This window comes from Pantoea sp. C8B4, from assembly GCF_051336905.1.
Classification (GTDB): Bacteria; Pseudomonadota; Gammaproteobacteria; order Enterobacterales; family Enterobacteriaceae; genus Pantoea; species Pantoea rwandensis_B.
In genome coordinates this window covers 1-115,343 of record NZ_JBGMNK010000012.1, presented here as the reverse complement: position 1 = coordinate 115,343, position 115,343 = coordinate 1, and the positions used below count along the sequence as shown (strand labels likewise).

General features: G+C 53.3%; 108 protein-coding genes and 1 riboswitch (1 of these 109 running past the window's edge). Of the genes, 58 read left to right on the top strand and 50 right to left on the bottom strand.

Annotated features, from left to right (window positions below; genetic code table 11):
• Nucleotides 1-876, bottom strand: partial view of a TonB-dependent vitamin B12 receptor BtuB gene (btuB, locus tag ACCW76_RS15710; protein WP_436339097.1) — the 5' portion only. The gene continues 1,002 nt to the left of window position 1, outside the view; 876 of the gene's 1,878 nt are visible here — the first part of the coding sequence; its start codon is at nucleotides 874-876; its stop codon lies beyond the left edge, outside the window.
• Between the two features lie 70 nt (nucleotides 877-946).
• Nucleotides 947-1,127, bottom strand: a riboswitch (cobalamin riboswitch).
• Nucleotides 1,128-1,239: 112 nt separating this feature from the next.
• Between btuB and trmA the strand changes: the two genes are divergently transcribed.
• Nucleotides 1,240-2,343, top strand: a complete 1,104-nt coding sequence (gene trmA / locus ACCW76_RS15705) for a tRNA (uridine(54)-C5)-methyltransferase TrmA (RefSeq protein ID WP_436339096.1) — start codon at nucleotides 1,240-1,242, stop codon at nucleotides 2,341-2,343.
• Between the two features lie 36 nt (nucleotides 2,344-2,379).
• Here the strand turns inward: trmA and ACCW76_RS15700 are convergent, their stop codons facing one another.
• Both ACCW76_RS15700 and fabR read right to left on the bottom strand, forming a co-directional pair.
• Nucleotides 2,380-2,736: a YijD family membrane protein gene (locus ACCW76_RS15700; RefSeq protein WP_034823705.1), complete on the bottom strand. Its 357-nt coding sequence runs from the start codon at nucleotides 2,734-2,736 to the stop codon at nucleotides 2,380-2,382.
• Nucleotides 2,737-2,754: 18 nt separating this feature from the next.
• Nucleotides 2,755-3,399 carry an HTH-type transcriptional repressor FabR gene (gene fabR, locus ACCW76_RS15695; RefSeq protein ID WP_034823706.1) on the bottom strand — a complete coding sequence of 215 codons (645 nt, stop codon included), beginning with the start codon at nucleotides 3,397-3,399 and terminating at the stop codon, nucleotides 2,755-2,757.
• A gap of 194 nt (nucleotides 3,400-3,593) precedes the next feature.
• On the opposite strand from fabR, the gene sthA reads away from it, so the two are divergent.
• Entirely contained in the window at nucleotides 3,594-4,994 is a 1,401-nt protein-coding gene (gene sthA, locus ACCW76_RS15690; protein WP_038644114.1) for a Si-specific NAD(P)(+) transhydrogenase, read from the top strand.
• Here the strand turns inward: sthA and oxyR are convergent.
• The 5 genes from oxyR to argC form a co-directional block, all read right to left on the bottom strand.
• Entirely contained in the window at nucleotides 4,977-5,894 is a 918-nt protein-coding gene (gene oxyR, locus ACCW76_RS15685; RefSeq protein WP_034823715.1) for a DNA-binding transcriptional regulator OxyR, read from the bottom strand. The genes sthA and oxyR overlap by 18 nt on opposite strands.
• Before the next feature lie 264 nt (nucleotides 5,895-6,158).
• The gene (gene argH / locus ACCW76_RS15680) at nucleotides 6,159-7,532 is read right to left on the bottom strand and encodes an argininosuccinate lyase (protein ID WP_436339095.1); all 1,374 of its coding nucleotides are present in this window, start codon (nucleotides 7,530-7,532) and stop codon (nucleotides 6,159-6,161) included.
• 76 nt (nucleotides 7,533-7,608) lie between these two features.
• Nucleotides 7,609-8,826: an argininosuccinate synthase gene (locus ACCW76_RS15675; RefSeq protein ID WP_436339094.1), complete on the bottom strand. Its 1,218-nt coding sequence runs from the start codon at nucleotides 8,824-8,826 to the stop codon at nucleotides 7,609-7,611.
• 15 nt (nucleotides 8,827-8,841) lie between these two features.
• Nucleotides 8,842-9,615, bottom strand: coding sequence for an acetylglutamate kinase (argB, locus tag ACCW76_RS15670; protein ID WP_038644108.1), 774 nt, complete (start codon nucleotides 9,613-9,615; stop codon nucleotides 8,842-8,844).
• 15 nt (nucleotides 9,616-9,630) lie between these two features.
• Nucleotides 9,631-10,635 carry an N-acetyl-gamma-glutamyl-phosphate reductase gene (argC, locus tag ACCW76_RS15665; protein WP_045815742.1) on the bottom strand — a complete coding sequence of 335 codons (1,005 nt, stop codon included), beginning with the start codon at nucleotides 10,633-10,635 and terminating at the stop codon, nucleotides 9,631-9,633.
• A gap of 169 nt (nucleotides 10,636-10,804) precedes the next feature.
• Between argC and argE the strand changes: the two genes are divergently transcribed.
• Both argE and ppc read left to right on the top strand, forming a co-directional pair.
• Nucleotides 10,805-11,953 (top strand): acetylornithine deacetylase, encoded by a 1,149-nt coding sequence (gene argE, locus ACCW76_RS15660; protein ID WP_045815696.1) that lies wholly within the window; start codon nucleotides 10,805-10,807, stop codon nucleotides 11,951-11,953.
• A gap of 246 nt (nucleotides 11,954-12,199) precedes the next feature.
• The gene (gene ppc, locus ACCW76_RS15655; protein ID WP_045833619.1) at nucleotides 12,200-14,851 is read left to right on the top strand and encodes a phosphoenolpyruvate carboxylase; all 2,652 of its coding nucleotides are present in this window, start codon (nucleotides 12,200-12,202) and stop codon (nucleotides 14,849-14,851) included.
• 231 nt (nucleotides 14,852-15,082) lie between these two features.
• Here the strand turns inward: ppc and metF are convergent, their stop codons facing one another.
• The 3 genes from metF to metB all read right to left on the bottom strand — a co-directional run bounded on the left by metF (nucleotide 15,083) and on the right by metB (nucleotide 19,791).
• A complete protein-coding gene (metF, locus tag ACCW76_RS15650; RefSeq protein ID WP_038644102.1) occupies nucleotides 15,083-15,979 on the bottom strand; it encodes a methylenetetrahydrofolate reductase in 897 nt (298 codons plus the stop codon).
• A 216-nt stretch (nucleotides 15,980-16,195) separates the two neighbouring features.
• Complete coding sequence (locus ACCW76_RS15645; RefSeq protein ID WP_436339092.1) at nucleotides 16,196-18,628, bottom strand: bifunctional aspartate kinase/homoserine dehydrogenase II; 2,433 nt, start codon at nucleotides 18,626-18,628, stop codon at nucleotides 16,196-16,198.
• Between the two features lie 2 nt (nucleotides 18,629-18,630).
• Nucleotides 18,631-19,791, bottom strand: a complete 1,161-nt coding sequence (metB, locus tag ACCW76_RS15640) for a cystathionine gamma-synthase (RefSeq protein WP_436339091.1) — start codon at nucleotides 19,789-19,791, stop codon at nucleotides 18,631-18,633.
• 277 nt (nucleotides 19,792-20,068) lie between these two features.
• Between metB and metJ the strand changes: the two genes are divergently transcribed.
• A complete protein-coding gene (gene metJ / locus ACCW76_RS15635; protein ID WP_034823729.1) occupies nucleotides 20,069-20,386 on the top strand; it encodes a met regulon transcriptional regulator MetJ in 318 nt (105 codons plus the stop codon).
• A gap of 76 nt (nucleotides 20,387-20,462) precedes the next feature.
• Here the strand turns inward: metJ and rpmE are convergent, their stop codons facing one another.
• Nucleotides 20,463-20,678: a 50S ribosomal protein L31 gene (rpmE, locus tag ACCW76_RS15630; protein ID WP_021506837.1), complete on the bottom strand. Its 216-nt coding sequence runs from the start codon at nucleotides 20,676-20,678 to the stop codon at nucleotides 20,463-20,465.
• Nucleotides 20,679-21,074: 396 nt separating this feature from the next.
• Between rpmE and priA the strand changes: the two genes are divergently transcribed.
• From priA to rraA, 6 genes are all read left to right on the top strand, one after another.
• Nucleotides 21,075-23,273 carry a primosomal protein N' gene (gene priA / locus ACCW76_RS15625; RefSeq protein ID WP_436339089.1) on the top strand — a complete coding sequence of 733 codons (2,199 nt, stop codon included), beginning with the start codon at nucleotides 21,075-21,077 and terminating at the stop codon, nucleotides 23,271-23,273.
• A gap of 167 nt (nucleotides 23,274-23,440) precedes the next feature.
• Nucleotides 23,441-24,478, top strand: a complete 1,038-nt coding sequence (cytR, locus tag ACCW76_RS15620; RefSeq protein WP_038644093.1) for a DNA-binding transcriptional regulator CytR — start codon at nucleotides 23,441-23,443, stop codon at nucleotides 24,476-24,478.
• Nucleotides 24,479-24,649: 171 nt separating this feature from the next.
• Nucleotides 24,650-25,540, top strand: a complete 891-nt coding sequence (gene ftsN / locus ACCW76_RS15615) for a cell division protein FtsN (RefSeq protein ID WP_038644091.1) — start codon at nucleotides 24,650-24,652, stop codon at nucleotides 25,538-25,540.
• 179 nt (nucleotides 25,541-25,719) lie between these two features.
• A complete protein-coding gene (hslV, locus tag ACCW76_RS15610) occupies nucleotides 25,720-26,256 on the top strand; it encodes an ATP-dependent protease subunit HslV (protein ID WP_071845580.1) in 537 nt (178 codons plus the stop codon).
• A 5-nt stretch (nucleotides 26,257-26,261) separates the two neighbouring features.
• Complete coding sequence (hslU, locus tag ACCW76_RS15605) at nucleotides 26,262-27,599, top strand: HslU--HslV peptidase ATPase subunit (RefSeq protein ID WP_045815700.1); 1,338 nt, start codon at nucleotides 26,262-26,264, stop codon at nucleotides 27,597-27,599.
• A gap of 153 nt (nucleotides 27,600-27,752) precedes the next feature.
• Entirely contained in the window at nucleotides 27,753-28,238 is a 486-nt protein-coding gene (rraA, locus tag ACCW76_RS15600) for a ribonuclease E activity regulator RraA (protein ID WP_034823742.1), read from the top strand.
• 53 nt (nucleotides 28,239-28,291) lie between these two features.
• Here rraA and zapB read toward each other — a convergent pair whose 3' ends face one another.
• On the bottom strand, nucleotides 28,292-28,531 hold the full coding sequence (zapB, locus tag ACCW76_RS15595) for a cell division protein ZapB (RefSeq protein ID WP_034823745.1): 240 nt from the start codon (nucleotides 28,529-28,531) through the stop codon (nucleotides 28,292-28,294).
• Nucleotides 28,532-28,952: 421 nt separating this feature from the next.
• Between zapB and ACCW76_RS15590 the strand changes: the two genes are divergently transcribed.
• The 3 genes from ACCW76_RS15590 (at nucleotide 28,953) to glpX (ending at nucleotide 32,449) form a co-directional block, all read left to right on the top strand.
• Nucleotides 28,953-29,801: an MIP/aquaporin family protein gene (locus ACCW76_RS15590; RefSeq protein WP_436339087.1), complete on the top strand. Its 849-nt coding sequence runs from the start codon at nucleotides 28,953-28,955 to the stop codon at nucleotides 29,799-29,801.
• A gap of 29 nt (nucleotides 29,802-29,830) precedes the next feature.
• Nucleotides 29,831-31,342, top strand: a complete 1,512-nt coding sequence (glpK, locus tag ACCW76_RS15585; protein ID WP_436339085.1) for a glycerol kinase GlpK — start codon at nucleotides 29,831-29,833, stop codon at nucleotides 31,340-31,342.
• Between the two features lie 96 nt (nucleotides 31,343-31,438).
• Nucleotides 31,439-32,449, top strand: coding sequence for a class II fructose-bisphosphatase (gene glpX, locus ACCW76_RS15580; RefSeq protein WP_045833625.1), 1,011 nt, complete (start codon nucleotides 31,439-31,441; stop codon nucleotides 32,447-32,449).
• On the opposite strand, the gene emrD is transcribed toward glpX, so the two are convergent.
• Entirely contained in the window at nucleotides 32,439-33,635 is a 1,197-nt protein-coding gene (gene emrD, locus ACCW76_RS15575; protein WP_436339083.1) for a multidrug efflux MFS transporter EmrD, read from the bottom strand. The genes glpX and emrD overlap by 11 nt on opposite strands.
• A gap of 290 nt (nucleotides 33,636-33,925) precedes the next feature.
• On the opposite strand from emrD, the gene fpr reads away from it, so the two are divergent.
• The 4 genes from fpr to ACCW76_RS15555 all read left to right on the top strand — a co-directional run bounded on the left by fpr (nucleotide 33,926) and on the right by ACCW76_RS15555 (nucleotide 37,372).
• A complete protein-coding gene (gene fpr / locus ACCW76_RS15570; RefSeq protein ID WP_436339082.1) occupies nucleotides 33,926-34,672 on the top strand; it encodes a ferredoxin--NADP(+) reductase in 747 nt (248 codons plus the stop codon).
• 106 nt (nucleotides 34,673-34,778) lie between these two features.
• The gene (locus tag ACCW76_RS15565) at nucleotides 34,779-35,369 is read left to right on the top strand and encodes a YiiQ family protein (RefSeq protein ID WP_038644079.1); all 591 of its coding nucleotides are present in this window, start codon (nucleotides 34,779-34,781) and stop codon (nucleotides 35,367-35,369) included.
• A gap of 120 nt (nucleotides 35,370-35,489) precedes the next feature.
• A complete protein-coding gene (gene tpiA, locus ACCW76_RS15560; protein ID WP_034823759.1) occupies nucleotides 35,490-36,257 on the top strand; it encodes a triose-phosphate isomerase in 768 nt (255 codons plus the stop codon).
• A gap of 110 nt (nucleotides 36,258-36,367) precedes the next feature.
• Nucleotides 36,368-37,372 (top strand): IS110 family transposase, encoded by a 1,005-nt coding sequence (locus ACCW76_RS15555; protein ID WP_436339081.1) that lies wholly within the window; start codon nucleotides 36,368-36,370, stop codon nucleotides 37,370-37,372.
• 377 nt (nucleotides 37,373-37,749) lie between these two features.
• Here the strand turns inward: ACCW76_RS15555 and ACCW76_RS15550 are convergent, their stop codons facing one another.
• The 5 genes from ACCW76_RS15550 to cpxP all read right to left on the bottom strand — a co-directional run bounded on the left by ACCW76_RS15550 (nucleotide 37,750) and on the right by cpxP (nucleotide 42,561).
• Entirely contained in the window at nucleotides 37,750-38,508 is a 759-nt protein-coding gene (locus tag ACCW76_RS15550) for a CDP-diacylglycerol diphosphatase (protein ID WP_436339079.1), read from the bottom strand.
• A gap of 130 nt (nucleotides 38,509-38,638) precedes the next feature.
• Nucleotides 38,639-39,628 carry a sulfate ABC transporter substrate-binding protein gene (locus tag ACCW76_RS15545; RefSeq protein ID WP_034823765.1) on the bottom strand — a complete coding sequence of 330 codons (990 nt, stop codon included), beginning with the start codon at nucleotides 39,626-39,628 and terminating at the stop codon, nucleotides 38,639-38,641.
• Nucleotides 39,629-39,775: 147 nt separating this feature from the next.
• Nucleotides 39,776-40,738, bottom strand: coding sequence for a 6-phosphofructokinase (pfkA, locus tag ACCW76_RS15540; RefSeq protein WP_034823768.1), 963 nt, complete (start codon nucleotides 40,736-40,738; stop codon nucleotides 39,776-39,778).
• Nucleotides 40,739-40,945: 207 nt separating this feature from the next.
• Complete coding sequence (gene fieF / locus ACCW76_RS15535) at nucleotides 40,946-41,848, bottom strand: CDF family cation-efflux transporter FieF (RefSeq protein WP_436339077.1); 903 nt, start codon at nucleotides 41,846-41,848, stop codon at nucleotides 40,946-40,948.
• A 200-nt stretch (nucleotides 41,849-42,048) separates the two neighbouring features.
• Nucleotides 42,049-42,561: a cell-envelope stress modulator CpxP gene (gene cpxP, locus ACCW76_RS15530; RefSeq protein ID WP_038644071.1), complete on the bottom strand. Its 513-nt coding sequence runs from the start codon at nucleotides 42,559-42,561 to the stop codon at nucleotides 42,049-42,051.
• Nucleotides 42,562-42,711: 150 nt separating this feature from the next.
• Here cpxP and cpxR point away from each other — a divergent pair, with 150 nt between their 5' ends.
• Genes cpxR through trmL form a run of 3 tightly spaced genes read left to right on the top strand, consistent with a single transcriptional unit; the run spans nucleotide 42,712 to nucleotide 45,292 of the window.
• Entirely contained in the window at nucleotides 42,712-43,410 is a 699-nt protein-coding gene (gene cpxR / locus ACCW76_RS15525) for an envelope stress response regulator transcription factor CpxR (protein WP_007885339.1), read from the top strand.
• Entirely contained in the window at nucleotides 43,407-44,783 is a 1,377-nt protein-coding gene (gene cpxA, locus ACCW76_RS15520; RefSeq protein ID WP_034823776.1) for an envelope stress sensor histidine kinase CpxA, read from the top strand. The genes cpxR and cpxA overlap by 4 nt, the downstream gene beginning before the upstream one ends.
• Nucleotides 44,784-44,818: 35 nt before the next feature.
• Nucleotides 44,819-45,292 carry a tRNA (uridine(34)/cytosine(34)/5-carboxymethylaminomethyluridine(34)-2'-O)-methyltransferase TrmL gene (gene trmL / locus ACCW76_RS15515; RefSeq protein WP_436339076.1) on the top strand — a complete coding sequence of 158 codons (474 nt, stop codon included), beginning with the start codon at nucleotides 44,819-44,821 and terminating at the stop codon, nucleotides 45,290-45,292.
• Here the strand turns inward: trmL and cysE are convergent.
• From cysE to ACCW76_RS15490, 5 genes are all read right to left on the bottom strand, one after another.
• Complete coding sequence (gene cysE, locus ACCW76_RS15510) at nucleotides 45,289-46,104, bottom strand: serine O-acetyltransferase (RefSeq protein WP_034823780.1); 816 nt, start codon at nucleotides 46,102-46,104, stop codon at nucleotides 45,289-45,291. The two genes, trmL and cysE, sit on opposite strands and share 4 nt — an antisense overlap.
• 67 nt (nucleotides 46,105-46,171) lie before the next feature.
• Complete coding sequence (gene gpsA / locus ACCW76_RS15505) at nucleotides 46,172-47,191, bottom strand: NAD(P)H-dependent glycerol-3-phosphate dehydrogenase (RefSeq protein ID WP_182056728.1); 1,020 nt, start codon at nucleotides 47,189-47,191, stop codon at nucleotides 46,172-46,174.
• Nucleotides 47,191-47,655 carry a protein-export chaperone SecB gene (secB, locus tag ACCW76_RS15500; protein ID WP_436339074.1) on the bottom strand — a complete coding sequence of 155 codons (465 nt, stop codon included), beginning with the start codon at nucleotides 47,653-47,655 and terminating at the stop codon, nucleotides 47,191-47,193. The genes gpsA and secB overlap by 1 nt, the downstream gene beginning before the upstream one ends.
• 39 nt (nucleotides 47,656-47,694) lie before the next feature.
• Nucleotides 47,695-47,949, bottom strand: coding sequence for a glutaredoxin 3 (gene grxC, locus ACCW76_RS15495; protein ID WP_007885328.1), 255 nt, complete (start codon nucleotides 47,947-47,949; stop codon nucleotides 47,695-47,697).
• Between the two features lie 17 nt (nucleotides 47,950-47,966).
• Nucleotides 47,967-48,398, bottom strand: coding sequence for a rhodanese-like domain-containing protein (locus tag ACCW76_RS15490; protein ID WP_034823789.1), 432 nt, complete (start codon nucleotides 48,396-48,398; stop codon nucleotides 47,967-47,969).
• Between the two features lie 249 nt (nucleotides 48,399-48,647).
• On the opposite strand from ACCW76_RS15490, the gene envC reads away from it, so the two are divergent.
• Both envC and ACCW76_RS15480 read left to right on the top strand, forming a co-directional pair.
• On the top strand, nucleotides 48,648-49,949 hold the full coding sequence (gene envC / locus ACCW76_RS15485; protein ID WP_045815707.1) for a murein hydrolase activator EnvC: 1,302 nt from the start codon (nucleotides 48,648-48,650) through the stop codon (nucleotides 49,947-49,949).
• Between the two features lie 3 nt (nucleotides 49,950-49,952).
• The gene (locus ACCW76_RS15480; protein ID WP_436339103.1) at nucleotides 49,953-50,852 is read left to right on the top strand and encodes a divergent polysaccharide deacetylase family protein; all 900 of its coding nucleotides are present in this window, start codon (nucleotides 49,953-49,955) and stop codon (nucleotides 50,850-50,852) included.
• Nucleotides 50,853-50,977: 125 nt separating this feature from the next.
• Here the strand turns inward: ACCW76_RS15480 and ACCW76_RS15475 are convergent, their stop codons facing one another.
• Genes ACCW76_RS15475 through rfaD form a run of 5 tightly spaced genes read right to left on the bottom strand, consistent with a single transcriptional unit; the run spans nucleotide 50,978 to nucleotide 55,980 of the window.
• Nucleotides 50,978-52,135, bottom strand: a complete 1,158-nt coding sequence (locus tag ACCW76_RS15475; protein ID WP_436339071.1) for an O-antigen ligase family protein — start codon at nucleotides 52,133-52,135, stop codon at nucleotides 50,978-50,980.
• Entirely contained in the window at nucleotides 52,113-53,021 is a 909-nt protein-coding gene (locus ACCW76_RS15470; protein WP_436339070.1) for a sugar glycosyltransferase, read from the bottom strand. Before ACCW76_RS15470 ends, ACCW76_RS15475 begins: the two co-directional genes overlap by 23 nt.
• Nucleotides 53,022-53,984 carry a lipopolysaccharide heptosyltransferase RfaC gene (gene rfaC / locus ACCW76_RS15465; RefSeq protein ID WP_200539244.1) on the bottom strand — a complete coding sequence of 321 codons (963 nt, stop codon included), beginning with the start codon at nucleotides 53,982-53,984 and terminating at the stop codon, nucleotides 53,022-53,024.
• 2 nt (nucleotides 53,985-53,986) lie between these two features.
• Complete coding sequence (rfaF, locus tag ACCW76_RS15460; RefSeq protein WP_038644061.1) at nucleotides 53,987-55,030, bottom strand: ADP-heptose--LPS heptosyltransferase RfaF; 1,044 nt, start codon at nucleotides 55,028-55,030, stop codon at nucleotides 53,987-53,989.
• A gap of 17 nt (nucleotides 55,031-55,047) precedes the next feature.
• A complete protein-coding gene (gene rfaD, locus ACCW76_RS15455) occupies nucleotides 55,048-55,980 on the bottom strand; it encodes an ADP-glyceromanno-heptose 6-epimerase (protein ID WP_045815712.1) in 933 nt (310 codons plus the stop codon).
• 231 nt (nucleotides 55,981-56,211) lie between these two features.
• Here rfaD and ACCW76_RS15450 point away from each other — a divergent pair, with 231 nt between their 5' ends.
• Nucleotides 56,212-57,420 carry a glycine C-acetyltransferase gene (locus ACCW76_RS15450; RefSeq protein WP_436339068.1) on the top strand — a complete coding sequence of 403 codons (1,209 nt, stop codon included), beginning with the start codon at nucleotides 56,212-56,214 and terminating at the stop codon, nucleotides 57,418-57,420.
• Complete coding sequence (tdh, locus tag ACCW76_RS15445) at nucleotides 57,417-58,445, top strand: L-threonine 3-dehydrogenase (RefSeq protein ID WP_045833634.1); 1,029 nt, start codon at nucleotides 57,417-57,419, stop codon at nucleotides 58,443-58,445. Before ACCW76_RS15450 ends, tdh begins: the two co-directional genes overlap by 4 nt.
• 35 nt (nucleotides 58,446-58,480) lie before the next feature.
• Here the strand turns inward: tdh and ACCW76_RS15440 are convergent, their stop codons facing one another.
• A complete protein-coding gene (locus ACCW76_RS15440; RefSeq protein ID WP_436339102.1) occupies nucleotides 58,481-59,563 on the bottom strand; it encodes a glycosyltransferase in 1,083 nt (360 codons plus the stop codon).
• 186 nt (nucleotides 59,564-59,749) lie between these two features.
• Here ACCW76_RS15440 and ACCW76_RS15435 point away from each other — a divergent pair, with 186 nt between their 5' ends.
• The 7 genes from ACCW76_RS15435 (at nucleotide 59,750) to coaD (ending at nucleotide 66,707) form a co-directional block, all read left to right on the top strand.
• Nucleotides 59,750-60,709 carry a polysaccharide deacetylase family protein gene (locus ACCW76_RS15435; RefSeq protein ID WP_045815716.1) on the top strand — a complete coding sequence of 320 codons (960 nt, stop codon included), beginning with the start codon at nucleotides 59,750-59,752 and terminating at the stop codon, nucleotides 60,707-60,709.
• Between the two features lie 107 nt (nucleotides 60,710-60,816).
• Complete coding sequence (locus ACCW76_RS15430; RefSeq protein WP_436339066.1) at nucleotides 60,817-61,809, top strand: glycosyltransferase; 993 nt, start codon at nucleotides 60,817-60,819, stop codon at nucleotides 61,807-61,809.
• A gap of 73 nt (nucleotides 61,810-61,882) precedes the next feature.
• Nucleotides 61,883-62,959, top strand: a complete 1,077-nt coding sequence (gene rfaQ, locus ACCW76_RS15425; protein ID WP_436339064.1) for a putative lipopolysaccharide heptosyltransferase III — start codon at nucleotides 61,883-61,885, stop codon at nucleotides 62,957-62,959.
• Entirely contained in the window at nucleotides 62,952-64,085 is a 1,134-nt protein-coding gene (locus ACCW76_RS15420; RefSeq protein WP_436339063.1) for a glycosyltransferase family 4 protein, read from the top strand. The genes rfaQ and ACCW76_RS15420 overlap by 8 nt, the downstream gene beginning before the upstream one ends.
• An 85-nt stretch (nucleotides 64,086-64,170) precedes the next feature.
• Nucleotides 64,171-65,445 (top strand): lipid IV(A) 3-deoxy-D-manno-octulosonic acid transferase, encoded by a 1,275-nt coding sequence (waaA, locus tag ACCW76_RS15415; protein ID WP_436339062.1) that lies wholly within the window; start codon nucleotides 64,171-64,173, stop codon nucleotides 65,443-65,445.
• 3 nt (nucleotides 65,446-65,448) lie between these two features.
• Nucleotides 65,449-66,225 carry a glycosyltransferase family 2 protein gene (locus ACCW76_RS15410; protein ID WP_436339060.1) on the top strand — a complete coding sequence of 259 codons (777 nt, stop codon included), beginning with the start codon at nucleotides 65,449-65,451 and terminating at the stop codon, nucleotides 66,223-66,225.
• Nucleotides 66,222-66,707, top strand: a complete 486-nt coding sequence (coaD, locus tag ACCW76_RS15405; RefSeq protein WP_200681120.1) for a pantetheine-phosphate adenylyltransferase — start codon at nucleotides 66,222-66,224, stop codon at nucleotides 66,705-66,707. Before ACCW76_RS15410 ends, coaD begins: the two co-directional genes overlap by 4 nt.
• Here the strand turns inward: coaD and mutM are convergent, their stop codons facing one another.
• The 4 genes from mutM to radC form a co-directional block, all read right to left on the bottom strand.
• Nucleotides 66,708-67,517, bottom strand: a complete 810-nt coding sequence (gene mutM, locus ACCW76_RS15400) for a bifunctional DNA-formamidopyrimidine glycosylase/DNA-(apurinic or apyrimidinic site) lyase (RefSeq protein ID WP_436339059.1) — start codon at nucleotides 67,515-67,517, stop codon at nucleotides 66,708-66,710. It lies immediately after the preceding gene.
• Nucleotides 67,518-67,587: 70 nt separating this feature from the next.
• The gene (gene rpmG, locus ACCW76_RS15395) at nucleotides 67,588-67,755 is read right to left on the bottom strand and encodes a 50S ribosomal protein L33 (RefSeq protein ID WP_001051798.1); all 168 of its coding nucleotides are present in this window, start codon (nucleotides 67,753-67,755) and stop codon (nucleotides 67,588-67,590) included.
• Between the two features lie 18 nt (nucleotides 67,756-67,773).
• The gene (gene rpmB / locus ACCW76_RS15390) at nucleotides 67,774-68,010 is read right to left on the bottom strand and encodes a 50S ribosomal protein L28 (RefSeq protein WP_007885297.1); all 237 of its coding nucleotides are present in this window, start codon (nucleotides 68,008-68,010) and stop codon (nucleotides 67,774-67,776) included.
• Nucleotides 68,011-68,253: 243 nt separating this feature from the next.
• A complete protein-coding gene (radC, locus tag ACCW76_RS15385) occupies nucleotides 68,254-68,910 on the bottom strand; it encodes a RadC family protein (protein ID WP_436339058.1) in 657 nt (218 codons plus the stop codon).
• Between the two features lie 189 nt (nucleotides 68,911-69,099).
• Between radC and coaBC the strand changes: the two genes are divergently transcribed.
• The 3 genes from coaBC (at nucleotide 69,100) to slmA (ending at nucleotide 71,468) form a co-directional block, all read left to right on the top strand.
• Nucleotides 69,100-70,320 carry a bifunctional phosphopantothenoylcysteine decarboxylase/phosphopantothenate--cysteine ligase CoaBC gene (gene coaBC, locus ACCW76_RS15380; protein ID WP_045833647.1) on the top strand — a complete coding sequence of 407 codons (1,221 nt, stop codon included), beginning with the start codon at nucleotides 69,100-69,102 and terminating at the stop codon, nucleotides 70,318-70,320.
• The gene (dut, locus tag ACCW76_RS15375; protein ID WP_034823835.1) at nucleotides 70,298-70,756 is read left to right on the top strand and encodes a dUTP diphosphatase; all 459 of its coding nucleotides are present in this window, start codon (nucleotides 70,298-70,300) and stop codon (nucleotides 70,754-70,756) included. Before coaBC ends, dut begins: the two co-directional genes overlap by 23 nt.
• 115 nt (nucleotides 70,757-70,871) lie before the next feature.
• The gene (gene slmA, locus ACCW76_RS15370) at nucleotides 70,872-71,468 is read left to right on the top strand and encodes a nucleoid occlusion factor SlmA (RefSeq protein WP_045833648.1); all 597 of its coding nucleotides are present in this window, start codon (nucleotides 70,872-70,874) and stop codon (nucleotides 71,466-71,468) included.
• A gap of 95 nt (nucleotides 71,469-71,563) precedes the next feature.
• Here slmA and pyrE read toward each other — a convergent pair whose 3' ends face one another.
• Together pyrE and rph are read right to left on the bottom strand one after the other, a co-directional pair.
• A complete protein-coding gene (gene pyrE, locus ACCW76_RS15365) occupies nucleotides 71,564-72,205 on the bottom strand; it encodes an orotate phosphoribosyltransferase (protein ID WP_034823839.1) in 642 nt (213 codons plus the stop codon).
• Between the two features lie 49 nt (nucleotides 72,206-72,254).
• Nucleotides 72,255-72,971 (bottom strand): ribonuclease PH, encoded by a 717-nt coding sequence (gene rph / locus ACCW76_RS15360; RefSeq protein ID WP_034823841.1) that lies wholly within the window; start codon nucleotides 72,969-72,971, stop codon nucleotides 72,255-72,257.
• Nucleotides 72,972-73,117: 146 nt separating this feature from the next.
• Here rph and ACCW76_RS15355 point away from each other — a divergent pair, with 146 nt between their 5' ends.
• Nucleotides 73,118-74,302, top strand: coding sequence for a NupC/NupG family nucleoside CNT transporter (locus ACCW76_RS15355; protein ID WP_045833666.1), 1,185 nt, complete (start codon nucleotides 73,118-73,120; stop codon nucleotides 74,300-74,302).
• A gap of 67 nt (nucleotides 74,303-74,369) precedes the next feature.
• Here ACCW76_RS15355 and ACCW76_RS15350 read toward each other — a convergent pair whose 3' ends face one another.
• A complete protein-coding gene (locus ACCW76_RS15350; protein ID WP_038649786.1) occupies nucleotides 74,370-74,813 on the bottom strand; it encodes a DUF3574 domain-containing protein in 444 nt (147 codons plus the stop codon).
• 174 nt (nucleotides 74,814-74,987) lie between these two features.
• Between ACCW76_RS15350 and ACCW76_RS15345 the strand changes: the two genes are divergently transcribed.
• The 8 genes from ACCW76_RS15345 to ACCW76_RS15310 all read left to right on the top strand — a co-directional run bounded on the left by ACCW76_RS15345 (nucleotide 74,988) and on the right by ACCW76_RS15310 (nucleotide 82,984).
• Entirely contained in the window at nucleotides 74,988-75,851 is an 864-nt protein-coding gene (locus tag ACCW76_RS15345) for a YicC/YloC family endoribonuclease (protein WP_045815725.1), read from the top strand.
• 424 nt (nucleotides 75,852-76,275) lie between these two features.
• Nucleotides 76,276-77,199 (top strand): kdo(2)-lipid IV(A) palmitoleoyltransferase, encoded by a 924-nt coding sequence (lpxP, locus tag ACCW76_RS15340; protein ID WP_436339056.1) that lies wholly within the window; start codon nucleotides 76,276-76,278, stop codon nucleotides 77,197-77,199.
• Nucleotides 77,200-77,338: 139 nt separating this feature from the next.
• Nucleotides 77,339-78,793, top strand: a complete 1,455-nt coding sequence (locus tag ACCW76_RS15335) for an efflux transporter outer membrane subunit (protein WP_436339054.1) — start codon at nucleotides 77,339-77,341, stop codon at nucleotides 78,791-78,793.
• A gap of 72 nt (nucleotides 78,794-78,865) precedes the next feature.
• Nucleotides 78,866-80,008 (top strand): alanine racemase, encoded by a 1,143-nt coding sequence (locus ACCW76_RS15330; protein ID WP_436339100.1) that lies wholly within the window; start codon nucleotides 78,866-78,868, stop codon nucleotides 80,006-80,008.
• Between the two features lie 218 nt (nucleotides 80,009-80,226).
• Nucleotides 80,227-80,622 (top strand): hypothetical protein, encoded by a 396-nt coding sequence (locus tag ACCW76_RS15325; protein ID WP_034823851.1) that lies wholly within the window; start codon nucleotides 80,227-80,229, stop codon nucleotides 80,620-80,622.
• Nucleotides 80,623-81,058: 436 nt separating this feature from the next.
• Complete coding sequence (locus tag ACCW76_RS15320; protein ID WP_034823852.1) at nucleotides 81,059-81,325, top strand: hypothetical protein; 267 nt, start codon at nucleotides 81,059-81,061, stop codon at nucleotides 81,323-81,325.
• Between the two features lie 74 nt (nucleotides 81,326-81,399).
• Nucleotides 81,400-82,044, top strand: coding sequence for an oligosaccharide flippase family protein (locus ACCW76_RS15315; protein WP_436339052.1), 645 nt, complete (start codon nucleotides 81,400-81,402; stop codon nucleotides 82,042-82,044).
• A gap of 322 nt (nucleotides 82,045-82,366) precedes the next feature.
• A complete protein-coding gene (locus tag ACCW76_RS15310; protein WP_038644022.1) occupies nucleotides 82,367-82,984 on the top strand; it encodes a trimeric intracellular cation channel family protein in 618 nt (205 codons plus the stop codon).
• On the opposite strand, the gene ligB is transcribed toward ACCW76_RS15310, so the two are convergent.
• Nucleotides 82,925-84,667: an NAD-dependent DNA ligase LigB gene (gene ligB / locus ACCW76_RS15305; RefSeq protein WP_436339051.1), complete on the bottom strand. Its 1,743-nt coding sequence runs from the start codon at nucleotides 84,665-84,667 to the stop codon at nucleotides 82,925-82,927. The genes ACCW76_RS15310 and ligB overlap by 60 nt on opposite strands.
• Before the next feature lie 239 nt (nucleotides 84,668-84,906).
• On the opposite strand from ligB, the gene gmk reads away from it, so the two are divergent.
• The 5 genes from gmk to recG are packed head-to-tail and all read left to right on the top strand — an operon-like array spanning nucleotide 84,907 to nucleotide 90,766.
• Entirely contained in the window at nucleotides 84,907-85,530 is a 624-nt protein-coding gene (gene gmk / locus ACCW76_RS15300) for a guanylate kinase (RefSeq protein WP_034823854.1), read from the top strand.
• 57 nt (nucleotides 85,531-85,587) lie between these two features.
• Entirely contained in the window at nucleotides 85,588-85,863 is a 276-nt protein-coding gene (gene rpoZ, locus ACCW76_RS15295; protein WP_034823855.1) for a DNA-directed RNA polymerase subunit omega, read from the top strand.
• A gap of 20 nt (nucleotides 85,864-85,883) precedes the next feature.
• The gene (gene spoT / locus ACCW76_RS15290) at nucleotides 85,884-87,992 is read left to right on the top strand and encodes a bifunctional GTP diphosphokinase/guanosine-3',5'-bis pyrophosphate 3'-pyrophosphohydrolase (RefSeq protein ID WP_436339050.1); all 2,109 of its coding nucleotides are present in this window, start codon (nucleotides 85,884-85,886) and stop codon (nucleotides 87,990-87,992) included.
• Between the two features lie 3 nt (nucleotides 87,993-87,995).
• Entirely contained in the window at nucleotides 87,996-88,691 is a 696-nt protein-coding gene (gene trmH, locus ACCW76_RS15285; RefSeq protein WP_034823857.1) for a tRNA (guanosine(18)-2'-O)-methyltransferase TrmH, read from the top strand.
• A complete protein-coding gene (gene recG / locus ACCW76_RS15280; RefSeq protein WP_436339049.1) occupies nucleotides 88,688-90,766 on the top strand; it encodes an ATP-dependent DNA helicase RecG in 2,079 nt (692 codons plus the stop codon). Before trmH ends, recG begins: the two co-directional genes overlap by 4 nt.
• A 52-nt stretch (nucleotides 90,767-90,818) precedes the next feature.
• Here the strand turns inward: recG and ACCW76_RS15275 are convergent, their stop codons facing one another.
• A complete protein-coding gene (locus ACCW76_RS15275) occupies nucleotides 90,819-91,295 on the bottom strand; it encodes a MarR family winged helix-turn-helix transcriptional regulator (protein WP_045815732.1) in 477 nt (158 codons plus the stop codon).
• 70 nt (nucleotides 91,296-91,365) lie between these two features.
• On the opposite strand from ACCW76_RS15275, the gene ACCW76_RS15270 reads away from it, so the two are divergent.
• The 3 genes from ACCW76_RS15270 to ACCW76_RS15260 all read left to right on the top strand — a co-directional run bounded on the left by ACCW76_RS15270 (nucleotide 91,366) and on the right by ACCW76_RS15260 (nucleotide 95,572).
• On the top strand, nucleotides 91,366-92,301 hold the full coding sequence (locus ACCW76_RS15270) for a quinone oxidoreductase family protein (protein ID WP_436339047.1): 936 nt from the start codon (nucleotides 91,366-91,368) through the stop codon (nucleotides 92,299-92,301).
• Between the two features lie 92 nt (nucleotides 92,302-92,393).
• The gene (locus ACCW76_RS15265; RefSeq protein ID WP_045815734.1) at nucleotides 92,394-93,770 is read left to right on the top strand and encodes a nucleobase:cation symporter-2 family protein; all 1,377 of its coding nucleotides are present in this window, start codon (nucleotides 92,394-92,396) and stop codon (nucleotides 93,768-93,770) included.
• A gap of 122 nt (nucleotides 93,771-93,892) precedes the next feature.
• Complete coding sequence (locus ACCW76_RS15260) at nucleotides 93,893-95,572, top strand: AsmA family protein (RefSeq protein ID WP_436339046.1); 1,680 nt, start codon at nucleotides 93,893-93,895, stop codon at nucleotides 95,570-95,572.
• Nucleotides 95,573-95,701: 129 nt separating this feature from the next.
• On the opposite strand, the gene fabY is transcribed toward ACCW76_RS15260, so the two are convergent.
• The 5 genes from fabY to typA all read right to left on the bottom strand — a co-directional run bounded on the left by fabY (nucleotide 95,702) and on the right by typA (nucleotide 100,616).
• The gene (gene fabY / locus ACCW76_RS15255; protein ID WP_038644013.1) at nucleotides 95,702-96,649 is read right to left on the bottom strand and encodes a fatty acid biosynthesis protein FabY; all 948 of its coding nucleotides are present in this window, start codon (nucleotides 96,647-96,649) and stop codon (nucleotides 95,702-95,704) included.
• Between the two features lie 59 nt (nucleotides 96,650-96,708).
• Nucleotides 96,709-97,146 carry a D-aminoacyl-tRNA deacylase gene (dtd, locus tag ACCW76_RS15250; protein ID WP_038644012.1) on the bottom strand — a complete coding sequence of 146 codons (438 nt, stop codon included), beginning with the start codon at nucleotides 97,144-97,146 and terminating at the stop codon, nucleotides 96,709-96,711.
• The gene (locus ACCW76_RS15245; RefSeq protein ID WP_045815735.1) at nucleotides 97,143-98,015 is read right to left on the bottom strand and encodes a virulence factor BrkB family protein; all 873 of its coding nucleotides are present in this window, start codon (nucleotides 98,013-98,015) and stop codon (nucleotides 97,143-97,145) included. Before ACCW76_RS15245 ends, dtd begins: the two co-directional genes overlap by 4 nt.
• Complete coding sequence (gene yihX / locus ACCW76_RS15240; protein WP_038644008.1) at nucleotides 98,016-98,612, bottom strand: glucose-1-phosphatase; 597 nt, start codon at nucleotides 98,610-98,612, stop codon at nucleotides 98,016-98,018.
• A gap of 183 nt (nucleotides 98,613-98,795) precedes the next feature.
• A complete protein-coding gene (typA, locus tag ACCW76_RS15235) occupies nucleotides 98,796-100,616 on the bottom strand; it encodes a ribosome-dependent GTPase TypA (protein WP_436339043.1) in 1,821 nt (606 codons plus the stop codon).
• Between the two features lie 440 nt (nucleotides 100,617-101,056).
• On the opposite strand from typA, the gene glnA reads away from it, so the two are divergent.
• From glnA to glnG, 3 genes are all read left to right on the top strand, one after another.
• Nucleotides 101,057-102,466, top strand: coding sequence for a glutamate--ammonia ligase (gene glnA / locus ACCW76_RS15230; protein ID WP_034823901.1), 1,410 nt, complete (start codon nucleotides 101,057-101,059; stop codon nucleotides 102,464-102,466).
• Between the two features lie 186 nt (nucleotides 102,467-102,652).
• The gene (gene glnL / locus ACCW76_RS15225; protein WP_034823903.1) at nucleotides 102,653-103,702 is read left to right on the top strand and encodes a nitrogen regulation protein NR(II); all 1,050 of its coding nucleotides are present in this window, start codon (nucleotides 102,653-102,655) and stop codon (nucleotides 103,700-103,702) included.
• Between the two features lie 7 nt (nucleotides 103,703-103,709).
• On the top strand, nucleotides 103,710-105,119 hold the full coding sequence (gene glnG, locus ACCW76_RS15220) for a nitrogen regulation protein NR(I) (protein WP_034823905.1): 1,410 nt from the start codon (nucleotides 103,710-103,712) through the stop codon (nucleotides 105,117-105,119).
• A 35-nt stretch (nucleotides 105,120-105,154) separates the two neighbouring features.
• Here the strand turns inward: glnG and hemN are convergent, their stop codons facing one another.
• Nucleotides 105,155-106,528, bottom strand: coding sequence for an oxygen-independent coproporphyrinogen III oxidase (gene hemN, locus ACCW76_RS15215; protein ID WP_436339040.1), 1,374 nt, complete (start codon nucleotides 106,526-106,528; stop codon nucleotides 105,155-105,157).
• Between the two features lie 235 nt (nucleotides 106,529-106,763).
• Nucleotides 106,764-107,285 carry a Der GTPase-activating protein YihI gene (yihI, locus tag ACCW76_RS15210; protein WP_045815738.1) on the bottom strand — a complete coding sequence of 174 codons (522 nt, stop codon included), beginning with the start codon at nucleotides 107,283-107,285 and terminating at the stop codon, nucleotides 106,764-106,766.
• 550 nt (nucleotides 107,286-107,835) lie between these two features.
• Between yihI and yihA the strand changes: the two genes are divergently transcribed.
• Complete coding sequence (gene yihA, locus ACCW76_RS15205; RefSeq protein ID WP_045815739.1) at nucleotides 107,836-108,474, top strand: ribosome biogenesis GTP-binding protein YihA/YsxC; 639 nt, start codon at nucleotides 107,836-107,838, stop codon at nucleotides 108,472-108,474.
• 408 nt (nucleotides 108,475-108,882) lie between these two features.
• On the opposite strand, the gene polA is transcribed toward yihA, so the two are convergent.
• The 4 genes from polA to ACCW76_RS15185 form a co-directional block, all read right to left on the bottom strand.
• Nucleotides 108,883-111,672, bottom strand: a complete 2,790-nt coding sequence (gene polA / locus ACCW76_RS15200; protein ID WP_436339038.1) for a DNA polymerase I — start codon at nucleotides 111,670-111,672, stop codon at nucleotides 108,883-108,885.
• A 366-nt stretch (nucleotides 111,673-112,038) separates the two neighbouring features.
• Nucleotides 112,039-112,668: a thiol:disulfide interchange protein DsbA gene (gene dsbA, locus ACCW76_RS15195; RefSeq protein ID WP_038644001.1), complete on the bottom strand. Its 630-nt coding sequence runs from the start codon at nucleotides 112,666-112,668 to the stop codon at nucleotides 112,039-112,041.
• A gap of 26 nt (nucleotides 112,669-112,694) precedes the next feature.
• Nucleotides 112,695-113,681, bottom strand: a complete 987-nt coding sequence (locus ACCW76_RS15190) for a serine/threonine protein kinase (RefSeq protein ID WP_436339098.1) — start codon at nucleotides 113,679-113,681, stop codon at nucleotides 112,695-112,697.
• Between the two features lie 46 nt (nucleotides 113,682-113,727).
• On the bottom strand, nucleotides 113,728-114,003 hold the full coding sequence (locus ACCW76_RS15185) for a YihD family protein (RefSeq protein WP_038643998.1): 276 nt from the start codon (nucleotides 114,001-114,003) through the stop codon (nucleotides 113,728-113,730).
• 70 nt (nucleotides 114,004-114,073) lie between these two features.
• Here ACCW76_RS15185 and mobA point away from each other — a divergent pair, with 70 nt between their 5' ends.
• Nucleotides 114,074-114,646: a molybdenum cofactor guanylyltransferase MobA gene (gene mobA / locus ACCW76_RS15180; RefSeq protein WP_436339036.1), complete on the top strand. Its 573-nt coding sequence runs from the start codon at nucleotides 114,074-114,076 to the stop codon at nucleotides 114,644-114,646.
• Entirely contained in the window at nucleotides 114,646-115,152 is a 507-nt protein-coding gene (mobB, locus tag ACCW76_RS15175) for a molybdopterin-guanine dinucleotide biosynthesis protein MobB (RefSeq protein ID WP_436339034.1), read from the top strand. The genes mobA and mobB overlap by 1 nt, the downstream gene beginning before the upstream one ends.
• Nucleotides 115,153-115,343: the final 191 nt, after the last annotated feature.

Below are 115,343 nucleotides of genomic sequence, written 5' to 3'. Positions count from 1 at the left end.
GATTTTGTACTTCTGGTAACTCGCGATTAGCTGCGATGAATAATCATCTTTGTTGAAGCGGAGGCCTGTATCAAAAGAATGGTTATAAATCTGCTGTTCATCCTGACCGCCAGCATATCCCGCATCATAATCCGAATTAGCGGCATAGCCGTAGCCACGAAAGAAGCCAGAAAACTCTTCATTAAACTGGTGATCGACTCCTGCCCAAAAAGCTTTGTTGCGCCAACCATCGCGATCGCGGTCAACGGGTGAGGTGGAATCCGGCTGAACGTTGTAGCCGTTAGTGGCTTGATATGAACCTGCAATAGTAAGGCGCGTCTGATCGGTAACGTTTTGATTTACGCTACCGCTGTATTCCTGATATCCCTTGGAACCGAAACCTGCGGCAAGCGTGTTCTGATTATTTGGGTTTTGCGTAATAACGTTAACAACACCACCAATGGCATCTGCACCATAAACGGCTGAGCGCGGTCCACGTATGAACTCCACACGCTGAATGATAGAGACTGGGATTTGGTTAAAATCTGCCACCCCCGTGATGCCTGGCTTAGCAAAAGGCACACCATCGACCAAAATCAAGGTATGTCTTGCTTCAGAGCCTCTTACATACATCGATGCGCTCTGGCCAATACCACCATTCTGAGCAATATCTACACCCGGTAAGCGGCGAAGAACTTCAAGCAAGTTCTTCGACTGCCACTGATCTATCTCTTCACGTGTGACCACTGAAGTTGAAGCCAGCACCGATGAAACCGGCTGAGCGAAACGGTTAGCGGTGACGATTTGCGTATCATCATCCTGAGCGTAGCCATACGCAGCCCAGAGTGAAAGCGCCGTTGCACTGAAGGCACACAGCGTAGTTTTGCTTTTATTCATTGTTGTAAGCATCCAAAAGACGAAGCAGGATGCCGCAGGCCTACAACCGATAGCACGCGATGGTTGTAGTGATTGCGACGACACACCGGCAGGTCTTCGGGCTGAGAATCATAAATGGTGAAAAACTTCCCATCCCGCAGGACAGTGTTTGTCGATACCATCACCATGACATTCTTTTACCGCTGCGCGTCAGCTCCAGATTCACACTGGATTCCCTTTTAACTCAAGGAGGCCGGCTGTCGCAGTCTACGGTTAAGCAGGCCGCGAATCCAGACTGCTCGCCATCATCTTTTCACAGAACTGGACATCAGCAGGTGAATGCCTACAATCGCCCGGCAAGCAGGCTTATTACCAGGATGAACGATGACACCCGAACAACTCCCAATTGAACAATACGACGCGCAACTGGCGGAAAAAGTCAGCCGTTTACAGGCGATGATGGTGCCCTTTGCCGCGCCTGACGTGGAGGTGTTCCGCTCACCGGTCAGCCACTATCGTATGCGCGCCGAATTCCGCATCTGGCATGATGGCGACGATCTGTATCACATCATCTTTGATCAAGAGACCAAGCAGCGCATCCGTGTGGATCAATTCCCAGCGGCGAGCGAATTGATCAATCAGTTGATGCCAAAACTGATCGACGCGATCCGTGATAACCCGGCGCTGCGTTTCAAACTGTTCCAGATCGACTACCTGTCGACCATGAGCAATCAGATTGTGATCTCGCTGCTTTACCACCGCAAGCTGGAAGCGGAGTGGACAGAAGCCGCCACGATATTGCGTGATAAGCTGCGTGCCGAAGGTATTGATGTGCAGCTGATTGGTCGTGCGACCAAAACCAAAATCTGCCTCGATCGCGATTACGTCGATGAATGCCTGCCTGTAGCGGGCAAAGAGATGATTTACCGTCAGGTAGAGAACAGCTTCACCCAGCCTAATGCGGCGATGAACATTCAGATGCTGGAATGGGCGCTGGATGTGACCAAAGGTTCACGTGGCGATCTGCTGGAGCTGTACTGCGGCAACGGCAACTTCTCGTTGGCGCTGGCGCGTAACTTCCATCGTGTACTGGCAACCGAGATCGCCAAGCCTTCGGTGGCCTCAGCGCAGTACAACATTGCCGCTAACCATATCGATAATGTGCAGATCATCCGTATGGCCGCAGAAGAGTTTACCCAGGCAATGAATGGCGTACGTAGCTTCAACCGCTTAGAAGGTATCGACCTGAAGAGCTATCAGTGCGAGACCATCTTTGTCGATCCGCCACGCAGTGGATTAGATGAGGAAACGGTGAAGATGGTGCAGGCGTATCCGCGCATTCTTTATATCTCCTGCAATCCACAAACCCTGTGCGATAACCTCGCCACGCTGGGTGAAACGCATGAAGTGTCGCGGCTCGCGCTGTTCGACCAGTTCCCATATACCCATCATATGGAATGCGGTGTCTGGCTCACGCGCAAAGCGTAAAACAAAACGGGAACCCTGCGGTTCCCGTTGTTGTATTTAGCTCTTGTTCCTGGCGCGGCGGAAGCGCGTGGCAATCCAGAACACCAGTGCCACCATCAGGATGGTCGGAATGAAGTTGGAACCGATATCCGGATATTCAGCGCGAACCAGCGCGCTGTACACCAAAATACCCAATAGGAAAAACGCCGCAGCCAGTGAAGGCATGCCATCGGGCATGTTGCGGTTAAGGTAACGCTGATGCAGACACCAGGCCGCGAGGCCAAGGGCGATCAGCGGAAATATCGAAAAAGGCACAAACGTACTGAACAGCACCGAAAAGGAGCCGTTGATCGCTAAACCGGTGATAAAAGCCAGTAACAGGGTTCCTTTATCGCGAGGGTTTTGCTCAATCATTTCATTATCCTTATCACATTACTCTTCGGGTTTTTCCAGGGTAACCGCCAGACGTTCCTGCTCCCGGCGATACCAGTAATAAGCGCCTTTAGCGATCATACGCAATTGCAGCACCAGGCGATCTTCCAGCTTGCGACGCTGTTCGATATCCACATCCAGCGCTTCCGCACCGGCGCTGAACACGATTGTCACCATGGCTTCGGCTTGCGCTTCGGTAAAGCTGCGCGGCATGCGATTTTCCAGCTCAAGGTAATCAGCGAGCTCAGCAATAAAGTGCTGAATTTCTCGCGCAACTGCGGCACGGAACGCGGCCGATGTTCCGGAGCGCTCGCGTAGTAAGAGACGAAAAGCGTTGGGATTGTTCCCGATAAATTCCATAAATGTGGAAACGGAGGTCTTGATGATGCTGCCGCCTTTGGCAATGCGCTGGCGTGCCTGACGCATCAACTGGCGTAACATCAGGCCACTTTCGTCGACCATGGTCAGACCCAGTTCATCCACATCTTTAAAGTGACGATAAAACGAGGTCGGTGCAATCCCGGCTTCACGCGCAACTTCACGCAAACTCAGGCTGGCAAAACTCCTTTCTGCACTTAACTGACTGAAGGCTGCTTCAATCAGCGTACGTCTTGTACGTTCTTTCTGTTGCGCCCTGACGCCCATTTTCCCGGCCTTTTGAGTGATCTGGAAGGCACTATAACAAACTTTTCAGCGTACAGTGGCGCAAAGTTTGTGACCGCCTGTGTACCTCACGCTTTGTCAAAACTGGGGATTTTTCGCTGTTAGAATTCAGATGTGCGCGGTGAGATGTTAGAATCTCGTTGTAAAAATGTGATAGAAAAATAGGACGTACTGGTATGCAAAAGTCTTACGATTACGATGCCATTGTGATTGGCTCAGGTCCAGGCGGCGAAGGTGCGGCAATGGGCCTGGTGAAGCAGGGAGCGCGCATTGCAGTGATCGAACGCTACCATAATATCGGCGGCGGTTGTACTCACTGGGGGACCATCCCCTCCAAAGCTCTACGTCACGCTGTCAGCCGTATTATCGAGTTCAATCAAAACCCTCTTTATAGCGATCACACCCGACTCCTGCGCTCCTCATTTGCTGACATTCTGAATCACACCGAAAACGTTATCAGTCAGCAAACGGCCATGCGGCAGGGATTTTACGAACGCAACCGTTGTGAGATTTATCAGGGCGATGCCCATTTTGTTGATGCCAACACTATCGAAGTTGAACAGCCCGATGGCACCCGCGAACGCCTAACCGCAGAAAAATTCGTGATTGCGTGCGGTTCACGTCCTTATCATCCTGCCGACGTCGACTTTACGCACCCACGCATTTACGACTCCGACTCCATCCTCAACCTGCATCATGAACCTGGCCATGTGATCATTTACGGTGCCGGTGTGATTGGTTGTGAATACGCGTCGATCTTCCGTGGCCTGAACGTCAAAGTTGATTTGATTAACACGCGCGATCGTTTGCTGGCGTTCCTCGATCAGGAAATGTCAGATTCGCTCTCCTACCACTTCTGGAACAGCGGCGTGGTGATTCGTCACAACGAAGAGTTTGAGAAGATTGAAGGTGTGAGTGACGGCGTGATCATGCACCTGAAGTCAGGCAAAAAAGTGAAAGCGGATTGCCTGCTGTACGCTAACGGTCGTACCGGTAACACGGATTCACTGGCGCTGGAAAATGTCGGGTTAGAAGCCGATGGTCGTGGTCTGCTGAAAGTGAATAGCATGTACCAGACTGCGCAACCGCACATCTATGCCGTTGGCGACGTGATTGGTTACCCGAGCCTGGCTTCCGCCGCTTACGATCAGGGCCGTATTGCCGCGCAGGCGATCATTAAAGGCGAAGCCACTGCACATCTGATCGAAGATATTCCCACCGGGATTTATACCATTCCGGAGATCAGCTCAGTGGGTAAAACCGAGCAGCAGTTAACCGCGATGAAAGTGCCTTACGAAGTGGGTCGTGCGCAGTTTAAACATCTGGCTCGTGCTCAGATTGTGGGGATGCACGTGGGCAGCCTGAAGATTCTGTTCCATCGTGAAACCAAAGAGATTTTGGGCATTCACTGCTTTGGCGAGCGCGCGGCAGAAATTATTCACATCGGGCAAGCCATCATGGAGCAGAAGAACGGCGGCAACACGATTGAGTACTTCGTGAATACCACCTTCAACTATCCGACAATGGCCGAGGCCTATCGCGTTGCGGCGCTCAACGGCTTAAACCGCCTGTTTTAACGACGTATCCAGATAACCCTGCATATGGGTTTTGATTGCTTCTGCCAGCTGCTCATAGCGGCTGCGCAGAGGTGATCCTGGACGATATACCAGAGCAATCGTGCGTTGTGGCACCGGCTTGTAGCACGGCAAATAGCACACGCCATCTCGCACACGCTCATTCGGCACCGCCAGCGATGGCAGCAAAGTAATGCCGCTTCCTGCCGCGACCATGTTGCGTAGCGTTTCCAGGCTGGTTGCGCGGAAATGGGTATCTTCATCCGCACCGGCTTCAAAGCAGAAGCCCATGGCTTGATCGCGCAAGCAGTGGCCATCTTCCAGCATCAGCAGCTTTTCACCCGCCAGATCCGACATCGGCACACGATCGCGATCGTGCCATGGATGATCCTTGTATATCGCCAGCTTCATCGGCTCGTCAAACAGCGGCACCTCAATAAAGGCTTCGCTCTCTTTCACCAGCGCCAGAATGGCACAATCCAGTTTGCCGCTATCGAGCTGTGCCAGCAGTTGCTGCGTCTGTGCTTCATGCAGGTACATTTCGAGTTTGGGGAAAGTCTGGTGCAGCATTGGGATGATTTGCGGCAACAAATACGGGCCCGTTGTCGGAATCAGGCCAATATGCAGCGGACCGGACATCGCCTCGCCCTGCTGACTCGCCATCTCCTTCAGCACTTTCACTTCGCGCAGCACGGTTCGCGCCTGATCCACCAGCAACAATCCAGCCTGGGTAAATAACACCTTCCGGCTGGTTCGCTCCAGCAGCATCACACCCAGCTCATCTTCCAGCTTACGAATCTGCCCGCTTAAGGTAGGTTGGCTGACATGACAAGCATCAGCTGCACGCCGGAAATGGCGATGCTCCGCAAGCGAAACCAGATACTCCAGATCACGAATGTTCATTGATTTCCTCCAAACCACGATAGCCCGTGGCGATAGATAGAATAGCAATGAACGATTAGCCCTATCAAGCGATGAACAGGAATAATACCGGCCATAGCAAGCAATGTTGAAAATGAAGTTGAGATGACATCGAGCATCACCTGCGATGAGCTCGAAAAATCATAGTGTTGGCCGGGAGTGCCAGCCCTTGATGATGTGCCTATAACAATATGTATTTCTGAAGCTAGAGGTTGGCGGGCTACCGAAAAGGAGCCCGCTCTTTTTTTATGCCAAACGCTTTTTCGCTTCAGCGATGGCAAATGCAACTTGCTGAGGCGACACACCGCCCTGTGCATTACGCTTGTCGAGGCAGGATTTCAGCGACAGAATCGGGTAGACGTCATCCTCAATCACCGCACTGAACTGCTTCAATTGCGCCAGGCTTAACGCTTCCAGCGCCACGCCCTGCTTGATCGCTTCAACCACGGTTTCACCGACAATGTGGTGCGCTTCACGGAACGGAACGCCTTTGGCCACCAGATAGTCCGCCAGTTCAGTGGAGTTGGCGTAACCCTGTTCCGCCGCTTCCTGACAACGTGGGCGTTTCACCTGAATACCGTCCAGCACCAGTACCGACATGTGCAGACAATCAACCCAGGTATCGAGTGCATCGAACAGGCCTTCTTTGTCTTCCTGCATGTCTTTGTTGTAGGCGAGCGGCAAGCCTTTCAGTGTCATCATCATGCCGGTCAGTGCGCCTTGTACACGGCCACATTTGCCGCGAATCAGTTCCAGTGCATCCGGGTTCTTTTTCTGCGGCATCAGTGATGAGCCTGACGTTACTTTGTCAGACAGCTCAAGGAAGCCCGCTTCGCCAGTGTTGAAGAAAATCAGGTCTTCTGCGAAACGTGAAAGGTGAATCATGCCGATTGAGGCATCCGACAGCAGCTCCAGCACGTGGTCACGATCAGACACGGTATCGAGGCTGTTGCGTGTGGCAGATGCGAAGCCTAACCAACCCGCCAGCTGCTGGCGATCGATTTCATACGCGGTACCGGCCAGTGCGCCACAGCCCAGCGGGCTCACGTCTAAGCGCTTCAGCGTATCCTGCAGACGGCTTTCATCACGCGCCAGCATTTCTACATAGGCGAGGCACCAGTGTGCAAAAGTCACCGGCTGCGCGCGCTGCAGGTGCGTATAGCCTGGCATCACCGCATCCTGATTAGCTTCGGCGGTGGCAACGAGGGCAGATTGTAATTCGCGCGTGGCGTCCAGCAACACCGCGACCTGCTCTTTACACCACAGTTTCAGATCGGTAGCGACCTGGTCGTTACGGCTACGGCCGGTGTGCAGTTTTTTACCCAGTGCACCCACTTTGTCGATCAGCTTGCCCTCGACCCAGCTATGGATATCTTCGGCATCGCTTTGCAGAATCTGTTCTGGATTGGCGCGCACTTCTGCCAGCAGTTCATTCAATGCGACGTCCAGTTGCTGCTGCTCTTCGCTGCTCAGCACATTGACGGTGACCAGCGCCTTAGACCACGCTATCGAACCGGTGATGTCCTGCTCCGCCAGACGATAGTCAAAACGCAGTGAGTCATTAAACTGTTTGAACCGTTGGTCTGCTGCCTGCGAAAAACGTCCGCCCCAAAGTGCCATCTCTCATACTCCTGAATTCTGTTAAAGAAAGGGCGGCCCGAAGCCGCCCTTGCAAAATGTGATATCTGCTGCGGTGTTACTTCTTCTGCTCGTTCAGTGCACGAATGCGTGAAGAGAGAGAGAACAGACGGATGAAGCCGCCCGCGTGGCTGTGATCGTACACTTCGTCTTCGCCGAAGGTGGCGAACTCTTCTGAGTACAGGCTGTTCGCCGAGGTTTTCTGAATCGCAATGGCCTGGCCTTTATACAGCTGCAGCACCACTTCGCCATTCACCTCTTCTGCCAGTGATTCGGCAGCGGCCTGGATAGATTTACGCAGCGGTGCGAACCAGCGACCGTCGTAAACCACGTAAGACATTTCATGGCCCAGCTGCTCACGCCATTTGAAGCTATCACGATCCAGTACCAGCTGCTCAACCGCACGCAGCGCGTTGACCATAATGGTGCCGCCAGGAGTTTCATAGCAGCCGCGAGATTTGATACCGACCAAACGGTTTTCCACGATGTCGATACGACCTACGCCGTGTTTTGCACCCAGCACATTCAGTTTTTCCAGGCACTGGAACGGGCTCAGCTTCTCGCCGTTTACCGCCACCACACGACCTTTCTCAACGGTCACGGTGACGTTCTCTGGCTGATCTGGCGCTTCCAGTGGATCAACGGTCCAGACCCAGCAATCTTTGTTCGGTGCGTTCGCTGGGCTTTCCAGCACGCCACCTTCAGTTGAGATGTGCCACGCGTTCTCATCACGGCTGTAGATTTTTTCCAGTGATGCAGTGGTCGGGATGTTACGCACTTTCAGGTAATCCAGCAGCGCTTCACGTGAACGCAGATCCCACTCACGCCATGGCGCAACCACTTTCAGCTGTGGTGCCAGTGCGGTATAGGTGGTTTCGAAACGCACCTGGTCATTACCTTTACCGGTCGCACCGTGGCAAAGTGCGTCTGCACCCACTTTCAGTGCCAGTTCAACCTGCGCTTTCGCGATGATAGGACGAGCCATTGAGGTGCCCAGCAGGTAAGTGCCTTCGTACAGCGCACCGGTTTGCAGCACGGGATAAACGTATTCGCTGATGAACTCTTCACGCAGGTCAGCAACGTGACACTCAGATGCACCAGACTGCAACGCCTTCTTCTCAACGCCTTCCAGATCGGCTGGGTCCTGGCCAATGTTGGCCACGAATGCCACCACTTCACAACCGCCGTAATTCTCTTTCAGCCATGGAATAATGGCCGAAGTATCCAGACCGCCAGAATAGGCCAGAACGATTTTTTTGATGTTTTGCGTGCTCATGTCTTAAATCCTTGATTATGCGAGAATCCGGGTGCCAATCGACACGCCGTTGAAAAGGGTTGGCAGCTGTTCAGCATGGCGCCAGCTGGCGATATCAACCGGACGACCTAAAGTACGTGCGGCATCGAGTGCCGCGTTCACTTTAACGATCATGCCATCAGTAATAATGCCCTGATCGATCAGCTGCTGTGCTTTCTCGGCCGTCATCTCTTCGATGCGTTGACCTTTGCCATCGAGAATACCGCTGACATCTGAAAGCAGTACTAAATCAGCACCAATGGTCGCAGCCAGCGCGGTCGCCGCCTGGTCAGCGTTGACGTTCATCAAATCGCCGCCGTCAGTAATACCGATGGAGCTGATCACCGGCATATAGCCCGCGCTCAACAAGGTATTTACCAGCGCTGGATTACCTGGCGTCGCGTTGCCCACATGGCCAAGTTCCTCGTCGAACTGCGCCACGTTCACCAGCCCCGCATCACCGAGGCATAAGCCAACGGCACCAATGCCATACTTCTTCGCCCAGGCCAGCAAGGTCTTGTTCGCTGTACCCGCCAGGGCACCAGTAATAATGTCAATCTGATCGGCTGGCGTCACGCGCAAACCGTTCTTCTTTTTCACTGGCAGAGCGAGCTTCTTCATCAGCTCGTCAACCAGGCAGCCGCCGCCGTGCACAATGATCAGCGGACGCTGATGTTCATTGCGGTAGGCCAGCAGCGCATCAAACAAGCGGGCCAGCGCTTCTTCGCTATCCAGCAGCACGCCGCCCAGTTTAATGATTAATGGATTCATGGCAGTTTCCGTCCGTTAAATCAGTGACAGCGTTTCGGGGAAGCCGAAACGAATGTTTAAGCATTGAACCGCCTGCGAAGAGGCGCCTTTCAACAGGTTATCTTCGGCCGCCACCACAATCAGATGTTCACCTTGCATGGCAAAACCGATATCGCAGAACGGTAAACCGACGACTGCTTTCAGCGCCGGCACACCTTTTTCATACACGCGAACCAAGGGTTTGTCGTGATACGCCTTGTGGAAGGCATCCGCCACATCCTGCTGCGTCACGCCTGCTTTCAGGCGGCAGGTGGTGGTCGAAAGAATTCCGCGCGGGAAGCTGCCCAGATGCGGGGTGAAGATCACGGGCGTACCGAGGTGTGCCACGATTTCAGGATGATGACGATGGTTGAACAAGCCATACGGCTGCAGGCTCACTTCGCAGAAGCTGGTGCCGACGTTGGCTTTACGCCCTGCCCCGCTCACACCACTGGTAGCATTGATCACCGGCCATTGTGCATCGTTAAGCAGTCCCGCTTCGACCAGTGGTTTTAACGACAGCTGCGCCGCCGTGGGATAACAACCGGGTACCGCCACCAGCTGCGCATCTTTGATTTTTTCATGCTGCCATTCGGCCAGGCCGTATACGGCTTTATCCAGCCAATCCTGATGCTGATGGCTGAAACCATAATATTGAGTATAGAAAGCATCATCGTTGACACGGAACGCACCGGAAAGGTCGAACACCACACAGCCTGCTTTGAGGAATTCGGGTGCCAGATCGTGGCTGACTTCATGCGCGGTCGCGAGGAATACCACATCGACTTTGTCTGCCCACTCGGAAGCCTCACTCAGCGGCTGCAGCGGCAAATCGACAATGCCTTTCAGCTGCGGATGCAGATCGGAGAGTAATTTTCCGGCGTCCGGGCTTTGCGCTGAAACCGCCAAAGCGGTTATGTTCATATGCGGATGGCGATTCAGGTAAGTGGCAAGCTCTACGCCAGCATAACCACTGGCACCAACGATCAGCGTATTCAACATCAGGCTGTAACCCTTTTTACAGTCACTCATTCCGGGTCGCGGCTTTGCCCCGTTGCCCACGATGCCGTTTGCAGATGATTTTACTCTTCACTTGCAAGCGACGTTATTGTATTTTTATTCACTATTAATGCATGAATATTGATACATCCTAACCCAAGGACCGTCAACAGTGAAGACAAAATTACCACCTTTTATCGAACTCTACCGCCAGCTGATTGCCACACCATCGATCAGCGCCACCGACAGCGCGCTGGATCAGAGCAATGAAACTTTAATCAATTTGCTGGCGGGCTGGTTCCGCGATTTAGGCTTCAGTGTTGAAGTCCAGCCAGTCCCGGGGACGCGTCATAAATTCAACATGCTGGCACGCAGCGGCTTGGGTGCGGGTGGCCTGCTGCTGGCCGGTCATACGGACACCGTTCCGTATGATGATGGCCGCTGGACGCGCGATCCTTTCACCTTAACCGAGCACGACAACAAGCTGTACGGTTTGGGTACCGCAGATATGAAAGGTTTCTTTGCTTTTATTCTGGATGCGCTGCGTGACGTTGACGTGACCAAACTGAGCAAGCCACTGTACATCCTCGCCACCGCCGATGAAGAAACCACCATGGCCGGTGCAAAGTACTTTTCCGAATCCACTCAGCTGCGTCCGGATTGCGCCATCATTGGTGAGCCGACCTCACTGAAGCCCGTGCGTGCGCACAAAGGCCATCTGTCGAACGTGATTCGTATTCAGGGTCAGTCAGGCCACTCCAGCGATCCTTCACGCGGTGTAAACGCCATTGAGCTGATGCATGAATCCATTACCCAGCTGATGCAACTGCGCAATACCCTGAAAAATCGCTATAACCACGATGGATTTGCGATTCCTTATCCGACCATGAACTTTGGTCACATTCACGGTGGCGATGCTGCAAACCGTATCTGCGCCTGCTGCGAATTGCACATGGATATTCGCCCGCTGCCGGGCTTAACTCTGAGCGATTTGGATGGCTTGCTGAATGAAGCATTGGCGCCAGTGAGCGAACGCTGGCCGGGGCGTTTAACGGTAGGTGAACTGCATCCGCCGATTCCTGGCTACGAATGCCCCGCCGATCATGAGCTGGTAAAAGTGGTGGAGAAACTGCTGGGTGTGCCGACTGAAGTGGTGAACTATTGCACCGAAGCGCCATTTATCCAGCAATTGTGTCCAACGCTGGTTTTAGGCCCGGGATCGATCAATCAGGCCCACCAGCCAGATGAATTTATCGATACCGCATTTATTAAGCCAACTCATGCGCTTATCACGCAGGTTGTTCAGCATTTTTGTCACTGATTAACAATAGATGGGGCAATTCACTGTTAAAACAGTAAATTGCCCGGTCATTGTTCGGGATTTGATAATAAGAATAACTTATCTCGCTTCCCCTCAAGTTAATTCTATGAATTTCCGGTAGTTAGCAGCGAATTATCGTCAATTTAAGTCAATTGACGAACAGGAAGAACCGTGGCTAGATAAAAGACGATGTTATGCCCGTTGGGTGTAAGGGTACTTTCAAGACGATAAGGGTGTCAGGGTCAAATGAACGAACAATATTCCGCAATGCGAAGTAATGTCAGTATGCTCGGCAAACTGCTCGGGGATACGATAAAGGATGCACTGGGAGAGAACATCCTCGATAGGGTGGAAACTATCCGCAAACTCTCTAAGTCCTCCCGCGCAGGCAATGACACCGATCGTAAGGAACTGCTGAACACGCTGCAAAATCTCTCTAATGACGAGCTGCTGCCCGTCGCGCGTGCGTTTAGCCAGTTCCTCAACCTGACCAACGTGGCAGAGCAGTATCAGACCATTTCCCGCAGCGGCGATGGTGCGAACAATCCTGAAATCCTGAAGAAGACCTTTGAGCGTCTGAAGCAGCAAAACGACATCAGCGAAAGTTCGATTCGCCAGGCGATTGAAGAACTGTCACTGGAGCTGGTGCTGACCGCTCACCCAACGGAGATCACCCGACGTACGCTGATCCACATGCTGGGCGAAGTGAATAGCTGCCTGCAGCAACTCGACCACAGCGATCTCTCCGATTACGAGCGCACGCAAGTCATGCGTCGCCTGCGTCAATTGGTCGCACAAGCCTGGCATACCGATGAAATCCGTAAGTACCGCCCAACCCCGATTGATGAAGCCAAATGGGGCTTTGCCGTGGTCGAAAATAGCCTGTGGCAAGGCGTACCGGCATTCCTGCGCGAGCTGAACGAGCAAGTTGAAGAGACCTTTGGTATTAAGTTGCCCGTCGATTTCGTGCCGATTAAATTCACCTCGTGGATGGGCGGCGATCGCGACGGTAACCCGAACGTCACCGCGCCAATCACACGCCATGCGATGCAGCTAAGCCGCTGGAAAGCCGCCGATCTGTTCCTGCGCGACGTGGGCGTGCTGATTTCTGAACTGTCGATGTCCGAATGCAGCGATGAAGTGCGTGAGCTGTGCGGCGATCCAGAAGCGCTGGAACCGTACCGCATGATTCTTAAGCGCATCCGTGGCCAGCTGATGACCACGCAAGCTTATTTAGGCCGTCGTTTGAAAGGCGAGCGCCTGCCGCGCCCTGCCGATCTACTGGTATCAAACGATCAACTGTGGCAACCGCTGTTCGCTATCTATCAATCTCTGCAACAGTGCGGCATGGGCATCATTGCGAATGGCCAGTTGCTGGATACGCTGCGTCGCGTGAAGTGCTTTGGCGTGCCGCTGGTGCGTATTGATATCCGTCAGGAGAGCACCCGCCACACCGAAGCGATTGCGGAAGTGACGCGCTATCTGGGGCTGGGTGACTACGAAAGCTGGTCAGAAGCCGACAAGCAGGCGTTCCTGATCCGTGAACTGAACTCCAAACGTCCGCTGCTGCCGCATCAGTGGGAGCCGGGCGACAACACGCGCGAAGTGCTGGATACCTGTAAAGTGGTGGCAGAAGCGCCACAAGGCTCTATCGCCTCTTACGTGATTTCGATGGCGAAAACGCCGTCGGACGTGCTGGCGGTGCATTTGCTGCTGAAAGAAGCCGGCATTCCTTACGCGATGCCAGTAGCGCCACTGTTCGAAACCCTCGACGATTTGAACAACGCCAATGACGTGATGACGCAACTGCTGAATATCGATTGGTATCGTGGCTTCATCAACGGCAAACAGATGGTGATGATTGGTTATTCCGACTCGGCGAAAGATGCCGGCGTGATGGCCGCCAGTTGGGCGCAGTACGAAGCACAGGATGCGCTGATCAAGACCTGTGAGAAAGCTGGCATCACCCTGACGCTGTTCCATGGACGTGGCGGTTCAATCGGTCGTGGCGGCGCACCTGCGCACGCTGCACTGCTGTCGCAACCGCCGGGCAGCCTCAAAGGCGGCCTGCGCGTGACCGAACAGGGCGAGATGATTCGCTTCAAATATGGTTTGCCAGAAGTCACTATCGCTAGCCTGTCGCTGTATACCGGTGCGATTCTGGAAGCCAACCTGATGCCACCGCCAGAACCTAAGCGCGAGTGGAAAGAGATCATGAACGGTTTGTCAGCCCATTCCTGCGCCATGTATCGCGGCTATGTGCGTGAAAACCCGGACTTCGTACCGTACTTCCGCTCGGCCACGCCAGAGCAAGAGCTGGGTAAACTGCCACTCGGTTCACGTCCGGCGAAGCGTCGTCCTACCGGCGGCGTGGAATCACTGCGTGCGATTCCGTGGATCTTCGCCTGGACGCAGAACCGTTTGATGCTGCCAGCCTGGCTAGGTGCTGGTGCGGCGCTGCAAAAGGCGATGGATGAAGGCCATCAGGATCAGCTGGAAGCGATGTGTAGCCAGTGGCCGTTCTTCGCCACCCGTCTTGGCATGCTGGAGATGGTGTTCTCGAAAGCCGATCTGTGGCTGGCGGAATACTACGATCAGCGTCTGGTGGATAAATCACTGTGGCCTCTGGGTCTGCAGTTGCGCGATCAGCTGGCTGCGGATATTAAAGCCGTGCTGACCATCGCCAACGATGCGCACCTGATGGCTGACCAGCCGTGGATCGCCGAATCTATCGCGCTGCGTAACGTTTACACCGATCCGCTCAACGTATTGCAGGCTGAACTGCTGCATCGTGCACGTGCGCAGGAAGAGCGTGGTGATGAGCCAGATGCGCGTGTTGAACAAGCGCTGATGGTGACGATTGCCGGTGTGGCAGCGGGTATGCGTAATACCGGCTAGTTGCGATATGCGCTAATCATGAAGGGGCCAATCTGGCCCTTTTTTTTGGGCGGTGCGCGTCGCGGGAAGAGGCGGCAATTACGTAAAGTCGCTGTCTCGTCCCTGATCGCTCGGCGTGCGCCATCCATGGCGCCCAACGCTTTACTCCATTTGCCGCCTCTTCCCGCTGGGTAACATGGTGCAAATAAAAAAGAGGGCGCATTGGCCCCCTCATAATTCAATTTAAGAAAATCAGGCCGTTAAGGTTGGACGCACACCCAGCGTGTGACAGATGGCGTAACTAAGCTCTGCGCGGTTCAGCGTATAGAAGTGGAAATCCTTCACCCCTTCACGCGACAGAATTTTCACCATGTCCATGGCGATGTTAGCGCCGACCATTTTGCGCGTTTCTGGATCGTCATCCAATCCGGCAAACATCGCGTTCATCCAGCCCGGCACGCGCACGTTGGTCATGGTGGCGAAACGCTGTAACTGCTTAAAGTTCGATACTGGCAAAATGCCCGGCACGATTTCGACATCAATGCCTGCCGCGACACAGCGATCGCGGAAGCGCAGATAGCTTTCGACATCAAAGAAGAACTGCGTAATAGCGCGGTTGGCACCAGCATCAACCTTACGCTTCAGGTTGATCAAATCCGCTTGCGCACTTTTCGCTTCAGGATGCACTTCCGGGTAAGCGGCTACAGAGATATCAAAATCGCCCACTTCTTTAAGCAATTCGACCAAATCAGCGCCGTACATCTCAGGCTTGCCGCCGCCCGGCGGTAAATCACCGCGCAGCGCCACAATGTGACGGATACCGTTGTCCCAGTAATCACGCGCGATGGTGCGCAGCTCATCACGCGTGGCATCGATGCAGGTCAAGTGTGGAGCCGCTTCCAGGCCGGTGCGCTCTTTAATGCCTTTGATGATGCTGTGCGTACGGTCGCGCTCGCCAGAGTTCGCACCGTAAGTTACGGAGAGGAATTTCGGTTTAAGGATGCTCAGTCGATCAATCGAACTCCACAAGGTTTCTTCCATTTCACTGGTACGAGGCGGGAAAAATTCAAAAGAGACGTTAATTTGCCCGTTCAGCTCAGCCAGGCTTTGGTTCAACGCTTCGCGCTGATTGGCGTGAAAGAAACTCATCCAGATTACCTCGTCGTCACATATCGATTAACTTGCGGCCTGCGAACATCCATACGTTTAGACGTCCAGATGCACAAAATGAACCATTAGCGCGTTAGCGTCAACTTAAAATTAATGTACAGGCGTGACAAATATTCAATCAAGTTGAAAGAGTTTCATGTTCGCGGAGAGGGTGAAAAGCGCAGACGGCGGGCACCGTCTGCGTTACAAGGCAGGTTACAGTAGCTGTGCGAGGCGATTGATATCCGATTGTAACGCACCGGCTGTCACATCACGGCCGGCGCCTGGCCCACGGATCACCAGCGGATTGTCACGATACCAGCGGCTTTCGATAGCAAAAACGTTATCGCACGGCAGCAGTGAAGCCAGCGGATGTTCCGGACGCACCGCTTCCACCCCCACACGGGCTTTACCGTTGGCATCGAAACGTGCCACATAGCGCAGCACCAGGCCCATCTCCTGTGCCGCTTCAAAGCGTTGCAGCATTTGGTCATTCAACTCGTCGGCATTCTCGAAGAAGTGGTCAATCGATTCTTCTTCGCAATCCGACGGCACCAGCGATTCAACACGTACCTGATCCGGCTCGATGTCATAACCGGCTTCACGCGCCAGGATTACCAGCTTGCGCATCACATCCTGCCCCGACAAATCCACGCGCGGATCGGGTTCGGTGAGACCTTGCTGCCAGGCCTGATCCACCAGCTCACTGAACGGCACGGTGCCATCAAATTGCAGGAACAGCCAGGACAGCGTGCCGGAGAAAATACCACTGATGGCCAGAATGCTGTCGCCGCTTTCACGCAGATCGCGCACCGTATGGTTCACCGGCAATCCTGCGCCTACCGTGGCGTTATACAGCCAGTGACGACCGGTTTTGGCGAACGCATCACGAATCTGCCGCCAACTCTGGCTGCTGGATGCGCCTGCGACTTTGTTCGCGCTAATGACATGGAAACCGTGGCTGGCAAAATCAAGATACTGCTGTGCCAATGGTGCGCTGGCGGTGACGTCCAGAACCACTAAATCATCGAACGGATGGGCACGCATCCACAGGAACAGCGACTCTTCATCACGTTCTTCGGCTTCGTCATCAAAAAAGGCGAGCGCACGGCTGGCTTCCAGACCTTCGTAGCTCAGCAAACTACGACTGCTATCAGCCACGCCTGCCAGCACATACTCAAAGCCGGTACGCGCCGATAAGCCTTCCTGCTCGCGGGCAAACAACTCCAGCCAGCGTGAGCCGATATTGCCTTTGCCAAACAACATCAGACCGATGCGTTTTTCCGCGCGGAACAATGACTGGTGCAACCCCTGAATCAGGTGCTGTGTCGGTCCCACGCGCAATACGGCGACAATACTGATGTGATCTTCTGACTGCCAGACAAACTCAACCGGCTGGTCTTTGATTTGCTGCCAGAAACGATGGCTGTGCAGCGGGTTACGCGTCACGCCTGCACCGACCAACGCCACCAACGCTAAGCCATCGCGCAGTTGCAGATGACCCGGCAGCACAGCGTCCTGCAATAAATTGAATGCGCTGTTCACCACTTCGGAGGTATAGCAAAGTTGCAGTAGACGGCGGTCAGGATGGACGCCCATTGCTAACGGACGCAGTTGCGCACGCTTCAGCAGCAGATCGATCTCTTTCTGCTGCGTTTTGAAATCGTGGTTTTCCGGGATGTGAATCTCTACCAGGCACACATCGTCGTGGCTGGTGACAATACGCGCGCCGGTACCGGAAGCCAGTACGCGCTCAATGCGCGTTGAGCCCTGCTCAGGTTGATAGCTGCAACGCAACTGCAGATCGATATCGCTATTCGACACGGGCTGCAGCGTACGGGTATGCAATACCGGTGCGGCCAGACGCGCCAGCTCGCTGGCCTCATCCAAACGCAGTAACGGCAGCAAACAGGCGTCGGACACTTTACGCGGATCGGCGCTATACACACCGGCCACATCGCTCCAGATGGTGACCCGGTTTACGCCTGCCAGCGCACCGATCTGGGTGGCTGAGTAGTCCGAACCATTGCGCCCCAGCAACACCGTTTCACCGGCATCGCTACGGCTGATAAAGCCGGTTACCACCAAACGCTTATGAGGATGTTGAGCCAGCAGCGCCTGTAGCAATGGCCAGGACTTACCTTCATCGACCTGTGGCTGCGCAGCACGTTCGGCACGCAGGAAGTCTCGCGCATCCAACCACGCAGACTCAATATCACGCTGGCTCAGCACCGCCGCCATCAGGCGTGCCGACCAGATTTCACCGTGCCCCACCACTTCGGCATACACCGCATCGGTGATAGCGCCGTCAAGCAGGGCCGCCAGACGTTCCAAATCGCGAATAAAGGCAGCGGTCAGCGTTTCAGCAAATTCAGCAGGCAACAGCGCAGCGATCAGTTCGCTGTGAAAACGGCGTAAAGCTTGTTGCACCTGATGGGCAGATAAGCGATCGCTCTGGCTCAGTTTAAGCCAGTTAATCAGCTGGTTGGTGGTGCTGCCTGCGGCAGAGACCACCATTAAATCGCCTGGCTGGCTGTAATCCGCCATGATGCTGGCGACACGCTGATAACAACGTGCATCCGCCAGGCTACTGCCACCAAATTTATGCAACTGCTTGTTCGGCGTTCCCGCGCCTGCTGAACTTGTCATGCTTACTCCTCGGCTGCGATCCGGAATGCATTTTCCAGATCGGCGATTAAATCTTCGTGATCTTCAATTCCGACAGAAATACGCAGCAGCGTTTCTGAAATACCCGCTGCCGCGCGCGCTTCCGCAGACATGCCGGCATGCGTCATGGTCGCGGTGTGCGAAATCAGGCTCTCCACGCCACCCAGCGATTCCGCCAGCGTGAACAACTGCAGCGCTTTCAGGAAGCGACGCAGACGTGCTTCATCAGCGTCGAGTTCAAAGCTGAGCATCGCACCAAAGCCACGTTGTTGACGCACCGCGTACTCATGTCCGGCATTTTCCGGCAGAGACGGATGATACAGTTTTTTCACCAGCGGTTGTTGCTTCAGGTAATCAACAATCGCCAGCGCATTACGCTGTGCTGCTGCCATACGCGGCGCCAGCGTGCGCAGACCGCGCAGCAGCAGGTAGCTATCAAACGCTGCGCCGGTTACACCAATATTATTCGCCCACCAGGCAAGATCCGTGGCCATCGCCGGATCTTTAGAAATCACCGCTCCGGCCACCACATCCGAGTGACCATTCAGGTATTTGGTACAAGAGTGGATCACCAGATCGGCTCCCAGCGCCAGCGGATTTTGCAATGCCGGACTCAGGAAGGTGTTATCCACTACGCTGATCGCACCCGCTGCACGCGCCGCCTGGCAAATGCCTGCGATATCTACCACGCGCAGCAGCGGATTGCTTGGGCTCTCCACCAACACGAGTTTAGGTTTCTCGGCCAGCGCGGCTGCCAGAGCGGCTTTGTCACCCTGATCGACAAATTTCACGCGATATGCACCGCGCTTGCTCAGGCTGTCGAACAGGCGATAGCTGCCGCCGTAGCAGTCATGTGGGGCAACCAGCAGGTCGCCCGGCTTCAGGAACACGGTGGTCACCAGATGAATCGCTGACATCCCGGTATTGGTTAATACCGCGCCCGCACCGCCTTCCAGTTCCGCCAGCGCGCGTTGTACCACATCACGCGTGGGGTTACCGCGACGTGAGTAGTCATGTGCACGCGGCTCATTAAAGTCGAGGAAGTTGTAGGTGCTGGAGAGGTGAATCGGTGGGACAACGCAGCCATATTGCTCGTCATCATTCAAACCGCTGCGTACTGCGATGGTTGCCTGTTTACGCGTCATGGTGCTTACTGTTCCTGAAGTGTAATAAGAAGTGGCAACAGGATAACATTCAGCGCATAGACGTCAATACATCTGGACATCTAAATGTCTTTGCGTATAGATTGAGCAAATCATCAATACCCGCTAAAATTACGCGTCATCGCCTGGTGTTCAGCGCGCTTTCCTGTGAAAAGCGATGCGTAAGCATAAAACCGGCAGTTTAAGCGGTCAGGCATCGAAAAATCGGGCATAATCAACGGATTTCCCCATATTCAACTTTTATTGATTAAGGTAACCCATGGCTGAATGGAACGGCGAATATATCAGCCCTTACGCTGAACACGGCAAGAAGAGCGAGCAGGTTAAGAAGATTACAGTTTCTATCCCGCTGAAAGTGCTGAAAATTTTAACGGATGAACGCACGCGCCGTCAGGTGAACAACCTGCGTCATGCCACCAATAGCGAATTGCTGTGCGAAGCCTTTTTGCATGCTTTCACCGGGCAGCCGCTGCCAAATGATGTCGATTTGCGCAAAGAACGCAGCGATGAGATTCCGGAAGAAGCTAAGCAGATTATGCGTGAGATGGGCATCGATCCCGACACCTGGGAATACTGAGTCCAGAAACAAAAAAACCCAGCCAAGGCTGGGTTTTTTCTTGCTGCCGAATCCGAAGATTCGATGGCAAATAATCTTATTTCTTGCTGCCTGGGATGCTGAAACGCTTGTTGAAGCGATCAACACGACCACCAGAATCAACAACACGCTGCTTACCAGTGTAGAACGGGTGGCATTTGCCGCACACGTCCAGGTTCAGGGTACCAGTCATGGTTGAACGGGTGTTGATCACGTTGCCGCAAGAGCAGGTGATGGTCACAGCTTCGTATTTCGGGTGAATACCTTGTTTCATGGGAGAACCTCATAAAAGGCCGTGTCGCTCTCCGTGCCAGGCGAACCTGCACAGCACCACACGCGGTTGAACAATTAAGTGTATCTTTGACAAGTCATCTCATCAAAGGCGGCATAGTATACAGAAATTGACCGCACCAGGCAAATAGCAGCCGTTTATTCTCTGAGTCACTCGAGCCATTGGGAGGCGGTAAACGCCCTCATCCCAGTCAATCTGATGGAAAGAGCGAGCGCAGCCAATGTGGCTATGCGGTGTGGGCTGTGGCTGTGGCTGTGGCTGTGGCTGTGGCTGTGGCTGTGGCTGTGGCTGTGGCTGTGGCTGTGGCGTGAAGTATGACGAGGGTTGCATCAGCGTGTACACTACTTCTCCTTATTACAGAACCGGATAGAGATCGACATGCCCGTTGTTCAGGTTGCCCTGCCCGTTCCGCTGCCTCGCCTGTTTGACTACCTTCTGCCCGCCGATGCTGCGCAGCCGATGGTGGGCGCGCGCGTCAGCGTGCCGTTTGGCAATCGTAAAATGATCGGTATTGTGGTGGCTGTAAAGGAAACCAGCGATCTGCCTTTGACTCAGCTCAAACCGCTGGAAAGCGTGCTGGACGATCAGAGCCTGTTCTCTCCAGCTCTGTGGCGCATCCTTAACTGGGCCGCCAGCTATTACCATTCGCCGCTCGGCGAGGTGCTCAACCATGCTCTACCCGTGCTGCTGCGCCAGGGAAAACCGGCTCAGGAAGCGCCACTCTGGCAATGGGTGGTCAACGATGCCGGACGTGAAGTGGCCATGGAGAGCCTCAAGCGTGCGCCGAAGCAGCAGCAAGCTTTGGCGGCACTGCGCCAACAGCCCCTCTATCGCCATCAGGTCAGCGAACAGGACCTGACTGACGCGGCACTGCAATCACTGCGAGCAAAAGGTCTGTGTGATCTGCGCGAACATGCGCCGCAGATGCACGACTGGCGCACCACCTTTGCCGTGAAAGGCGATCGCCTGCGTCTTAACACCGATCAGGCGATGGCTGTCGGTGCGATGCGCAGTGAAGATGACCATTATGCAGCGTGGTTGCTGGCGGGGATAACCGGTTCGGGCAAGACCGAAGTCTATCTCAGCGTGTTAGAGAATGTGCTGGCGCGCGGCAAACAGGCGCTGGTGCTGGTGCCGGAAATCGGTCTGACACCGCAAACCATTGCCCGCTTCCGTGAACGCTTCGATGCGCCGATTGATGTGCTGCACTCGGCACTCAACGACAGCGAACGTCTTGCGGTGTGGCTGAGAGCGCGCCGTGGCGAAACCGCGATTATCATCGGCACGCGTTCCGCGCTGTTCACACCGCTGGCGCGTCCGGGAGTAATCATTATTGATGAAGAACACGACAGTTCGTACAAGCAGCAGGAAGGCTGGCGCTATCAGGCGCGCGATTTGGCGGTGTTTCGCGCCCACGAAGAAGATATTCCCATTGTCATGGGTTCAGCGACGCCTGCGCTGGAAACCCTGCATAATGTGCGCGTTGGCAAGTATCGACAGCTCAATCTCACCAAACGCGCGGGTAACGCCAAACCGGCGCTTCAGCAGCTTATCGACCTTAAAGGCCAGCAGCTTAAAGGGGGACTTGCGCCCGCATTGCTGGGCAAAATGCGCCAGCACCTGCAGGCCGATAATCAGGTGTTGCTGTTCCTGAACCGTCGCGGATTCTCGCCAGCATTAATGTGCCACGACTGTGGCTGGCTGGCCGAGTGTCAGCGTTGCGACAGCTATTACACGCTGCATCAACATCATCGCCAACTGCGCTGCCACCACTGCGACAGCCAGCGCCCGCTGCCCAATCAATGTCCGGGGTGCGGTTCCACACACCTGATGCCGGTCGGCGTCGGTACAGAGCAGCTTGAGCAACAGCTCAGCACACTCTTTCCCGGCGTACCTGTGTCGCGCATTGATCGCGATACCACCAGCCGCAAAGGTGCACTGGAGCAGCATCTGGCGGATGTGCATCGCGGCGGCGCCCGCATTCTGGTTGGCACACAGATGCTGGCAAAAGGGCACCATTTCCCCGATGTGACGTTGGTTTCGCTGCTGGATGTCGATGGCGCCTTATTCTCCGCCGATTTCCGCGCCGCCGAACGCTTTGCTCAACTCTATACCCAGGTGGCCGGGCGCGCCGGGCGCGCCGGTAAACAAGGTGAAGTACTGCTGCAGACGCACCATCCCGAGCATCCGCTGTTGCAGACGCTGCTGCATCGTGGCTATTTCGCCTTTGCCGAGGAAACCTTGCTGGAGCGCCAATCGGTGCAGTTGCCGCCGTGGACCAGCCACGCGCTGTTCCGCGCGGAGGACATGGACAATGCGCAGGCCGCTGAATTCCTCACGCAGCTGCGCAATTTACTCGAAGCCAGCCCGCTGAAAGATGAGGCCATGTGGTTAATGGGGCCGGTTCCGGCACTGGCACCAAAACGCAGTGGACGCTGGCGCTGGCAACTGTTGCTACAGCATCCTTCGCGTAAACGCCTGCAACAGCTGCTGAGCAGTTCGCTACCGCTGATCTCCACCCTGCCCGCCGCGCGCAAAACCAAATGGACACTGGATATCGATCCCACCGAGAGTTAGGCCGCATAACATCTGCGAGCCAGATCGAAAAAAGTCGCACAAGTCACAATTTTTATGCAAATTAAGTAACAACCTCACCCGGCGTTGGGTTATCAATAGTGCCCATCCCGGTTGAAGCCCGGCAATGTCTGAAAATCAATGCGCTGTACCGCGTCAGGAGTTATACGTTGGACCAGAAGCAACCTTCATCTGCTGCCACCATGAAAGATGTGGCCGAGAAAGCCGGCGTGTCTACCGCCACGGTTTCTCGCGCGCTGATGAACCCGGAAAAAGTCTCGGCTGCCACCCGGCAGAAAGTAGAACAAGCGGTGATTGATGTCGGCTATGCGCCACATGGGCTGGCACGCAATGCCAAACGCGGCGAAACGCAAACCATATTGGTGATAGTGCCGGACATCTGCGATCCGTTCTTTAGTGAAATCATCCGTGGCGTCGAAGTCACGGCGGCGCAGGAGGGCTATCTGGTGCTGATTGGCGATTGCGCTCATCAGGATCAGCAGGAAAAAACCTTCCTCAACCTGATGTTGACGCGCCAAATCGATGGCATGGTGCTGCTGGGTTCACAACTGCCGTTCGATGCAGGAATTGAAGATCAGCGTAACCTGCCGCCGATGGTGATGGGCAACGAATTCGCCCCGGAAATGGCTCTGCCTACCGTGCACATTGATAACCTGACGGCGGCATTTGAAGCCGTCAATCATCTGCTGCAACTCGGTCATCGCCAGATTGCCTGCATTACCGGGCCGGAACATATCCCGCTCAGCCAGTATCGTTTACAAGGCTACATCCAGGCTCTGCGCCGCAGCAGTATCGCTATCGATCCCACGATGATTGTGCACGGTGATTTCACCTTCGAAGCCGGTGCCAGTGCGTTGAAACAGCTGATGAGCTTACCGCAACCGCCGAAAGCCATTTTCTGCCACAGCGACTTGATGGCATTGGGTGCGATGAATCAGGCACGAAAGCTGGGCATGCGCATTCCGCAGGATCTTTCCGTGGTGGGATTTGACGATATCGAACTGGCACAGTATTACGATCCCCCACTCACCACCGTGGCACAGCCGCGATTTGCCATTGGCCGCGAGGCGATGCTGCTGTTGCTGGATGAACTGCAGGGCAAACGCGTCAACAACGGCTCACGTTTACTCGACGCGGAATTACGCGTGCGCGGAAGCACCGCACCCGCCACAAAACGGGAAAAATAGTCTAGGCTTCACTGCATTTTCAGCGGATTCTGAAGGCAGACTCTGCTGGTCAAAGTTCCAGCCCTTGAGTAACATGACGCATTCGTTGCCGGGCAATTAACAGAACATTTACACCCGTCTTAATTTAGGGTTTCGCCCATTGGCATTTTTTTGAAGGGTATCAGAACGAAAGTGGCACAGAGAGATTATGTAGGCCGCGGGCGTTCAACAGGGACGCGTCGCAAAAAACCCGCTGCAGGCCGCAGTAAGAAAAGCAAAGGCGGCTCCGGCACGTCAAAGTTGATGATCGTACTGGCCGTGGCCGTGCTGGTCACCTTTGCCGGTGGTTTATGGTTCATCTCTCATCATAAAAAAGAAGAGACTGAGGTCATTCCGAATCATAAAGCCAACGGCAACGGCCTTCCGCCTAAGCCAGAAGAGCGCTGGAAATACATCAAAGAGCTGGAAAATCGCCAAATCACCGTGCCTACGCCGACGGAACCGTCTGCTGGTGGTGGTGTGCAATCACAGACCCAGCTGACGGATGAGCAGCGCCAATTGCTGGAGCAGATGCAGGCTGATATGCGCCAACAACCGACGCAGCTCAACGAAGTGCCGTGGAACGAACAAACTCCGGCACAGCGTCAGCAAACTCTGCAACGCCAACAGCAGGTGCAGCAACAACAGCAACAGATGCAGCGCCAGCAGCAACAGTTACAGCAGCAACAACGCCAACAGCAGTTGCAGCAACAGCAGGCGACGCGTCAACAACAACAGCCAGCGCCGATAACGCGTGAACCGGTGCAACAGCCGAAACCGCAGGAAACGGCAAAAGCGAAACCGGAAGAGAAAGCCGCTTCGCAGCGCTGGATGGTGCAGTGTGGCTCATTTAAAGGCACTGACCAGGCGGAATCTGTGCGCGCAGGTCTGGCCTTTGAAGGTTTCGAGAGCCGTATCACCACCGGCGGAGGCTGGAATCGCGTGGTTATCGGGCCGTTTAAAGATCGCAGCAGTGCTGACAGCACCGTCAAACGCTTACACAGCTCCGGACACAGCAGCTGCATTCCGCTCGCTTTACCCTAAGCGATAAGTGCTCACCCCTCTGTGCTTACATCTGTAAGTCACAAGGGTGAGCGCACCTGCCCTTTCAAGTAAGACAAATCTCGGGGTTGAAACCCTTCAAACCTACCCCATATCTGGTTGCATGATACTCCGTGCTCTGTGCGCGAAGTTCCTTATCCACTGCAACAAGGGGTCTGCCCGTGACAACAATAGTAAGTGTACGACGCAACGGCCGAGTCGTGATTGGCGGTGATGGCCAGGCTACGCTCGGCAATACCGTGATGAAAGGCAACGTGAAGAAAGTGCGTCGTCTCTACAATGACAAAGTGATCGCCGGTTTTGCTGGCGGCACCGCAGATGCCTTCACCCTGTTTGAACTGTTCGAGCGCAAGCTGGAAATGCACCAGGGCCATCTGGTGAAAGCAGCGGTCGAACTGGCAAAAGACTGGCGTACCGATCGCATGCTGCGCCGCCTTGAAGCGCTGCTGGCGGTGGCTGATGAAAACTCCTCACTGATCATCAGCGGTAATGGTGACGTGATTCAGCCGGAAAATGACCTGATTGCCATCGGTTCGGGTGGTCCTTACGCCCAGGCAGCGGCACGCGCCCTGCTGGAGAACACCGACATTGGTGCGCACGATATCGTTGAGAAGGCGCTGAACATCGCTGGCGATATCTGCATTTACACCAACCACAACATTAACTTCGAAGAATTACCGTCTAAGGCTAAGGACTAAACATCATGTCTGAGATGACTCCCCGCGAGATTGTCAGCGAGCTTAACCGCTTTATCATCGGCCAGGACGGCGCAAAGAAGGCCGTGGCGATTGCACTGCGTAACCGCTGGCGCCGCATGCAGCTCGACGAAGAGCTGCGCCATGAAGTGACGCCAAAAAATATTCTGATGATTGGCCCGACCGGTGTCGGTAAAACTGAAATTGCACGCCGTCTGGCAAAACTCGCCAACGCGCCTTTCATCAAAGTCGAAGCCACGAAATTCACCGAAGTGGGTTACGTGGGTAAAGAAGTCGACTCGATTATTCGCGATTTGACCGACTCCGCCATCAAAATGGTGCGCAGTCAGGCGATCGAGAAAAACAAATACCGCGCCGAAGAGATGGCAGAAGAGCGCATTCTTGATGTCCTGATCCCACCGGCGAAAAATAACTGGGGTCAGGCCGAGCACACTGCCGAACCTTCTGCAGCCCGCCAGTCATTCCGCAAGAAGCTGCGTGAAGGCCAGCTGGACGACAAAGAGATTGAGATCGATCTGGCCGCATCAGCAGCCGGTGTTGAAATCATGGCGCCTCCGGGCATGGAAGAGATGACCAGCCAGCTGCAGTCGATGTTCCAGAACCTCGGTGGACAGAAGCAGAAAGCGCGCAAGCTGAAGATCAAAGAAGCCATGAAGCTGCTGATTGAAGAAGAAGCGGCAAAATTGGTGAATCCGGAAGAGCTGAAGCAAGACGCTATCGAAGCCGTTGAGCAGCACGGTATCGTGTTCATCGATGAAATCGACAAAATCTGTAAGCGCGGCGGCCAGAATGCCGGCGGCCCGGATGTATCACGCGAAGGTGTGCAACGTGACCTGCTGCCACTGGTGGAAGGCTGCACCGTGTCCACCAAGCACGGCATGGTGAAAACTGATCACATTCTGTTTATCGCGTCAGGCGCTTTCCAGGTTGCCAGTCCGTCAGATCTGATTCCAGAACTGCAGGGCCGTTTGCCGATCCGTGTGGAGCTGCAGGCGCTGACCGTGAATGACTTCGAACGTATCCTGACGGAGCCAAACGCGTCTGTGACCGTACAGTACAAAGCGCTGATGGGCACAGAGGGTGTGAATGTTGATTTCACGGAAGACGGTATCCGTCGCATTGCCGAAGCGGCATGGCAGGTGAACGAAACCACCGAGAACATCGGCGCGCGTCGTCTGCACACCGTGCTGGAACGTCTGATGGAAGACATTTCCTATGACGCCAGCGATCGCAACGGCGAATCCATCACTATTGATGCTGACTACGTTGGCAAACATCTGGACGAATTGGTGGCCGACGAAGATCTCAGCCGCTTTATTCTGTAAGGGTTCCATCGTTATCCGCTGCCCGGCCACTGTGCCGGGCATTTTTTTACGCAGGATATTGATGCAGCGCTTTTTTTAGCGGGTGATGATTTTGCCAACAATCGTCAGATAGCGATATACTTACCGCTCCTGTGGCAAACAGACGATACCCTCATGAAATACGATACTTCCGAACTCTGTGACATCTACCATGAAGAAGTGAACGTGGTTGAACCGCTCTTTTCCAATTTTGGCGGACGCACCTCATTCGGTGGGCAAATCACCACAGTGAAATGTTTCGAAGACAACGGCCTGCTTTACGATCTGCTGGAAGAGAATGGCCGGGGTCGTGTGTTAGTGATTGATGGCGGCGGCTCAGTTCGTCGTGCGTTGGTTGATGCGCAACTGGCACGGCTGGCGGCGCAAAACGAGTGGGAAGGCCTGGTGATTTACGGCTCAGTGCGTCAGGTTGACGATCTGGAAGAGCTGGAAATTGGTATTCAGGCGATTGCCGCGATTCCGGTTGGTGCGGCGGGCGAAGGGATTGGCGAAAGCGACGTACGCGTTAACTTTGGCGGCGTGACCTTCTTCTCCGGCGACCATCTTTATGCCGATAACACCGGCATCATTCTGTCGGAAGACGCTCTCGATATCGAGTAAGCCACAACAAAAACGGGTGCCGCAGCACCCGTCATGGGTTTAAGCATAGACGCTTAAACCTCTTCCATTTTTCCCAACAGTGCACGCAGGCGCTCCTGCCACACGTGCTGTTCTTCTTTCAGATGCTGGTTTTCGCGCACCAGTGCATCCTGGTTGCCGGAAGCCTGGCTGGCTTCGTTGCGCAGCGTATTATTCTGATCTTTCAGCTCTTCAATTTCCATCTGCAGCAGGGTGATGGTATCAATCGCCTGCTGTACTTTCGCTTCCAGTTTCTCGAACACTTCAAATGACATCTTTATGACCTCTCCTAAATCTCTTGCAAGGCGTTGATGGTGCTGGGACTGCCTTGTTATGGTGCGTCCAGCCACGATGTCCCGATTGTATGTAGCCACACCCCGCAAGTCCAGCGACACAAGGCCTGCACGGGCAGTCTGTAACACTTTTCAGTTAATGCTTAAAAAAACGCTCACGATCGCGCATTTTTGCGCGCGGTCACGATATTGGACTTAGGTAAAGCAGGGTTAATGGGCCTTAAAGAAAGGTAAAAGACGCGAAAACGCGCATTTTTATGACGGAGTACACATATTTTGATTTCGCTATTTCTCGTTTATGCTCGTTAACGATAAATTCACATCAGCCCTACATAAGAGCTGGGTGACTCATGGATTGAGAACAAAAACTGATAAAATTTAACCTCGCTTCAGGAATGCCATTATGAGTCAGACAACGAACACACTAAAAGGTCAATGCATCGCCGAGTTTCTCGGTACCGGTTTGATCATCTTTTTTGGTGCAGGCTGTGTTGCTGCATTAAAACTGGCTGGTGCCGCATTCGGTCAGTGGGAAATCTGTATTATCTGGGGTCTTGCTGTCTCCATGGCCGTGTATCTCAGTGCGGGCGTATCCGGCGCGCATTTAAATCCAGCGGTAACGGTCGCGCTGTGCCTGTTTGCTAACTTTGAAGGGCGCAAAGTGCTGCCTTACATCCTGGCGCAGGTTGCCGGTGCCTTCTGTGCGGCGGCGCTGGTTTATGGCCTCTACTACAATTTGTTCTTTGATTATGAAGCCAGCCATCAAATGGTGCGTGGCAGCGTGCAGAGCCTCGATCTGGCCGGTATCTTCTCAACCTACCCTAATCCACACATCAGTGTCGGTCAGGCGTTCCTGGTTGAGATGGTGATCACGGCGGTTCTGATGGCTGTGATCATGGCGCTGACCGATGACGGCAACGGTGTACCACGTGGTCCACTGGCTCCGCTGTTAATCGGTCTGTTGGTTGCCGTGATTGGTGGTTCAATGGGCCCGCTCACCGGATTCGCACTTAACCCGGCGCGTGACTTCGGTCCTAAGCTGTTCGCCTTCATCGCAGGATGGGGTGATGTGGCCTTTACCGGCGGCAAAGATATTCCTTACTTCCTGGTTCCGATTTTTGGCCCACTGGTGGGTGCTTGCCTCGGAGCCTTCGGTTACCGTTCACTGATTGGCCGTAACCTGCCGGTCAGTGTGGCGGAAGCCAGCAAAACAGAAAAACCGGTCGCACGCGCTGAGCAGCGTAAAGCGTAAGTTTCATCGTTAATCATCAGGAAAATAAAATGACTACGACTGATAAAAAATACATTCTCGCGCTCGATCAGGGCACGACCAGCTCGCGTGCCGTGGTACTTGATCATGACGCGAACATCGTCGCCGTCTCGCAGCGCGAATTTACCCAAATCTACCCGAAAGCGGGATGGGTAGAACACGACCCAATGGATATTTGGGCGTCACAAAGCTCCACGCTGGTCGAAGTGCTGGCTCATGCCGACATCCGTTCTGATGAGATTGCCGCGATTGGTATCACCAACCAGCGTGAAACCGCCATCGTGTGGGATAAAGAGACCGGTAAGCCGATCTATAACGCCATCGTCTGGCAGGATCCACGTACAGCGGACTACTGTAACAAGCTGAAGAAAGAGGGTCTGGAAGAGTACATCCAGCACACCACTGGTCTGGTGATTAACCCGTACTTCTCAGGCACCAAAGTGAAGTGGATCCTCGACAACGTTGAAGGTGCGCGCGAGCGTGCAAAACGTGGCGAGCTGCTGTTCGGTACCGTTGATACCTGGCTGGTGTGGAAAATGACCCAGGGGCGTGTGCACATCACCGACCACACCAACGCCTCTCGTACCATGATGTACAACATCCACAAGCTGGAGTGGGATCAGCGTATGCTGGAGATCCTCGATATTCCGCGCGAAATGCTGCCGGAAGTGAAAGGCTCTTCTGAAATCTACGGCCAGACCAACATTGGTGGTAAAGGCGGTACGCGTATTCCAATCGCGGGTATCGCGGGTGACCAACAGGCAGCCCTGTACGGCCAACTGTGCGTACAACCGGGTATGGCGAAAAACACCTACGGTACCGGCTGCTTCATGTTGATGAACACCGGCACCGAAGCGGTGAATTCAACGCACGGCCTGCTGACCACCATTGCTTGCGGCCCGCGTGGCGAAGTGAACTACGCACTGGAAGGTGCGGTGTTCATCGGCGGCGCGTCCATTCAGTGGCTGCGTGATGAGATGAAGCTGATCAGCGATTCAACGGACTCTGAATACTTCGCGCTGAAAGTGAAGGACACCAACGGCGTCTACATGGTGCCTGCGTTTACCGGTCTGGGTGCGCCATACTGGGATCCGTATGCTCGTGGCGCCATCTTCGGCCTGACCCGTGGTGCCAACGCGAATCACATCATCCGCGCAACGCTGGAATCGATTGCTTATCAGACACGTGACGTTCTGGAAGCGATGCAGAACGATGCGGGCACCCGTCTGCAATCTCTGCGCGTGGATGGCGGTGCGGTCGCCAACAACTTCCTGATGCAGTTCCAGTCAGACATTCTCGGTACGCGCGTTGAGCGTCCTGAAGTGCGTGAAGTGACCGCGCTGGGTGCAGCTTACCTTGCTGGCCTGGCGGTAGGCTTCTGGAGCGATCTGGAAGAAGTACGTGCGAAAGCGGTCGTTGAGCGTGAGTTCCGCCCAAGCATCGAAACCACCGAACGCAACGTGCGCTATGCAGGCTGGAAGAAAGCCGTGGCGCGTGCGCAAGCGTGGGAAGACGCTGAGTAAAACCTCTGACCCGCGGCACCCTGCCGCGGGTTTTTCTCCCCGCCCTGCTTTCCCCTCCGTGTTACACTGCCTGCCTGTTTTTTATCAGGTGCAACCATGAAACGAGAACTCGCGATTGAATTTTCCCGTGTGACCGAAGCCGCTGCATTAGCGGGCTATCACTGGTTAGGACGCGGCGATAAAAATGCGGCCGACGGTGCAGCCGTTCACGCTATGCGCATTATGCTCAATACCATTGATATCGACGGTCAGATTGTGATTGGCGAAGGCGAAATCGACGAAGCGCCGATGCTCTATATCGGTGAAAAAGTCGGTACCGGCCGTGGGGATGCGGTGGATATCGCTGTCGATCCTATCGAAGGCACACGTATGACGGCGATGGGTCAGGCCAACGCACTGGCAGTATTAGCCGTGGGCGATAAAGGTAGCTTCCTGCACGCACCTGATATGTACATGGAAAAACTGATTGTCGGGCCCGGCGCGCGCGGGGCTATCGATCTCAACCTGCCGCTCGACGCCAATCTGAAGAACATCGCCATCGCTCTGGATAAACCCCTCAGCCAGCTGACCGTGTCGATTCTGGCCAAACCGCGCCATGACGCGGTGATCGCGCAGCTCCAGCAGCTCGGTGTGCGTGTGTTTGCCTTCCCGGATGGTGATGTTGCGGCCTCGATTTTGACCTGCATGCCTGATAGCGAAGTGGATGTACTTTACGGTATCGGCGGTGCGCCAGAAGGTGTGGTGTCAGCTGCGGTGATCCGTGCAATGGATGGCGACATGCAGGCGCGCCTATTGGCACGTCACCACGTCAAAGGCGACAGTGAAGAGAACCGTCGTTTGGGCGAGCAGGAGCTGCAACGTTGTGCTGAAATGGGCATTAAAGCCGGAGAAGTGCTGAAGCTGGAAGAGATGGCGCGTAACGATAATGTGATTTTTGCCGCCACCGGTATCACCACCGGTGACCTGCTGAAAGGCATTACACGTAAAGGTAACATCGCTACCAGCGAAACCCTGCTGGTGCGCGGTAAATCACGCACCATCCGCCGCATCCAGTCGATCCACTATCTGGATCGCAAAGACGCGGCGCTGCATCAGTTTATCCTGTAATCGCCTGTTTGCCGCTCTCCGGATGACGTGAGAGCGGCCACCAGCACAGCAGCATCACCAGCGACGTGACAAACATCAGCATCCCGAGGCTCGACTGATCGTGCTGCGGCAGCAGCGCCGACAGCCAGGCAATCACGCCAGAGCCAAGATTCTGTATGCCACCAATCAGCGCGCCCGCACTCCCTGCTAACCATGCATACGGCTCCATCGCACCGGATGTCGCCAATGGGAACAGCATCCCGGCACCAAAGAAGAACAGTGCGGCAGGCACCAGCAGTGTCCAGATATTCATGATGCCGAACCATGCCGGCATCCACATCAGCAGCCCAGCCAGCAAGCAACTGTTTACGCCATACCACATCAGCGTATGCCAGGATTTCTGCTCGCGTCCGGCAAACCACGCACCGAAAAAGGCGGCCGGGATGGGCAGAATAAACAAGATGCTGACGGTGATGCCATCCAGACCGAGCACGCCACCCATCAAAACGCCACAGCTAGCCTCAAACACCGCAATGCCTGCCAGCGCGCCGACCAACAACAGCAGATAGCGGATAAAATTCCCGTCGCTAAGCAAGGTGGCATAACGACGCAGAAACGGTGTGGCAGGTGTATCCACCGGGCGCGTTTCTGGTAGCCAGCGCGCCATGGAAGCGGTGACGCCGACACACAGCAACAGCAGGAACGCAAAACAAGCGTGCCAGCCAAACAGATGCGTCAGCAGCGCACCAATGACCGGAGCCAGCAGCGGGCTCACCAGAATACCCATATTCAGCAGGCTATTGGCCTGGCGCAGTGCGATACCGGAATAGAGATCGCGCGGCATGGTGCGAGCCATCACCCCCGCGACGCCAGTACCCAAACCCTGCACCGCACTGCCCAGCACCAAAATCTGCAGTGATGGCGCAAACATGGCGATCAATGCTCCCACGGCAAAGATCGTCATACCGATAAGGATCACCGGACGACGGCCAAAGCTGTCTGACAGCGGACCGTAGATCAGTTGCGATCCACCATAGGTCATCAGATATGCGGCCATGACCTGCTGCATGCTGCCACTGCGCACGTTCAGGGCTTCAGCCATGTTCGCCATCGCCGGCACATAGATGGTTTGCGCCATCTGTCCGACCGCCACCAGCACGATCAGCATGAATAACAGGAAGCGGTTTTGTGTTTTATTCATCAACATGGAACAAAATGTCTGCCTGAGAAACAAAATAAAAGCAGCACTAAAAAAGGCTGCTGGCGATTAATGGCGGCAAAAATATCAGGATTGCGTGACAAATCGAGAGGTGAGCGCAAAGCGACTGACGCAGTGGTGTCAAGATTACGTACCGGGTCGTAACCCGACCGCTACAGTTGATGTGGAGTGCGCATCATTTGTCGCTGAGAGCCCTTTGCTCTCCGCCGGGCTGGAAATCTGCGACAGGGCTGACGATGATAGTGACACGCCTGAATAATCAATAATAAGGAGCGATCATGGCAGAGTGGATCAATGCGGAAGTACAAGAAGTGAAAAACTGGACCGATGCACTGTTCAGCCTGCGCGTTACCGCGCCAATTGATACCTTTACCGCCGGGCAGTTTGCCAAGCTGGCGCTGGAAATTGATGGTGAACGTGTGCAACGCGCCTACTCGTATGTGAATGCGCCGCACGATCCCTTACTGGAGTTCTATCTGGTCACAGTGCCTGAGGGTAAACTCAGTCCACGTTTGCAGGCATTGCAGTCTGGCGATCAAGTGATGGTGACCAAAGAAGCCGCCGGTTTCTTTGTACTCGATGAAATTCCCGACTGCAGCACACTATGGATGCTGGCGACCGGTACAGCAATCGGTCCTTATTTATCGATTCTGCAGCAAGGCGAAGATCTGGAACGGTTTGACAACATTGTGCTGGTGCATGCGGCACGTTTCGCCGATGACCTGAGCTTCTTGCCGTTGATGCAGCAGCTGCAACAGCGTTATCCGGGCAAATTACACATTCAGACGGTGGTGAGTCGAGAAGAGATCGCCGGTTCACTGCACGGTCGTGTGCCGCAGCTGATAGAGAGCGGTGAACTTGAACGTGCGGTAGGTTTGCCGATGACCGCTGACACCAGCCACGTGATGCTGTGTGGCAACCCGCAAATGGTGCGCGATACCCAGCAATTGCTGAAAGATACGCGTGAGATGCGCAAACATTTCAAACGCAAACCCGGCCATATGACCAGCGAGCATTACTGGTAATACGTGCGGTGTGAAGATTGTCAGACTTTTCCCAGTGTGGGTTTTGACTTTGGTCGGTAAAAACCGTTCTAATCGTGGGCTAAGTGAATGATTTAGGGCCGAAGCAATGAAGAATCTGCCAGTCGCGTTGCTGCTAAGCGTCGCGCTGACATTTCCCGCCTGGGCGGAGGATGCGACACCGCAGGATCGAAGCGATCACCTGCCTGCCGCCCCTTATCTATTGGCAGGTGCCCCCACCTTCGATATGACCATCGCGCAGTTTCGCGAGAAGTACAACGCAACGAATCCAGATCTGCCGTTGCAGGAATATCGTGCGATTGATAATCGAGACGATAAAAGCAACCTGACACGCGCCGCCAGCAAGATCAATGAAACACTCTATGCTTCTACTGCGCTGGAACAGGGCACCGGAAAAATCAAAACGCTGCAAATTACCTGGCTACCGGTTCCCGGCCCGGATATGAAAACCGCGCAGGCACGTGCGATGGATTACATGACGGCATTATTGCGATTTTTTGTCCCTGGCTTATCGCCTGCAGATGGACGGAAAAAGCTTGATGCACTGCTCAGCGCAGGCAAAGGCGCGCGCTATTTTGCCAGTACTGAGGGTGCATTGCGTTTTGTGGTCGCGGATAACGGTGACAAGGGATTAACCTTCGCGGTTGAGCCGATAAAACTCGCGCTCGCGACCCCTTGATCACCGCGGCAAAAATGACGAAAAGCAAAGCCAGCGACACGTTTGATCTCTATACTGTCTGGCAGACATCGCTGCCCGATGGCAGCGCTATTTCATGAATCGCGTTATGCGGAGGAAAGAATGCGACATCCACTGGTTATGGGTAACTGGAAACTGAATGGCAGCAAGCACATGGCAGGCGAGCTGATTGAAGGTCTGCGCAAAGAGCTGTCTGGTGTTGAAGGTTGTGGCGTAGCAATTGCTCCACCCACTCTCTATCTTGACCTGGCAAAACACGCCGTCTCCGGCAGCCACATTGCACTGGGTGCACAGAACGTTGACGTTAACCTGTCTGGCGCATTCACCGGTGAAACCTCCGCAGAAATGCTGAAAGATGTCGGCGCGAAATACATCATCATCGGCCACTCTGAGCGCCGTACTTACCACAAAGAAAGCGACGAGTTCATCGCGAAGAAATTTGCTGTGCTGAAAGCAGCCGGTCTGGTGCCAGTCCTGTGCATCGGTGAAACTGAAGCAGAGAACGAAGCGGGCAAAACGGAAGAAGTGTGCGCACGCCAGATTGACGCCGTGCTGGAAACTCAGGGTGCGGCTGCGTTCGAAGGCGTGGTCATTGCCTACGAGCCAGTTTGGGCGATTGGTACCGGCAAATCCGCTACCCCTGCGCAGGCCCAGGCCGTGCACAAATTCATTCGTGACCATATCGCGAAGAAAGATGCGGCGATTGCTCAGCAAGTGATCATTCAGTACGGCGGTTCTGTTAACGACAAAAATGCCGCAGAACTGTTCACTCAGCCAGACATCGATGGCGCGCTGGTTGGTGGTGCTTCACTGAAAGCCGATGCGTTCGCAGTGATCGTGAAAGCAGCTGCAGCAGCGAAAAACGCCTAAGTTTTTCGGCGTGTAATAAGGCGGCTGATAAGCCGCCTTAATGAGATGGTCACCTCCACCCTGTCGGGCGCTATGCTGACAGGGTGTTTTTCTTTCTGAAGGGGATCATCATGCAAAACGTATCGCTCATTGGTATCGATCTCGGCAAGCACTCATTCCATGTTCATGCTCAGGATAAACACGGGCATGCCTTATTACGTAAAAAGTTCTCCCGCTCACAGTTAACCACTTTTCTTTCCACCTGCTCAGCTTCTACTGTGGTGATGGAGTCCTGCGCCGGAGCACACTACATGGCGCGTCACATCAGTGCGCTCGGTCATCAGGTGAAGCTCATTTCTCCGCAGTTCGTCCGGCCATTTGTTAAAACCAACAAGAACGATTTTATTGATGCTGAAGCCATCTGCGAAGCCGCTTCGCGTCCTTCAATGCGCTTTGTTGCACCGCGTACTGAAGAACAGCAGGCGATGTCAGCCATTCACCGGGTGCGCGAGTCACTGGTGAGAGAGCGTGTCAAAATCACTAATCAGATGCATGCGTTCCTGCTGGAATTTGGCATCAGCCTGCCACGGGGTATCGCAGTTATCAGGCGGCTGGAAGCTCTGCTGGAAGAACACGCACTTCCACCGTATCTGGCCCGTCTGCTGGTGCGGCTACGCCAGCACTATATCTGGCTGAGTGAGCAGATAGACGAGGTGGAGCAGGAGTTAAAAAATCATCTGTCGGATGATGAGTCAGCACAGCGTCTCCTGACGATCCCGGGCGTCGGGATGATCACTGCCAGCCTGCTGTCGACAAAGCTGGGAGACGGAAAAAACTTTGCCAGCAGCCGGGATTTCGCGGCATCAACCGGGCTTGTGCCGCGACAATACAGCACTGGTGGCAAAAACACGCTGATGGGGATAAGCAAGCGCGGAGATAAAAAACTGCGACGATTACTGGTGCAGTGTGCCCGCGTCTTTATGCAGCGGATTGAACACCACCCGGGACGGCTGGCTGACTGGGTAAAAGAACAGCTGACGCGACATTGTTCGAATGTGGTGGCGTGCGGGCTGGCGAACAAGCTGGCAAGAATAGCGTGGGCGATAACGGCACACCGGACAGAATACAGTCATTAAAAAAGAGCTGACAGCGGGCTGCCAGCTCTTGCTTAGGTGTTTACAGTTACCATCTGGTTTTGCGACGACTGATCATTGATGACCTGAACGGCACAACGACCTGCGGATGAACCTGACATAAAAAATGGCTCACTGAAGCCGACGCCTTTTTCAGGGTTCCACAGGTGCGAACTTCATCGTGGCGCGGGACAATATCCCATCAGACGCCGTATAGATTTAAGCAAGCCTCTCGTCATTAATCAAAATCAGGGTTGCAAAAATGGAGGTGACCATAGATTTTTATTACCAGAGATTTAAAGGGTATGTGATGAGACAGTATTTCAAACCCACCCAACGTGATAATCGGTTTCCGTGAAGCTTGAGATTGGAAGCCATGATTAATGGTTCAAAATCTGGCATTGATGGTCCTGCAACTCCTCTGCAGAACCGCTGTTAAGCATTAACCAGTTACGTTCCAGCGCCAGCAGGGCTAAACGCCCATCCGGCAATGCCGTTAGCGCCATCCCATATTTTCCCATCTCGCTCCGCGCATTAGGCACTTCAGTCGCCAGACGGATAAAGGCACTTTGCTGGGCCAATTCAGCCGTCGACAGCGCACGAATCAAATAGTGATGTTTGCGCAGCGTAGCTGACTGCCACTGTTCGTTGAGCTTCGGGCTTAACGCATCAAGCCGTTGGCGCACATCAGGTCGCAGACAAGAGATGTGGATGTGCAGTTGATTCTGCGTACGGCCATATTGCGCGTTGATGGCCAGAGACAGCGCGCTGTCAGCAATCGGCGCACCGCGTTTCTTTGCCAGCAGACTACGCTGCAGCCAGGCAGCGGCAAAAAGATTTGGCGTAGCGGGTTCGAGAATGATCGGGCTTTCCATGCCAGTGATTTTCTCAATCGGCATCAGCAAATACTGTAAAGGCCCGTTGAGATCTTTCAACGTGACATAACCTTGTGCCGTATTCACTTGCTGGCAAGGGGCGGGATTGCCACTCTTCGCCAGATTGGGCACGCACTTCTCACTGATGATCTGCCAGAGGGCATTGGAGTTTTTCTGGAAATGGAAGGCGCTGACGATCAGTCCGACAATCAGCACCAGCAGTAAAACGGTTAGCAACTTCAGGGTGCGACGACTTCCCTGCATGGCCGAATTCCTCTGTTCATCACCTGCCAGCATCCTCGCCTGCCGTCTGGGCAATGTCACGGACTTTTACTGCTCTACAATGCAAAACGGCCAGTATCAGGCTGACCGTTTCTATTTGATGCGATGACGATTACGGTTTCATGACCTGATCGTAGCTGCCACCATCGGCGAAGTGCGCTTTCTGCGCTTGCGTCCAGCCACCGAACTTGCTGTCGATAGTGAACAGTTTCACCGGCGCAAAGGTGCTGGCAAACTTTTTCGCGACTTCAGGATCGCGCGGACGATAGAAGTTTTCCGCTGCGATGGTCTGGCCTTCTGGTGAGTAGAGATACTTCAGGTAATCTTCGGCCACTTTACGTGTGCCCTGCTCATCCACCACCTTGTCGACCACCGAAACAGTGGGTTCTGCCAGAATCGATTCGCTTGGCGTGACGATTTCGAACTTGTCTTTACCCAGTTTGTTCACCGCCAGATACGCTTCGTTTTCCCAGGCAATCAGCACATCGCCTATGCCACGTTCTACGAAGGTGTTGGTCGCGCCACGTGCACCGGAGTCCTGCACTTCCACGTTCTTGAACAGCGCCTTCACATACGCCAGTGCTTTGGCCTGGTCACCGTTGTTTTGATCCAGCGCCCAGCCCCACGCGGCCAGATAGTTCCAGCGTGCGCCACCTGAAGTTTTCGGGTTTGGCGTGATCACCGATACGCCAGGTTTAATTAAATCGTTCCAGTCATGGATGCCCTTCGGGTTGCCTTTGCGTACCAGGAACACGATGGTTGAGGTATAAGGGGCGGAGTTGTCTGGCAGGCGCTTAATCCAGTTTTTATCGATCCGACCACGGTCAGCAATAGCATCCACGTCAGACTGCAGCGCCAGGGTCACGACATCAGCACGAATGCCGTTGATCACAGAGGTTGCCTGCTTCCCTGAACCGCCATGAGACTGACGGATCACCACATTGTCGCCCGTTTCCTGCTTGTAGTGTGCGCTAAACGCTTTGTTGTACTGTTCATACAGCTCACGCGTTGGATCGTAAGAAACGTTTAACAGCTGGATATCCTTTGCCAAAACACTGGTGGAAGCCAGTAACAGGGTGACACCAATACTCCACTTGTTCATTGCTTGCTCTCCCGAGGTCGTTATAGAACAAGACTGACATAAACCAATCCAATGATTAAAGAATTAAAAATAAGTGGTTATAACTGGAGGGAATATAAGTGGGGATAAAAAAGGGCACGGTGGAGGCCGCGCCCTGATTCAGTTTGATTAGTAGAGTTTTTTCGCCGTATCCAGCCAGTCGCGCTTGAATGGGCGCTTCATGTTTTCAATCGCGTCAATGATGTCGTGATGCACCATCTTCTCATTCTGAATGCCGACACAACGTCCGCCGTAGCCCTGCAACAGCAGTTCGATGGAGTAGGCACCCATACGTGACGCCAGGATACGGTCGTAAGCACATGGCGCACCGCCACGCTGAATATGCCCAAGCACAGTGGCACGTGTTTCGCGTTTGGTTTCTGCTTCAATGTAATGCGCCAAATCGTCGATATCACAGATGTGTTCGGTAATGGCCACAATGGCGTGTTTTTTACCTTTGGCGATACCCGCTTTGATCTCTTCGACCAGCTCTTCACGGGTATAAGGAATTTCCGGCAGCACGATGAATTCACAACCACCGGCGATGGAAGCAGCCAGAGTCAGATCGCCGCAGTAACGACCCATCACTTCCACGATGGAGATGCGCTGATGCGAAGAGGAGGTGTCGCGCAGACGGTCAATCGCTTCAACCACGGTTTCCAGCGCCGTGAAGTAACCGATGGTGTAATCAGTACCGGCAACGTCATTATCGATGGTGCCTGGCAAACCAATGCACGGGAAACCCATTTCCGTCAGACGTTTGGCACCCATGTAGGAACCGTCACCGCCAATGACCACCAGCGCGTCAATGCCGCGCTTCTTCATATTCTCAATGGCAACCTGACGAACTTCCTCATTACGGAAATCCGGGAAGCGCGCAGAACCGAGGAAAGTACCGCCACGGTTGATCATGTCGGACACGCTGTAACGGTCGAGGTTGATCATACGGTCTTCATACAATCCCAGATAGCCGTCGTAGATACCAAAAACTTCAAGGCCTTCACTCAGCGCGGAACGGACAACTCCGCGGATGGCTGCGTTCATGCCTGGGGCGTCACCGCCGCTGGTCAGTACTCCGATTTTTTTGATCATGACAACCTCTGGATTGTTCAAAACTAAGGATTATTCCTGCCTGCCGACCGGTGTAAACCCGCTCACGATCGTGCGGCTTAATAGTTGCAGATAGTATATCAAAGGCTTGATGCTGAATTGATTCAGGTCAGACAAGTTTTCGCTATTTTTTTACAGAGTTGTTAGCGTTACGTCATTTTTATAACGCAACGCCATGATATTTAAACGCTAAAACTGGAAAAAGCCTTGCTGATTTTCCGGCACCACCGAGCAGGGATCCTGATGGATGATAACATCCGAACCGGGAAACTTAAGCCGCAATGCTTGCTCGATCTGATCCGCTACCTGATGTGCCTGCACCAGCGGCAGGTGGTCATCCATTTCCAGATGAAGCTGAATAAAACGGGTGGGCCCGGATTGACGCGTGCGCAGTGCATGGGCTCCGCGCACACCTGGCCAATCGCTAACCAAATCGATAATCGCCTGCTTCTCTTCTTCCGGCAATGCACGGTCCAGTAAAGATTGCACCGCTTCATAGCCCATGCGCAAAGCGTTGTAGAGGATGTACACCCCAATCCCCAGCGCAAAGAGCGCATCTGCCCGGACAAAACCATAGCTGCTTAACACCAAAGCCACCAGGATCGCGCCATTCATCACCACGTCAGATTGATAGTGCAGCATATCTGCACGTATCGCCTGGCTGCGTGTCCGACGCACCACCCAGCGCTGGAAAGTCACCAGTAACAGGGTGGAAAAAAGGGCGATCACAGTGACGATGATACCGACCAGCGGCGCCCGTAATATATTGGGTGAGGCCAGATGCTGAATACCAGTGAGAAATAAAAACAGTGCCGAGCCGGAAATAAACATGCTTTGTGCCAGCGCGGCAAGCGACTCCGCTTTACCGTGGCCGAAGGTATGATCAGCGTCCGCAGGCTGGAGTGAATAGCGCACCACCAGTAAATTTGTCAGCGATGCAGCGATATCCACCAGTGAATCGACCAGGGCGGCCAACATACTGACTGAACCGGTCAGCCACCAGGCAAAAATCTTCACGATCAACAGTAATGTCGCCAGCGTCGTTGCCGCCAGTGCCGCGCGGTTGACGAGTTTCGCGTAGGAGGGATCCATGCCATGCCTCGTAGAAGCGTCTGCTCAGCGCAACGCCGTTAATCACATAATGGCTCAAGTTTATCATCGGCAAGCGTAAGCTGCGTGAATTGAATATTAAGGTGATGATGCAGCACAGGATTGGCAGATAAAAAAAACCCCCGCATCATGCGGGGGAAGACAGGGATGGTGTCTATGGCAAGGAAAACAGGGATACTATGTTACTGGTTACTGCTGGTACTACTCACTGCATGCAGCGGTGATGATGGCTGCAATCCTGAGAGCTGACGCATATCGTTAAGTCGCCGCTCATAATTCTTCTGCAATGTCGCTTGCTGTGCAGGCGTTAGCAGGTGATACATCTGGTTGCGAACCCGAGCCATCTCAACTTGCAGTTCTATCTGCGCGCGGGCTTGTTTCTCTGCCTGCTGTCGGATAGCCGATTCGTTAAATTTGTCTGCAATGACAAGGTCATGCATAGTTTCAATATCCTGAACGCTCATAACCGGGCGCTCATGTCGTGCTTGCTGCATCAGGTCTCGCATCTGTTGCCGCTGTTGTTCAGTCAGCTCAATGCCATCGAACATGTGGCTTTGCGGATTTTGCGTCATACTGCCTGTCGTCAATCCGCCGTTATGATGCATCTCGTCAATCGTCGTCGTGTCTGCTGCTTCTGCGCTGGCGTGACTGAGAACCATCGCTGAGGCAATGACGACGGCGGTTAAGTAGCGCATCGTTTACTCCCAGTTCGTTCCGTTTTGCGATTCAACGAGAGCTAGTGTACGGCGATAGCTGCAAACATCCGTCAGGGGGTGTAAAACTACGTAAAGCGTTGGATTGCAAGTCAAGGAACACGGTATTTTGCCTGCGGAGGGCAACAAAAAATGAATAAAATCCTGTTGGTTGATGACGACCGCGAATTAACTTCGCTGCTTAAAGAACTGCTTGAGATGGAAGGTTTTGAGGTGATTGTCGCCAGCGATGGCGAGCAGGCGCTTAACCTGCTGGATAACACCGTTGACTTGTTATTACTCGACGTCATGATGCCGAAGAAGAACGGTATTGATACGTTGAAAGAATTACGACAACAGCACCAAACTCCGGTCATAATGCTGACCGCTCGCGGTAGTGAGTTGGATCGTGTTCTTGGCCTTGAGCTGGGCGCGGATGACTATCTACCAAAACCGTTTAATGACCGTGAACTGGTGGCGCGTATTCGGGCTATTTTGCGCCGTTCAAACTGGAGCGAACAACAACAGCAGCATGACAATAGTTCACCCACGCTGGAAGTGGATTGCCTGCGCCTCAACCCAGGCCGCCAGGAAGCCAGCTTCGATAGTGAAACGCTGGATCTGACGGGCACGGAATTCACGCTGCTCTATTTGCTGGCACAGCACTTAGGTCAGGTCGTGTCGCGTGAGCACCTCAGCCAGGAAGTGCTGGGTAAACGCCTGACGCCGTTTGACCGCGCGATTGATATGCACATTTCAAACCTGCGTCGTAAATTGCCGGAACGTCGTGATGGTCATCCGTGGTTTAAAACGCTACGCGGACGCGGCTATCTGATGGTTTCGGCATCATGATTGGAAGTTTGACCACCCGCATCTTCGCCATTTTCTGGCTCACCCTGGCGCTGGTGTTGATGCTGGTTTTGATGGTGCCCAAACTCGACTCACGCCAGATGACCGCACTGCTGGAAAGTGAGCAACGACAGGGCACCATGATTGAACAGCATGTTGAAGCTGAGTTATCGCAAGATCCCCCTAACGACCTGATGTGGTGGCGCAGGCTCTTTCGCGCCATCGACAAATGGGCCCCACCCGGCCAACGCTTGTTATTGGTGACCAGCGAAGGCCGGGTGATCGGGGCACAGCATAATGAGATGCAGGTGATTCGTAACTTTATCGGCCAGTCTGATAATGCCGATCACCCGCAGAAGAAAAAGTATGGTCGTGTGGAGATGGTGGGCCCGTTCGCCGTGCAGGATGGTGAAGATAACTATCAGCTCTACCTGATCCGCCCCGCCACCAGTTCTCAACTGGACTTCGTCAATCTACTGTTTGACCGTCCGTTATTGCTGCTGATTGTGACCATGCTGATTAGCTCGCCGCTGCTGTTATGGCTGGCGTGGAGCCTGGCGCGTCCTGCACGTAAACTGAAACATGCTGCCGATGAAGTGGCGAGCGGAAACTTACGCCAGCATCCTGAACTGGAATCTGGTCCACAGGAGTTTCTGGCAGCAGGTTCAAGTTTCAACCAAATGGTGAGCGCACTTGAACGCATGATGACCGCACAGCAGCGTTTGTTATCCGATATCAGTCATGAATTACGCACGCCACTGACACGTTTGCAATTGGCTACTGCCCTACTGCGCCGTCGCAATGGTGAAGGTAAAGAACTTCAGCGTATCGAAACGGAAGCCCAGCGGCTTGATGGCATGATTAACGACTTGCTGGTGCTCTCACGCACTCAGCATAAAAATGCCTTAGTCAGTGAAGCGATGAAGGCGAACCAGCTGTGGAACGGTGTACTGGAAGATGCCAAATTCGAAGCCGAGCAGATGGGTAAAACCATGGATGTGCCGTATCCGCCAGGTCCGTGGCCACTGTACGGCAACCCGCATGCCCTGGAGAGCGCACTGGAAAACATCGTGCGTAATGCGCTGCGTTATTCCCACACGCATATCAGTGTGAGCTTCTCGGTGGATATTCAGGGTATTACCGTTCACGTTGATGACGATGGCCCAGGCGTCAGCGCTGAAGATCGCGAGCAGATTTTCCGTCCCTTCTATCGCACGGATGAAGCACGCGACCGTGAATCTGGTGGCACCGGTCTCGGACTGGCAATTGTGGAAACAGCCGTGCAACAGCATCGCGGTTGGGTGAAAGCCGATGACAGCCCATTAGGGGGTCTGCGGCTTACGCTATGGTTGCCGCTGTACTCCGCTCGTCAATAATTTGCTATGCTTCGGCCCTCGTTTCCGGGGGCCTTATGCTGAACATCGTTTTATTTGAACCTGAAATCCCGCCAAATACTGGCAATATCATCCGCTTGTGTGCCAATACAGGCTTCCAGTTGCATCTGATTGAGCCGTTGGGCTTTGCCTGGGATGACAAGCGTCTGCGCCGCGCCGGGCTCGATTATCACGAATACACCTCACTCAAAAAACACGCCAATTACACTGCGTTTGTCGAGTCTGAAGCACCACAGCGTCTGTTTGCACTCACCACAAAAGGCACACCTGCCCACAGCGCTGTGAGCTATCAGAAAGGGGATTATTTGTTGTTTGGTCCTGAGAGCCGTGGTTTGCCGGCAGAGATACTGAACGCGCTGCCAGCAGAGCAGAAGATCCGCATCCCGATGATGGCTGAAAGTCGCAGTATGAATCTGTCGAATGCGGTATCTGTGGTGGTTTATGAAGCGTGGCGCCAGCTTGATTATGCTGGCGCGCTGATCAAGAGCTAAATTCCGTCGCCGTACTCAAAGCCCGCGCCGTTGAAGAGTTGGTCCATATCCATCGAAGGTTTATCGCTGGTGGGTTTGCCAACGATACGCGCAGGCACACCGGCTGCCGTGGTATGCGGCGGCACCGGTTGTAGTACCACCGAACCCGCGCCAATTTTCGCGCCGCGCCCCACTTCAATGTTACCGAGAATCTTGGCACCTGCGCCAATCATCACACCTTCACGGATTTTCGGATGGCGATCGCCGCTGGTTTTTCCGGTACCGCCAAGCGTTACCGACTGCAAAATCGACACGTCATTTTCCACTACGGCGGTTTCACCAATCACGATACCGGTAGCATGATCGAGCATGATGCCGCGACCAATACGGGCTGCTGGGTGAATATCCACTGCAAAGGAGACGGAGATTTCGTTCTGCAAATAGACGGCTAACGCGCGGCGGCCCTCTTTCCAGAGCCAGTGGCCGATGCGATAAGCCTGTAATGCATGGAAGCCTTTCAGATACAGCAATGGCGTTGAATACTTATCAACGGCAGGATCGCGCTGGCGCACGGCTTGAATATCGTAAGCTGCAGAGACAATCATCTCTGGATCTTCGCGATACGCTTCCTCAACGATTTCACGTACCGCAATGGCTGGCATGATAGGGTTGGCGAGTTTGTTCGCCAGCATGTAGCTTAGTGCGCTGCCAAGATTTTCGTGCTTGAGTAAAGTCGCGTGATAAAAGCTGGCCAGCATGGGTTCACAATCAGCCAGCGCTCTGGCTTCAGCTTTGATGTTGTTCCAGACCAGTTCTAACTCTTCTGACGACATTGCTCTGTGCTCCCGATAAAAAAAGCGCCTGAGAGGCGCTGCAGGTGATTTAGCTGAGCATCCTGCTTCAGCTTTGGCTGTTTTCGTCCTTCCTTGCACGGCCAAGTAAACTCAATGCTGCCTCTCGCGCCGATTTTTCGCAATACAGTACCTGATAAATCTGCTCGGTAATGGGCATTTCAACACCCATTCTCGCCGCCAATGCTTTGACTTCTTTGGTGTTTCGATACCCTTCTACAACTTGTCCGATAATGCGCTGTGCCTCATCCACGCTCTCGCCTTGTCCCAGCATCATGCCAAAACGACGATTACGGGATTGATTATCGGTACAGGTCAGTACTAAATCGCCCAGCCCCGCCATGCCCATAAAGGTGGTGGGATCGGCACCCAGTGCAGCACCGAGGCGGCTCATCTCCGTTAATCCACGTGTGATTAACGCGGTACGTGCGTTGGCACCAAAACCGATGCCATCAGAAATACCGGCACCAATCGCAATCACGTTTTTCACCGCGCCACCCAGTTGCACGCCGATGAAGTCTGGATTGTTGTACACGCGGAAGCTTTTACCGCAATGCAGTTTTTGCTGCAGATCTTCAGCGAACTGTGCGTCAGTGGCAGCCAGCGCTATCGCTGTAGGCAGGCCCGCTGCAAGCTCTTTCGCGAAAGTTGGGCCGGAAACCACGGCCAGCGGAATTTGATCGCCGAGGATTTCACGCGCAACATCCTGCAAAAGCCGGCCAGTTTCTTTTTCGAGGCCTTTGGTTGCCCAGACAATTCGGGAATCTGCACGCAGATGCGGCTTCAATTGGGTGAGAACATCACCAAACACGTGGCTGGGCACCACCACCAACAGATCACGACTGGCACTCACCACCGTTGCCAAATCGGCTTCAGGAACAAGATTGTCAGGGAAAGGTACATCAGGCAGGAAAGCGGCATTACATCGGTCAGCCTGGAGCTGTGCCACACTGTGCGGATTGTGGCCCCAAAGCAGAACCGGATGGCCGTTACGAGCCAACGTAATGGCCAATGCGGTGCCGTACGAGCCGGCACCGATGACGCTAATCGAAGCGTTGAGGGTAGTCATCAGGCATCCTGACGTGGCGCTTCGCCTTCACCTTGCTGCTGCAGATAGTTCATGAACAGGGCATCAAAGTTAACTGGCGCCAGATTGAGCTGCGGGAAAGTACCACGAGACACGAGGCTGGTGATGCATTCACGTGCATACGGGAACAAAATGTTCGGGCAGTATGCACCGAGGCAATGTGCCATCTGAGTGCCTTCGATACCGCCGATGGTGAAGATACCCGCCTGCTGAACTTCGCACAGGAATGCGGTGTCTTCACCAACGGTTGCTGTCACGGTAACGCGCAGAACAACTTCATAGACTTCATCAGCCAGCTGAGATGAAGCGGTGTCCAGATCCAGTTTCACTTCCGGTTCCCACTCTTTCTGGAAAACCTGAGGCGCGTTTGGCGCTTCGTAAGAAACATCTTTGGTATAAACACGTTGAATCTGGAACTGCATTTCGTTTGTGTTATGTTCTGACATGTTACTAAATCCTGTGAGTTAAATTGTCTGACCGAAAAATTATGCCTGGAGTAAGGGATCCAGTCCCTGACGCCCATCCAGCGCGTAAAGATCGTCACAGCCACCAATGTGCTGCGCATCAATAAAAATCTGGGGAACTGTCGTGCGCCCGCTTCGCTGAATCATCTCTTCACGTTTCGCCGCGTTCCCATCAATAGGAATCTCCTGGAACGAAACACCTTTCTGATCCAACAATGCTTTTGCCCGGTGGCAATAAGGGCATGTGACTTTGGTGTAAATCTCAACATTAGCCATGCGGTTACCTCTGGGAATTATTTACCGCGTACCAGCGGCAGATTCTCACCACTCCAGCCGCTCACGCCATCTTTCAGCACGGAGACTTTTTCAAAACCTTCAGCGCTCAATTTAGCGGCTGACTCACCTGCGCTCTGACCAGTGGCACATACCACAATTATGGGCTGGGACTTGTGCTTTTCCAGTTCGGCAAAGCTCCCTTTTTTGATGTCAGCCGCTGCAATATTCACCGCACCTGAAATGTGCCCTTTGCGATAATCATCGCGCGAACGCACGTCTACAACCACCGCATCCTCTTTGTTGATCAGGTGGGTTGCTTCACCACGGCTGATTGTTTTTACCTTAGAGAACATTCCTTTAACGGTGGTCACAATCACCAGAACGAGTAAAACAACCCATGCCAGACTAAGGATGGTGTGATTGCTTGCAAACTGCATAATTTCTTGCATGAGGGGTAACGACTCCAGACCGGGCTAATAAGCTAAAACAAGGGTTCTGAGTATACCTGCGCCACTTAGCATGTACAGTCGCGAAGCGGGCAGAGTTACGATTTGTGCGTCATTTTCCAAAAAAAGTGTTCTAATCGCAAAATTGAGTCAAGGTTTATGCCGCTAAGCTCGGCACCGACATCTTTCGTAAAGCAAAACCCGCCCGGGATAACTGGTAAGCGGCTGTTCATCGTGGAATAATTATCGACTATGAAGGGAAAAGCGACCGTTACACACACAAGGACCTGTCACAACGGCCCAGCGCATCCGTTGTTATTTCGCTGGTCCGAAATCTCCCTGAGCTTGCTCTGCGCGGGCGCACTGTTATTGCCCGTTTACGCGCACAGTGCGGATGACAGTAAAACTCAGCTCAAGTCCATTCAGCAGGATATTGCTGACAAAGAGAAAAGCGTTAAAGCGCAGAAATTACAGCGCAGCAAACTTCTCGATCAACTGCAAAGTCAGGAAAAAGTGATTGCGCAAGCCAGCCGGCAGCTTCGGGAAACGCGCAATAGTTTGACCGCGCTCGACGGCGAAATCACGCAAATTACCACCTCCATTTCTCGTCTGGAAAAACAGCAGGCTCAGCAGGAAAAACTGCTGGCTCAGCAATTGGATGCGGCTTTCCGACAAGGCCAGCACAATGGGTTACAGCTGCTGCTGGGCGGTGAAGAAGCACAGCGCAGTGAACGCATTCTTGCCTATTTCGGCTACCTTAATGCTGCACGCCAGAAAAACATCGACGATCTCAAACAAACTCAGCAACAGTTGGCCGAGCAGCGTCAGGCATTGCAAGGTAAGCAGGAACAACAAAAATCCCTGTTAGCCCAACAGCAGTCGCAGCAGGCCAAACTGGAAACCGCCAGTGCGGCACGTAAGAAAACCCTGACGGTACTGGAAAGCTCGCTGGAAAAAGATCAGGCCGATTTGGTTGAGATGCGAGAAAACGAAAGCCGTCTGCAGGATAAAATTGCCAAAGCCGAACGCGAAGCGCGTGAGCGTGCCGAACGTGAAGCACGCGAGGCAGAAAAAGTACGCCAGCGTCAGGCGCAGGCAAAAGCCAAGGGATCAAGTTATCAACCCACACAAAGCGAACGTGAGTTGATGGCACGCACTGGTGGCCTCGGTAAGCCTGGTGGGCAGGCGGTGTGGCCGGTGAATGGACGTATTGAACACCGCTTCGGTGAATCCATGCAGGGTGAACTGCGCTGGAAAGGTCTGGTGATTGATGCACCAGAAGGCACCGAAGTGAAAGCCATCGCCGATGGACGCGTACTGATGGCCGACTGGCTGCAAGGCTACGGTCTGGTTGTGGTATTGGAACATGGTAAAGGCGATATGAGTCTTTATGGCTACAACCAAAGTGCGCTGGTGAGCGTGGGTACTCAGGTGAAGGCAGGACAGCCTATCGCCCTTGTGGGTACCAGTGGCGGCCGCGGCACGCCTTCGCTCTACTTTGAAATCCGACGTCAGGGACAGGCCGTCAATCCACTACCGTGGTTAGGAAGATAAGTGTTGTTTCAGCCTCAAAAGCTCTCAATTGCGTTCTGCGCACTGTTTTTCACACTATCGGCTCAGGCAGGTAAACTCTCAATTGTGATTGATGACTTCGGTTATCGTCCGGTTGAAGAGAATAAAGTGCTGCAAATGCCCGCTGCGATTTCGGTCGCTGTACTGCCGAATGCACCTCATGCTCGTGAGATGGCGACAAAAGCACATCAGGGCGGTCATGAGGTGTTGATTCACTTGCCAATGGCACCACTCAGTAAACAACCGTTGGAAAAAGATACCTTAACCCCAGAGATGAGCAGTGAAGAGATCGCACGCATTGTGCGGGATGCCTCGGGTAAAGTGCCTTTCGCCGTAGGTTTGAATAACCATATGGGCAGCAAAATGACCTCTAGCCTGCCCGGCATGCAGAAAGTGATGCAAGTGCTAAATCAGTACAATTACTACTTTCTCGATAGCATGACGATTGGTAATAGTCAGTCCATTCCCGCAGCGCAAGGTACGCATGTTAAAGTGCTGAAACGCCGGGTATTCCTTGATGACAGCCAAAATGAAGCAGCGATCCGTGAACAGTTTACCCGTGCCGTAAAACTGGCACAGCGCGATGGCTATGCCATTGCGATTGGTCATCCACATCCCACCACCGTTCGTGTGCTGCAACAGATGCTGCCATCACTGCCAGCCGATATTACGCTGGTACGTCCGAGTCAGTTGCTGAATGAGCCTGTGCATCAGGGCAAAACACCGCCGACAACCGATAAATCTCCGGGACCGAAGTTCCGTGCTCCAGGCGTGTGTAAGGTTAGTAAACCACTGACCCCCGTGCCGCAAAGTCGAGCCGTTGAAATAGTGATTGAAAATGTGGCAGGTAGTAAGTTAATCAATCAGTTAGGTTTACTTTTCTAACCCCGTCATCAACGTTTTGAAAAATTAACGTTGATCAGGTTTATAAAGTGATGATGAAAAACATTTCAGTCTAAAATTACACTACCAGATAGCAAGCGATCTGGTAGTGGTTTTTTATTTAGGATCTAGGCCTTACGGGATGACAATACTATCGCTAATGGCAACCAGAATAATACCCATGTTTCTCCAGGCCCACCAATCACAAACATCCCCTGAGTAACAAAAAACATCAAAGAGAAGAGATAAATTGAGGCTTCTAACCCCATGCCTTGATGATACTTTCTATACGCATGATACAAGCCAACCAGTATGAGTGATGCCATAAATAGCACACCCACCACACCGCCTTTTAAGAAAGCCGATACATAAATACTGTGTGTGGTTATAACATGTTGACCGATACTGTTTACGAATGTCAGCTGCTTATCAAACCCCCAACCGAAATAGGGATGAGTCATTGCATCTGAAATTGCATGATTCCAGATTCCAAATCTGATAAAACTCTGGGCATAAGAGGAAACAATGCGTGCATAAAAATCACTGCCATAATCGGTAAAGTAGAAAAATAATAAAATAGTAGCAATTGAAATCATGATATATAAGACATGTCTAAGGTGAACATGTTTATATTTAGCAAGTAAAACCGCCAAGGAAACTATTAAAGCCAATAACGGCCCTCGACTTTGCGTCAATATCAAGCCAATAAAGAGCAACGATGCAGGGATATAAATCCAATGCCTGCCTGACTCACGAGCAATAATCAGTGCACTTAAAATACCAAGAGCAAAATATCCACCGAGATCAATGACATTTTTTGGCGCGGCAAAAAAACCGTTTTCAAGTCTATTAGTCAGTAGCGTGTTCTTGTCTACCAACATAAATGTCAAAACAAGGACAATAAAACACCCGGAAAAAATGCAGCCATAAACCTTCAACAGACCATAACGCTTAATACAGTAATCAAACATACAAACGAAAAAAAGGAGATAACCGGTATGCTTTAGAGTTGAAATTATATTCTCTGGAACACTTGTCCATAAGTTCGTAATACTGTAATAAATGAGGAATAGTGCAACAACGCCTATTGACTTCCAGGGATATGGCTCGGGAAGACTAAGCTTTTTTCGCTGGACAAACAAAAATATCATCATCGTTGTAATCGACAGATGAAATAAATTATTTACTTTCCCAACACCTGTAAATATGGTCATTAGAAATAAAAATGCCATAAAAGAAATAGATGCAATAACTTCTAAACTTTCAGTTTTTTTTAAAAATGACATCTGGCGTCGCCTTCTCGAAAATTTCCTCTGTCAGTCCACTATTCATAGACAAGTTGTAAACTTTTATCCCTGCATTATTAAGCTCGCTGCTGGCATTCAAGAATGCGGGCTTTATCACTTGAGTAAAGTTTTCCCCTAAAAAGCTTTTCTGCTTATTATTTTCATTTTCATAAAACCGTGGGGATGAAAAATTATTCATATCAACCCCTGCTAACAGTATCCGATTTGAGCTGAGCCATACGGCTATTTGCAACGCCCAATAGGCCACTGTTCCCGCATCAAAAATACCTTGTCGGATATCCCATGAAAAACCTGATAATGGATCGGTCGGATAGACTGACAATCCTTTATTATCATTGAAATTCAAAGCATACTCAGCAGGTACTACTGATTTTCTAAATATCTTATAACTCAGATCTTCAATAATAGCCAAACGACACTTTATCTTATCGACTCCACCGCAATTCAACATATCATTGAGGCAATGAACTGTTGTAAAGAGCGTCAACTCAGGATCGTCCAGTACTTTTCCGACAATATCAAAACGGTTCTCAACAAAACCGCGATCGACAATAACATAATATGAAAATACGACTTTATCTCGTAGGTGATAAGCGCCATTAACACCAATAAATGTCGTTTCTGAAAGTAATTCAAAATCCAGATCATTAACTGACGGACCAGTTGCCAGTATCGTCATATCATTGTTAACGGTTTTACGTAATGAATCTAATGCTTCAATTTTTATTTCATTTTTTCGCCAGACTAGCCGTTCAATATGGTCTTCTGCCCCACGTTGAATCGTGATATGAGGCCAAAAGTTTTCATTGTGCCGATAAGCTCGTTCATGGGTATAACGATAGATTTGTTTAAATATTGATCCCATTCAAAGCAATTCCCGCAATTTTTCCATTACGCTCACGGCGGATATCGCCTGCATTGTGCCACCTGCGCCGCGTAGCTCATGCTGATTCTTACCATACCCCCCAATCAGCCCCGGATCAGTTGGACCAAACAGCGTAATATTCGGGCGGTCCAGCGCGGCGGTCAGGTGACTCAACCCCGTGTCGACCGAAACGACAGCGCGTGCCCCCGCCAACTGCTGTGCCACCTGCTCCAGCGCTAATTTTGGTAGCACCTCAACGTGGTCAAAACCTTCCGCCATTCTTAATGCACGCTGATGCTCATGTTCAGCACCCCACGGCAGTTTCACTCGCAGACCCGTCGGCTGTACCCGTTCAATAAGTTCGCGCCAGTGCGCCTCTGGCCAATGTTTGTTATCGCGGGTGGTCGCATGCAAAAACACCAGGTATTGATGCGCATCGTTGGGCAGCGTAGAAAGAAAATGTCCCGCAATGGCATAATCACCCTGGGTCTCCGGTTTCGCATAATCCAGGCTTTTCGCAAATAGCTCACGCGTGCGTTCAACCGCGTGTTGCTGTTTATTAATTTCATGGCGTTTGTCATACCACCAGCTGGCAAAGGGTTCCCGCGCGCTGCGGCTGTCTTGTCCATGCTTAACGCCTTTAGCCAGACGCGTCACCAGCGCAGCGCTTTTGATCAATCCCTGGGCATCAATCACCACATCATACTGGCGCGATTGCAGCTCACGTTTGAACAAGACGCGCTCTTCACGCTGCTGACTGCCAAACCAATGTTTACGCCAGCGACGAATCGCCACCGGCAGCACTTTATCCACTGCCGGATGCCAACTGGGGATCTGTGCAAAATTCTCTTCGACAACCCAATCAAAACGAATGCCGGGAATCGCCTGCATCGCATCAGTGAGCGCCGGTAACGTGTGCAGCACGTCCCCCATTGAGGAGGTTTTTACAATCAAAACGTGCATGGCTACTCCTGCACCAAATGCAGCAGCGTGCTGAGTTCCTGATGAACTCGAGCCGGCTGAATATCAATGAGACTTTGGTGATAACCCTCTTCGGCATCACCTTTGCGTACTTTGTGATAGCCGGAGATTAAACGAATTACGCGCGCCTGATGAGACAGCGGTGGTGTGAAATCCGGACTACTTGGGCCATACAAGGCGACCAAAGGACGGTTAAGTGCCGCGGCAATGTGCATCAACCCGGAATCATTACTGACGATAGCCGCACAATGTGCGATTAAGATAACCGCTTGTTCTAATTGCGTATCGCCGGCCAGATTTTTGCAGTGTACCCGCGCTGATTCCGATAACGTTTGAACGATAGTGTCACCGGTTTCGCGATCTTTCGCGGAACCGAACAACACCACCTGGTACCCTTCACCAATCAGTTGTTCAGCAAGCGCAGCGTAATGATAGTGCGGCCAGCGTTTCGCTGGACCAAATTCGGCACCAGGGCAGAACCCTATAGCAGGACGATCGGCCGACAAAGAAAACTGTGCTGCCGTCATGCGCTTCTCGTCTTCATCGACACGCAACTGTGGCCACAGTAATGGCTGCGGCAACTGTTGAGCGGAGGCGATGGGTTTGTCGTAGCCCAGTGCAACATAGCGCTCCACCATCAGCGGAAACGCGGCTTTATCCAGCACACGCACATCGTTCAACACGCCATAACGCATCTCACCGCGCCAGCCGACACGGCGCTTAATACCTGCAAAGAACGGCACCAGCGCTGATTTGAACGAATTCGGCAGCACATAAGCACGGTCATAACCGCTGGCCTGAAGGGATTTCCCCAAACGCCGCCTTTCACCCAGTGCCAAAGCACCATGGCCCAGTGGCATCGCCAGCGCTTGATTGACTTCCGGCATCCGTGACAGCAGTGGCCGACACCATGCCGGTGCCATCACATCAATGACCGCATCCGGGTGCTCAGCCTTGAGCGTGCGATAGAGACTTTGCGACATCATCATATCGCCGACCCAGGAAGGGCCAATGACCAGAATTTTCATCGCTGGTGCCGGTTTCCTTATGCTTTACGATTGAGCCAGGTCATGTATTCACCCACACCTTGAGCAACGGTTTTGAATGGCTTGTCATAACCCGCTGCGCGAAGATTGGTCAGGTCCGCCTGAGTGAATGCCTGATAGCGGCCTTTCAGTTTCTCAGGGAACGGGATGTATTCGATCTGGCCTTGCTGATGGAACTTCAGTACTGCATCGGCGACTTCCTGGAAGGACTCCGCACGGCCAGTACCACAGTTGTAGATGCCAGATACACCGTTTTCCCAGCACCACAGGTTTACCGCAACAACATCGTCAACATGGATGAAATCGCGGCGGAAGTCGTCGCTGCCTTCAAACAGCTTTGGATTTTCACCGTTGCTGATCTGAGTATTGAGGTGGAAAGCCACACTCGCCATACCGCCTTTGTGACCTTCGCGTGGGCCGTAAACGTTGAAATAGCGGAACCCACACACTGGAGAATCGGCTTCCGGCAAAATCTGACGCACGTAGTGGTCGAAGAGCATTTTCGAGTAGCCATAGACGTTCAGCGGCTGCTCATACTGGCGCTCTTCAATGAAGTTTTCATTGCGGCCACCGTAAGTGGCCGCCGAAGAGGCGTATAGGAAAGGAATTTCGCGTTCCAGGCAGAAATGCAGCAAGTCTTTCGAGTACTGATAGTTGTTATCCATCATGTACTTGCCATCCCACTCTGTGGTCGCCGAGCAGGCACCTTCATGGAATACCGCTTCGATTGGACCCAGATCTTCGCCGGACATGATGTAAGAGAGGAACTCTTCTTTGTCCATGTAGTCTGCGATATCCAGATCTGCGAGATTCACGAATTTGGTGCCATCTTTCAGATTATCCACCACCAGAATATCGGTAAGACCGCGATCGTTCAGCGCTTTAACAATGTTGCTGCCAATCATGCCAGCGCCACCGGTTACGATAATCATATGCTTTGCCTTTAAACAGTTGGGGTGAAACAGGAGGTTTCACGCACGAATGCCTAACATCATAACATTTCAGCCCGCGGCAGGCAGCCAGATGACTCCGTAACCGCTGCACAATTTGCATCCATCGCGTGAACTATGCTGCAAAACGAAGATTTCTCTGGCGGAAATGTCGGCACGATGCGTCCTGATCAGTAATATGTGCCAAAATTTTGCTATCTGAGGAGCAGAATCATGTCCAGTCAGTTTTATTCGCAAATCCGTCAACAGCTTGAGACAACACGTAGCGATGGATTGTTCAAACAAGAACGTACCATCACGTCGGCGCAGCAGGCTGAGATCCATGTCGCTAATAGTCCTCCGGTGATTAACTTCTGCGCCAACAACTATCTCGGTCTGGCGAATCACCCCGCGCTTATTCAGGCCGCCAAAGAAGGCATGGATTCCCACGGCTTCGGCATGGCATCCGTGCGCTTTATCTGCGGCACACAAGATATCCATCAGCAGTTGGAACAAAAGCTGGCGGCCTTTCTCGGCATGGAAGATGCCATCCTGTTTTCCTCTTGCTTCGATGCCAATGGCGGTCTGTTTGAAACGCTGCTCAGTGCGGAAGATGCCATCATCTCTGATGCACTCAATCATGCCTCAATTATCGATGGCGTACGCCTGTGTAAGGCCCAGCGCTATCGTTATGCCAACAACGATATGTCTGAGTTACGCGCTCGGTTAGAGGAAGCGCGTGATAAAGGTGCACGCCATATTCTGATCGCCACAGACGGTGTGTTCTCGATGGATGGCGTGATTGCCAATCTGCAAGGCATTTGCGATTTGGCCGACGAATTTGACGCATTGGTGATGGTTGATGATTCCCATGCGGTCGGTTTTGTCGGTGCAACTGGGCGTGGTACCCATGAATACTGCGGCGTAATGGATCGCGTAGATATCCTGACTGGCACCTTAGGCAAAGCGCTAGGTGGTGCTTCCGGTGGCTATGTGGCTGCGAAAAAAGAGGTGGTTGAATGGCTACGCCAGCGTTCACGCCCTTACCTATTTTCCAATTCCCTCGCACCTGCCATCGTCGCCGCCTCACTGCGGGTGTTAGACCTGCTCAGTGAAGGCGATGGGTTACGCCAGCGCCTTTGGGATAACGCCCGATTCTTCCGCGAGAAGATGACCGCAGCCGGCTTTACGCTGGCGGGTGCTGACCACGCCATCATTCCGGTAATGCTTGGCGATGCAAAAGTGGCTCAGCAGTTTGCCAGCCTGCTGCAAAAAGAGGGCATCTACGTCACAGGCTTCTTTTATCCGGTGGTGCCGCAAGGTCAGGCACGCATCCGCACTCAGATATCTGCAGGTCATACGCAGGCACAACTGGAACATGCCGTTGCCGCCTTCACTCGCATTGGCCGACAGTTGGGCGTGATCGCAGGAGCAGAACGATGAAAGCATTGGCCAAACTCAAAGCCGAAGAAGGTATCTGGATGGTGAAGGATGCACCGATTCCGGAACCTGGTCACAACGACCTGCTGATTAAAATTCGTAAAACCGCAATTTGCGGCACCGATGTTCACATTTACAACTGGGATGATTGGTCGCGTAAAACCATTCCCGTTCCAATGATCACTGGTCATGAATATGTCGGCGAAGTCGTCGGTATGGGCGAAGAGGTAAGAGGCTTTTCCCTTGGCGATCGTGTGTCCGGCGAAGGTCATATCACCTGCGGTCACTGCCGAAATTGCCGCGCCGGTCGCACTCACTTGTGCCGCAATACCGTGGGTGTCGGCGTCAATCGTCAGGGCTGTTTTGCTGAGTACCTGGTCATCCCTGCATTTAACGCTTTCAAGATTCCCGACAATATCTCTGACGAGCTGGCAGCGATTTTCGATCCCTTTGGCAACGCCGTGCATACCGCGCTCTCGTTTGATCTGGTCGGCGAGGATGTGCTGATCTCTGGCGCTGGCCCCATTGGTATTATGGCTGCAGCGGTGTGCAAACATGTAGGCGCACGCAATGTGGTCATCACCGATATCAATGAATATCGCCTCGGTCTGGCACGCCAGATGGGTGTGACACGCGCCGTCAATGTGGCGCAGGAAAATCTGCGCGATGTGATGGCTGAGCTGGGTATGACCGAAGGTTTCGATGTCGGGCTGGAGATGTCTGGCGCGCCTCCCGCGTTTCGCACCCTGCTGGAGGTGATGAACCATGGTGGGCGAATCGCTCTACTGGGCATTCCGCCGGGCGAGATGGCGATCGATTGGAATCTGGTGATCTTCAAAGGACTGTTCATCAAAGGCATCTATGGCCGCGAGATGTTTGAAACCTGGTACAAAATGGCAGCGTTGATTCAATCCGGCCTCGATTTAACGCCCATCATCACACATCGCTACCACATCGATGAATTCCAGCAGGGATTTGACGAGATGCGATCCGGGCGTTCAGGAAAAGTGGTATTGAGCTGGGATTAAGGATTCACAGGGAGGCTTTTGGGCCTCCCATAGATTCACTTAATCAGCGCCAGATATTGCTGACAGATTGCCGCCGTATCAAATTCAGCAAAGGCATCCGCTGCTAACAACGGCGGGCGCTGATAAATGTCACACATTGCTGCTGCCAGCGATTCAGGATTGAGATCCGCCAGACCGCGCGCTAAATCACCTTGCAACAGCCACATCGGGCCACCCGGACAACGCGTACTGACGACAGGCGTGCCACACAATACGGCTTCGATCAGCACATTACCAAAACCCTCGCTATCCGAACTGACGATCAGCATTGTCGCCCGGCTGATCCATGCATAAGGGTTTTGTGTAAAGCCCTGGAAAATAACACGATCGGCAATCCCTAGCGCTTGCGCCTGGGCTTCTAAAGCGGCTTTACGCTGCGCCGATCCCTGCCCCAATAACACCAACGGCAACTGAATATTGCTTAATGCGTAAGCCTTTAACAGGCGGTCATGCCGTTTAGTTTCGTGGAAGCGCCCGACATGCACCAGAAAACCAGACTCAGGCACTTCAGCGGGCTCTGCTGCCAACTGCCGAATCAGTGCAATATCGAACGGATTGCCAATCACCGCTTCGCCTGTGAGCTTCACAGCAAAGGCCTCTTTCAAATCCTCCAGCACGGCGGGTGAAACGCCGACCACGTTACGCCCCTGATAAACCTGCTGGATTTTACGCGCCTTTAACCAGCGTGATAATCCGGTGCGATGCCCAAGATAGGAGGCTGAAAACACGCCATGCAGGCAGAACCAGGTTTTCTTCGCATCCAGCGCGCGACTTCGACGCACAATACGGTCGGTTTTGTGCAGATGAGACACCACAAGATCAAATTCACCTGCCGTTTTCTCCGCCTGTTGTATTGCTGCGTCCAGCAAACGGGCCCGACGACTCAGCTCGGTGAGTTTGCGCCAGGGTCGACGATTGGTGTCCAGAATGACCTGATAATCCACTCCCTGCGGCAAGGGGTATTCGCACACTTTTCGCAGGGAAAACAGTGATACACGGTGCCCCTGTGCCAACATACCGGTGACCAGCGTCAGAACCACTTTTTCAGCGCCGCCGCCCGGCAATCCATCTATCACCATGAGTATGCGTTTTGACAAAATATTCTACCTGTCTGAATGAAATAACATGTGGTTGCCTGCAGTCCTGGCCAGGATAGTAGCGCAGATCCTTCGTGCTTTTCGCCTGTTTCCTGCCCGGGCAAATAGTTTTGCGTCACTGAATGGCTCAGCGTAACATTGCGATTTTATTGGCTTCAGGCGGCGAACATGACCCGGCACGCGTTCCTTATTACCATTGACACTGAAGGCGACAACCTTTGGCGCAATCACCGTTCAATCACCACCGAAAATACCGGCTATCTGCCACGTTTTCAGGACCTGTGCGAGCGTTATGGTTTTAAACCCACCTGGCTGACCAACTATGAAATGGCGATGGATCCTGCTTTTGTGGAATTCGGTAAAGATGTCATCGCACGCAAACAAGGTGAGATTGGCATGCATCTGCATGCATGGAACAGTCCGCCAGAAGCTCCACTCACCGATGATGACTGGCGTTGGCAGCCTTTCCTGGTCGAATACCCGGATACCGTGCTGCGCGATAAAGTCGTTTATATGACTGATCTGTTGGAAGAAAAGTTCCAGACCAAAATGCTGAGCCATCGTGCAGGGCGCTGGGCATTTGATGAACGCTATGCCGCCATTCTCACCGAATTAGGCTATCAGGTGGATTGTTCCGTTACCCCGCGCGTGAACTGGTCCTACACACGCGGCGCGCCACAGGGTAAAGGCGGCACTAACTATACAGATTTTCCGTTCAAACCTTATTTCATCGATCCGCAGGATATCTCACGCAGCGGCAACTCTTCACTGCTCGAAATCCCTATGAGTATTCAATACAAATACTCGCCTTTGATGAATACCTTCAAACAAAGTCTGTATCGACTTCGCGGCAAGCAAAAAAGCCCCGCCGTACATTGGCTGCGCCCGTCCGGCGGTAATCTTGCGGATATGCAGCGAGTGGTCGAAATGTCGCTGGCAGAAGGGAACAATTACACGGAATTTATGTTGCATAGCTCAGAATTTATGCCTGATGGTAGTCCTACATTTAAGAATGAGCGTGACATAGAAAAGCTCTATGAAGACCTGGAAGCACTCTTTAGCTGGCTAGCACCACGATTTGAAGGCCAAACGCTGGCTGAGTATTACTGCAAATTTAACCAGCGTTAAGCAGCGCCTCAGTCATTAGACAAAGAAGAAACGCAGAACCACTGGGCATTCCGGCGCGTGCTTCTTTATTATTTCTTCAATTAGACTGATTTTGAGCATTCCATTTTATGTATTCAACTCAACCGCCCTTGCTTAGCATTATCACCCCGATGTTCAATGCGGGCAGTATGTTCGATGATTTCATACAGGCACTCCTCGCACAAACTCTGACTCAGATGGAAATTATCATCGTCGATGATGGGTCTACGGATGAATCGGGTGAACGTGCAGATGCATACGCACAGCAATACCCGCACATTCGGGTCATTCACCAAGCCAATGGCGGCGTGTCGCGTGCGCGCAATGCCGGGCTCGCAATGGCGCGCGGGAAATACGTTACTTTCCCGGATGCCGATGACACCATGAACCCGGCGATGTATCAAACGCTGGTGGAGATGGCAGAACGGGATGATTTAGACGCCGCACAATGTAATGCAGAGTGGTTTTTCAAAGCCAGCCAAACAACCAAACCGCTCATCCCACTGGATCGCTTAACCAGCACAGCGGTGTTAAGTGGACCAGAATGGCTCAACAAGGCCTTGAAAACCCATCGGTATATGCATGTTGTATGGCTAGGTATTTATCGCCGTGATCTGATTGAACAAAACAATCTCACTTTCGAACCGGGATTGCATCATCAGGATATTCCCTGGACCACAGAGTTCATGTTCAATGCCAAACGCGTGCGCTACACCGATCAAATGCTCTACCGCTACTACCTGCACGATGCCTCCATCAGCAACCGCAAACGCACCGGTCAACGAAATGTCGAGTATCAACGCCATTACCTGAAAATTGCGCAGATGCTGGAAGAGATCAATGCACGCTATCGCGATAAAGTTAAAATCTATCCCGTATTCCATTATCAAATTACGCGTGAAGCGCTCAGCGTCTGCCATTCCATTCGCCGTGAACCGGAAGAGAGCGCACGGCAGGCGATGATTGCGGATCTGTTTGCCACGCAAACCCATAAACGGATGCTGCGTAATGCACGCGGCGCGCGGCAGTGGTATCAACTGCTGTTATGGCTGAGTCGCATTTATCGCTGGCGTAACAAATAAGCGTCGCGGCTGGCTTTCGCCCTATAGGGGTTTGCCCTACAATCAGCTCACTGAAATTTGAGATCATTTGAGTATGGCAAGCCCGATTCCAGTCCAATTTGCACCGAAAAACATTCTGCTGATCAAGCTGCGCCATCACGGCGATATGCTGCTGACCACGCCCGTTATCAATGCGCTCCGCCAACGCTATCCCCAGGCCAACATCGACGTCCTGTTGTACAAAGAGACGCGGCCGATGCTGGAAGCGCACCCCGCTATTCGCCAGTTGCACATCATTGACCGCAACTGGAAAAAAGAGGGCGGCTGGCAGAAGTTCCGCCACGAGATGGCTCTACTTTCAGCTGTACGTGCCTGTCATTATGACCTGGTGATTAACCTCGCCGACCAGTGGCGTAGCGCGATTATCACGCGTTTTTCAGCCGCTCCGGTGCGTATTGGGTTTGCCTACGCCAAACGTGATCACGCCCTGTGGCGTTGGTGCCATAACTATCTGGTTTCGACAAAAACACATAATCAATTGCATACCGTCGAGCAGAATATGGCGGCGCTTGAGCCGCTAGGTATCAGCGCGGAAGGTGCAAAAGCCTCAATGCACTATAGTGCGGCAGATAGACAGAAAGTGCAGGATGCATTGGCTCAGCAAAAGGTCAGCGGGCCGTTTATCGTGTTACAGCCGACATCGCGTTGGGTATTTAAATGCTGGGAAGATGAAAAGGTCGCGCAGCTGATTGATACGCTCGCGGCTGACGGCCATACCCTTGTTCTTACCGCTGCCCCAGACCAGAAAGAGCAAGCGATGATTGCTCACATTCAGTCGCTGTGCCACAGCCAGAATGTGGTTTCACTTGCTGGGCAGTTTTCATTGCCGCAACTGGCGGCATTGATTGATGCCGCGCAGCTGTTTATCGGTGTGGATTCTGCCCCCATGCACATGGCCGCCGCACTCGATACGCCCTGTCTTGCGCTGTTTGGCCCCACCAAACTGCAACACTGGCGTCCGTGGGGTGAAAACAATCGCGTGATCTGGGCCGGTGATTATGCACCGCTGCCTTCGCCAGACGACATCGATACCAAAACAGAACAGCGCTATCTCTCAGCCATTCCGGTGGATGATGTGGTGGCCGCCGCCAGGAGTTTTTTGCATGACTAAGTTACGCCTGGCGATTGTCCGTCAGAAATATCGTCCGGATGGCGGTGCCGAGCGTTTCATCTCGCGGGCGCTGGAAGCACTGGACAGCGAACAGCTCGATCTGAATATCATCACACGTAGCTGGCAGGGCACACCCAATCCGGCCTGGCATCTGCACATCTGCAATCCCGCTAAATTTGGACGCGTATCGCGCGAACGCGGCTTTGCCCGCGCAGCACGTGCATGCTGGGAACGTGAAAAGTTCGATATCGTGCAGAGCCACGAACGCATTGCGGGCTGCGATATTTTTCGCGCCGGTGATGGCGTCCATCGCGTGTGGCTGGAACAACGTGCGCGTATCGTCTCACCCTGGCAGCGTTTGAGCGCCAGCCTGAGTCCTTATCATCGCTATGTTTTGCAGGCTGAAGCAGAGATGTTCAATGCAGCATCTTTAAAAGCAGTAATCTGTAACTCTGAGATGGTGAAGCAAGATATTTTGCGTCATTTCACGCTAGATGCCAGCAAAATCCATGTCATTCACAACGCCATTGATAGCCAGCGTTTCCAGCCAGCAACAGAAGCTCAGCGCTATGCCATGCGCCAGCAATTGACGCTGCCACAAGATGCCACGGTGATGATCTACGTGGGTTCAGGCTTTGAGCGCAAAGGCTTGAAAGCCGCCATTGAAGCACTCGCCCACAGCGATCGCTATCTGGTTGTGGTTGGCCAGGACAAGCAACTTTCACGCTATCAGCAGTTGGCTAACCAGCTTAATTGCCTCGATCGCTTGCGCTTTGTTGGCGTGCAGCAGGATGTGCAGCCCTATTATCACGCCGCTGACGCCTTACTGTTGCCCACGCTTTATGATCCTTTTCCGAATGTGGTGCTGGAAGCGATGGCCTGCGGTTTGGCCGTGATTACCAGCACCGGCTGTGGCGGCGCAGAATTTATTCAAGCCGGCCAGGAAGGCTTCGTTTGTGATGCATTAGATATCAAGGCATTAAATGACGCCATTGTCGCCACACCTGCACTTTCGCAGAATTCTGCCATGGGTGAAGCCGCACGCCGCAGAATCGAACCTTTTGGTCCGCAGCGGCTGGCGCAGTCGCTGACTTCACTCTATCAGCAGGTGCTGAGGGCCAGCTGACGAAGTGGTATGAGCAAGCGGTCAGTTTCTGATAACATGCCGCCTTTCATGTGTTTTTTGACGCGAATCTGTCGTAACGATAACTATGACAACTCTATACACAGCCCTGCTCTATTTAATACAGCCACTGATCTGGCTGCGCCTGTGGCTGCGCGGTCGAAAAGCACCGGCCTATCGTAAACGCTGGGCGGAACGTTACGGCTACTGCGTGGGCAAAGTTGAACCGCACGGTATCGTGCTGCATTCCGTTTCTGTGGGTGAAACGCTCGCTGCCGTGCCGCTGGTGCGCGCATTGCGCCATCGCTATCCCACACTGCCCATCACCGTGACCACCATGACGCCCACGGGTTCCGAACGCGCTCAGTCCGCGTTTGGTAAAGATGTGCATCATGTCTATCTGCCCTATGATTTGCCCGGTTCGATTAACCGTTTCCTCGATACCGTTGATCCTCGTCTGGTGATCATCATGGAGACCGAATTGTGGCCGAACATCATCCGTATTCTGCATCAGCGCCAAATTCCGCTGGTCATTGCCAATGCCCGTCTGTCAGAGCGTTCGGCCAAAGGTTATAAAAAACTCGGTGGCTTTATGCGTGATTTGCTGCAGCGCATTACGCTGATAGCAGCGCAGAACAACGAGGATGCTGAGCGATTTCTCAGCCTCGGCCTTAAACGAACGCATCTCGCCGTTACCGGTAGCCTGAAGTTTGATATCTCTGTAACGCCAGAACTGGCGGCCCGTGCGGTCACCCTGCGCCGTCAATGGGCATCGCGCCGCCCGGTGTGGATCGCAACCAGCACGCACGAAGGCGAAGAGACCATCATCCTCGATGCGCATCGTCGTCTGCTGCAGCAGTTCCCCGATCTGATGCTGATTCTGGTGCCACGCCATCCTGAACGTTTCAAAGATGCCTGTGAACTGACGCAAAAGCGCGGTTTCAGTTTCACTCTGCGCAGCAGCGGTGAAATTCCGTCTGGCGCAACGCAGGTTGTGATTGGCGACACCATGGGTGAATTAATGCTGCTGTACGGCATCGCCGATATCGCCTTTGTTGGTGGCAGTCTGGTAGAACGCGGCGGTCATAATCCGCTGGAACCGGCCGCCCATGCCATTCCGGTGCTGATGGGTCCGCATATCTGGAACTTCAAAGATATCTGCGCCAAATTGCAGCAGGCAGAAGGCCTGATCACCGTTACCGACGTGGTTTCGCTGGAAAAACAGGTGGCCAACCTGCTGCAGGATGATGATTACCGCCGCTATTACGGTCGCCACGCTGTCGAAGTGCTGCATCAAAATCAGGGCGCATTGCAGCGTCTGCTACAGTTACTCGAACCACATTTGCCGCCACGAGCTCATTAACGCATGCCACAACGCCAACGTCTTTCCGTGGTGATGATCGCCAAAAACGAAGCTGAATTGCTGCCGGAGGCGCTGGCCTCAGTGAGCTGGGCAGATGAGATTGTGCTGCTGGACTCAGGCAGCCAGGATAACACCGTAGCAGTGGCCCGCGCGCACGGCGCGCAGGTGCATCAGGCTGAAGGCTGGGCGGGTTTCGGCAAGCAGCGCCAGCGTGCACAAGCTCATGCAAGAAGCGATATGATTCTGATGCTCGATGCCGATGAACGTGTCACACCCGAGTTACGCCGCGCGATTGAAAACGTACTTGAGCAGCCCCCCTCCGATACCGTTTATAGCCTGGGACGCAGCAATTTGTTTCTTGGCCGCTTTATGCGCCATAGCGGCTGGTATCCGGATCGCGTGATGCGCCTCTATCCTCGCGCACTCAATTACAATGACAATTTGGTGCACGAATCGCTGGAAACCCAGGGCGCATCGGTGGTGGCGTTACCAGGCGATCTCCAGCATCTTACCTGCCGCGATTTGATCGCTTTCCAACGCAAACAGATGAATTATGCCGAAGCCTGGGCGCAAGAACGTTTTCAGCGAGGCAAGCGTTGTGGCATCTTCTCGATTTTCAGCCACACGTTGGGCGCATTCCTTAAGACGTTGCTGCTGCGCGCCGGTTTCCTCGACGGTAAGCAGGGCTGGATTCTGGCCGTCGTCAACGCGCAATACACCTTTAACAAATACTCAGCGCTCTGGGCGCTACATCACACCTCAACACAAGGCCGCGTATGAGCACCAAAGCGATTTATCCCGGCACGTTTGATCCCATCACGTTGGGCCATGTGGATATTGTGACGCGCGCGGCGCAAATGTTTGATCGCATCGTGGTTGCCATTGCCGCTAGCCCCAGCAAAAAGCCGCTGTTTACACTCGATGAGCGCGTAGATTTGGCACGGCAGGCTACTCAGCACTTAGCCAATGTTGAGGTTTTGGGTTTTAGCGATTTGATGGCGAACTTCGCCAAAGCGCAAAATGCCAATGTGCTGGTGCGAGGACTGCGTGCGGTGTCAGATTTCGAATATGAGCTGCAACTGGCACAGATGAACCGTCATCTGCTTCCTTCACTGGAGAGTGTGTTTCTGATGCCGTCCGAAGGATTCTCGTTCGTGTCATCGTCGCTGGTGAAGGAAGTGGCGCGTCATAAAGGTGATGTGCAGGCATTTCTGCCTGCCGTGGTGCATCAGGCATTGCTGGCAAAACTGGCGCAGCCCTGATTAATGCTGGCAGCGAGGGCACCAGAAGGTGCTGCGCTGGCCATGTTTGCCGCTGACGATTGGCGTACCGCAGGCTCGGCAGGGTTCGCCCGTTCGGCCATAGACCTGCAATTCCTGAGCAAAGTAGCCAGGCTTTCCATCCGTTTGCAGGAAATCACGTAGCGTGGTTCCGCCCTGCTCAATCGAACGCAGCAATACGGCCTTGATTGTCGCCACCATCAACTCCGCTTCATCACGACTCAAACTCATCGCCGGTCGATCGGGTAAGATCCCGGCGGTAAACAGTGATTCGCTGGCGTAAATGTTGCCCACGCCGACCACCACTTTGTTATCCATCAGCCACTGTTTAATGACCGTGCGTTTGCCGCGCGACTTCTCAAACAGATAAGCACCATCGAATTCGCTGCTGAGCGGCTCAGGACCGAGATGTGCCAGTACGCTGCTGCCTTCCAGATCAGGGGTCCACAACCACGCACCAAAGCGGCGTGGATCGGTATAACGTAGCACCTTGCCGTTGCTCATCACCAAATCGACGTGATCGTGTTTTGCGGCGGGCTGCTCACCTGGAAGGACTCGAAGGCTGCCAGACATGCCGAGATGAATGATAATCCAGCCGTGTGGCAGTTCCAGCAGCAGGTATTTTGCGCGCCGTTGCACGCTCAGCACCGGCTGGTCACTTAGCGCATGGATTTCGTGCGAGACCGGCCAGCGCAGGCGTGAATTACGCACAATCGCATGCAAAATGGTCGCGCCTACCATATGTGGCTCAATACCACGTCGGCTGGTTTCTACCTCTGGTAATTCAGGCATGTCCTCTCCTCAACAAAGCGCAGAAACAAAAAACCCGGCCGAAGCCGGGTTTTTCGCAAGAACACTAAAATTACTTAATTTTAGCTTCTTTGTAGATCACGTGCTGACGTACAACCGGATCGAACTTTTTCAGTTCCAGTTTCTCTGGTTTAGTACGTTTGTTCTTCGTGGTGGTATAGAAGTGACCTGTACCAGCAGAGGAAACCAGCTTGATCTTCTCACGAATACCTTTAGCCATGATTCAGTTCCTTAGTACTTAGTACTTCTCACCACGGGCGCGGATTTCGGTCAGAACCGTATCAATGCCCTTTTTATCAATAACACGCATACCTTTAGCAGATACACGCAGAGTAACGAAGCGCTTTTCGCTCTCAACCCAGAAACGGTGAGAGTGCAGGTTCGGCAGGAAACGGCGTTTCGTCGCGTTCATTGCGTGGGAACGGTTGTTACCCGTCACCGGACGCTTTCCAGTTACCTGGCAGACTCGTGACATTTCTATTCTCCAAAAATCAAATCAGCTCGAGCTTTAAAAACTAGGTTTTGGCCGCCTCGTCAGGCCTTAGCCCGCCCAGGCGAGTTCCATGTGAACCCGCTAAGCTGGCCCAAACGCCAAACCCGAGATTCTCAAAGGTGGCGTAGTATACGCCGCTCAGCCCGAGTGCTCAAGTCCCGAACAAATAAAGATCCCGATGGATCGCGTGAAAATGCATCATTTCTGCTCAATCGGGCGGATGTTTTACAGCCATCCGCGCTCTGCGAAAGAGGTAAACTCGCCATGACCGATCACCAAATGATCCAGTAAGCGAATATTCAGCAGCGCGCAAGCCTGCCCGACTTTCACGGTGATATCGCGATCGGCACGGCTCGGTTCAGCGACACCAGAGGGATGATTATGCGCCAGAATCACGGCGGCTGCGTTGAGTTTTAACGCTTCACGCACAATTTCACGTGGATGGACTTCAACACTGGCAATACTGCCGGTGAACATTTTTTGCGCCTGCAGAACCCGATGCTGATTATCCAAAAACAGCGCCATAAAAACTTCTCGCTCCTGATGCGCCAGCACACTTTGCAGGTAATGCCTTGTCACCTGTGGATTCTCCATCACATTTTCTCGCGCCAGCTGACTGGCGAAAAAACGTCGCCCAAGTTCAGCAACCGCATGCAGTTGGGTAATTTTGGCCGTGCCTACGCCTTTAATCACGCTCAGTTCTGTTTCATTTGCGGTCATGATGCGATATAGCGAGCCAAACTCGTTAAGCATTTGTCGCGCCAGTGCCATCACCGGGATACCGTGGCTGCCGGTGCGCAAAAAAATCGCCAGCAGTTCTGCATCGCTCAATGATTCTGCGCCTGTGATGGCCAGTTTTTCTCGTGGGGCCAGTTCCGTCATGACATTCTCCTTCCTGGGTCAGGGTGATTGTGCGTATTTGCCAGGAGGCATACCAGCAAGCCGGTCGCGATTTCAGAGCCATCTCGCAAAGGGCGCAGGCCGTGAAAAGGCGGTCGATGGATTTTGTGATAAAGTTGCCTGCATCTGCCGCATCACAGCGGCAATCCGTTTTGAGTTGAGGCAAAGAACATGACGGGATTAGCCGGAAAAAAAATTCTGCTCGGCGTCAGCGGCGGTATTGCTGCTTATAAAACACCCGAGTTGGTTCGTCGTCTGCGCGATCGTGGCGCAGAGGTGCGTGTCATGATGACTGATGCAGCGAAAGCCTTTATCACTCCGCTCAGCTTACAAGCCGTTTCCGGATACCCGGTGCTGGATGATTTACTCGACCCTGCCGCTGAAGCCGCGATGGGCCATATCGAGCTGGCGAAATGGGCTGATCTGATTGTATTGGCCCCCGCGACCGCCGATTTGATTGCACGCATCACGGCAGGGATGGCTAACGATTTGGTGACCACCGCCTGCCTCGCCAGCGCAGCACCTCTGGCGATCGTGCCGGCCATGAACCAACAGATGTACCGCGCGCCGATTACCCAGGAAAATCTTCAGCGTCTCAATCAGCGAGGCGTTCTGATTTGGGGGCCAGACAGCGGCAGCCAGGCCTGCGGCGATGTGGGCCCCGGCCGCATGCTTGATCCGCTGGCGATTGTCGCTCATGCGCTGGAGTGGGCCGCGCCCGTCAACGATCTGCAACATCTCAACATTATGATCACCGCCGGTCCAACCCGTGAGGCGCTGGACCCGGTTCGTTACATAAGCAATCACAGCTCCGGTAAAATGGGGTTCGCCATTGCCGCCGCCGCAGCAAAACGTGGCGCAACGGTGACACTGGTGGCGGGCCCGGTCACACTGCCCACGCCCGCTGGCGTCACGCGCGTTGATGTGGGGAGTGCACTGGAAATGGAAGCGGCGGTGATGGCGCAAATCAGCCAACAACATATTTTCATTGCCAGCGCTGCCGTGGCAGACTACCGGGCGGCAAACATTGCCGCAGAGAAAATCAAAAAACAGGGTGGCGATGATAACGTCACGCTGCAGTTGGTGAAGAACCCGGATATTGTCGCAGGCGTAGCGGCATTGCAGAAACATCGCCCTTATGTGGTGGGATTTGCTGCCGAAACCCAGAATGTGGAAGAATACGCGCGGCAAAAACGGGTGCGAAAAAATCTGGACCTGATCTGCGCGAACGATGTTGCGCAGGCAGGACAGGGATTCAATAGCGACACCAATGCTCTTCACCTTTTTTGGCAGGAAGGAGAGAAAGTCTTACCGCTCAGTGATAAGACGCTCCTTGGCCAACAATTAATAGACGAGATTGTCAGCCGTTATGATGAAAAAAATCGACGTTAAAATTCTGGATGCGCGCGTGGGTAACGAATTCCCACTGCCAACTTATGCCACCTCGGGTTCTGCGGGTCTCGATCTGCGTGCTTGCCTTGATGGTGCACTGGAGATCTCCCCAGGCATGACCACGCTGGTGCCAACCGGTCTGGCGATTCACATTGCTGACCCTGCGCTGGCCGCTGTGATTTTGCCCCGCTCAGGTCTGGGCCATAAGCATGGGATCGTGCTGGGCAACCTGGTGGGCTTAATCGACTCCGATTATCAGGGCCAACTGATGGTCTCCGTCTGGAACCGTGGTCAGGATAGCTTTACGCTGCAGCCTGGCGACCGTTTGGCACAACTGGTCTTTGTGCCTGTGGTACAAGCCGAATTCAACCTGGTGGAAGATTTTGACACCAGCGATCGCGGCGCCGGCGGTTTCGGCCACTCTGGTCGTCAGTAACACGCGACACTTTTCGCAAGCCATCTTTTTATCTCTCGTCGCCACGGGCCAAACCGCTTGTGGCTGACGAGGCAGTATTGCCTGTTTTTGGTGAATTTCAGGGGTCTTGAAGGTCATGGCAGAAAAAAAAGCCGCGAAACGGAATCGTCGCGAAGAGATTTTGCAGGCGCTAGCGCAAATGCTGGAGTCGGGCGATGGCAGTCAGCGAATCACCACCGCCAAGCTGGCAGCCAATGTAGGCGTTTCGGAAGCGGCACTCTACCGTCACTTCCCGAGCAAAACGCGTATGTTCGACAGCCTGATCGAGTTTATTGAAGACAGTCTGATTACCCGCATCAATCTAATCCTGAAAGATGAGAAAGAAACACTCGCGCGACTGCGTTTAATCGTGCAGCTGATTCTGGGATTTGGTGAGCGTAATCCGGGGCTGACGCGCATTTTGACCGGCCATGCGCTGATGTTTGAACAGGATCGTCTGCAAGGGCGCATCAACCAGTTGTTCGAACGCATCGAGGTGCAACTGCGTCAGGTGATGCGCGAGAAGAAAATGCGTGACGGTGAAGGTTTCCAGACCGATGAAACACTGCTGGCGAGCCAATTACTGGCGTTCTGCGAAGGATTGCTTTCCCGCTATGTGCGTTCTGAATTCCGCTATCGTCCAACAGCTGATTTTGAGAGCCGCTGGCCACTGATTGCGGCACAGTTAGTGTAGCGATTCATCAGGCGCGCCCATGATTGGGTACGCGATAAAGCACCGTGGTTCATCATCCGGTCGCCAGCGATGGCGACCGTGATAAAGCCGCGGTGTTAAATACCGTACTCTTTACGATACGCCCGCACTTTCGCCAGATGGTCTGCCATTTCCGGCTTCTCTTCCAGATAATCAATCAGTTCCGCGAGCGTAATGATCGCCGTGACCTTGCACTGATAGTCACGTTCCACTTCCTGAATGGCGGAGATATCACCACGGCCGCGCTCCTGGCGATCCAGCGAAATCATGACGCCCGCCAATGTAGCATTGTGCGCGCTGATGATATCCATCGATTCACGAATGGCGGTACCCGCGGTGATCACATCATCCACCAGCATCACCTTACCCTGCAGCGGGCTACCGACCAGCAAGCCGCCTTCACCATGGTCTTTGGCTTCTTTACGATTGAAGCAGTAAGGCACATCGCGATCATGATGATCGGCCAGTGCGACGGCCGTGGTGGTGGCAATCGGAATCCCTTTGTAGGCCGGGCCAAACAGCAGATCAAAATCAACGCCGCCATCCACCAGCGCCTGCGCATAGAAACGTCCCAGCAGCGCTAAGTCACGGCCGGTATTGAATAAACCAGCATTAAAGAAGTACGGGCTTTTACGACCCGATTTCAGGGTGAACTCACCAAACTTCAGCACCCCTTTGTTCAGGGCGAATTCAATAAACTGACGCTGCCAGGCTTTCATTTCTCACTCCTCAAATAAAGAAAAGGCGACTCTATGGTCGCCTGTTATATCAATTTGTTAGCGCTGCTTTTTGCGCCTGAATCAACTGCTCAATGCCGCCTCGCGCCAGCGCCAGCAGCTGCAGTAATTCCTCATGGCTGAACGGCTCGCCTTCGGCGGTGCCCTGCACTTCAATCATGCGGCCATCTTCAGTCATGACGACGTTCATATCGGTTTCAGCCGCAGAATCTTCCACGTACTCCAGATCGCACAGCGCTTCACCGCCAACGATACCGACCGAAATCGCCGCCACCATGCCTTTTAACGGGCTGGCTTTTAACTTGCCCGCCGCAACCAGCGCATTCAACGCATCGGCTAACGCGACGCATGCACCGGTAATCGACGCCGTACGCGTGCCACCGTCGGCCTGAATCACGTCGCAGTCCAGTGTAATGGTGAACTCGCCCAGCGCATCCAAATCCACCGCGGCACGCAGCGAACGAGCAATCAGACGTTGAATCTCCAGCGTACGGCCACCTTGCTTACCTTTGGCCGCTTCGCGCGCCATACGGCTGTGGGTGGAACGCGGCAACATGCCATATTCCGCAGTGACCCAGCCCTGACCTTTGCCTTTGAGGAAACGTGGCACACCCTCTTCAACGGTGGCGGTGCACAGCACTTTGGTTTCACCGAACTCAACCAGCACGGATCCTTCTGCATGTTTGGTGTAGTGACGAGTGAGGGTGACGGGACGCACTTCAGATGCGTTACGGCCTGCTGGACGCATGGTTTCTCTCCGGCTTACTTAGGTTTGGCTGCGCATTATACGGACTTCGTGCGCGGCTGTCCTGCCTACATGCGGCACTTTTCCCGGATGAAATTTAGCCTCAGCTGTGGCTAAATGCGCCCTTTCCTCTCATAAAAAGACAAATGATGACAGCAATACTCCATTTCCTGCTGGCGCTGGTGGTGATCTTTGCCCTTGCGCTTTTGGTCAGCCATGACCGCAAACTGATTCGCCCACGCTTTATTATTCAATTGCTGGTGGTTGAAGCGGCACTGGGTTGGTTCTTTCTGCATTCTGCGGGCGGCCAGTCTGTGGTGACCGCTGTCGGCGGCTTCTTTGAAACCTTATTGACCTTTGCTGCGCAAGGTACAGATTTTGTGTTCGGCAATATGGCGAAACAGGGACTGGCGTTTATTTTCCTCGGCGTGCTCTGTCCGATTGTGTTCATCTCCGCCCTGATTGGCATCTTGCAGCACTGGCGTATTCTGCCGTTGTTGATTCGTCTGGTCGGTACCCTGCTGTCGAAGGTGAACGGGATGGGCAAACTCGAATCATTCAATGCCGTGAGTACGCTGATTCTGGGTCAATCGGAGAACTTCATCGCCTATAAAGGTATCCTCGGCGATATCTCCGCACCGCGCATGTACACCATGGCCGCGACCGCGATGTCGACGGTGTCGCTATCGATTGTCGGTGCTTACATGTCGATGATTGATGCAAAATATGTGGTTGCCGCACTGCTACTGAATATGTTCAGTACCTTTATTATCCTGTCGATCATCAATCCGACACGCCCGGAAAATGAAGAACGTATTGCACTGGATAAGCTGCACGAGGATCAGAGCTTCTTTGAGATGCTGGGCGAGTACATTCTGGCAGGTTTTAAAGTGGCGATGATTATTCTGGCGATGCTGATTGGTTTTATCGCCCTGATCGCCGCCATTAACGCTCTGTTTGCCGCGGTATTTGGCTACAGCTTCCAGCAACTGCTTGGCTATGTCTTCTATCCGTTTGCGTGGTTGATTGGCATTCCTTCTGCCGAAGCCCTGCAAGCGGCAAGCATCATGGCGACCAAACTGGTGGCCAATGAATTTGTGGCCATGATTGAGCTGAAGAAAGTCGCTGCGGAAATGTCACCGCGCGGTCTCGGCATTCTGTCCGTGTTTTTAGTGTCGTTTGCTAACTTTGCCTCAATTGGCATCGTGGCGGGAGCGATTAAAGGACTGAATGAGCGCCAGGGCAATGTGGTATCGCGCTTTGGCTGGAAGCTGGTTTATGGTTCCACGCTAGTGAGCCTGCTGTCAGCCGCGTTTGCAGGATTGTTCATTTAATCACAGCGGAGCGGCCAGCTAGCCGCTCTTTACTGGGCCGCGCCCATCAAAGCGGCCCTGTTCTGCTTTAGAACGCGACACACACCAGTGAATCGACACGCATCACCGACTCCTGATCGAAGCGCTTTTTATAAATGTCGCGCAGCGCATTGATGCTGTCAGAACTTGCACGGTCCGGCTGATGTATCAGCATTAACGCTTTACTGTTTTCACGCGCCAGCTTTCCACCCTCTCCCAGCCACTGGCCTTTACCGTCATACACTGAAAGCCCGTCTTTGAATCGTGGTGTGACATCATTATCAACAAATTGCTGCCATTCGCTGCTGCTGATGACGCCGCCTTTCGGCTTGTTCATCCCGAACCACAGGGTGGTTTGCATCATAATGTCCCCTGAGCCGCACACAGCAACAGGAGCGGTATTCGGTGGGATCTGTTCAGGAGGTGCAGCGGTTGTCTGGCATCCGGCCAGAAAGAAGACGAACGCCAACGGCATCGCCAATTTATTCAGCATCATAGCCTCAGACTGTTTAGGTATCACACAGGACATCATAGGGTGTGAAAGGTGGATACGTCATCCTTTTCACCGAAAGTTGCGCGCTGCGTTAGCTCATTGCGCTTATGCCTATCATGGTTTGGCTGCCATCACTATAATGCGAGGAACATTCCTGAAAATGAGTACAAGCTTATGATCCGCAGCATGACCGCTTACGCCCGCCGCGAAGCAAAAGGCCACTGGGGCAGCGCAGCCTGGGAAATCCGTTCGGTAAACCAACGCTATCTGGAAACCTACATCCGTCTGCCGGAACAATTTCGTAGCCTGGAGCCGGTGATTCGCGAGCGTATCCGTAATCGCCTGACACGCGGTAAAATCGAGTGCAACCTGCGCTTTGATGCCGACCCCAGTGCGCAAGGTGAGCTGCAACTGAATGAGGCGCTGGCGAAACAGCTGGTGCGTTCCGCCAACTGGGTGAAGATGCAGACCGATGAAGGCGCGATCAATCCGCTGGATATTCTGCGCTGGCCAGGCGTGATGTCAGCTCAGGAACAGGATCTGGATGCTATCAATACCGAACTGCTGACCGCACTCGACGGCGCACTGGATGACTTCATCATTGCTCGTGAAAGCGAAGGCACTGCGCTCAAGACCCTGATTGAGCAGCGTTTAGAAGGCGTGTCGCTGGAAGTCAGCAAAGTCCGTGCGCAGATGCCGGAAGTGGTGAAATGGCAGCGTGAACGTCTGGTCAGTAAACTGGAAGAAGCGGAAGTGCAGCTGGAAAATACGCGCCTTGAGCAAGAACTCGTCATGATGGCGCAGCGCATTGATGTGGCGGAAGAGCTGGATCGTCTGGATGCGCACGTCAAAGAGACCTACAACATCCTGAAGAAGAAAGAAGCGGTTGGCCGCCGTCTCGACTTTATGATGCAAGAGTTCAACCGTGAGTCGAACACACTGGCCTCTAAGTCGATCAATGCCGATATCACGGCGTCAGCTATCGAGCTGAAGGTGTTGATTGAACAGATGCGCGAGCAGATTCAGAACATAGAGTAATACCTCATTCTGCTGATGTTGAAAAAGGCCCGGTCAGCCGGGCTTTATATCCGTAGATCACGCCCATCACGTTTCGCTTATCCGCTAGACCAATTTACTGGTTTTTCAATGTAAAGATTGTGAAAGCTTTGATGATTATGCATGTCAATTGCTGACCAAACGTGACCTTGAATTGACCTGATGGACTATCACCAAATGAAACTATGCTGTTGTTTATCATAACTTATTCATTTTCCAATCCCGATATCCTCTGTCGAATAACCCCCTTCTCAATGAAACCTCTCAATCCTAAAGATTGCAGAGATTGCGTTTCTTTAAGGGCACTATTTGCTAATCTACTGGTCGTAATTAACACAGTCGTACCGCCAGGAATTCATGGACACCCTTCTTTGTGCGATACATCCACTCTTTCCCTGAAGGCGTTATGAAGAAAAACGGGCAGTTCAACACCAAACTTTTGCATCCCCGCTATTGGTTCACCTGGTTTGGGCTAGGTATGCTGTGGTTGCTGGTGCAGCTCCCCTATCCTATTTTAATTCGGCTTGGCGCCTCTGCCGGCAAGCTGTCGCGCCACTTCCTGAAGCGTCGTGAGCGCATTACCCGCCGCAATATTGAACTTTGCTTCCCCCATATCAATGAGGAAGATAAAGAGGTATTGATCGCGGGTAACTTTGAATCCCTTGGTATGGCGCTGGCAGAAACCGGCATTGCCTGGTTCTGGTCTGATGCGCGCGTTCGTCGCTATTTCCATGTTGAAGGTTTGCATAACCTGCAACATGCCCAACGAGATCAACGTGGCGTGATGGCGATTGGCGTGCATTTTATGTCGCTTGAGCTGGGTGGTCGCATCACTGGGCTGTGTCAGCCGATGATGGCGATGTATCGTCCGCACAATAATCAGGCAATGGAATGGGCACAGACGAAAGGTCGTATGCGATCGAATAAGGCGATGATTGATCGTCGCGATCTGCGCGGTATGGTGCAGGCGTTGAAACAGGGCGAAGCCGTCTGGTTCGCGCCAGATCAGGATTACGGCCCAAAAGGCAGCGTTTTCGCACCGCTGTTTGCTGTCGAAAAAGCGGCTACCACCAATGGCACCTTCGTATTATCGCGTCTGGCTAAACCGGCCATGCTAACGATTGTGCTGATCCGCAACAGCGATAAGAGCGGCTATCAGCTCATCATTCAGCCGGAGTTGCAAAACTATCCGTATGAAGATGAAGCGGCTGCCGCGGCATACATGAATAAAGTGATCGAGAAAGAGATCCTGCGTGCACCTGAGCAATACTTATGGCTGCACCGCCGCTTTAAAACTCGCCCACCGGGTGAAGCGTCACTCTACGTCTAATCTGTTGATGCAGCAGGCATTCGCCTGCTGCCCCTTCTTCACTGCTCACATTTACCAACCATTCTTAACGAAAAACAGGTTTGTCAAAAATTGCACAGACTCATGTAATGGTCTGCTCTCTTCTATTCTGACCAAAAACATGAACCTGCTATTTACCACTAAACCACGCGCGCTGCTAGCGCTTGCCGTGGCCAGCGCACTGCTGGCTGGTTGTGCCAATCCGCACGGCTTACATCCTCATAACTCATTGCTCGATGCCAACTCACTGCAAGCCAAAGCATCCCTTAGCGGCGCGCATTTCAGCGCAGCAAACTGGCCGAAAACCGAATGGTGGCAGGGATTCAATGATTCACAACTGAATCGGCTCATTGCTGATGCCATGACTTCAAGCCCGGATCTGCAGGTGGTGAATGCGCAGGCAGATAAAGCCAATGCGCAGGTCATTGCCGCCGATGCTGAGCGCTATCCTGATGTGGACCTCAATGCCGGAATCACGCGTTCACGTGTGGCAAAAGTCGACGACCCGCTTCTGCAAGGGAAAAGCTACAGCACGCTGCGCACGGCCAATATCGGCATGAGCTACACCTTTGATCTGTGGGGCGGCAAGAAAGATGCGGCAGAAGCCGCGCTAGGGCAGGCGCGCGCCAGTGAGTTAGATCGTCAGGCCAGCCAGTTGACGCTCGCCGTCAACGTGACGCGCGCCTGGAATAACCTCAACCTGGCCTGGTCGAACGCTGAACTGGCAAAGCAGAATGCCGATCGTTCCAGTGGCATCGCCAAAATTCAGCAGCAGTATGTCAGCGCCGGTCTGACGTCCGACTATCAATATAAGCAGGCGCTGTCGCAGCAAAAAACCGCTGAAGCGACTCTGACCGAAGCCAGACAGAATGTCACCGATGCTGGCATTCAACTCTCCACGCTGATCGGCAAAGGGCCCGATTACTGGCACCAACTGAAACCGGCGAAAATGAGTGTCCCAATTGCCGCCACGCTGCCGGGTAATATTCCAGCGGAGCTTTTGGGTCGTCGCCCGGATGTGGTGGCAGCACGCTGGCGCGTAGAAGCGGCATCAAAACAAATTGCCGCAACCAAAACCGAGTTCTATCCCAACATCAACCTGGTGGCGGAAGCCGGTACGCGTTCACTGCTCGGCGATGCATTTTTCGGTGCGCCCAGCCGATTCTTTAACGTGGGTCCAAGTCTGTCTCTGCCGATCTTCGATGCCGGCAAGCGCCGCGCCGATTTAGCCGAAAGTGACGCTAACTATGACCTGGCTGTCGCCCAGTACAACAAGCTGCTGATTGGTTCCCTGGGTAATATCAGCGATACCATTACGCAACTGCAGTCGATTCAGGATCAGCTGGCGCAGCAGCAGAGCGCGAATCAACTCATTCATAGCGCATGGGATGATTTAAACCGTGAATACACCGCAGGATTGCGTCCGTACCTTGATGTGCTAACCATTCAGAACCAACTCATCGAGTCCGATCAGAAACTGGTGGCGTTACAAGCGCAGCAGATCAATCTGGCGGTAGTGCTGATTGCAGACCTGGGGGGCGGATTCCAGAACACTAGCGCTTCAGCTAAGGGATAAGCTGACGGCTGGCATTCTGCCGCACATTAATGAATGATAGTCCGCACCTGGAATACTCTGCGGATTATCATGATGGAACAGAATGCCAATGCCGGCTGGTTACGGCCGCTTATCGCTGACCGACTGACGCCTTATCTCGAAATTGATGCGACGCGTCTGCAACGTAATCTGCAACACATGCAGCAAAAAGCCGATGCTGCGGGTGTCGCGCTGCGCCCACACATTAAAACCCATAAGAGTGTCTGGATTGCCGAACAACAACGTCAATCAGGTGCGCGCGGTATTACCGTGTCAAAACCCAGTGAGGGTATTGCCTTTATCCTCGGCGGGGAGCGTGATGTACTGCTGGCTTATCCCGTTGTTCACGCCGATACACTCACTGAATTGCTGGCGGTCGCCGTGCAACATCAGGCGCGTGTCACCTGTATTGCCGACTGTACTCTCGGCGTCACGGCCATCGCTAAAGCGCATCGCCAGCAGCCCAGCTGTGAATTGTCTATCGCCATTAAAGTCGATGTGGGATTGCATCGCGTGGGGGTTGATCCGCACAGCGGTGACGCCGTGGCATTGGCGCAGCAGATTAAAGCAGCGGGATTACCTTTTGCCGGGCTGGTTTCGCACGCCGGCCATGCTTACGGCGCAGGTCATGCCGAGGCTATTGCTGAAGTTGCACAGCAAGAAATCATATTAATGCACCAGGTTCAGCAGCAATTGATCGCTGCAGGCTTTGCGCGTTGCCCCATTTCTGTTGGCTCTACGCCTACAGCACTGGCCGCGCCGGTGGCTGAAGGCAGCAACGAGATTCGTCCAGGAAATTATGCGCTGCTGGATCTTACCGCCTGGCGCCTGGGGCTGTGCACGCCCGATGCGCTGGCGCTCAGCGTGATAACACGCGTGGTGGCGGTGAATCCGCATTTCGCGATTATTGATGCCGGCTCCAAGATGCTCAGCTCTGATAAAGGCCCGCACGGCACTAACGCCAGCGGTTTCGGTATCGCCGTTGATGAGCAGGGCAACCAATACGAAGTTCTGAAGCTTTCGGAAGAGCATGGCTTTCTGCAATACGGAGATCATGCTCCGGCGCGTGGGGCTCTGCTGCGCATCTTCCCCAATCACAGTTGCGCGGTAGTGGCTCAATCTGACCGCTTTGTTTTACGCCATCAGGACGGCACAGCAGAGACGAAGGATATTCAGGGACGCGGCAAGTTTATCTGATAGCAGGATTTTTACTGGAAACCTCTGTTGCAGCACACTTCCACTATCCTGCCATTTGCAGCGGAATCCCCTTCAGTTAAGGTACTCTTTGCTGTAGGCAGTCTCATCATTCTGTAGGGTACGGCCTTAAGACCGCCATTTTACTGTGACGGTCATCATTCATCTCCAGAAGCCACCCTTACGGATTCCCTGCCTTTCATTCGCCTAACGGAGGTTCCATGCTGCCATCTCAGACAGTCACGCTGACCATTCCCCGCAACTGGTTAGATTTATATGAAACCATCTGGAAACCTGAATGCTTTGCCAAATGGGCCAGTGGGCTAAGTGCCAGTACGCTCACGCAAGAGGGTAACTACTGGAAAGCCAAAGGACCTGAAGGTTCAGTGAAAATCCGCTTCACGCCACATAACCCCTTTGGCGTCATGGATCATTGGATCGATACCGGCAGCGGTAAGGAGATTTATATGCCGATGCGCGTGATTGCTAACGAAAAGGGAGCCGAAGTGGTGATGGTGGTTTATCGCCAACCCCTTATGTCTGATGAAAAATTTTCTCAGGATGTTGCCTGGGTAAAACGCGACCTGGATCAACTTCTTCACCTGTTAACTCATTAGAATCAATGCATTATAAAAATCGTAATGCTTTAACTTTCGCTGGAAGTAATCCATAAAAAAGTCAATTTTTTCCACGTAATAGCGTTTAACTGTTTAACGATAATATCTGCTCCTTTTCGTGCTAATCACCAGTCTGGCTAAAGTCTTCTCACCAGGAAAATTCCTGGTGAGAGCACGCCCCCTAAGTATTAGTCCCTCTGATTTATCGGTGTTTTTTCTTACTTATTCAAATGACTTGTTTAATCGCCGATCAAAATGTCTGACATAACTTATTAATCGCTCAGCCGTCCCCTTATCTATTCTGATGCAAAGTCTGAAACCATTTATTCCTGAAGTTCATTTATAGGAGTTTTCTTATGGTGTTAATTTAATTAAAACACGGTATAACTCATTCACACACAGCAATACCCGATAATAACAACAGCAGGGAAATAACATGGATCGCTCAACCTATCCTTTGTTGTCTGAAAAAGAATTTGTTGAGATTGCCAGTAGGATACTGGCCGGGGAATATAATAACTCAAAGGGATTTTATAATGATCTTGCGGATTTCCTCCGAACAGGAGGAGATACCGCTGAGACAATGAAATATTTACGCGCCAGGGGCATCTCTTTAAATTCAGAGCATCATTTAATTGAATGCATCTTTACGTGGCAAACTCTGAAAGGCATTTCAGGGCTGCGTCAGGACACGCTGCATTGATGTGATCTGTACTCTGGGCAGGCGCCCGGGTGAACCCTTAATTGCATTGGTACATGTACCATAACGAGCAGAACATGGCGATAAGAGAAAAAAGTTTGGCCAGCGCCAAATGGTCAATTTTGTCATCCATAAAAATCGTCGGCATTGGTGTTTTACAGCTTTCACTTCTGGCACAAATACTTCAGGCAAACGAGTTAGATTTACTCGCCATTGCCATTGTGATGTTATTGATTATTGATACGCTTGCCGACCGTGGGTTTGGTAATTCAGTTATCAGAAATACAAACCTTAATAACAGCGAACTTTCCATTCTCTACTGGGGAAATGTGTTAAGTGGCATGATGATATTCGCCGTGCTGTTTATTGGTAGTGATTTATATAGCCGAATAATGAATCAACCGGAAATGGCGATTATGCTGGAAATGATTTCGGTGATTTTCATCATTATTCCGCAAGGGCAACATTATCGCGCCATATTACAGCGTGAGAAACAATTCTCGCGTATCGCCTTCACAGAAACCTCATCGGTGCTGGTAGGCCTGGGTGTCACACTGTTTACCGTATGGCTGACCCCTTCAGTGTTGTGCGCTATCTGGGGCTACCTGGCCATGGTATCCATCAGAATGCTGGTCTACTGCTACTACGGTCGTTCCTGGTTCCAGCCAGAATACCGTTTTAGCCTGAAAAGTTTCGCTAATGTGCGAGCAAGAAACGGATAATAAAAACAAGTCTGTATGGTGGGCTCTGGGCATCTGAGAAGATGCGTTCGCGTGCTGGTCGCCAGCACGCTTTTTTCTTTTTTGATACGGTTAACATCTCTTCTTCCCCGTCCTCTGTACCTCTCCGACCTGCACGATCACACGGATCACATCACATTTTTTAATGCGAAAGCATAACGCACTCCTGATTTATCAAGCGGGTTAAGCCTGTTAGCATGTGCGGCATCAAAACAGCTAATCCGATGACGTCTGCTTTAGAAATACTCAGTGGTCGATAGCTGAGGAAATCTTTAGGCTGGCCGCCGATCTTTTGGAGTGCTCTATGTTATTAACCGTTCTCTACATTATTGGTATCACCGCCGAAGCTATGACCGGTGCGCTGGCCGCTGGGCGCCGCAAAATGGATCTGTTTGGCGTCATCATCATTGCGTCCGTCACTGCAATCGGAGGCGGCTCGGTGCGTGACATCTTGCTCGGGCATTATCCGTTGAGTTGGGTTAAAAACCCGGAGTACATCATGATCGTGGCCGCCGCTGCGGTGGTGACCACTTTTGTTGCCCCTTTAATGAATCATCTGCGTAAAGTGTTTCTGGTACTGGATGCGCTTGGCCTGGTGGTGTTCTCCATTATTGGCGCGCAGGTCGCGCTGGATTCTGGTCATGCCTCGATCATTGCCGCTATTGCCGCCGTGATCACGGGGGTTTTTGGTGGCGTGCTGCGTGATATGTTCTGCAATCGCATCCCGCTGGTATTCCAAAAAGAGCTCTATGCCGGTATCGCATTTGCCGCAGGTTGGCTCTACATTCTGCTGCTCAAAACGCCGCTTCCCCATGAAGCCGTGGTGATCATTACGCTGCTGGCCGGCTTCATTGGCCGTTTATTAGCGTTGCGCTTCCGCCTTGGCCTGCCGATCTTCAACTATCCCCACCCCGAGCATTAAAGGTGCAGCAGGAATTTCCTGCTGCTGTAAAAAGCTGATCAGTTGCTGTAACTCCTCATCCTGCAGCATGGTCACAATCCGCTCTGCCAGCGTGCGCCCGATGCCGGGTAACTGCTGCCACTCTTCTGTCGAGCGAGCCAGTAACGCTGTCCAGTCGTTATCCGGAAAGGCCTGCAACGCGGAACGGGGAAGCGGTAGACCTAATGCGCTCACCCAGCGCCGAAAGGGTTGCTGACGTGTCTGTTGGAAACGCTGCCAAATCTCTTGTGCCCGCGCAGAGGACATCCCGCTGTCCTGTGCGATCTCTTCTGGCGTTAACGTCAGCCAGGAGAAAAGATGGGTGATCGCGCCACTGTTCAGTAACTGCTGCCAGCGACTACGTTGCACGCCAGGGATGTTCAGCACCGATTTCTGACTGAGCCAGCTGAGGCGTGATAAAAACTGCAGCCGGCAATCCTGGTTGAAGTGCAAACAAGACAGCGGATTAAATTCGCCCTGCTGCGGTGTTAAAGGATAATCGCGCCCTCTCACCCGCCAAATCACTCGCTCTAAGCGAGGAATCCCCTGACCGGCTAACGTGACTATCACTTGATCACCTGCGATGACATCCAGCTCCCGCCATCGCCGCAGCGATCCAAGATTCACTCTGCGCACGGTTTTATCATCCAGCTGAACGGGAATGAGGTTCAGCACCACGGCAATTTTCCCTGTGCGCCCTACATTGAAATCAACGGACAGCACTTCACTGCTGACTTCAACCGGCTGATATTTCCACGCGGCGGACCAGTGTCCCTGACCAGGCTGCCAGTCCCGCCCGGCACCGACGGGTGATTGATGGATCACGACGCCATCGGTGACGAACGGCAAAGATGCACGGAACCAGCGATCTCGCCACACCTCCGCCTCCTCTTCGTTATCGATTGGGCGGCTCCAGTCCTGCGCCAGACCGAATCCCCAGCGTGATAACTGCGCCAGTCGAGCGGGCATCTGAATTGGACCATCGGGCCATGCCCAGATAAAAATACCGAGATCTGCCAGCAGCGGGGAAGCTTCATGACGCATCATCGCACCCGCCACCTGCGCTCTGGCGTTTCGCCCTCCGTCACGTGCTTGCTGATGATCGGTCATAAGCAGAAACAGCTCACCTTGCAGCACCACCTCTTCGCGGTCGGTGTCGATGTGCGGTGGAATTGCCGGAATATGATGGGCTTTGCTTACCCACTCTTCCCCACGCAGGCCATCGCCGCGACTCACCAGAGAAACCAATTGCCCGCGTCGATACACCAGCGTTACCGCTACGCCATCGACTTTCGGCTGTATCCACAGTGGCGATTTATCCTGCATCCAGTAAGCCACCGCCAGCTTGTCACGCAGTTTCCGTACCCCTGTGTGTGCCACCGGATGTCGGGTACTACCGTCCGTTGTGGGCTGCGCTTGATAAGCCCGTTGATCCGGCGCGAAGCAGCGCTGCCAATGCAGAAAGCGTTGCTGCAGGCTGTCATAGTCCCCATCGCTAACCAGACTCGTGCCCTTGCGATAGTAGACATCATCCCAGTGCCGTAGCTGGCTATGTAATTGACCCATCTCTTGTTCGGCGCGCACCGGTGACCAGTTAGGGCACAGCGCTTCAGCCCCGCAAGCCGCAGTGAAAAACCAGCAACACAGCCACCACCATCCTTTCATTGTTGCTCTCCTTTTTGTCTATTGGAGAGTGCGATGAGGGCAATGACCAGTGCTGAAGGTGATAAAGAGCAAATGTATTCCCGGGTTTTTAAGCCGTTTGCAGCGGCTTACCGCGTTGTCTGGCGCGGGTTCACAGAAAAAGAATTACCTTAGCCCAACGGCAAACGCTGCGTGGCACCGTTAAGCCGTGTATACTGTGCAGGAAATCGACTCCGCTCTTTACTCAATTCAAGATAACCATGGCTCAAGGCACGCTTTATATTGTTTCCGCCCCCAGTGGCGCGGGTAAATCCAGTCTGATTCAGGCTTTATTGAAGACACAGCCGCTATACGATACGCAGGTGTCTGTTTCCCATACCACTCGCGGCGTGCGTCCCGGTGAAGTTCATGGTGAACACTATTTCTTTGTCTCCAAGCCTGAATTTGAGACCATGATTGCCGCTGAAGACTTCCTCGAACATGCGGAAGTGTTTGGCAATTACTACGGTACCTCGCGCGCCGCGATTGAGCGCGTGCTGGCGACCGGTGTCGATGTATTTCTGGATATCGACTGGCAAGGTGCTCAGCAAATTCGCCAGAAAATGCCTGCCGCACGCAGCATTTTTGTGCTGCCGCCGTCGACTGAAGAGTTAGATCGTCGCCTGCGTGGCCGTGGTCAGGATAGCGAAGAGGTTATCGCCCGCCGTATGGCTCAGGCCGTGGCGGAAATGAGTCACTACGCTGAATACGATTATCTGATCGTGAATGATGATTTCGACCTGGCACTGACCGACCTGAAACACATTATTCGCGCAGAACGTCTGCGTATGAGTCGCCAAAAATCGCGACATGATGCTTTAATCAGCAAACTATTGGCAGTCTGAAGTCACTTTCAGTATTATGCCCAGTCATTTCTTCATCATCTGTGGAGTAGCACACCTATGGCACGCGTAACCGTTCAGGACGCAGTAGAGAAAATTGGTAACCGTTTTGACCTGGTGTTGGTCGCTGCACGTCGTGCACGTCAGATGCAGGTAGGCGGTAAAGATCCGCTGGTTCCGGAAGAGAACGATAAAGCCACCGTTATCGCCCTGCGCGAAATCGAAGAAGGCCTGATCACCACCCAGATTCTGGATGTGCGTGATCGTCAGGAGCAGCAAGAGCAGGAAGCCGCTGAGTTACAAGCCGTTACCGCTATCGCTGAAGGTCGTCGTTAACAGCACTTCGCAGGTCAACCTTGTATCTGTTTGAAAGCCTCAATCAACTGATTGAAAAATACTTGCCTGAGGAGCAAATCAAGCGCCTCAAGCAAGCTTATCTCGTCGCGCGTGATGCCCACGAGGGTCAGACACGCTCCAGCGGTGAACCTTACATCACCCATCCTGTTGCCGTTGCCTGCATTCTGGCCGAGATGAAACTCGACCATGAAACGCTGATGGCAGCGCTGCTGCATGACGTGATCGAAGATACACCCGCCACTTACCAGGATATGGAACAGCTGTTTGGCAAAAGCGTGGCCGAACTGGTGGAAGGCGTGTCGAAACTCGACAAGCTGAAGTTCCGCGACAAGAAAGAAGCGCAGGCTGAAAACTTCCGCAAAATGATCATGGCGATGGTGCAGGATATCCGCGTCATTCTGATCAAGCTGGCTGACCGCACGCACAACATGCGCACGCTCGGTGCGTTGCGACCGGATAAGAAACGTCGTATCGCACTGGAAACGCTGGAGATTTACAGTCCTCTGGCGCACCGACTTGGTATTCATCACCTGAAAACAGAGTTGGAAGAACTCGGCTTTGAAGCCCTCTATCCAAATCGTTTCCGCGTGATCAAAGAGGTGGTGAAAGCGGCACGCGGTAATCGTAAAGAGATGATTCAGAAGATCCTTTCTGAAATCGATGGGCGCTTACAGGAAGCAGGTATTCCCTGCCGTGTCAGTGGTCGCGAGAAGCATCTCTATTCGATCTACCGCAAAATGCACCTGAAAGAGCAGCGATTCCACTCGATCATGGATATTTATGCCTTTCGCGTTATCGTGAAAGACCTGGATACCTGTTATCGCGTGCTCGGTCAGATGCACAGCCTGTACAAACCGCGTCCTGGACGCGTCAAAGATTACATCGCTATTCCCAAGGCCAACGGCTATCAATCACTGCATACATCAATGATTGGTCCGCACGGCGTGCCCGTTGAAGTGCAAATCCGTACCGAAGATATGGATCAGATGGCGGAGATGGGGGTAGCGGCACACTGGGCTTATAAAGAGGCCGGTGAAAGCGGCACGACCGCACAGATTCGCGCCCAGCGCTGGCTGCAAAGCCTGCTGGAGCTGCAACAAAGCGCCGGTAGCTCGTTTGAATTTATCGAGAGCGTGAAATCCGATCTCTTCCCGGATGAGATCTACGTCTTCACGCCGGAAGGCCGTATCGTCGAACTGCCTGCTGGCGCCACACCGGTAGACTTCGCTTACGCCGTGCACACCGATATTGGCCATGCCTGTGTGGGCGCCCGCGTCGATCGCCAGCCTTATCCGCTGTCGCAATCGCTAACCAGCGGCCAAACCATTGAAATTATCACCGCGCCAGGCGCACGTCCGAATGCGGCGTGGCTTAACTTTGTGGTGAGTTCAAAAGCGCGCGCCAAGATTCGTCAGCTGCTGAAAAACCTGAAACGCGAAGACTCCGTTAACCTTGGCCGTCGCCTGTTGAGCCATGCTCTTGGCGGCAGCAAAAAACTGGCGGAAATTCCGACGGAGAATATCCAGCACGAGCTGGAACGCATGAAGCTGACCAGCATTGACGATCTGCTGGCAGAGATCGGCCTCGGCAACGCCATGAGCGTGGTCGTGGCGAAAAACCTGCTGCAGTCGGGTGCTGAGCAGCCGCAAAGCAACAGCAAACGCAAAAAGCTGCCGATCAAAGGTGCTGATGGCGTATTGATTACCTTTGCCAAGTGCTGTCGTCCGATTCCTGGCGATCCGATTGTTGCGCACGTCAGCCCGGGCAAAGGCCTGGTGGTGCACCACGAATCCTGTCGTAACATCCGTGGCTATCAGAAAGAGCCCGAGAAGTTTATGCCGGTTGAGTGGGATAAAGTTATCGATCAGGAGTTCGTTGCGGAAATTAAGGTGGATATGTTCAACCATCAGGGCGCACTGGCGAACCTGACGGCAGCGATCAACACCGCGGGATCCAACATCCAAAGTCTTAACACGGAAGAGCGCGACGGCCGTGTTTACAGCGCCTTTATCCGCCTCACCGCGAACGATCGCGTCCATCTGGCCAATATTATGCGCAAAATCCGCGTAATGCCGGATGTGATTAAAGTTCACCGTAACCGTAATTAGTGCATGAACGCTCAACGTTTTGCTCGTATCCAGGAAATGCTGGCCATGCGCCAGCACGACCTCACCGTCTGCATGGAGCAGGTCCATAAGCCGCACAATGTCTCGGCGGTGATTCGTACTGCTGACGCGGTCGGCATCCATGAAGTGCACGCCGTCTGGCCTAGCGTGCGCATGCGCACCATGGTATCCGCTTCAGCGGGCAGCAACAGTTGGGTGAAAGTGCAGACGCATCGTCATATCGCGGAAGCCGTGCGTCACCTGAAAGATCAAGGCATGCAGGTGCTGGCTACCAATCTGTCGGCGAATGCGGTGGATTTCCGCGAGATTGATTACACCAAACCAACCTGCATTCTGATGGGGCAGGAAAAAACCGGCATCACCGCTGAAGCGCTGGCGCTCGCCGATCAGGACATCATTGTGCCCATGGTCGGCATGGTGCAGTCGCTCAACGTGTCCGTCGCCTCCGCGCTGATTCTGTATGAAGCGCAGCGTCAACGGCAGAACGCGGGCATGTACAAACGTCAGCACAGCCTGCTTGATGCCGATGAACAGCAGCGTTTGCTGTTTGAAGGCGGTTATCCGGTGCTTGCCCGCGTGGCGAAGCAAAAAGGTCTGCCTTATCCGCATATCAACGCCCAGGGCGAGGTGGAAGCCGATGCCGACTGGTGGGCCACCATGCAATCCACAGGTAAAAAATGAAAGGCCGTCTGCTGGATGCCATACCGCTCAGTACCCTGACCGGCGTCGGCGCCAGTCAGGCGGGAAAACTGGCTAAACTCAGCCTGTTCACTATTCAGGATTTGCTGCTGCATCTGCCGCTGCGCTACGAAGATCGCACCCAACTCTACAAGATTAATGACCTGCTGCCGGGCGTCTGGTCCACGGTGGAAGGTGAAGTGCTGCACAGTGAGATCACGTTTGGCCGCCGCCGCATGCTGGTGTGCCAGATCAGTGATGGCAGCGGCGTGCTGACCATGCGCTTCTTCAATTTCAATGCCGGGATGAAAAACAGTCTGGCGCCAGGCCGCCGCGTCACCGCTTATGGTGAAATCAAACGTGGCCAGCGCGGTGCTGAAATTATTCATCCCGAGTATCGCGTGCAGGGCGAACAGGGCGGCGTAGAGCTACAGGAAACCCTGACACCGGTCTATCCCACCACTGAAGGCATTCGTCAGGCCACGCTGCGCAATCTCACCGATCAAGCGCTGACGTTGCTGGAAAGCTGCCCGATTGCCGAGCTGCTGCCGTCAGAACTGAGCGGTGGCTTGATGAGTTTGCCGGATGCCCTGCGCACGCTGCATCGTCCGCCGCCCGATTTACGTCTGAGCGAACTGGAAACCGGTCGCCATCCCGCACAAAAGCGCTTAATCCTTGAAGAGCTGCTGGCGCACAACCTCAGCATGCTGGCGGTTCGGGCCGGTGCTCAACGTCATCATGCGTTGCCGATGCCTGCTAAGCATAATCTGGTGAATCAATTGCTGGCCGCGCTGCCCTTCTCACCCACCGGCGCGCAAAAACGCGTGGTTGAGGAGATCGAGCGCGATTTAGCCAACGACTTCCCGATGATGCGTCTGGTGCAGGGTGATGTCGGATCGGGCAAAACGCTGGTCGCTGCGCTGGCGGCGCTTGATGTCATCGCGCATGGCAAACAGGTGGCGCTGATGGCACCGACTGAACTGCTGGCCGAGCAGCATGCCAACAATTTCCGCCAGTGGTTTGCGCCGCTGGGCATTGAAGTGGGTTGGCTGGCTGGTAAGCAAAAAGGCAAAGCACGTGAAGCCCAGCAGGAAGCGATTGCCAGCGGACAGGTAGCGATGGTGGTCGGCACGCATGCACTGTTCCAGGAACAGGTGAAATTCAATGGCATGGCGCTGGTGATCATTGATGAGCAACACCGCTTCGGCGTTCATCAACGTCTTGCGCTGTGGGAAAAAGGTGAAGAGCAGGGTTTCCATCCGCATCAGCTGATTATGACCGCCACGCCGATTCCGCGTACCCTGGCGATGACTGCCTATGCCGATCTCGACACCTCCACCATCGACGAATTACCGCCTGGCCGCACACCGGTCACCACGGTGGCCATTCCTGACAGTCGCCGCGGCGATATTATTGAGCGGGTGAAAAACGCCTGCCATGAAGGTCGCCAGGCTTACTGGGTCTGTACGCTGATTGAAGAGTCAGATGTACTGGAAGCACAAGCGGCGGAAGCCACCTGGGAAGAGTTGAAACTTGCGCTGCCTGGCTTGCAGGTTGGGCTGGTGCACGGCCGCATGAAACCGGCAGAGAAACAGGCGGTGATGGCGGCCTTCAAAGCCAACGAGATTCAGTTACTGGTCGCAACGACGGTGATTGAAGTCGGGGTAGATGTGCCCAACGCCAGCCTGATGATCATCGAAAACCCGGAACGTTTGGGCCTGGCTCAGCTGCATCAGCTGCGTGGCCGCGTGGGCCGTGGCGCAGTCGCCTCGCATTGTGTGCTGCTGTACAAAGCGCCGCTCAGCAAAACCGCGCAGAAGCGTTTGCAGGTACTGCGCGACAGCAACGATGGCTTCGTCATCGCTCAGCATGACCTGGAAATTCGCGGTCCCGGTGAATTACTGGGTACGCGCCAGACCGGTAATGCGGAGTTTAAGGTTGCAGACTTACTGCGCGATCAGGGCATGATCCCGGAAGTGCAACGCGTGGCGCGCCATATCCACCAGCACTATCCAGAACAGGCTCAGGCGTTGATTGAACGCTGGCTGCCAGAGACCGAGCGCTACAGCAACGCTTAAAAGTGGGCAAAAGACGGCGTGTTGAAAAGCCAACACGACACGATGCCCGCCCTTACTCGCTACGATCGATCGCCATAAAATCCCCGACAAATTTCTGCAACAGACGCGTCAGCTCGGTGCGCTCGCTATCCTGCCAGTTCTCAAACAGATGCTGATAAATCTGCGCCCGTGCGGCATCGATTTTATCCGTCATCGCTTTGCCAGTGGCGGTAATGACTGCTTCGTTGACGCGTTTGTCTTTGGCATTTTTCTGTCGTTGCGCTAGCCCCAGCTCTTCCAGTTTCGCCACCTGACGGCTCACCGTGGTGTAATCGCGTCCGGCGCGCTCTGCCAGTTCCACCACGCCAATCGGTCCAAAGCGGCCAATCTGGATCAGCAGCGGAAATAACGCACGATCGAGTTGAATATTGGACTCTTTTATTAGTAATTCATCACGTTGCGGGCGATTAAAAGTACCCACAATCATCAGCAGCGCATTATGCAGATCGTCGAACTCTGCATTATTATGTGTATTTTGCACACTTTTCATTGACGTTATCCCGAGGCAGAACTAATGTGTGCATATTACACATAATTTCCGATTATCTGAAGGAGAAAGCATGAAAGCAGCTATCGTTTCCACAGCGGGCGAACAGCCGGTTTACGGTGATTTTCCCGAACCGCAAGCCGATGAACAGCATGTGGTTGTCAGCGTTAAAGCGGCTGCCGTCAGTCAACTGGCGAAGGCACGCGCTTCTGGCAAACACTACAGCGCCACCACACATTATCCTTTTATCACCGGTATTGACGGTACCGGTACGCTCAGCAATGGCGATCCGGTCTATTTTCTCGCCTTTAATGCGCCCTGGGGCAGCATGGCGGAAAGAACGCAGGTTCCCGCCGCGGCCATTGTGCCATTGCCCGCTTCGCTCGATCCGGTGCTGGCTGCCGCCATCGCCAATCCGGGCATGTCCTCCTGGGCAGCGTTGACGCGCCGGGCGCAGTTGCAGCCGGGTGAAACCGTGTTGATCAATGGCGCCACCGGCACCTCAGGTGGATTAGCAGTGCGAATAGCTCGCCATCTTGGCGCAGGCAAAATCATCGCCTCCGGACGCAATCGTGAAGTACTGGATCAATTGCGTGCCCAAGGCGCGGACATCACCCTGACGCTGGATGAGTTGCCCGGCGCACTGCCCGCACTGATGAAAGAAGGCATCGATATCGTGCTGGATTACCTGTGGGGCCAGAGTGCACTTGATATCATGCAGGCGGCTGTCGCGGGGGGAGAGAAAGCGGTGCGCTTCGTGCAAATCGGCTCGCTGAGTGGCCAGGAGATCACCCTGCACAGCAAGCTGTTGCGCTCATCCGGTCTGACATTAATGGGCAGCGGGCTGGGTAGCGTATCCGATGCGGAGCTGATTGCCTGTATCAGCGAAATGTTGAATGCCGCGGCAGAGAGTGATTTTTCGGTCGCTTTCCAGATGCGTCCGTTGAGTGAAGTGGCTCAGGCCTGGCAGGAAGATGATAGCCGTAGTCGTACCGTGTTTACGCTTTAAATCAATGCAAGTGAAAAGGGGCATTGCAAACGATTGCTTTCACACCGCAACCGTTTAAAATCGCCCCTTTGTTGTCATTGAGAACGCGCACCATGTCCGTTAATACTGCTGAATCTCATCAGTCAGCCCGTCCACAGAGTGAACTGATTTACCGCCTCGAAGACCGTCCACCGCTACCGCAAACCCTCTTTGCGGCCTGTCAGCATCTGCTGGCGATGTTTGTCGCGGTCATCACTCCTGCGCTGTTGATTTGCCAGGCGCTGGGTTTACCGGCTCAGGATACGCAACACATTATCAGCATGTCGCTGTTTGCATCGGGTGTGGCTTCAATCCTGCAAATCAAAACCTGGGGACCCGTCGGTTCTGGTTTACTGTCGATTCAAGGCACCAGCTTTAACTTTGTGACACCGCTGATTATGGGCGGCATGGCGCTGAAAAATGGCGGTGCCGATGTCCCGACCATGATGGCTGCACTGTTCGGTACGTTGATGGTGGCCTCCTGTACCGAAATGGTGCTGTCACGCGTCCTGCATCTGGCTCGTCGTATTATTACACCGCTGGTATCCGGCATTGTGGTGATGATTATTGGCCTGTCACTGATTCAGGTTGGCCTGACCTCGATTGGCGGCGGCTTCGCGGCAATGAGCGATCACTCTTTCGGCGCGCCAAAAAATCTGCTGCTGGCTGGCGCGGTATTAGTGGTGATTATCCTGCTTAACCGTCAGCGCAATCCCTATCTGCGTGTGGCCTCACTGGTGATCGCCATGGCGGTCGGTTACGGATTGGCATGGGCGCTGGATATGTTACCTGCCACCAGCGCGCCCACCGATCAACCACTGGTGGCGGTGCCAACACCGCTATATTACGGCCTCGGTTTTGACTGGAACCTGTTGATCCCGCTGATGCTGGTGTTTATGGTGACCTCACTGGAAACCATTGGCGATATTACTGCCACCTCGGATGTGTCAGAACAACCGGTGAGTGGTCCGCTGTATATGAAGCGCTTGAAAGGCGGCGTGCTGGCTAACGGCCTCAACTCATTTGTATCCGCATTGTTCAATACGTTTCCGAACTCCTGCTTCGGGCAGAACAACGGCGTGATTCAGCTGACCGGCGTTGCCAGCCGTTATGTGGGTTTTGTCGTGGCGCTGATGCTGATTGTGCTCGGCCTGTTCCCGGCGGTGAGTGGTTTTGTGCAGCACATTCCTGAGCCAGTGCTGGGTGGAGCCACCATCGTGATGTTTGGCACGATTGCGGCATCGGGTGTACGCATCGTTTCGCGCGAGCCGCTGAACCGTCGCGCCATTATGATCATCGCACTGTCGCTGGCCGTTGGCTTAGGTGTTTCACAGCAACCGCTGATTCTGCAATTCGCCCCGGACTGGCTGAAAACCCTGCTCTCCTCGGGCATTGCTGCCGGTGGTATCACCGCAATCGTGCTTAACCTCGTCTTTCCACAGGAAAAGTAACCCTTAAGGCAGGCTGCGGCCTGCCTGTTATTTATCCGCTTTTACATCCAGGCTGTTGAGCTGTAACGGTAATTCAGGCATAACAACCTCTTACCGGATAAATATCGGGATGGATGGATGCGATGAAATTTTTAGGCAAGTTTTTCCTTACCTTACTGCTGCTGATTCTGCTGGGGCTGGTTGTCCTGTATGTCTTGCTGCAGACACAGTGGGGCGCAGGTTGGTTTAGCCGTTGGGTAAGTGACAAGACCGCCTGGCATCTCTCCCTCAGCAAGATTGAGCATAACTTCTCTTCTCCCTCGCACATCATGCTGGATGATTTCAGTTTTGGGCACGATGGTCAGCCAGCGGTGTTGGTGGCCAAGCGCGTCGACCTCGGACTGGCACTGGTGCAATTCAGTGACTGGCTGCATTTTGATAGCATCGACGTTCGCGATGGCGAGATTAACCTCGCGAATCAGACGCCCGATACCACGCTGCCTATCCAGGCCAATCGCCTGCAACTGAATAACGTGCGCATTGATAGCCCGCACAGCATGCTGCCGATGATCGCTGAACGGGTTAATGGCGGAATTATCCCGTGGAAACCGACCCCGACGGATATGCTGGGCAGCGATGCACAGTTCCAGATGAGCGCGGGCAAGCTAACGCTGAATGGTGTTCCGGGCAACAATGTGCTGCTGCAGGGAAGTGTGAAGCAGCACCGCATGATATTCAGCAATATTGGGGCCGATCTCGCGCGTGGTTCGATGACCGGCAACGCCGAGCGCGACACGCAGGGTAACTGGAAGATTGATCAGCTACGTCTTAACGATATCCGCCTGCAGACCCATCAAAATCTGAGTGATTTCCTCAATCCGCTGCGCGACGTGCCGTCAGTGAGCATCAATCGCCTGGATATGACCGATGCGCGACTGCAAGGGCCGGATTGGGCTGTCACCGACCTCGATTTAACCCTGAAGAACATCACGCTGCGTGGAGATGACTGGCAAAGCGATGATGGCTCACTGTCGATGAATGCCGGTAACTTCATTAATGGTGGCTTTGAGCTTAACGATCCGATTGTAAATGCCAACTTCTCGGTGCAGGGCATTGAGTTGGCCCAGTTCAGTTCACGTTGGGCCAATGGCGTGATCCGTGCCAGCGGCAACTGGACGCGCAGCGATAAACGCCTGACGCTGAATGATTTAGCCATTGCCGGGCTGGAATATACCTTACCGCAGAACTGGCGCGATCGCTGGCAGCAAGCATTGCCATCATGGCTGGATAGCGTGTTGGTGACACACGCTACGGCCAATCGAAATCTGGTGATCGACATCAACCCTGCTTTCCCATTCCAGATGACCGCGCTGGATGGTAACGCCGATAACCTGCTACTGGCACGCCAGCATCAGTGGGGAATCTGGGGCGGTAAAGCGAGCTTTAACGCGGCGGAAGCAACGTTTAATCGCACCGATCTGCGCCATCCCTCCATTGCCTTTAATGCTAACGATCAGCAAATTCAGGTGACAGAAATGAGCGCCTTTAACGGCAATGGTTTGCTGGAGGGCACCGCGAGCGTTGGGCAGGATGCACAGCGCCCATTGACACTGAATCTCAAAGGTCAGGCGGTGCCAGCCAATGTGTTGCAAAACTGGGGCTGGCCTGCGTTGCCTCTTAGCGGCAACAGTAATCTTTTGCTGCAGGTGAAAGGTTCATTGAGTGCTGCCGCGCCATTGCGCCAAAGCGTTGAGGGGAATGTGTCAGTGACCACCGATACGCAATCGGTGCAGCAGACGATGCATGCGGGTCAGGTTCAATAGGTTTTCAGAAAAGGCAGCGGTGCGAGGAATGCCGCGTATCAGTAGCGACACCCTGTCGCTCACCGATGCGCCATTCTTCGCGCTGCTACCGATTGAGCTTGAAGATGGCTACAACGTAATCTGCACGCATTAATTAATGCGTGCACCCGAGCCACCCTCTTCTAATGCACCATCTGCATCGGCTGGCAGTACGATATATACCCCTTCAAACACCGCACCCAGCTCATCATCACCAAACAGTTCCACTTCCATCTGAACGCGCGCTTTACGACCACGCGCCAGACGGTCAAGGTCGCCACTCAGTGAACCGAGATCGGCAATCGCGCCAGGACGCCCGCTGATCGGTTTACTGTAACGAATATGAGCATCGGCAAGGATGATAGTGCCGCCGAGATGCCGCTCACGCAGTAATAGCCAAATCAGCCCCCAGCCTGTGAGCGTAGCCAGTGAGAACAAGCTGCCAGCGAATAACGTGTGGTGCGGGTTCTGGTTGCCGGTTTCTGGCATGGTAGTAACGAACTTCTGCCCGGTATATTGCAGAATGCGCACGCCCATTTTCTCACTGAGCGGAATATGCTCGTACCAGGCCTGCTGCAACTGACCACACCAGTCAGCGCGGTGCAGGATATCATCCAGTGTCACCACCGGTTTGATCATCAGGAAATGCCGCACCGGCGTGGTTTGTGGCGCGGTGATTTCACCCTGATTGACATAGCCCAGCTTGGCGAAGAACTCCACGGCGTCTTCACGCGCGCTACAGGTCACACGCTTCGCCCCCTCCTGACGCGCAACGGATTCCAGCGTCATCGCCACCAGCGTCCCTAATCCTTTGCCCTGCACCGAAGGGTGTACGGCCAGGAAGCGGATGGCCGCTTCGTTTTCCGCATTGATATAGAGACGGCCAACCGCAACAGGATCGCCCTGCTCATCGACCACCATCTGATGATGCGCCAGCGCATCCCAGGCATCACGCTCAGAGCCCTGCGGCTGACGCAGCGGCTTACGTAACATTTCCCAGCGGAACTGATAATAAGTATCCAGTTCTTCCGCCGTTTGCGGCACACGAAGATGATACATAAAGTGATTCTCTCGTTCGGAGCTTGCGTGGCTGATCCCTGGCCGCTCGGCTGAAAACCTCACACCTGCAACCAGAAGGTCACTGGACCATCATTCACCAGTGAAACCTGCATGTTGGCAGCAAAACGACCGTTCGCCGTGGTCACACCCTGTGCCCGGCAACACTCGCTGAAATGGTAATAGAGACGTTCGGCTTCCGCCGGTTCGGCACCACCTGAGAATGAGGGACGCATGCCTTTGTTGGTGTCGGCGGCAAGAGTGAATTGCGAAACCACCAGCACGCTGCCACCGGCCTGCTGTACGTTCAGGTTCATTTTGTCGTTCTCATCACCGAAGATGCGATAACCCAGCACACGTTCAGACAACCGCTGGGCCTTTTGTTCGTCATCGCCCTTCTCCACCCCTAACAACACCAGCAAACCGGCGCCAATCTCACCCACCGTCGCGTCATCCACCACGACGCTGGCGCGGCTGACGCGCTGAATCAAAGCAATCATGTTTCCTCTCGTTCTTTTTCGCGTTCCTGCTGTTTTAGCTGGCGATAGTCATCCAGGGTGACGGTGATTTCCGCGCCTAACAACACAATACACCAGGTCCAGTAAACCCATAAAAACAGAATCGGGATGACTGCCAGTACGCCGTAAATTAATTGATACGAAGGGAACATCGTAACATAGAGCGCAAACCCTTTTTTGCCCAGCTCAAACAGCAGCCCGGCGACAATCGCACCGACCAGTGCATCACGCGTTGGCACACGGCGCGTCGGGACGATGCTGTAGAGCAACCAGAACGCGAGGATAGCGAGCACCAGAGGGAAGATTCGTAATACCTGATCGATAAGGCTGGTCACGCCAGTGACATTGACCCAGCGCAGCGATAACAAGTAAGAGCTGATGGCCAGACTGGCACCGGCCAGTATCGGGCCCAGCGTCAGGATCATCCAGTAGACAGCAAAGGAGTAAACCATTGGCCGTGGTTTAGTACTGCGCCAAATCGCATTGAGTGCGCTGTCCACCGAGTGCATTAGCAACAGCGCGGTCACGATCAATCCGACAATCCCCACCGCTGTCATTTTATTGACGTTGGCCACAAACTGATCGAGGTAGCGCTGGATAACGTCACCGGCTGCCGGCATAAAATTGCTGAAGATGAAGTGTTTAAGCTGGACGCTGATCTCCGAAAACATCGGGAAAGCGGCAAAAAGCGCAAACACCACGGCGATCAGCGGCACCAAAGCCAGCAATGAGACGTAGGCCAGATTCCCGGCCTGCGTCGTCATGTTGTCTTCATCAACGCGGCGCCACAGCAGTTTGACCCACAGGAAAAACGCGTGCGCCGAATGGCGCAAATGGTTACGTGTTACCACTCAGCGACGGCTCGCGAACCAGTCCGGCACAGTTTTCGCGTCTTCCACCAGCACGCTCTCAATCCCCAGAGCGCGGGCCGCATCAATGTTGGCGCGATTATCATCAAAGAACACCGCCTGATCGGCGGTATAGCCTTCGTGCTCAAGCACATATTGATAGATACGCGCCTCTGGCTTGCGCATGCCTATATCTTGCGACATATAGACATGATCGGCTGCCTGTTGCACTTCCGGATATTGCGTTGGCCAGAACTCAAAGTGCAACTGATTGGTGTTGGACAGGATCACCACACGCTCGCCATTAGCGCGCAGTGTGTTCATGATCGCCAGCGTTTCCGGACGCACACCGACAAACACCGCCTGCCAGCCCGCGGTGAATTGCGGATAGCTCAAGGCGATATCCAGTTGATCACAGATACGTGCCGCAAACTCGGGATCGCTGATCTCACCACGTTCGTGTTTCTCGAATGCTTCATCCATCTGGAAGCGACTTTGTAATGTCGCCAGCGGCACACGTCCCAGGTCACTCCAGACGCCGAGCACGCGATTAAAATCGATATCAACAATCACATTGCCTAAATCAAAGATGTACAGCATGACGCCTCTCCTTCTATTCCCTGGATCATTCACTCTAGCGGCAAAAAGCATTACTGAACAGGTACGATGAGGAGGAAATAAGCGTTCTGGAATCGGGGACAACTTTCACAAAGCGAGCGTTGCAGCGGGTTGCAGGCACAAAAAAGCCCCGCGATGCGGGGCTTAAATATCAGACTGTTTCGCTTACTCTTTACCGCCGCGAGACGCACGCTTACGGTCGTTCTCGGTCAGGTGACGTTTACGAATACGGACTGACTGCGGAGTCACTTCTACCAGTTCGTCATCATCGATGAACTCGATAGCCTGTTCCAGAGTCATCTTCTGAGGCGGAACCAGAGTGGTTGCTTCATCGGTACCTGACGCACGCATGTTAGTCAGTTTTTTACCGGTCAGGCAGTTTACAGTCAGGTCGTTTGAACGGCTGTGAATACCGATGATCTGGCCTTCATAAACCTCAGCACCGTGACCCAGGAACAGCTTACCGCGATCCTGCAGGCTGAACAGTGCGAATGCGACTGCTTTACCCTGGCCGTTAGAGATCAGTACACCGTTCTGACGCTGGCCCACTTCGCCTGGACGAACATCGTCGTAGTGGCTGAAGGTGGAGTACAGCAGACCGGTACCTGAAGTCATGGTCATGAATTCGTTACGGAAGCCAATCAAACCACGGCTTGGGATGCTGTAGTCAAGACGCACACGGCCTTTGCCATCTGGGTCCATGTTCTTCAGATCGCCTTTACGCTCACCCATTGCCTGCATCACAGAACCCTGGTGGGTTTCTTCGATGTCGAGGGTTACGTTCTCGAATGGCTCCTGCTTGCGGCCTTCATGTTCACGGAAGATAACTTTCGGACGGGATACCGCCAGTTCGAAACCTTCACGACGCATGTTTTCGATCAGAACAGACAGGTGCAGCTCACCACGACCAGAAACGCGGAATGCATCCGAGTCTTCGGTTTCGTCAACGCGCAGAGCAACGTTGTGAACCAGTTCTTTATTCAGACGCTCCAGGATCTGGCGCGAGGTCACGAACTTACCTTCTTTACCGCAGAAAGGTGAGGTGTTGACGTTAAAGAACATGGTTACGGTTGGCTCATCGACGCTCAGGGCTGGCAGCGCTTCCACATTCTGCGTGTCGCAGATGGTGTCAGAGATGTTCAGCTCGCCCAGGCCAGTTACCGCGATGATATCGCCAGCTTCTGCTTCGGTGCTTTCAATACGTTCCAGACCGAGGTGGCCCAGTACTTTACCGACTTTACCGTTACGGGTTTTGCCTGCGCTATCAATGATAGTGACCTGCTGGTTCGGCTTGATTTTACCGCGCTTGATGCGGCCAATGCCGATAACGCCCAGGTAGTTGTTGTAGTCCAGCTGCGAGATCTGCATCTGCAGTGGGGCTTCAACTTCAACCTGTGGTGGAGAAACACGATCCACAATCGCCTGGTACAGCGGGGTCATGTCGTCTGCCATGTCGTTGTGATCCAGACCGGCGATACCATTCAGCGCTGACGCATAAATGATAGGGAAGTCCAGCTGCTCGTCAGTCGCGTCGAGGTTAACGAACAGGTCAAACACCTGATCAACAACCCAATCAGGACGCGCGCCAGGACGGTCAACTTTGTTGATGACTACAATCGGCTTCAAACCATGAGCAAAGGCTTTTTTGGTTACGAAGCGGGTTTGCGGCATAGGGCCATCCATCGCATCTACAACCAGCAGCACCGAGTCCACCATGGACATAACACGTTCCACTTCACCACCGAAGTCGGCGTGTCCTGGGGTATCAACGATGTTGATACGGTAGTCGTTCCATTTGATGGCGGTGTTTTTTGCGAGGATGGTAATCCCACGCTCTTTCTCCAAATCGTTGGAGTCCATTACGCGCTCAGTCGCTTCGGTACGAGCATCAAAAGTACCGGACTGTTGTAACAGCTTGTCAACCAGGGTGGTCTTACCATGGTCAACGTGCGCGATGATGGCGATGTTACGCAAATTTTCGATCACAGCTTTGCCTCAGGCATTATAGAAATAACGCGGTATTGTACACGGATTAAGCGAAAGACTGAACATGATCACAGTATTCCCTTAAAGTTTATCTTAGTGCTGTTTTTTAGCACCAATAACGGTGCATTAATCTGCACTGCGATGGGGTTTTGCACCTTTTTGGGGCGATAATTGATCTATGAGGCACCAAATTAGTGCGCACCATCCATACTGGTGCAGTGACCGACTCACGAAAGAGCGCGTCACAGCGCCATTTTTACCATTGTAATAAAGTTGGCACAGAATTCGCTTTATAACTTTCAAGCGAAAACGACAGTTATACAACGGTTGAAAAGAGCTTGCCGAGATCTTGGTTAGGGGTGGTCAGTAAGCGTGACACATTCCAGGCAACGAAGTTCTCTCACCATGACGATTATGACCATTTCCAGGAGAGTTTAAGTATGTCCGCTGAACACGTCCTCTCGATGATGAACGAGCACGAAGTTAAGTTTGTTGACCTGCGTTTTACCGATACCAAAGGTAAAGAACAGCACGTTACTATCCCTGCTCACCAGGTTAACGCTGACTTCTTCGAAGAAGGCAAAATGTTCGATGGCTCATCCATCGGTGGCTGGAAAGGCATTAACGAATCAGACATGGTGCTGATGCCGGATGCGACCACTGCGGTTATGGACCCGTTCTTCGAAGATCCAACGCTGATCATCCGTTGTGACATCCTCGAGCCAGGCACGCTGCAGGGCTACGACCGTGACCCACGCTCCATTGCTAAACGTGCAGAAGAGTTCCTGCGTTCTTCAGGCATCGCGGATACCGTGCTGTTTGGACCTGAGCCAGAGTTCTTCCTGTTCGATGACATCCGTTTCGGTTCTTCTACTTCAGGTTCACACGTCGCTATCGATGATATCGAAGCCGCATGGAACACCGGTAAAGAATACGAAGGCGGAAACAAAGGTCACCGTCCAGGTCTGAAAGGCGGTTACTTCCCGGTTCCACCGGTCGACTCAGCTCAGGACATCCGTTCTGCTATGTGTCTGACCATGGAGCAGATGGGTCTGGTGGTTGAAGCTCACCACCACGAAGTTGCAACAGCAGGTCAGAACGAAGTGGCTACCCGCTTCAACACCATGACCAAAAAAGCTGACGAAATTCAGATCTACAAATACGTGGTGCACAACGTTGCTCACGCGTACGGCAAAACAGCAACCTTCATGCCTAAGCCAATGTTCGGCGATAACGGTTCTGGTATGCACTGCCACATGTCCCTGTCAAAAGGCGGCGTGAACCTGTTCTCTGGCGACAAGTACGGCGGCCTGTCTGAAACTGCTCTGTTCTACATCGGCGGTATCATCAAGCACGCTAAAGCGATCAACGCCCTGGCTAACCCAACCACCAACTCGTACAAGCGTCTGGTCCCGGGTTACGAAGCACCGGTTATGCTGGCTTACTCAGCACGTAACCGTTCAGCTTCAATCCGTATCCCAGTGGTTGCGAGCCCGAAAGCACGTCGTATCGAAGCACGCTTCCCGGATCCAGCGGCTAACCCGTACCTGGCCTTCACCGCGCTGCTGATGGCGGGTCTTGATGGTGTTATCAACAAGATCCACCCTGGCGATGCGATGGACAAAAACCTGTATGACCTGCCTCCGGAAGAAGAAGCTGAGATTCCAAAAGTTGCAGGCTCTCTGGAAGAAGCACTGAACGCACTGAACGAAGACCGCGAGTTCCTGACCCGTGGCGGCGTGTTCACTGATGACGCAATCGACGCGTACATCGAACTGCGTAAGCCAGAAGTTGACCGCGTGCGCATGACTCCGCACCCAGTTGAGTTCGAACTGTACTACAGCGTTTAATTTAAAAAATTTCAGCGCATTTCACGCCGCTTATTGGCGGCGTAAATAACCTGAACGTTTTTTTGTTGCCGTGGAAACTTTAGCCCATCTCCGGATGGGCTTTTTTCACCGCGAATTCATCGTTCGAATGATAGTTTTCAGTCCCAAAAGGCTATAATGCACTAATTTAGTGCAGAGGAACGCTGTATGGCAACTGGCACATTGCCCGACGCGGGGCAGATTCTTAACTCTCTAATCAACAGTATTTTGCTGGTCGATAACGATCTGGTTATCCATTATGCCAACCCGGCAGCGCAGCAATTACTGGCACAAAGCTCACGCAAATTGTTCGGCACGCCATTACCGGAATTAACCGGCTATTTTTCGCTGAATATTGAGGTGATGAGCGAGAGTCTTGGAGCAGGCCAGGGCTTTACCGACAGCGAAGTGACGTTAGTGGTCGATGGCCGCGCGCACATTATGTCGCTGACCGCGCAGCGTCTACCCGATGGCCTTATCCTGCTGGAAATGGCGCCGATGGATAATCAACGCCGTCTCAGCCAGGAACAGCTGCAACATGCTCAGCAGGTCGCCGCACGTGATTTAGTGCGCGGACTGGCGCATGAGATTAAAAACCCGCTCGGAGGTTTACGTGGCGCCGCGCAGTTATTAACGCGTGCTCTGCCCGATCCTTCGCTGCATGAATATACCCGGATTATTATCGAACAGGCGGACCGCCTGCGTAATCTGGTTGATCGTTTACTGGGGCCCCAACAGCCCGGTATGCACGTCACACAAAGCATTCATCAGGTGGCGGAGCGCGTGGTGAATCTGGTCTCGATGGAGCTGCCGGACAATGTCTCGCTGGTGCGTGATTACGACCCGAGCCTGCCCGAACTGCCACACGATCCCGATCAGATTGAACAGGTGCTGCTCAACGTGGTGCGTAATGCGCTGCAGGCGCTGGGTGACGAAGGCGGCACTATCGTGATCCGTACCCGTACCGCGTTTCAGCTGACGCTGCACGGCACCCGTTATCGTCTGGTGGCGCGTATCGATATTGAAGATGATGGCCCTGGGATTCCTGCTCAGCTACAGGACACGCTGTTCTATCCGATGGTGAGTGGTCGTGAAGGAGGAACCGGTTTAGGTCTCTCCATCGCCCGCAGCCTGATCGATCAGCATTCAGGAAAAATAGAATTTAACAGTTGGCCAGGACACACCGAATTCTCGGTTTACCTGCCTATTCGCCAGTGAGGTTTCTATGCAACGAGGGATAGTCTGGATCGTCGATGACGATAGCTCCATCCGCTGGGTGCTTGAACGTGCGCTCACTGGAGCCGGTTTGAGCTGCGCGACATTTGACAGCGGCAATGAGGTGCTGGATGCACTCTCAAGTAAAACCCCAGATGTATTGTTATCGGATATTCGCATGCCGGGCATGGATGGGCTGGCGCTGCTGAAACAGATTAAACAGCGTCACCCGATGCTGCCGGTCATCATTATGACGGCGCATTCGGATCTCGATGCCGCCGTCAGCGCTTATCAACAAGGCGCGTTCGATTACCTGCCAAAGCCGTTTGATATTGATGAGGCGGTCGCGCTGGTTGAACGTGCGATCAGCCATTATCAGGAGCAGCAGCAGCCGCGTAATCAACCGGTGAGCGGCCCGACTACGGACATCATCGGCGAAGCGCCGGCGATGCAGGATGTGTTTCGCATCATCGGCCGTTTGTCGCGATCTTCCATCAGCGTGCTGATTAATGGTGAATCGGGTACCGGTAAAGAGTTAGTGGCGCATGCACTGCATCGCCACAGCCCGCGTGCCAAATCACCGTTTATCGCGCTGAATATGGCGGCGATCCCGAAAGACCTGATCGAATCCGAATTGTTCGGGCATGAGAAAGGGGCCTTTACCGGGGCGAATCAGATCCGTCAGGGCCGTTTTGAACAGGCCGATGGGGGTACACTGTTTCTTGATGAAATAGGTGACATGCCGCTCGACGTGCAAACCCGATTGCTGCGCGTGTTGGCCGATGGCCAGTTCTATCGCGTGGGCGGCTATGCACCGGTGAAAGTGGATGTGCGTATTATCGCGGCAACCCACCAAAATCTCGAACTGCGCGTGCAGGAAGGCAAGTTCCGTGAGGATTTATTCCATCGTCTGAACGTGATTCGCGTGCATCTGCCGCCATTGCGCGAACGTCGCGAGGATATCCCACGTCTGGCGCGTTACTTCCTGCAAGTCGCCGCGCGTGAGTTGGGTGTTGAAGCGAAGATTCTGCATCCGGAGACGGAAACAGCGCTGACGCGTCTGCATTGGTCCGGTAACGTGCGCCAGCTGGAGAATACCTGCCGCTGGCTAACCGTGATGGCTGCAGGCCAGGAAGTGTTGATTCAGGATCTGCCGCCAGAGCTGTTTGAGTCAAGCACGCCGGACAATCCGGTGCAGTCGCTGCCGGACAGCTGGGCCACCCTGCTGGCACAATGGGCGGACCGCGCACTGCGTTCCGGTCATCAAAACCTGCTCTCTGAAGCGCAGCCGGAGATGGAGCGCACACTGCTCACCACCGCTCTGCGTCACACTCAGGGTCACAAGCAGGAAGCCGCACGTTTACTGGGTTGGGGTCGTAATACTCTGACGCGTAAACTGAAAGAGCTGGGAATGGAATAAGTGAGAACCAGGGGAGCGCGATGCTCCCCTGATTTTTATATCACCCGCGAGAACTGCTGCATGCGAGCCTTTTGACGCAGATAGCGATCAAAGCACATGCAAATATTGCGAATCAGTAAACGCCCAATTCCTGTGACCTGCAGGCGACGACCACGCTGTTCCAGCAAGCCATCCGCCATCAATGGCGCCAGTAACGCTAAATCTTCCGCAAAATAGGCTTCAAAAGTGATGGGCCATTGCGCTTCAATTGCCGCAAAATCTAATGAGAAATTGCAGATCAACGTCTTGATGACATCACGGCGCAGGCAGTCATCGTCACTCAGTGTCAAACCACGCCATAGCGCGTTCCCACTCTGCTCTACGCTGGCATAGTAAGCCTTCAGCTCTTTTTGGTTCTGCGCATAACTGCCTCCCAGCATACTGATCGCCGAGACACCGAATCCCACCAGCTCGGTTTCGCCTTGCGTGGTGTACCCCTGAAAATTGCGGTGCAGTTCACCCGCACGCTGCGCGATGGCCAGCTCATCATTCGGTTTAGCAAAGTGGTCCATCCCGATGAACTGATAGCCTGCATCGGTCAAGGTGCCAATGGTTTGCTGCAGGATTTGCAGCTTCTGTTCCGCACCAGGTAGCTCTTCATTTTTGATTTTGCGTTGTGCAGCAAACAGCGTCGGCATGTGCGCGTAATTGAATACGCTGAGTCGATCGGGATTAAGCGCGATGACTCGCTGTAAGGTGAAGGCAAAACTTTCGGGCGTCTGCAGCGGCAGGCCGTAAATCAGATCCAGGCTCACGGAGCGGAACCCTCGCGCACGTGCTCGTTCAACCAACCCAAAGATAGTCTCTTCATCCTGCACGCGGTTGACGCGCTCCTGCACCGCTTTATTAAAGTCCTGCACACCCATACTCAGGCGATTGAAACCTTCAGCACGCAGATGATCGATCATCTCCAGCTCAATTTCGCGTGGATCGACTTCGATAGACATCTCAACATCATCAGCAATGTCAAAATGGCCACGCAGCAGCGCCACCAGCCGGCTGACCTGAGCTTGATTGAGAAAGGTTGGCGTACCACCGCCCCAGTGCAACTGCGTGACGCGGCGTCCGGCAAACAGCGGCGCACGCTGGTGGATTTCCTGCTCCAGCACATCCAGATAGCGATCGGCCTTGTGCAGCTGGCGCGTCACAATCTTATTGCAGCCGCAGAAGTAGCAAAGGCGATGGCAGAACGGAATATGGACATACAGCGACAGGGAACGTTGAGGATAGCGTTCAACCGCAGACTGGAAGCTTGCCTCGCCAAAGTTCTCATTGAACTCCAGCGCAGTGGGGTATGAGGTGTAACGCGGTCCCGCGTAATTGTATTTTTCAATCAGCCGCTGGTCCCATTCAATCTGCTGCGATGACATGCTCACTCCTTACGGTGACGTCGTTTGAGAGAGGGTCGCGTTGCAGAAGAGGAGAGATAGCGGTGAGCCGTACGCCGGCGTAAACGCGACTTCAGACGCGACAGGCGACGAAGTTTAAACAATAACCACAGGAGATAACATGTCAGCAGCAGCGCTAAAATTGATCCAGGCCAAAGCATCAGCGAATACCTGTTTAGCGCGGCATGCGCAAAAGCGCATGCCGATCAAAAATGACTTAGTTGCCTTTTAACAAGCGCATCATATCGACTTCGGCTTGTTCATCTTCAGCACCGTCATCCAACGCGATACCGAGGGTTTCCATCAGTTCGTCAATGCGATCCAGCGTCTGATCGAGCCATGCCTGATCTTCAGCGCTGAGTGTCTCACCACTTTCCAGACGATCCAGTAAGGTGTCCAGACGTTCATCGTTTTCCAGCTTCGCCAGCTCTTCTTCCGGCGTCAGACGAACTTTTTCCGCTTTCGGTTTGGCTTTCGCTACCGGCTTTTTCTCCGGTACGGTTTTACCATCGGCCACCAGCGCAACCGGTTTTTTACTGCCGGTACGTGGATCGGCATTTTTCTGACCCTGGCCTTTGCCAGCGCCTTTGGTTTCCGGGTTCGCACGGCTGCCCGCTTTATGGCCGCTGTGCTTTTTATCGCGTTTACGATCGCGTGCTTCCTGGTTCAGTTCTTCACGCGATTTGCGTTTGGCTTTAGCAGCAGGTTTGCCACGCTGGGCTGGTGCAGGTTGCTTCATGGTGTCCGGTCTCGGCGATTTTTCTTCAGTATAGAATTGCGGCGAAATCTAGCAGAAAGATGACAAAGAAAAAAGGCGATAGCCTATGCTATCGCCTTATTTCGCACCTTCTACTGAAGGAATAACGGTATAAATCCTTTACAGCTCTCAACGTCCCGGTTGCTCCTTCGCCTCATCGCTCCTGCGAGTAATCCTTTTCCTTGTCCGACTCATACCTGAATCACATCCTGCCATGCTCCTGGTCATCCCCGACACTCCTGAGCGCATCATCCTGATGGGTGCTGCCGTGCACTGACACCAAATGTAGACCAATCAGTAAAATGAACAAGTGAGACATGTCTTTAATTTAGAGCGTTAATTTTCAATATCTATTTATCTTATTGAAAATATTACACTATATAACATGTGAACATTCTATTAATCGGTAATGGCTGGCAGTAATTATCGTCGATCTCTTACAAAATGGCGCGTTAAGACGCTATCGGGCACTTTTGCGCCATAACAGGTATAATCAGCCCAATTGACCGAATCACTTTGCTGGAGCTTTACTTTGTCTGCTTTGAATTATCACATGACCCACTTCGTGCTCAGCGCCCCGGATATTCGCCATTTACCGGCAGATGTGGGCATTGAGGTCGCGTTTGCCGGACGCTCTAACGCAGGCAAATCCAGCGCGCTGAATACCATCACCAACCAGAAAAGCCTTGCGCGTACCAGTAAAACGCCAGGTCGTACTCAGCTCATCAACCTGTTTCAGGTCGTCGAGGGGAAAACCCTGGTCGACTTACCCGGTTATGGCTACGCCGAAGTCCCGGAAGAGATGAAACGTAAATGGCAGCGTGCGTTGTCTGAATATTTGCAGAAGCGCCAGGCACTGAAAGGCCTGGTGGTGCTGATGGATATTCGCCATCCGCTGAAAGATCTCGACCAGAATATGATTGAGTGGGCAGTCCAGAGCGGCATCCCTGTACTGGTGCTGTTAACCAAAGCAGATAAGCTGGCATCTGGCGCACGTAAAGCGCAGCTCAAACTGGTGCGTGAGGCAGCATTAGGCTTTATGGGTGATGTGCAGGTAGAGATGTTCTCATCACTCAAGAAGATCGGCGTTGATATTGTTCGTCAGAAACTGGATAGCTGGTTCAGTGAACTGGAACCGGCGCAAGAAGATGAAGAAGCCCCTTCTGCGTAATGTGAAGCGCGGGTTTACGACCCGCTTTTCAGAAAAAGCCCAATAAAAAACGCCCCAGTCATAAATGACTGGGGCGGCTAAATATTCAGCCAAATCCGATTACGTGAAGTAAAAGGTCTGAAAGATAGAACATCTTACCTCTGTACCCTACGCGATGAACTTTACCTGATTTTTCCTGACCAACAAAGGGTTTTTTGTTGTTAAGTTTCAGGATTCCACATCTTTTTTACCGGGTTCGTCACACTTTGGCTTAAGGCGTGTAGTTTAATTACTGAAAAAATGCTTAGCCGATAGGCAGTTACAAAATGCGCATTTAACAAGCGGCTTTACATCGTTGCTGAACCGATTAAGTAAACTTTTTTCTTATGACGATGTCAGCGGCATGGATATACCGCCGACAATGTTTTCTTAGTGCGCCTGATCCCAATTATCGCCCGTTCCGACTTCAACCTGCAGTGGAACATCCAGCTTCATGCTGCCCTCCATCAGCTGACGGATCGTCGCACTGGCACTCTCTACCGCATCCTTATGGATCTCAAACACCAGTTCATCGTGTACCTGCATGATCATTTTCACGGCATCATCCTGCTGTTGCAGTAACCAGCCATCCACGGCGATCATCGCGCGTTTGATAATGTCCGCTGCGGTGCCCTGCATCGGGGCGTTAATCGCCGCGCGCTCTGCTGCCTTACGACGAATAGCGTTACTGGAGCTGATATCCGGTAACCACAGGCGGCGACCATCCAGTGTCTCCACATAACCCTTCTCTGCCGCCTGAGTGCGCGTCTCTTCCATGTAACGCAGTACGCCCGGATAACGCTCAAAATAGAGATCCATATACTTTTTCGCTTCGCCTGCGCCGATGTTGAGCTGGCGCGACAGACCGAAGGCGCTCATGCCGTAAATCAAGCCAAAGTTAATTGCCTTGGCACTTCGGCGTTGCTCACCTGATACCTTGCTCAGCGCGACTCCAAAGACTTCTGACGCCGTTGCGCGGTGAATGTCTTCACCCTGCGCAAACGCATCCAGCAGGCCTTTATCCTGCGACAGATGCGCCATGATGCGCAGCTCAATTTGCGAGTAGTCAGCCGCGACGATGCGATTATCTTTACCCGCAATAAAGGCCTGACGAATACGACGACCTTCATCGTTACGCACTGGGATGTTTTGCAGGTTGGGATCGGTAGATGAGAGACGCCCGGTAGCCGTGACCGCCTGATGATAGGAGGTATGCACGCGGCCAGTCATCGGATTGATCATCAAAGGCAGTTTGTCGGTATAGGTCGACTTCAGCTTAGACAGGCCACGATGTTCCAGAATCACTTTGGGCAGCGGATAGTCGAGCGCCAGTTCAGCCAGCACTTCTTCGCTGGTAGACGGTGCGCCGCCAGGGGTTTTCTTGGTAGGCTTGATGCCCTGCTTTTCAAACAGAATGGTCTGCAGCTGCTTGGTGGAGGAGAGATTAAACGGCTCACCTGCCAGCTCATGCGCTTTCAACTCCAGTTCCGCCAGACGCGTGGTCAGCTCCTGCGAGTGTTTGGCCAGAATGTTTTGATCGATCAACACGCCGTTGCGCTCAATGCGTGAAATCACAGTCACCAGCGGCATTTCGATATCAGTAAAGACCTGTTTGGGACCCGCTTCCTGCTCCAGCTTCGGCCACATTTTAAGATGCAGCTGCAACGTGACGTCTGCGTCTTCTGCTGCGTAGTGAGCGGCCTGCTCAATAGCAATCTGGTTGAAGGTCAGCTGATTTTTTCCTTTACCGGCAATCTCTTCGAAGGTGACGGTTTTATGGTTCAGCCAGCGCGAAGCCAGGCTATCCATATCATGTTTACCGCCGACGCTGCTCAGGCAATAAGATTCCAGCATGGTGTCGAATTTAATGCCGTTCAGCTCAATATCGTAGTTCTTCAGCACGCCACGATCGTATTTGAGGTTCTGGCCGACTTTTGCAGATTTAGCGTCTTCCAGTAACGGTTTTAGCTGCTTCAACACGTCATTGCGATCCAGTTGGGCTGGCGCATCAAGATAATCATGAGCCACCGGAAGATAAGCCGCTTCACCCGGCGCAACCGCAAAGGAGAGGCCGACAATGTTGGCACTCCAGCTATCCAGAGAATCGGTTTCCAGATCGAAGGCAAAGAGTTCTGCTTTTTTCAATTTTTGCAGCCACTCGTCGAAGGTTGCCTCATCGAGAATAGTGACGTAGCCGTCAGATGACAGCACGCTGGCTGTTTCAACAGCCTCAACCGCAGATTCAGTAGCCAGTGATTTCTGTGCCTGCACATTGCTCTTTTTGCCTTGCAGCCAGGTACCGTCCTGTAAATCACTGATCCAACGTTTAAATTCATAGCGGCCGAAGAGATTCTGCAGTTTTTCAACGTCCGGCTCGTTGACGGTGAGTTGCTCGCAACCCAGTTCCAGTTCTACGTCAGTCTTAATGGTCGCCAGCTGATAGGACAGGAATGCGACCTCGCGGTTCTGCTCCAGCTTCGCTGCCATGGTCTTCGCGCCACGGAACGAGAGGTCCGCCACTTTATCCAGGTTGTCATAAATTGACTGCATACCGCCTAATCCTTGCAGCAGCGCCTGTGCAGTCTTCTCACCTACGCCAGGCACACCCGGAATGTTATCCGAGCTGTCACCCATCATGGCGAGGAAATCGATAATCAGTGAAGGTGGCACACCATATTTCTGCTCGACCTCTTCCGGGCCCAATACGGTATTAGTCATGGTGTTAATCAGCGTAATGCCCGGCGTGACCAGCTGCGCCATATCTTTATCGCCAGTGCTGATCAGCACCGCACGTCCCTGCTTTTCTGCTTCCAGTGCCAGAGTACCAATCACATCATCAGCCTCAACGCCGGTTACCGCCAGCAGCGGTAATCCCATCGCTTTGACCATCTCGTGCAGCGGCTCGATCTGTGCACGCAGATCGTCGGGCATTGGCGGACGGTGCGATTTGTAGTGCTCGAATAATTCATCGCGGAAAGTTTTACCTTTCGCATCGAAGACCACGGCCACATGGCTCGGCTGATACTGCATCAGCAAACTTTTCAGCATGCTGAGTACACCGTACATCGCGCCCGTGGGCTCGCCTGCACTGTTGGTCAGCGGCGGAAAGGCATGATACGCCCGGTAGAGATAAGAGGATCCGTCTACCAGAATCAGGGGATTTTCTGCAATTTGCGCCATAGGTTCGTATTTTCTTCGTTGCGATAATGAGGGCTATAAGGATGCCACAACCAGAGAGGAATGTTGAATCAGAGCAGGGATGTCAGGATCTTTTTCATCGTTACGCGGAGTGGATCGCAAGGATCGGTCTGTGGATAACTTTGTGCGTAAAATTCATAACGTATTGTTATTTACGCTTATTGCAATCATTTTACAGATAAAAGTTATTGTTTTTCAATTTGTTATTAACTTACCGTGATGAAGTGCGCCTTTTTGAAAAGGTGATCGTCCATGTGGATATTAAGCGGAGGGTTAACAGGGATATTATGATTACGTCATCAGTAAGGGCGTAAAACGCCGACATCGCCGGCGTTTATTCGCGCTTAATTACTTCTTCTCAACCAGGAATTTCACTACGTTGGCATAATCGGCAACGAAATTGTCCATAGAGCTGGTATCCAGACCGCCGTTGTTCACCATATATTTGCCGTTCACGAAGATGGCTGGCACGCCCTGAAGATTAAGATCGGACGCCGCTTTCTGCTGCTGTGCAACCAACGCTTTCACCGCAAAGCTATTCCACGCTGCATCATAATCTTCTGACGAGATACCCGCCGCCTGGATGAAGGTGGCTTTCAGGCTAGCCGCATCGGTGATGGTTTGGGTTTTCTGAATACCGTCGAAAATCGGTGCAGTGACTTTGCTTTCCACGCCCAGCGCCATCGCTACCGCCCAGGCTTGAGTCACAACAGGACCAAAGTCTCCGCCGAGGAAATCAACGTGATATTTAGTCACTTTAGTGTCTGCTGGCAGGTTCTTTTTCACGGCATCACTCACGTGATAGACGCGTTCGAACTGGTAGCAGTGCGGGCAGAAGAAGGAGAAGAACTCCAGTACCTGTGGCTCACCAGCAACCGGCTTTGGCAGCGTGACGAATTGTTTGCCGTCATTAAACTGTGCCGCTGAGGCGCCAAATGCCAGCATTAAACCTACCAGCGCAAACATAATCTTTTTCATCGTGAAAAAATCTCCTGAGTACTTCATTAAAATTGCGGGCTAAGCTGCAACGGGGGTTGATGTAACAGCCTCTCCTGCTCGATAAATAGTGCAATCTGTCGGCGCCAGAAATCCTCATCGGTCATCCAGGGAAAGGCGCGCGGAAAAGCCGGGTCCTGCCAGCGGCGAACCACCCAGGCCAAATAATAAACCATGCGCATAGCGCGTAAAGGCTCAATCAGTGACAATTCATGTAAATCAAAGTCACTGAATTCATTATAAGCTTCCAGCAGAATATCCCACTGGATCAGCTGTTCCTGACGATCGCCGTTTACCAGCATCCACAGATCCTGCACTGCAGGCCCGTTGCGCGCATCGTCAAGATCGACAAACATCGGTCCATCGCGCCACAGGATATTACCTGGATGGCAGTCGCCATGCAGCCTGAGCGGCTGCCATTTATCATGCCAGCGCTGCTGTAAGGTGCCGATAAGTTTATCAACGGCGTTCAGCAGCGCATCTTTCAGGGCAGCCGGTACCAGCGTGCTTTGCTCCAGCCCCTGGCGAGGTTGTAAGACATACTCTTCCAGGCCGAAAGTTGGCCGCTGTTGAAACAGGCTTTGGCGACCCGTTTGATGGATACGCCCGAGAAATCGGCCCACCCACTCCATCTGTTCTTCATTATCGGTTTCATACTGTCGCCCACCCAGGCTTGGGAAAACGGCAAACATAAAACCGGCATGGTGGTTCAGCGTACTGTCCTGCAATGCCAGTGGTGCAGCAACAGGTACTTCATCGGCCAGCAGATCATGCGTGAACTGATGCTCTTCCAGAATTTGTTGCGCACTCCAGCGTTGTGGCCGATAGAACTTAGCCACATAGCGACGTTTGTCGTCATCACTAAACTGATAGACACGGTTTTCGTAGCTATTGAGGGCGGTTAAGCCGGATTCGACACGCAGACCCGCATCCCAAAGTGCATCCAGGATGACATCGGGGTCCAGCGTCTGGAAATTAAAGGCGGCTTCGCTCATCATTTTGCCTGTGTGTTACCGTTGCAAGGAATGCGCAAGGATAACACTACTCATCATCCTTAATCACACCGCGTGCACGTAATAGCGCGGTTTTGAAGTCCACTTCATAATCCTTTTTCAGTCCGGGAATTTCTGCATCGCAGCCGGCGTCACGCATTTTGAGATGGTAAATCAATATGTCATCGGTTAATTCACTTAATGGGCCACTGAAGCCTGATTCCTGCGCCAGTTTCTGTAAAAATGCCAGCAGGTTAAGGTCTGACTCCTTTTGCCAGGCCGGTTGCAGGAGTTCAAACAATTCATTAAGTCGGTGATATTTCATCATTGATTCCTCTATGCAGTGGTAGGCTGCCGTTATGCAAGTATCGTCCAGTTTGATCAAGGAGACGAAAATGACCGCATTTACCGGCGTGATCCTCGCAGGTGGGCAAGGCAGTCGTATGGGCGGCCAGGATAAAGGGCTGCTGGAGTTGCAGGGCAAACCGCTTTATCAGCACGTTCTGAAGCGTTTGATGCCACAGGTCAATATTGTGTTGATAAGCGCCAACCGTAACATTGATCGTTATCAGGCTAGCGGTTGTCAGGTCGTTACTGATTCGATGCCAGATTACCCCGGTCCGTTGGCAGGCATATTAAGTGGCTTGCAGCACAGTAAGACCGAGTGGGTCGCCTTTTGTGCCTGTGATACGCCCTGGTTACCGGAGGACTTCGTTGCACGTTTATGGCAGCAGCGCGGCGATGCGCCTGCGGTTTGGGTAAGATCAATTCTGCGCGATCATCCTGCCCTGGCGCTGGTTAATCGATCATTAGCGGAAGATCTTGAAGCCTGGCTGCTTCGGGGTGAGCGGCGTTTAATGCAGTTCTTACATGAACACGGTGGGCATGCGGTGACATTCGCGGATCCTGAATCTGCGTTTCGCAATATTAATACGCCGGACGATTTGGTTGATGAGGAGAAGCACTGATGGGTGTGCCATTACTGGCTATTGTCGCGTGGAGCGGCACCGGTAAAACCACCTTGCTGCAGCAGGTGATTCCTCTACTCAAGGCGCGTGGCATCCGTACTGGATTAATTAAACATACCCATCATCGAATGGACATCGATACGCCGGGAAAAGATAGCTATCTGCTGCGAAAAGCGGGTGCCGATCAGGTGATTGTTGCCAGCGATCAGCGCTGGGCGCTGATGTGCGAGACCCCAGATAAGCCGTTGGGTTTGACGGAACTGACCGCGCGGATGGATCATTCTGCGCTGGATCTGGTGCTGGTTGAAGGCTTTAAAGATGAACCTGTAGCCAAAATCGCGCTTTGGCGGCGTGGTGTCAAAGGTGAAGTGGCTGATTTACTGGATGGATATGTAATTGCGCTGGCCAGCGATGAGAAACTGGCGATCGACCACCCTGTTCTTGATATTAATCATCCGCTTAGCGTGGCTGATTTTATCGAAAACTGGCTTAGAACGGGTCAGTAAGCGGGAGGATTTTTGCGGGACTGGCTGAATTTCAGACGTAAAATCTCCTGGCTACAGACGTAAGAAAAACCTGGACTACCCCCTGGTTACAGACGTAAAAAAACCCTGAACTTGCGTTCAGGGTTTCTTCACTTGTTTGATGCCTGGCAGTTCCCTACTCTCGCATGGGGAGACCCCACACTACCATCGGC

Bases quoted from the DNA above. Each gene is read 5' to 3' on its own strand.
- metF (WP_038644102.1), bottom strand. From the start codon at position 15,979: ATGAGTTTCTTTCACGCCAATCAGCGCGAAGCGTTGAACCAAAGCCTG.
- rfaF (WP_038644061.1), bottom strand. From the start codon at position 55,030: ATGAAAATTCTGGTCATTGGCCCTTCCTGGGTCGGCGATATGATGATG.
- ACCW76_RS15590 (WP_436339087.1), top strand. From the start codon at position 28,953: ATGAGTCAGACAACGAACACACTAAAAGGTCAATGCATCGCCGAGTTT.
- radC (WP_436339058.1), bottom strand. From the start codon at position 68,910: ATGACGGAACTGGCCCCACGAGAAAAACTGGCCATCACAGGCGCAGAA.
- argC (WP_045815742.1), bottom strand. From the start codon at position 10,635: ATGTTGAATACGCTGATCGTTGGTGCCAGTGGTTATGCTGGCGTAGAG.
- rph (WP_034823841.1), bottom strand. From the start codon at position 72,971: ATGCGTCCAGCAGGCCGTAACGCATCTGAAGTGCGTCCCGTCACCCTC.
- slmA (WP_045833648.1), top strand. From the start codon at position 70,872: ATGGCAGAAAAAAAAGCCGCGAAACGGAATCGTCGCGAAGAGATTTTG.
- rpoZ (WP_034823855.1), top strand. From the start codon at position 85,588: ATGGCACGCGTAACCGTTCAGGACGCAGTAGAGAAAATTGGTAACCGT.
- argH (WP_436339095.1), bottom strand. From the start codon at position 7,532: ATGGCACTTTGGGGCGGACGTTTTTCGCAGGCAGCAGACCAACGGTTC.
- ACCW76_RS15325 (WP_034823851.1), top strand. From the start codon at position 80,227: ATGCTGCCATCTCAGACAGTCACGCTGACCATTCCCCGCAACTGGTTA.
- waaA (WP_436339062.1), top strand. From the start codon at position 64,171: ATGACAACTCTATACACAGCCCTGCTCTATTTAATACAGCCACTGATC.
- argB (WP_038644108.1), bottom strand. From the start codon at position 9,615: ATGAATCCATTAATCATTAAACTGGGCGGCGTGCTGCTGGATAGCGAA.
- mobA (WP_436339036.1), top strand. From the start codon at position 114,074: ATGACCGCATTTACCGGCGTGATCCTCGCAGGTGGGCAAGGCAGTCGT.
- ACCW76_RS15440 (WP_436339102.1), bottom strand. From the start codon at position 59,563: ATGGTGATAGATGGATTGCCGGGCGGCGGCGCTGAAAAAGTGGTTCTG.
- yihX (WP_038644008.1), bottom strand. From the start codon at position 98,612: ATGCTGTACATCTTTGATTTAGGCAATGTGATTGTTGATATCGATTTT.
- glpX (WP_045833625.1), top strand. From the start codon at position 31,439: ATGAAACGAGAACTCGCGATTGAATTTTCCCGTGTGACCGAAGCCGCT.
- trmL (WP_436339076.1), top strand. From the start codon at position 44,819: ATGCTGAACATCGTTTTATTTGAACCTGAAATCCCGCCAAATACTGGC.
- gmk (WP_034823854.1), top strand. From the start codon at position 84,907: ATGGCTCAAGGCACGCTTTATATTGTTTCCGCCCCCAGTGGCGCGGGT.
- metJ (WP_034823729.1), top strand. From the start codon at position 20,069: ATGGCTGAATGGAACGGCGAATATATCAGCCCTTACGCTGAACACGGC.
- fpr (WP_436339082.1), top strand. From the start codon at position 33,926: ATGGCAGAGTGGATCAATGCGGAAGTACAAGAAGTGAAAAACTGGACC.
- mobB (WP_436339034.1), top strand. From the start codon at position 114,646: ATGGGTGTGCCATTACTGGCTATTGTCGCGTGGAGCGGCACCGGTAAA.
- ACCW76_RS15450 (WP_436339068.1), top strand. From the start codon at position 56,212: ATGTCCAGTCAGTTTTATTCGCAAATCCGTCAACAGCTTGAGACAACA.
- emrD (WP_436339083.1), bottom strand. From the start codon at position 33,635: ATGTTGATGAATAAAACACAAAACCGCTTCCTGTTATTCATGCTGATC.
- rraA (WP_034823742.1), top strand. From the start codon at position 27,753: ATGAAATACGATACTTCCGAACTCTGTGACATCTACCATGAAGAAGTG.
- recG (WP_436339049.1), top strand. From the start codon at position 88,688: ATGAAAGGCCGTCTGCTGGATGCCATACCGCTCAGTACCCTGACCGGC.
- trmH (WP_034823857.1), top strand. From the start codon at position 87,996: ATGAACGCTCAACGTTTTGCTCGTATCCAGGAAATGCTGGCCATGCGC.
- rpmB (WP_007885297.1), bottom strand. From the start codon at position 68,010: ATGTCACGAGTCTGCCAGGTAACTGGAAAGCGTCCGGTGACGGGTAAC.
- polA (WP_436339038.1), bottom strand. From the start codon at position 111,672: ATGGCGCAAATTGCAGAAAATCCCCTGATTCTGGTAGACGGATCCTCT.
- glnG (WP_034823905.1), top strand. From the start codon at position 103,710: ATGCAACGAGGGATAGTCTGGATCGTCGATGACGATAGCTCCATCCGC.
- lpxP (WP_436339056.1), top strand. From the start codon at position 76,276: ATGAAGAAAAACGGGCAGTTCAACACCAAACTTTTGCATCCCCGCTAT.
- ACCW76_RS15470 (WP_436339070.1), bottom strand. From the start codon at position 53,021: ATGGGATCAATATTTAAACAAATCTATCGTTATACCCATGAACGAGCT.
- tpiA (WP_034823759.1), top strand. From the start codon at position 35,490: ATGCGACATCCACTGGTTATGGGTAACTGGAAACTGAATGGCAGCAAG.
- dtd (WP_038644012.1), bottom strand. From the start codon at position 97,146: ATGATTGCTTTGATTCAGCGCGTCAGCCGCGCCAGCGTCGTGGTGGAT.
- ACCW76_RS15555 (WP_436339081.1), top strand. From the start codon at position 36,368: ATGCAAAACGTATCGCTCATTGGTATCGATCTCGGCAAGCACTCATTC.
- ACCW76_RS15430 (WP_436339066.1), top strand. From the start codon at position 60,817: ATGTATTCAACTCAACCGCCCTTGCTTAGCATTATCACCCCGATGTTC.
- rfaD (WP_045815712.1), bottom strand. From the start codon at position 55,980: ATGATTATCGTAACCGGTGGCGCTGGCATGATTGGCAGCAACATTGTT.
- rpmG (WP_001051798.1), bottom strand. From the start codon at position 67,755: ATGGCTAAAGGTATTCGTGAGAAGATCAAGCTGGTTTCCTCTGCTGGT.
- hslU (WP_045815700.1), top strand. From the start codon at position 26,262: ATGTCTGAGATGACTCCCCGCGAGATTGTCAGCGAGCTTAACCGCTTT.
- ACCW76_RS15260 (WP_436339046.1), top strand. From the start codon at position 93,893: ATGAAATTTTTAGGCAAGTTTTTCCTTACCTTACTGCTGCTGATTCTG.
- ACCW76_RS15475 (WP_436339071.1), bottom strand. From the start codon at position 52,135: ATGTCATTTTTAAAAAAAACTGAAAGTTTAGAAGTTATTGCATCTATT.
- pfkA (WP_034823768.1), bottom strand. From the start codon at position 40,738: ATGATCAAAAAAATCGGAGTACTGACCAGCGGCGGTGACGCCCCAGGC.
- oxyR (WP_034823715.1), bottom strand. From the start codon at position 5,894: ATGAACATTCGTGATCTGGAGTATCTGGTTTCGCTTGCGGAGCATCGC.
- envC (WP_045815707.1), top strand. From the start codon at position 48,648: ATGAAGGGAAAAGCGACCGTTACACACACAAGGACCTGTCACAACGGC.
- secB (WP_436339074.1), bottom strand. From the start codon at position 47,655: ATGTCAGAACATAACACAAACGAAATGCAGTTCCAGATTCAACGTGTT.
- cpxR (WP_007885339.1), top strand. From the start codon at position 42,712: ATGAATAAAATCCTGTTGGTTGATGACGACCGCGAATTAACTTCGCTG.
- ACCW76_RS15355 (WP_045833666.1), top strand. From the start codon at position 73,118: ATGACAGCAATACTCCATTTCCTGCTGGCGCTGGTGGTGATCTTTGCC.
- cysE (WP_034823780.1), bottom strand. From the start codon at position 46,104: ATGTCGTCAGAAGAGTTAGAACTGGTCTGGAACAACATCAAAGCTGAA.
- mutM (WP_436339059.1), bottom strand. From the start codon at position 67,517: ATGCCTGAATTACCAGAGGTAGAAACCAGCCGACGTGGTATTGAGCCA.
- priA (WP_436339089.1), top strand. From the start codon at position 21,075: ATGCCCGTTGTTCAGGTTGCCCTGCCCGTTCCGCTGCCTCGCCTGTTT.
- ACCW76_RS15645 (WP_436339092.1), bottom strand. From the start codon at position 18,628: ATGACAAGTTCAGCAGGCGCGGGAACGCCGAACAAGCAGTTGCATAAA.
- ACCW76_RS15185 (WP_038643998.1), bottom strand. From the start codon at position 114,003: ATGAAATATCACCGACTTAATGAATTGTTTGAACTCCTGCAACCGGCC.
- cpxP (WP_038644071.1), bottom strand. From the start codon at position 42,561: ATGCGCTACTTAACCGCCGTCGTCATTGCCTCAGCGATGGTTCTCAGT.
- cpxA (WP_034823776.1), top strand. From the start codon at position 43,407: ATGATTGGAAGTTTGACCACCCGCATCTTCGCCATTTTCTGGCTCACC.
- ligB (WP_436339051.1), bottom strand. From the start codon at position 84,667: ATGAAAGGATGGTGGTGGCTGTGTTGCTGGTTTTTCACTGCGGCTTGC.
- ACCW76_RS15345 (WP_045815725.1), top strand. From the start codon at position 74,988: ATGATCCGCAGCATGACCGCTTACGCCCGCCGCGAAGCAAAAGGCCAC.
- dsbA (WP_038644001.1), bottom strand. From the start codon at position 112,668: ATGAAAAAGATTATGTTTGCGCTGGTAGGTTTAATGCTGGCATTTGGC.
- rfaQ (WP_436339064.1), top strand. From the start codon at position 61,883: ATGGCAAGCCCGATTCCAGTCCAATTTGCACCGAAAAACATTCTGCTG.
- metB (WP_436339091.1), bottom strand. From the start codon at position 19,791: ATGACGCGTAAACAGGCAACCATCGCAGTACGCAGCGGTTTGAATGAT.
- zapB (WP_034823745.1), bottom strand. From the start codon at position 28,531: ATGTCATTTGAAGTGTTCGAGAAACTGGAAGCGAAAGTACAGCAGGCG.
- glpK (WP_436339085.1), top strand. From the start codon at position 29,831: ATGACTACGACTGATAAAAAATACATTCTCGCGCTCGATCAGGGCACG.
- ACCW76_RS15310 (WP_038644022.1), top strand. From the start codon at position 82,367: ATGTTATTAACCGTTCTCTACATTATTGGTATCACCGCCGAAGCTATG.
- fabR (WP_034823706.1), bottom strand. From the start codon at position 3,399: ATGGGCGTCAGGGCGCAACAGAAAGAACGTACAAGACGTACGCTGATT.
- glnA (WP_034823901.1), top strand. From the start codon at position 101,057: ATGTCCGCTGAACACGTCCTCTCGATGATGAACGAGCACGAAGTTAAG.
- tdh (WP_045833634.1), top strand. From the start codon at position 57,417: ATGAAAGCATTGGCCAAACTCAAAGCCGAAGAAGGTATCTGGATGGTG.
- ACCW76_RS15700 (WP_034823705.1), bottom strand. From the start codon at position 2,736: ATGATTGAGCAAAACCCTCGCGATAAAGGAACCCTGTTACTGGCTTTT.
- ACCW76_RS15675 (WP_436339094.1), bottom strand. From the start codon at position 8,826: ATGAGCACGCAAAACATCAAAAAAATCGTTCTGGCCTATTCTGGCGGT.
- ACCW76_RS15550 (WP_436339079.1), bottom strand. From the start codon at position 38,508: ATGCAGGGAAGTCGTCGCACCCTGAAGTTGCTAACCGTTTTACTGCTG.
- fieF (WP_436339077.1), bottom strand. From the start codon at position 41,848: ATGGATCCCTCCTACGCGAAACTCGTCAACCGCGCGGCACTGGCGGCA.
- ACCW76_RS15330 (WP_436339100.1), top strand. From the start codon at position 78,866: ATGGAACAGAATGCCAATGCCGGCTGGTTACGGCCGCTTATCGCTGAC.
- ACCW76_RS15335 (WP_436339054.1), top strand. From the start codon at position 77,339: ATGAACCTGCTATTTACCACTAAACCACGCGCGCTGCTAGCGCTTGCC.
- ACCW76_RS15320 (WP_034823852.1), top strand. From the start codon at position 81,059: ATGGATCGCTCAACCTATCCTTTGTTGTCTGAAAAAGAATTTGTTGAG.
- sthA (WP_038644114.1), top strand. From the start codon at position 3,594: ATGCAAAAGTCTTACGATTACGATGCCATTGTGATTGGCTCAGGTCCA.
- ACCW76_RS15270 (WP_436339047.1), top strand. From the start codon at position 91,366: ATGAAAGCAGCTATCGTTTCCACAGCGGGCGAACAGCCGGTTTACGGT.
- dut (WP_034823835.1), top strand. From the start codon at position 70,298: ATGATGAAAAAAATCGACGTTAAAATTCTGGATGCGCGCGTGGGTAAC.
- ACCW76_RS15420 (WP_436339063.1), top strand. From the start codon at position 62,952: ATGACTAAGTTACGCCTGGCGATTGTCCGTCAGAAATATCGTCCGGAT.
- ACCW76_RS15315 (WP_436339052.1), top strand. From the start codon at position 81,400: ATGGCGATAAGAGAAAAAAGTTTGGCCAGCGCCAAATGGTCAATTTTG.
- ACCW76_RS15190 (WP_436339098.1), bottom strand. From the start codon at position 113,681: ATGAGCGAAGCCGCCTTTAATTTCCAGACGCTGGACCCCGATGTCATC.
- rfaC (WP_200539244.1), bottom strand. From the start codon at position 53,984: ATGCACGTTTTGATTGTAAAAACCTCCTCAATGGGGGACGTGCTGCAC.
- ACCW76_RS15565 (WP_038644079.1), top strand. From the start codon at position 34,779: ATGAAGAATCTGCCAGTCGCGTTGCTGCTAAGCGTCGCGCTGACATTT.
- fabY (WP_038644013.1), bottom strand. From the start codon at position 96,649: ATGTATCATCTTCGTGTGCCGCAAACGGCGGAAGAACTGGATACTTAT.
- ACCW76_RS15490 (WP_034823789.1), bottom strand. From the start codon at position 48,398: ATGCAAGAAATTATGCAGTTTGCAAGCAATCACACCATCCTTAGTCTG.
- coaD (WP_200681120.1), top strand. From the start codon at position 66,222: ATGAGCACCAAAGCGATTTATCCCGGCACGTTTGATCCCATCACGTTG.
- glnL (WP_034823903.1), top strand. From the start codon at position 102,653: ATGGCAACTGGCACATTGCCCGACGCGGGGCAGATTCTTAACTCTCTA.
- hemN (WP_436339040.1), bottom strand. From the start codon at position 106,528: ATGTCATCGCAGCAGATTGAATGGGACCAGCGGCTGATTGAAAAATAC.
- ACCW76_RS15265 (WP_045815734.1), top strand. From the start codon at position 92,394: ATGTCCGTTAATACTGCTGAATCTCATCAGTCAGCCCGTCCACAGAGT.
- rpmE (WP_021506837.1), bottom strand. From the start codon at position 20,678: ATGAAACAAGGTATTCACCCGAAATACGAAGCTGTGACCATCACCTGC.
- yihI (WP_045815738.1), bottom strand. From the start codon at position 107,285: ATGAAGCAACCTGCACCAGCCCAGCGTGGCAAACCTGCTGCTAAAGCC.
- coaBC (WP_045833647.1), top strand. From the start codon at position 69,100: ATGACGGGATTAGCCGGAAAAAAAATTCTGCTCGGCGTCAGCGGCGGT.
- trmA (WP_436339096.1), top strand. From the start codon at position 1,240: ATGACACCCGAACAACTCCCAATTGAACAATACGACGCGCAACTGGCG.
- ACCW76_RS15410 (WP_436339060.1), top strand. From the start codon at position 65,449: ATGCCACAACGCCAACGTCTTTCCGTGGTGATGATCGCCAAAAACGAA.
- ACCW76_RS15545 (WP_034823765.1), bottom strand. From the start codon at position 39,628: ATGAACAAGTGGAGTATTGGTGTCACCCTGTTACTGGCTTCCACCAGT.
- ACCW76_RS15435 (WP_045815716.1), top strand. From the start codon at position 59,750: ATGACCCGGCACGCGTTCCTTATTACCATTGACACTGAAGGCGACAAC.
- grxC (WP_007885328.1), bottom strand. From the start codon at position 47,949: ATGGCTAATGTTGAGATTTACACCAAAGTCACATGCCCTTATTGCCAC.
- gpsA (WP_182056728.1), bottom strand. From the start codon at position 47,191: ATGACTACCCTCAACGCTTCGATTAGCGTCATCGGTGCCGGCTCGTAC.
- ppc (WP_045833619.1), top strand. From the start codon at position 12,200: ATGAACGAACAATATTCCGCAATGCGAAGTAATGTCAGTATGCTCGGC.
- ACCW76_RS15350 (WP_038649786.1), bottom strand. From the start codon at position 74,813: ATGCTGAATAAATTGGCGATGCCGTTGGCGTTCGTCTTCTTTCTGGCC.
- pyrE (WP_034823839.1), bottom strand. From the start codon at position 72,205: ATGAAAGCCTGGCAGCGTCAGTTTATTGAATTCGCCCTGAACAAAGGG.
- ACCW76_RS15275 (WP_045815732.1), bottom strand. From the start codon at position 91,295: ATGAAAAGTGTGCAAAATACACATAATAATGCAGAGTTCGACGATCTG.